Source organism: Mesorhizobium ciceri biovar biserrulae WSM1271 (assembly GCF_000185905.1).
GTDB classification, from domain to species: domain Bacteria; phylum Pseudomonadota; class Alphaproteobacteria; order Rhizobiales; family Rhizobiaceae; genus Mesorhizobium; species Mesorhizobium ciceri.
In genome coordinates this window covers 2,095,948-2,211,290 of the sequence record NC_014923.1, presented here as the reverse complement: position 1 = coordinate 2,211,290, position 115,343 = coordinate 2,095,948, and the positions used below count along the sequence as shown (strand labels likewise).

The window sequence follows — 115,343 nt, the reverse complement described above, 5'->3', positions numbered from 1 at the left end:
AGCGGCACTGTCGGCTCTGGCGATGTGCCATGAGCCTGAGAAGCGGCGGCCAACGAACAGACTTTCAAACCTGTTGCGCATCCTTCTTTTCGCAGCTATGGATTTCGCCATGAATATGCGTTCGATCAAGACCATTTGGTGGTGGGCCTGCTGACAGCGGCCTGTTCGAACACGTGCGCGTGAATAGAGAGGGTGGCCGCAACGGAAAGTCCGGGCGGCCATTTGTTTTTTCCAAGCCATTCCCGGGTCCGTTGCCCCAAGAAGCTGATGGAGACGGCAATGACGATGAAGGTTCTGGAAAACGGCGCGGAAAGTTTCGTGACCGCGGGTGGCATCACCATCACCCGCGCGCGCCACGACCGGCCGTATGCGGGCGCGATCGACGCTTACGTCGACGGCCTGAATTCGCGCCGCGGCGCGGTGTTTTCCTCAAACTATGAATATCCCGGCCGCTACACGCGCTGGGACACCGCCATCATCGACCCGCCTCTGGTTATCTCCGCGCGCGGCCGCGCGATGCGTGTCGAGGCCCTCAACGGCCGTGGCGAGGTGTTGTTGCCGGTCATCGGCAAGGCGCTGGGTAGCCTGGCCGATATCACCATCGCCGAGACATCGAAAAGGCTCATCCGTCTCGACGTCGCCAAGCCCGGCCGTGTCTTCACGGAAGAAGAGCGCAGCCGCGTTCCTTCGGTGTTCACGGTGCTGCGCGCCATCACCGCTCTGTTCAAGACCGAGGAAGACGCCAATCTAGGTCTCTACGGCGCTTTCGGCTACGATCTCGCCTTCCAGTTCGACCCGGTAGACTACAAGCTCGAACGCAAGCCAAGCCAGCGCGACCTGGTGCTGTTCCTGCCTGACGAGATCCTGGTCGTCGACCATTATTCGGCCAAGGCATGGACCGACCGCTACGACTATGCCGGCGAGGGTTTTTCGACCGAAGGGCTGCCGCGCGACGAAATCTCCGAGCCGTTCAAGAGCCCCGACCGCATCCCGCCGCGCGGCGACCATGAACCCGGCGAATACGCCGACCTGGTGCGCAAGGCGATGGATTCGTTCAAGCGCGGCGACCTGTTCGAGGTCGTGCCGGGCCAGATGTTCTACGAGCGCTGCGAGACGCAGCCGTCCGAGATTTCGCGCAAGCTGAAGGCCATCAATCCGTCGCCCTATTCCTTCTTCATCAATCTGGGCGAAGGTGAATATCTGATCGGCGCCTCGCCCGAAATGTTCGTGCGCGTCAACGGCCGCCGCGTCGAGACCTGCCCGATCTCGGGCACCATCAAGCGCGGCGACGACGCAATTTCCGACTCAGAGCAGATCCTGAAACTGCTCAACTCGAAGAAAGACGAATCCGAGCTGACCATGTGCTCGGACGTCGACCGCAACGACAAGTCGCGGGTCTGCGAGCCGGGTTCGGTGCGCGTTATCGGCCGGCGCCAGATCGAGATGTATTCGCGCCTGATCCATACGGTCGACCACATCGAAGGCAGGCTGCGCGAAGGCATGGATGCCTTCGATGCCTTCCTGTCGCATGCCTGGGCGGTCACCGTCACCGGCGCGCCGAAGCTATGGGCCATGCGCTTTATCGAGCAGAACGAGAAGAGCCCGCGCGCCTGGTATGGCGGCGCGATCGGCATGGTCAATTTCAACGGCGACATGAACACCGGCCTGACGCTCCGCACCATCCGTATCAAGGACGGCATTGCCGAAGTGCGCGCCGGCGCCACATTGCTGTTCGACAGCATTCCCGAGGAAGAAGAAGCCGAAACCGAACTGAAGGCATCCGCCATGCTCTCCGCCATCCGCGACGCCAAGACAGGCAATTCCGCCAGCACCGAGCGCACCACCGCGCGCGTCGGCGACGGCGTCAACATCCTGCTGGTCGACCACGAGGACAGTTTCGTCCACACGCTGGCCAATTATTTTCGCCAGACCGGCGCCAACGTCTCGACCGTTCGCTCGCCGGTGCATGAGGAAGTCTTCGACCGGCTGAAACCCGACCTCGTCGTGCTGTCGCCCGGCCCCGGCACGCCGAAGGACTTCGATTGCGCCGCAACCATCAAGAAGGCGCGCGCCCGCGAACTGCCGATCTTCGGCGTCTGCCTTGGCCTGCAGGCATTGGCCGAGGCCTATGGCGGCGAACTGCGGCAGCTGCACATACCGATGCACGGCAAGCCGTCGCGCATCCGCGTCTCCAAGCCCGGCATCATCTTCTCCGGCCTGCCCAAGGAAGTCACCGTCGGCCGCTACCACTCGATCTTTGCCGATCCGGTGCGGCTGCCCGACGATTTCATCGTCACGGCCGAGACCGAGGACGGCGTCATCATGGCCTTCGAGCACCGCAAGGAGCCGATCGCCGCAGTGCAATTCCACCCGGAATCGATCATGACGCTCGGGCACAATGCCGGCATGCGCATCATCGAGAACATCGTCGCCCACCTGCCGCGCAAGGCCAAGGAAAAGGCCGCCTGACGATCATGGCCGAAGCCGAGAACACGATGGCGATCGCGGCCAAGGCGGCCGCGAAGCGCAAGGTCGCGAACCTCGCCTTCTGGTCGATTATCGTCGCCTTTGTCGTGCTCGCGCTGAAAGCTGCCGCCTGGTACGTCACCGGCTCAGTCGCACTCTATTCGGACGCACTGGAATCGATCGTCAACGTCATCGCCTCGGTCGCCGCCTTCTGGGCGATCCAGATCAGCCACAAGCCGGCCGACCAGGATCATCCCTTCGGCCATCACAAGGCCGAGTATTTCTCGGCAGTGCTGGAAGGCGTGTTGATCGTGCTTGCCGCGCTATTGATCCTCAACGAGGTCTGGCGCTCCTGGCAGACTCCGTCACCCTTGGAACAGCCTTGGGAAGGTCTTGCGGTCAACGGCGTTGCCACGATTATCAACGCCTTCTGGGCCTGGACGCTGATCCGCGCCGGCAGGGCGGAGAAATCACCGGCACTGGTCGCCGACGGCAACCACATCATGACCGACGTGGTGACCTCGATCGGGGTCTTCGGCGGCCTGGTCGGGGCGATCCTGACCGGCTGGCAGATCCTCGACCCCGCACTTGCCGTCCTCGTGGCGCTGAACATTCTGTGGCAGGGCTGGCATGTCATCGGCTCGTCGATGAACGGGCTGATGGACCGCGCCGTCGACACCCAGGAGCACATGCGCATCCGCGACGTCATCTCGGCCAACTGCAAGGGCGCGCTTGAAGTGCACGACCTCAAGACGCGCATCGCCGGCCGCGCCACCTTCATCGAGTTTCATCTGGTCGTCGACGCAGACATGTCGGTCGGCGCCAGCCATGTCATCTGCGACCGCATCGAGGACGCGCTGAAGGCCGAAATCCCCTCGGTGCGCGTCACCATCCACGTCGAGCCCGACGACGAGGCCAAGCTGCCGAAGGGCACAACCGCCGTGCCGTTTGCCTGAGGCGATTTCCTGTAGCGACTTGGGAAAATTAACCGAAGCTTCTCGACTTCGTCATCCACGGGCGAAGCAGGAGCGAAGCTCCGTCGCGGAGACCCGAAGATCCATGCCGCGACCTTGTCCGTAGAGTGCAGCGGAACAGAATTCTGCACCGCAGCAGCGCTCAGATGTCACGCATGGATCCTATGGTCTGCGCCGCCAGTCTCTATCGGCCTTCCAAAGCTGCCTCAACAAAATCGTCGTCAAGTGGCCCGGTCAAACTGTCGAGCCAGACCCAATCCTGCGCAAGCGGTTCGAGAACGACCGCTCGGCCCTCGCGAAGGATTGAAATCTCGCCGGTATCGAAACGGTATTTCTTCGGCATGCGTACTGCTTGCGATCCGCCAGACCAAAAGACTTTTGCCTTATCCATTCGCGCCCTCCATTGAAGCTCAAGGCGAGCAGGCCGATTGCGGCATCGGCTGCAGCCGATAGACCTTGTCGTCGGATTTCGTCTTTCCGGCGTCCGCCTTCGAACACAGGTCGACGATTGCAAGCGCGCTGTTTGGGTTGGCCAGCATCATCGTGCCGTTGGCGCCACGCTTGAGGAAAATCTCCTTCTGCGCGATGTCGCAGGAGAAATTGCTCATCTTCGTGCTGGCCGCGCAGCGCCACTGGTCGGCTTCGCCCTGGCAGGAATAGGTCTGCGTCACCTTGGCCGATTTCTGCCGTGTGGTGACGGTAACGGCAATGTCGGCGCCGTCTGGCCAATTGGCGGTGTCACCGCCCGAGGCGAAGGACGCCAGTTCTACCTTGCCGCGGAAAACCCGGATCGACTGGGTGAGTTGATCGGGGTGCGAGCCGAGATGCGCTGCATCGTAGTCGCGCCCATAGCAGAACGCCTGGTCCGGCTTCAGCCGCTCGCGTAGCGGAGCTCCGAGCGCAGCGGCGACTGGGTCGATGCGCGCGAACTCCGCCTGGCAGGTCGCTGCCGGCATCGGGTCGAGGCGGAAATTGTCATCCTCCGAGCCGAGCGCCCGCCTGTCATATTCCGCTGCGCCAAGCTCCTCTTCTGATCCGGCATCGAGATAGATGTCGGGCTGCAGATCCGAGAGGAACAGCCGACCCTTGTCATCGACCTTCAGCGACGCAAGCGTCCGGTCGCATTCCATGCCGCAATGGACCGGGCCCGTCTTGCCGTCCTCGGAAGCATGATTGCACCAGCCGCCGGCCCATTCAGGCGACTTGGCGCCGCGCACGGTGGTGGCGATGAAGGCATTGTAGGACGTGTCGGAATTCCCGGTCGGTTCCTCGTTCGGCCGGCTGACCGGATCATGGCCGTAGTAGAAGAAGATCCGCGCCACCTTCTGCTTCGGGTGCGCCTTGAGATGCGCCCCATCATAGACGCGGCCGAAACAGGCATCAGCGCCGTTCGGACTGAGTTCGGTAAGCTTCAGCGCATCGTCGGCGGAGGCCGATCCGGCAAGCGCGCCGAGCAGCACGGCGCAAAACCCGGCGCCGGCAACCGTCTTCCATTCCCCCAACCCAAACGCCCATTCCTTCAACGCCATGTGACCTCTCCTCCGCATCGAAAGGACGCAACGGCAATTTATGCTAGTATTGCGGCTGGAGTCACGCAATTCGCGGTCAGCCGCCAAGCGGAGGAGGATGCCATGCGCCGGCGCGACATGTTCCGCACGGTTCTTGCCGGAACCGGAACGCTTCTCGGTCTGCGGGCAGCACAGGCAGCCGCCACCGAGCCCACAAGGCAAAAAGTCGCCTACCACTTGAGCGACACCGACAAGGTCAATTTCGTGCTCGGCAACATCAAGAACCATTATGAAGGCACCGGCGGCAAGGTCGACATCGTGCTGGTCGTGCATGGTCCCGCGCTCGCGGCCTTCAAGTCGAAAGGCATATCGGCCGCGATTTCCGGGCGCTTCGCCGGCCTGGTGCAGCAGGGATTGGAACCCCACGCCTGCGCCAACACCATGCACGGCATGGACATCACACTCCCCGACCTGCTCGCCGGATTTCATGCCGCCGACAAGGGCGGCGTCGTCAAACTCGCCGAACTGCAAGGCCAGGGTTACGCCTATCTGCGTCCGTAGAGCGGTTTGTTTGACGCAAATCCCCCGGGGAAAGCGCTCACACTTTTCCTTGAATTGCTCCAAGGCTTGAACACCGGGGTGGCAAGGGCCTACGAAGGGCAGGCAGACATCCCGGAGGAAGAACCGTGCCAGCCACCACACTCAGCATACCCGATCTTGCCGGCAAGGCAGTGCTGGTTACCGGTGCATCGACCGGCATCGGGGCGGCGCTCGCGCTGGCCTATGCAGCGCAGAAATGCAAGGTGGCGCTGCATTATAACTCGAGCCGCGACGCCGCCGAGAAGCTCGGCCTGACGATTGCCGACAAGGGCGGCGAGGTGTTTCTCGTCCAGGGCGATTTCTCCGTTGCCGCCGATGTCGAGCGCGTCGTCGAGGACAGTGCGCAATATTTCGGCCGCCTCGACGGGCTGGTCAACAATGCCGGCGGCATGCTCGGCCGCATCCCCTATGCCGAGCAGACCGAGGCGCATTACGATGCGGTGATGGACCTCAACGCCCGTTCGGTGCTGACTGCTTCGCGCAAGGCGATCCCGTGGCTGAAGAAACAGGGCGGCTTCATCGTCAACACCTCCTCGATCGCCGCCCGCAATGGTGCCGGCGGCGGCGCCGGGCTTTACGGCTCTGCCAAGGCTTTCGTCTCCAATGTGACGCGCGGCATGGCAAAGGAGCTGATCGGCTTCGGCATCCGCGTCAACGCGGTGGCGCCCGGCACCATTCTCACCCCGTTCCACGAGCGCTATTCGACCGACGAGCAGATCAAGGGCATGGTCGCCACCATTCCGCAGGGACGCGCCGGCACGGCGCAGGATTGCGTCGGCGCCTATCTGTTCCTCTCTTCCGACCTTCTCAGCGGCTACATCACCGGCCAGGTGATCGAGGTGAATGGCGGCCAGTTGATGCCTTGAACGGCTATCGCCATACTGGCGATCTGCACGCTCTTGTCGAAAACCTCAAAGGAGACAACGGAATGTACGGACTGATCGGCAAGATGCGGGCGTCGCGCGGCCAGCGCGACGCGGTCATGGACCTCCTGCGCGCCAGCACCGGCGCCCTGCCGGGCTGCCTGAGCTATATCATCGCGCGCGATCCCGCCGATGCCGACGCGATCTGGGTCACCGAAGTGTGGACCGACGCCGAAAGCCACAAGGCCTCGCTGCAGCTTCCCGAAGTCCAGGCAGCGATCGCCAAGGCGCGGCCGTTCATCGCCGGCTTCGAATTCCAGGTCGAGACCCACCCCGTCGGCGGCTTCGGCCTAGCCGACAGCAAGACGGGGTGAGTTCGATGCCAATTTTGAGGAGCAATCTTTGACGCAGACAGTAAACATTCGCGATGCGAAAGCTCATCTGTCGCGCCTTGTGAGACGTGCAGCCCAAGGCGAGTCGTTTGTTATTGCCAAAGCCGGCAAGCCGTTGGCCAGAATCGTGCCGATCGAACAGCCGACGCTGCAGGCGCGACGGGTCGGTTTTATGGCCGGCCAGTTTTCCGTCCCCGACGATTTCGACCGCATGGGTCGCAATGAGATCGAGCAACGGTTCAACGCCGGCTTGTGAGACCTGTTACTCGACACCTGGGCGGGTGAAACAATCATTTTTCTGTGAATCGCGGTTCGCATTTTTCGCCCTGCGGGTCTAAGAGCGAAACATGGATTCCTCGGCCGAGCAGCCCTCCCCGGACCTGCCCACACTCGAGCGCATGGCGCGGATGCGCAAGCTCTGGCAGTGGCTTGCCCTGCTGGTTGTTTCCTTGCTGTTTGCCGGCGCGCTGGAACTCGCCGCCCTGCCGGCGGCGCTGCTGATCGGGCCGATGCTGGCCGCCATCGTCGCCGGCACCAATGGCGCCACGGTGCGCGTGCCGCGTCTTCTGTTCGGCTCCGCCCAGGCGATCGTCGGCTGCCTCGTCGCGGCGTCGATCTCGGCCGACATCTTTCCGGTCTTCACCCAGGAATGGCCGCTGTTTCTCGGCGTCGTGGTGGCCACCGTCACAGCCTCCAGCCTGCTCGGCTGGCTGATCAGCCGCTGGCGCATCCTGCCCGGCACCACCGCCGTCTGGGGCTCGTCGCCGGGTGCGGCCACCGCCATGGTGCTGATGGCGGGTGCCTTCGGCGCCGATCAGCGGCTCGTCGCTTTCATGCAATATCTGCGCGTCATCTTCGTCTCGATGACGGCGGCACTCGTTGCCAAGATGTGGGTCGACACGTCTGAGGTCGAAATCCCCGCCATCGTCTGGTTTCCGCCGATCGATGCCCAAGCCTTCGCCGCCACCATCGGCATCGCGGTCGTAGGCGGCCTGGCGGGAAAGTTGTGCCGACTGCCCTCGCCCTTCTTCCTCGGCACCTTCATCTTCGGCACCGTCGTCCATCTCGGCTTGGGCGTGGAAATGCAATTGCCGCAATGGCTGCTGGCCGTCAGCTACGCCATGGTCGGCTGGTCGATCGGCCTGAACTTCACAAGGGCGATCCTGCGCCATGCGGCGCGCGCCTTGCCGCAGATCATCGCCTCGATCGTGGCCTTGATCGCCTTTTGCGGCGGCCTTGCCTTCATGATCAGCCATCTCCTGGGCATCGATCCGCTGACCGCCTATCTGGCGACCAGCCCCGGCGGCATGGACAGCATCGCCATCATCGCTGCAGCAGCGCAGAACGTCGACATCTCTTTCGTCATGGCGCTGCAATCAGCACGCTTCCTGATCGTGCTGCTGATCGGCCCGAGCGTCGCGCGGCTGGTGGCGAGAAGCGTCAGGCAATAGGCAGCGGCTAGTCCTCGCCGCCCTCGCCCACGCTGTGCGCGTCCCGGCGCCAGTAGGCCGTAACCAGGTGGCGGTCGCGCGGCAGGCCCCACTGTTTGCGCACGATCTTGCGGATCTCCCGGAAATCGCCAAATTCGCAACCGACCCAGACGTACAGGCCGTCGGCAAGCGCCATGTGCTTGCGCTCGCGCAAGGCGGCGGACAACAGGCCCGCGGTGCCGGCCTCGCGGCCGTGCCGGTAAAGCCAGGTGATGTCGATATTATCCCCTTGCGCCAGCGCCATCCGGTCGTCCGGCCCATCGATCTCGATCAGCGCCTCAGCGCGTGTTGACGGCGGCAGATCTTCCAGAATCCTGCCTATGGCGGGAAGTGCTGTGTCGTCGCCGAGCAGAAGCAAGGTCTGCGCCACCGGAGCGTCGCCGCCACCGGGTCCGATCATGCCGATGACATCTCCCGCCCGTGCATTTTGCGCGAAGCTGGCGGCGGGCGTCTCCTGGCCGGGGTGCAGCACGAAATCGACATCGAGCCAGCCGCTTGCGGCATCCAGCGCCCGGATCGTGTAGACCCGCACGGCAAGAGCATCGTCGCCCGAAGGCCAGACAATCAGGCCGTCGGCGCCCATCGTCGGCCAGAGCGGCTGGCGGCCAGCCGGCGGCAGCAGCAGCCGCATGTGCAGGCCGCCATGGCTGAACCGGCCGAGATCCTTGCCGGCGAAGCGCAGACGCTGCATATGCGCCGAAATCCGCGTCGACGACATCACCGTGATCTCGCGGAAGAAGACCGGCGTGCCGGCGTCAACGCCGTCGCCTTGCCAATGAATGCCCCTGGTCGTGCCGAGATGTTCGGCGACATGGCCGGCAACCGTCATCTTCATGTAGGACAGGCAGGTTTCGTCGGACGCCGCGACGCGGATCAGTACGCTTTCATCATCGAGCGTGGCGCTCAACGAACCATAATAGAGGCGAAGCTCCCATTGGTCGGCGACGCCGGTGTCGATCTCGAATTCGCTGTGCTCGGCGCGCAGCCGGTCCATCACCGACCTGATCGCCGCGTCGCTGATCCGGGTTTGCGCGCTCAATTGGTCCATCATTCAAGTCCTATGCAACAGTTCGGGGCAAGCGCCGCAGCGCCCCCGCGGTCAGCGGCATGCCACAGCCGCTCAAGCGCTTCCACACAAACATGACTATCACTGTCATATTATGCGATGAACGCCTAGCGCGCCGCAAGGCGATCGGGAAGGAAATCGACGAACACGCGCACCTTCGGCGACAAATGGCGGTTGGAAGGCCACAGCATCCGGAACTGGCCACGGCCGTCGACATGACCGTCGAGAACGGTACGCAGCCTGTCTTCGTGCAGCGCCTCACGCACCAGGAAATCCGGCATGCAGGCGATGCCGAGGCCGGCGATCGTGGCGCCCTTCAATGCTTCCATGTTGTTGCAGGTCAGCATCGAGCGGATCTGCGGTTCAGCGCTTCCGGTTATGAACGGCCACTCCAGCAGCCTGCCGCTGTTGAGGAAGCGGAAGTTTATGCCGAAATGCCTGATGAGATCCGCCGGCTCGCCGGGTGTGCCATGGCGCTCGAGGTAGGAGGGCGCCGCGCACAGCAGCATGCGGAAGGGCGCAACGGGTCTCGACACGAGGCGCGAATCAGGCAGCTCGCCGCTGCGGATCGCGACATCGATGCCCTCGTCGATGACGTCGACGATCCGGTCGTTGAAATCGATGTCGAGTTCGATCTCGGGATAGCGGGCCATGAACTCCGACAACACCGGCAGCAACAGATGATAGGTGACGATCGGGGTGGATATGCGCAGCCGCCCACGCGGTGTTTCCCGTGTCCGCGACAGCATCGCCTCGGCATCGTCGATGTCGTCGAGGATGCGGCGCACCCGCTCGTTGAACAGCTTGCCCTCTTCCGTCAGGCCAATGCGCCGCGTGCTGCGCTGCAGGAGCCGCACGCCGAGTTCCTGCTCGAGCCGGGCGACACTTTTGCCGACAGCGGAAGCCGAGATGCCAAGCGCCCGTCCGGCAGCGACGAAATTGCCGAATTCGGCGGTGCGGGCAAAGGCCAGGAGCCCGTTGAGACGATCCATCGTGTCATTCCATTCGAGCGTTTCAGTCCGATATACCAGGAGATATAACACTATTCTTCCTGAAATGCCGACGACCTATCTTGTCATCACGACCGGCTCCGCAATCGCGCGGCCCACCGGCGAGTGCTGTTTCAGATAGGAAAATCCATGACTTCCAGGACCACAACCGGCTCTGCCGAGAGATGGCTCGTGCTCTTGTCCGTGTGCCTTGCCGCGATGACGATGCCATTGACCTTCACCGGTCCGGCCGTCGCTCTGTCGCGCATCGCGGCCGATCTCGGCGGCAGTCCCATCGAGCTCAACTGGGTGACCAACGCCTTCATGCTGACCTTCGGCGCCACCCTGATGGCGTCGGGCGCCCTGGCCGACAACCACGGCCGCAAGCGCCTCTTCCTCGTCGGCCTCTCCCTCTATATCCTGGCATCACTGGGCGCGATGCTGGCGCCGGACATCATCTGGTTCGACATCTTCCGGGCCGTGCAGGGGATCGGCAGTGCGGCCGCCTTCGCTGGCGGCGCCTCGGCACTCGCCCAGGAATTCGAAGGGCCATTGCGGCTGCGCGCCTTCAGCTTCCTCGGCACCAGTTTCGGCATCGGCCTCGCCTTCGGCCCGATCGCGTCGGGCCTGCTTATCTCCGCATTCGGCTGGCGGTCGATCTTTCTTCTGGTTGCGGCACTCGCGATTGCCGCCGCCATGCTCGGCCTGCGCACCATCAGGGAATCGCGCGACCCGGATGCGACGGGCCTCGACTGGGCGGGAGCCGGCACCTTCACGATCGCGCTGGCGTCGCTGACCTATGGCGTGCTCCAGGCGCCGCAGAGCGGCTGGGCTGATCCCCTCGTCGTCACGCTTCTGGCCGCTTCTATCATCTGTTTTGTCGCCTTCGTCGTTGTCGAGCGGCAAGCACAACGGCCGATGCTCGATCTCACGCTGTTTGCCTACCCCCGCTTCGTCGGCGTCCAGTTCCTGGCTGCGGCACCCGCTTACGCCTTCGTCGTCCTGCTCGTCCTGTTGCCGATCCGTTTCATCGGCATCGAAGGGATGAACGAGATCAAGGCCGGGCAATTGATGATCTGCCTCTCAGGTCCGCTGCTGATCCTGCCGATGCTCGCCGGCCAGCTGGCGCGCTGGATCGCACCGGCCACCATCTGCGGTGTCGGCCTGCTCGTCGCTGCCGCCGGGCTTGTCTGGCTGAGCCTGACACCACCGGTCGATAGTGCGCTGATGGCGCCGCTGATGCTGATCGGCGTCGGCATCGCTCTGCCCTGGGGATTGATGGACGGGCTTGCGGTCAGCGTCGTGCCGAGGGAGCGCGCCGGCATGGCGGTCGGCATCTTCAACACCACCCGCGTCGCCTGCGAGGGTGTGGCGCTGGCGATCGTCATGGCGACGCTTTCCGGCTTTGCCGCCGCGCAGCTCGCCGCACAAGGAATGGCATCTTCGACGGACGCAGCGGCGGCAGCCCAGTTGCTGGTGACCGGCAATCTCGGCGAAGCAGCACAACATTTGCCCCAAGCCGGAGCCATTGTTCTGGTCCAGGCCTACGAGACGGCGTTCGACAGGCTGCTGATCGTGTTGGCGGCGATCACCGTCGTCACCGCCCTTGTCGTCTTCCTTGGCCTGCGTCGCGTATCGGCTTCGGAGCGCGAAACCGCCCTGCCGGCATGCCAGGAAGGGTAGCCGTCAGCGGACGGGCCTCCCTATCAATCCAGCCTGTGCATCAGGTCCTCATCCAGCCAACGGCCGAAGAAATAGACCAGTTGCTTGTGCCACCACGGCCAGTCGTGGCTGACATCGCCGCCCCAGTAATCGACCCAGGCGGGAATGGATTTGTCGCGCAGGATCTGTTCCAACCTGCGCGTCTCGACCAGCATCCGCTCTTCCCAGGCGCCCTGCCCGCAGCAGAAGATCAGCCTGAGCGTCTTCAGCCGGGCCAGCAGTTTGGGATCGACGATGCCGGGCAGATAGTCGAGCGGCGAGTTGTAGAAGATATCGCCCTCGAGCGCCCTGCCGAAAAAATCGCGCGCCGAATAGACGCCCGACAGCGCGATGACGCCGCTGGCGAGTTCGGGAAAGCGGAAGACGAAGTTCGAGGAGTGATAGCCGCCCATCGAACAGCCCGAGAACAGCGGCTTCAGCTTGCGCCCGCCATTGGCCTGCTCGGCCGTGGACAGGAAGTCCGGCAGCGCCTCCTCGCGCACATAGCGGAAATAGGCCTCGTGGCGGGCAATGCGATGGGCCGCGTCGGCATGCTTGTCGAAGAAGGATTCCGAATCGACGCCGTCGACCGTGAACAGCTGGATGCGGCCGGTGTCGATGAATTCGGCCAGTGCGCCCACCCCGCCGGAATCCTCGAACTGGTAGAACCGGCCCTGCGAGGTCGGAAACACCACCACCGGCCGGCCGGCATGGCCGTAGCGCTTGTATTCCATGTCGCGGCCGAGTTGGCTCGAGAAATTCTTATGATAGGAAATGTCCATCGCCTCACGCCTTTTCCGCGTGGATGTACGCGACCGCTTCGCGCAGCGCTGCTTCGTCTTTCGAGCGCATCTGGTAGGCGTAATTTCCCATGGCGCGGCTGAAAACCTCTTCGATGGCCTGATGGTGGACGATCTTGTCGCGGTGCGCGGCTAGCACGTCCTCATGGCTGTGCAAATAGTGGAGGCGTCGCTTGCGGCTGGCATAGGCGGTGAAATATTTGCCCTCGTAAGGGCCGCCGGCGGCATCCCTGACCACCATGTCGGCCCACGCCGCATAGACATCGATGTCGAACGTATAGTTGATCGCATCGGTCATCCACGCGCCGGGCGGGCGCATGTTGACCTCCAGCGCGACACGGTCGTCCTTGGTCTCGAACAGCTCGATGTGGAAGAAGCGTTCCCGCACGTCGAATGCTTTCAGGATCTTTCGACCGGCCTCCTCGACCGCCGGGTTGATCCTGGGAAAGCAGGTGTAGCTCATGTGGCGGTCCTTGTTGACCACCTCCATGACGCTCTGGTCGTAGCGGTGGCTGGCCGCCAGCACCACCTCGCCGTCGCGGTTGACCAGCCCGTCATAGGTCACCACCAGCCCCTCGATGAACTGCTCCATGACGAAGGTCACGTCCTCGGGCTTGTCCCGGAAGAACTGGTCGAGCTCCTTGGCGTTGGAGATCTTGAAGGTGTTCGATGCGCCGGAACCGCTGTCGGGCTTGACCACCACCGGATAGCCAACGCGCCGGATGAAGGTCATGGCCCCGGCGCGGTCGGAACATTTGCGCTGCGCGATGGTGTCGACGCCGCTCTTGCGGAAGAAGGCACGCATGCGGCTCTTGCGCTTCAGGTTCTTCACGAAATCGAGCTTGGTGCCGTAGATGTTGAAATCGGTGCGGATGTTGGCTTCCAGCTCCAGCCAGTGTTCGTTGAGCGATTCAAAGCGGTCGATGCGGCCCCACTTGTGGATGAAATGCCCCATTGCCCGGAACACCGGATCGTAGTCCTCCATGTCGGCGACACGGTAGTACTCGCTGAGCGCCGCCTTCAGCTTGGCGTCGAGCGCGTCATAGGGCGCGTCGCCGATACCGAGCACCCTGGCCCCGGCCTTCTTCAAACGGTCGCAGAAATCCGCGCCATTGGCGGGAAAATGCGGCGAGAAGAACACGAAATTCATGGACGACCCCTCCCGGCGACTGGACATCGCAACCCGTCGCCCAAGTCTGGCGCATTTGCCGCGCCTGGGGAAGAGCACGCGCGTCGGGGTGCCGCCCGTCTCAACCAGCCGGCAGACAAATCGGACAACTCATCTGCTGCCTAATCCGGACGACTGCTTACGACACGGCCTGCCGAACTCAGCTGAACAAAGGCCTGGCGGCGGCAGTCAGTTCGGCGGTGTTGGCAGCTTTTGTGCCGAAAGTTTTTTAATGATAGGAATTTTTTCTTGACTCCCTGCCCTCAGCTAAGGTACATTTTCATCCATGGTGCTGATTTGCGCCAGTGACCCGCCGAACAGGCGGGTTTTTCGTTTGACGCTTCGTCGGCCAACGCGCCGGCAAAGGCTCCGAAGCCCGTTAACCCGGATTCGTTGTCCTGCACGGCCTGCGGCCCGCTTCATCCCCAGCCTCCATTCGCTGGCGATAAAACCGGACAACTCACGTGCTAATCCGGACAACTCATGTGCTTACGACACGGCCCGCGGCCCACTTGCCTCCCACAAGCCGCTCCTGTAAGAGAACCGCCATGAACACGCGCGCCAGCAACGCTTCCCGTCCGACCGGTTTTTCCGGCGAGACCGTGCGCGCGCTGGCTTCGACCCTGCTTCTTCTCGGCCTTATCGGCGATCGCCGGGTTCGCTGAAGGAGCGCCCGGCGGTCGAACCGCCGCGCAAGCGCATGCTCCTTGGCAATCACATCAAGCGAACGAAATTCTGGTAAAGGCGCCGCTCGCCATCAATCCACCTGAAGGTGGATCCATGAGCCGCCGGGAGAAACGACGATGAACGCACGAGAAGAGATCCGCTCCGATGCCGCGGTAGCCGACACGGATTCGGCCAAAGGCATGCCCGACGCAGCCCGCAAATATCAGCCCTATCCGACCGTCGGTCTCACCGATCGCACCTGGCCCTCGAAGGTTATCGACAAGGCGCCGATCTGGTGCTCGGTCGACCTGCGCGACGGAAACCAGGCGCTGATCGATCCTATGGGCCATGAGCGCAAGGCACGCATGTTCGGCCTGCTGCTCGACATGGGCTTCAAGGAGATCGAGATCGGCTTCCCGTCGGCCTCCCAGACCGATTTCGACTTTGCCCGCTGGTGCATCGAGGAAGGCAACGTACCCGCCGATGTCTCGCTGCAGGTGCTGGTGCAGTGCCGGCCGGAGCTGATCACCCGCACCTTCGAGGCGCTGAAGGGCGCCACCAACCCGATCGTCCATTTCTACAATTCGACCAGCGAGCTGCAGCGTCGCGTCGTCTTCGAGAAGGACGTCGGCGGCATCAAGCGGATCGCCACCGACGCCGCCAAGATGATCACCGACATGGCGGCCAAGGCCGGCGGAGGCTTTCGTTTCGAGTATTCGCCGGAAAGCTTTACCGGCACGGAGCTGGAAGTGGCGCTGGAGATCTGCAACGCCGTCACCGAGATCGTCAGGCCGACCGCTGACAACAAGCTGATCATCAACCTGCCCTCGACGGTCGAGATGTCGACACCCAACATCTATGCCGATCGCATCGAGTGGATGTGCCGCAACCTCGACAACCGGGAGAACCTGCTGGTCTCGCTGCATCCGCACAATGACCGCGGCACCGGCATCGCCACCACCGAGCTCGGCCTGATGGCCGGCGCCGACCGCGTCGAAGGCACGCTGTTCGGCAATGGCGAGCGCACCGGCAATGTCGACATCGTCACGCTGGCGCTGAACATGTACACGCAAGGTGTCGATCCGTTGATCGACTGCTCCGACATCAACCGGATGAAGGACGTCTATGAATATTCGAACCAGTTGAAGATCCCCGAGCGCCACCCCTATGTCGGCGAACTCGTCTACACCGCCTTTTCCGGTTCGCACCAGGATGCCATCAACAAGGGCATGAAGGCGCTGAAGAAGGCCAATACGAGCCTGTGGGAAGTGCCCTATCTGCCGATCGACCCGGCCGATGTCGGACGCAGCTACGAAGCCATCATCCGCATCAATTCGCAGTCCGGCAAGGGCGGCATCGCCTATGTGCTGCAGGCCGATTACGGCCTCAATTTGCCGCGCAACCTGCAGATCGAGTTCAGCCAGGAAATCCAGGCGATCACCGATGCCGAGGGCAAGGAAGTGCCGGCCAGGCGCATCTACGAGCGCTTTCTCGAGACCTATGTCGACCAGCCCGGCGCGCGGCTGAAATTCCTCGATCACCACACCTATCCCAGCGCCGAGATCAAGGGCCGGCGCGTCGTCGAGGCGGTCATCCTCGACAACGGCAAGGAACTGACGATATCGGGCACAGGCACCGGCCCGATCGACGGCTTCGTCGATGCGCTGTCACGTCATCTCGGTGTCGAGATGTCGGTGCTCGACTATTCCGAGCACTCGATGCAGCGCGGCTCGAACGCGTCGGCCATTTCCTATGTCGAGATGGAATATCCCGGCGGCAAGCTGTTCGGCGCCGGAATCAACACCAACATCGTCGCTGCCTCGCTGGAAGCAGTGATGTCCGCCGCCAACCGTATCGTCGGCAAAAAAGCCGGCTGACGCCCGACGGCAACAAAGATCGGAACCGTCCCAATCTGGTGATCGGTTCCGACCTTTCGGGCCGTTAACCACCGCGGAATTATCCGGTGGGTACGTGATCGCATAATGGGGTGTATACTTGTGTGGTGGTGCGGGACCTATATGATCGCGCCTCAACCTGTGCCGACTTCGAGAGGATCGACACTTGCAGCATGCCACGCCTGCCGCCCCCGCAGTGCGCGAGACACTGGAGCGACTGCTTGCCAGCCAAACGTTCGGCCGATCCGAACGCGCGCGCAAGCTGCTACGTTATCTTGTCGAACGTGAACAGGCCGGCGAAGCCGACAGGCTCAAGGGCTTTTCCATTGCCATGGATGTTTTCGGCAAGGACGGCGATTTCGACCCGTCCACCGATGCCGTGGTGCGGGTGCAGGCAGGCAGGCTGCGCGAGCTTCTGCAGCACTATTTCGCCAATGAGGGAATTGCCGAACCGGTCCGCATCGCCATTCCGCGCGGCGGCTATGTTCCTGCCTATGAATCGAATGCGATCCGCCTGCCGGATATTGCCGAGGCTGTTCCCGAACTCAGGCTGGACGGCGCCGCATCCGCCGGTCGGTCAAACGAAGCCGGCACGGGCACGCCGGAGGCGATGTCTCTGACTTCCGTACCGACTTCGCCTGCCCCCTCGGTGGCGCGCCATCTCCGCTTTTTCTGGATGGCGATCGCCCTGGTCATCGCCATGCTGGGCGTACTGATCCTTCGCCAAGGCAGCACTGCCTTGCTGGCAGGCGGCGACATCTCGGCAACGCCGGAGACCGCTGGCGCAACCGCAAGCATCACATCGTCGGCAAGGGCTGACGCCCTGCCGCAAGTCTATATCGGACTCAAGGCTGACGGCTCCGACGCCAGCCGTGTCGCCGCATCGCTGCGCGCCGGCCTGAGTGGCTTCGATACGATCGACTTCATCGGCCGCGACACCGTCAACGATCCAGCCGACGACGCTGCGAGCTTCATATTCGACATCCTGCCCGGACCGGACGCGGGCGATATCACGATAGAACTGCAAAGCATGGCGTCCGGACGGGTGCTTCTATCGCGCAATCTCACCCCTGCCGACAGCGCACCTGCGGCGGTCGAAGACCGTATTGCCGACATGCTGAGCTCGGCACTCCCCGCCTCCGGCACCATCTACAACTATATCGAGCAGACCGGCACGCCAAACGGTCTGACGCAGTGCCTGCTGCTCAACGGCAAATATTACCTCGACCAGAACGCCAGGACCCATGAGGCGGCCTATCGTTGCCTCGAAAAGCTGGCCAATGGTGGAACCAAGTCCTCGCTCGTCTATTCGGAACTTGCTTCCCTGCATCTCGAGGCGGTGTCCGATCATTACGCCTATCCTCCCAACGCGACGATTGAAACAGCCGTCGAGTTTGCCCATCGCGGCGTGCAGATGGGTCCGACCAGCCCTTATGCGCATCGCGCCTACGGCTATGTCAGTTCGCGCCTCGGCAATACGGACGAATCAATCCGCTGGATGCGCAAGGCCTATGAACTCAACCCCTACGATCTCGGCATGGCCGCCGCTTACGGCTACGGGCTGATCTTCGCCGGACGCTACGCCGAGGGAACGCCGATCCTCGATCATGCGGCGGAGACCTTCAGCGGACACCCGACATGGTGGGACTATGGGCTGTTCGTCGGTGAGCTCATGCTCGGCGACACGAACAAGGCAGTCGCGGCCAGCATGGCACTGAGAACGACGGCAACGAAATCACACTATCTGGCGGCACGGCTGATCGGCGCCAAGGCTGCCGGACAGGATCATTTGGTGAGCACGCTGCTGAAACAGTTGACCACCGAGTTCCCCAAATTTGCCGCCGATCCGCGGGCGACTTTCGTCGAGCGGAAATATCCGGCCGACCTGACCGACCGGCTGGTTCAGGCACTGCGTGCTGCCGGGCTCGGCAGCCCGAGCTGACACCATCGACGTCCGCGGACTGGCTGCGCCGTGTCCCGATGGATTTACTGCGCTCCGATCGCCGAATGCCGGTTGATCCCCAAGTTCTGTACACAACCGTACAAATCGCGAAAATTTTACTGGTCATCATGTCGGACTAGGAGCAATTCAGCCACGATTGGTGTCGCGCATTCTGCAATAACAAAAAATCAGCTTTCATGACCGCATCACTTTTTGCCGCCGAAGAGGGTGTTGGCTCGAAGGCCATCGTCCTGCTGCACGGTTTCGGCGGCTGCCACGATGTATGGCGCGAGGTGATTTCCGCCCTGACGCCTTCCACGCATACGCTGGCCTATGATCTGCCTGGGCATGGGATGTCGCTCGACTTTCCCGCCGCCGGTCCGGCCAGGGTGGCGGCCAAGGCCGTGCTGACCGACCTCTCGGAGCGTCGGCTGAAGCGCGTTCATCTCGTGGGCCACTCGATGGGTGGTGCCGTGGCGGCGCTGATGGCGCTGGCCGAGCCCGAAAAGATAGCCTCGCTGACGCTTCTGGCGCCGGGCGGCCTTGGCCCCGAAATCAATGGACCGCTGTTGCGCCGCTATGCCGAAGCCGCGGATCGGTCCGAGATCCGCTCCTGCCTCTCCGTGATGTCGGGACCTTCTGCCCTGCCGCTCGAACATACGGTAGACATCCTTTGGGAAATGCGCAGGCGACCCGGCCAACTCGAAAAGCTGGTCGGGATCGCGGCCGCCATGACCGTGGACGATCGGCAAGGCGTCATCCCGCACGATCGCCTCGATCGGCTGAACATGCCGGTAATGGTGGCATGGGGAACCAGCGATGCGGTGTTGCCCTTTACCCAGGCGGATGACCTGTCGGCGCATTTTCACGTGCACCACGTGCTGGAGGCGGGCCATATGCTGGCCGAGGAAGCACCCGACCTCGTTGCCGAGATCATTCGCCGCAACACCAGCCGCCGCGCCAGGCCGCACCGCCAGAAATTCGCCGCAGCAGCCAGCTGACCTTTTCGCGCACGACGACCCTCCTGAGCACCCCGACGCCGTCGATCTCGCCAGTGCATTTTGCCGGCGGCTGTGTTAACCCAGTGTTAACCAAACCCACGAGGCAGACGCCGATGAAGGAAGCAGGCGAGAAGACCATCGACCAGTCGAAGAAACTGTCCGATGCCATCCGTGATGTCAAAAATGCCTTCGCCGACCGCGACGATGTCGTCGTCGACATGCGCGAGGCGCATCGCATGCGTCTCGATCTGCTTGCCGCCGAGCTGGCGCCGGTTTTTGCCGATGTTCCGGCCGACATGGACAATTTCGACTTTGTCGTCTCGTCGGGCTTGCAGCCGCGCCTGTGGATCGACGCCATCAGCCATGTCGCCATGGGGCGCGACCGCCGCACCTATCGCTTCCTCAAGGACACCCGCATCGGCCGGGTGGTGCTTGCCGAATCCACTGAGATGAAATCGGTTGCCGATTCCGTGACGCGCTATGTCGCCGAGCGCATCGTCGAGCGTCAGAGGATGCTGGAAGGCGGCGTCGAACCTGCCGTCGCCGGCCTGAAACGTGCGTATGTGCCAGAAGCCGAACCGCCGCTGCGCGCGACGGAGCGCGGCAAACGCTGGTCGGCCCTTCTGTCCGGGCTTGGCCTGGTCGCTGCCGGCGCACTGGTCGGCCTTGTGGTGTCGGTCGTCCTGTTCTGGGACCGCATCGTGGCCATGGTTGTCAATTTGCGGCCATAGCGGCCTCGGCGCCAAGCTCCACCGTCTGCAGATCGGATGGCGGTATGGACGGCCCGGTCAGGCCGCGCCGTGTCAGCCGGATCCGCCAGTTTCCCTTTTCACCGTCGATGTCGAACAGATTATACTGCGCCGCCGGGTGCTTGCCACCCGGCGCCTGGCCGGCGGCAGCGACACCGACCGCCGGGATCCTGACGCCTCGACCGCCGATGAAGAACAGCGACGGCAGATGCGAATGGCCGTGCAGCACAAGGTCGGCGCCATGGCGGCGAATGATCTTGTTGAAGCGGGCGATGCCGAACAGCCGCTTGTGCTGCGGGACCGCGCCGCGCACCGGTGGATGGTGGATCATGATGACGCGGAACAGCCCCTGTCCGGCAGTGTCCTGGAGGATTTTGCCGAGCCTATCCCCCTGGCCTTCCATGAAAAACCCATTGGCCATGAAGGGTGCCGTGGCGCGCGCCGTCGAGACGCCGATCAGCGCGACATTGCCGCGTACACGCAGATAGGGGAAGGCGTTGCGGTCGACCGGCGTGTTGACGCCGTCGCCGCTCATCCACGCCGCCCAGGACCGACAGACCTTGTCGAAGGCGCCCGGCACATAGGCGTCGTGATTGCCCGGAACGACCGAAACATCATGCGGCGGCCCCAGCGTCTCCAGCCAGTGCCTGGCCATCTCGATCTCGCCGTCGAGCGCCAGATTGACCAGGTCGCCGGTGACGGCGAGGTGATCAGGCGTGTTCGCCTTGATGTCGGCGACGATCGTGTCAATGACCGCATCATGCATATGGCGGCGGCGGTTGCGCTGCCAGTTGACATAGCCGAGCACGCGCTTGGAGGCGAGATCGCGATAGGATACATCGGGGAGCGGCCCCAGATGGACATCGGAAATATGCGCGAGCCTGAACATACAACCTTCATAGGCGACCCGCGCGCGGCTTTCCACCCACGGTTTCGCTATCAATGACGAGCCCTGAAGATGCCTTCCGCCAGACCGGCTGGCCAGGGTTGAGGGCCAGGCTGTTCCATCTCTATTTCGTGCTGCGGAGGCCGATGACGCTTGGCGTGCGCGGCCTGATCCACGACACAGCGTCCAGATCCGTCTTCCTTATTCGCCATACTTATGTACCGGGCTGGCAGCTTCCCGGCGGCGGCGTCGAAGTCGGCGAGACGATGAACGAGGCGCTGGCCCGTGAACTGGCCGAGGAAGGCAACATCGCTCTGACCGCCCCGCCGGTGCTCAAATCGATGCATTTCAACCGCCGCTCCAGCCACCGCGACCATGTCGGCTTTTATCTGCTCGAGCATTTCAGCCAGACGGCGCCGAAGCTGCCGGACCACGAGATCGCCGAAGCCGGCTTCTTCCCGCTCGACCGCTTGCCGCAGGGCACGACGCCGGCGACGCTGCGCCGGATCGCCGAGGTTTTTGACGGCGAGCAGCCCTCGCCCTACTGGTAGATCAGGCCGCCGCTTTCTCGAAGCGCGCCCGGTCATGCCGTGCGGCATAATCGAGATCCGGTCCGACAGGCACGATCCGCGTGGGATTGATCGTCTGGTGGCTGCCGTAATAATGCGCCTTGATGTGATGCATGTTCACCGTCCCGGCCACGCCAGGGACCTGATAGAGATCGCGCAGATAGTTGGACAGGTTCGGGTAGTCGGCGATGCGGCGCAGATTGCATTTGAAATGGCCGACATAAACCGGATCGAAGCGCACCAGCGTGGTGAACAGCCGCCAGTCGGCCTCGGTGATACGACCACCGACGAGATAGCGCTGTTTTGCCAGCCGCTCCTCCAACGTATCCAGCGCCGAAAACAGCTCGCCGAAAGCCTCTTCATAGGCGCGTTGCGTGGTGGCGAAGCCGGCGCGATAGACGCCGTTGTTGATGGCGGGATAGACCAGCGCATTGATGCGGTCGATCTCGCCGCGCAACGCCTTCGGATAGAAATCGAAGCTGGCGTCGCCCCATTCATCGAAGGCTGAATTCAGCATGCGGATGATTTCGGAAGACTCGTTGGAGACGATGGTCTGCTCCTTTTTGTCCCACAGCACCGGCACAGTCACCCTGCCCGAATAGGCGGGATCGGCCTTGGCATAGATCTGGTGCAGGAAGTCGAGGCCGTAGAGCGTGTCGCCCGTGGCGCCGTCCTCAGCTACGAACGTCCAGCCGTTGGCGCCCATGAAATGATGCACCACGGACACCGATATGATGCCCTCCAGCTTCTTCAGCGCGCGAAAGATCAACGTCCGGTGGGCCCACGGACAGGCAAGCGAGACATAGAGGTGATAGCGGCCGGGCTCGGCCTTGAAACCGCGCGTCCGGCCTTCGGCAGGCGCCCCGTCAACGGTGATCCAGTCGCGCCATTGCGACTGCGCCCGCACGAACCTGCCACCATTGTCCGCCGTATCGTACCAGCGGTCCTGCCATCTTCCTTCGACCAGCAATCCCATGCGAATCTCCTTGCGTCCTGTTGGTTGATGTAGGCGCAAGGCTGCCCTGTCGAAGACGTCAGGTGCTGAACAGACCGTCACTTGGCAGAAATGACGGACAGAAACGGCCGATTGCAGCGGCGGGAAATTGGTGCTAGCGGACAATCCGCATGTTCGACTTTGCTTTGATCCGGTTTGACCGACGACGAAAGGGCGCCCGCGCTTGATGAAGCGCTGACTGGCGAATGCTGCCGTTTGCAGCAACCTTTCCTCCTTGTACCGGACCGCAAAGACCATGAGCCTTGCCGACGTGAAATACCTGCCGGAAACCCCGGCGCACGACCCCGAGATCGAAGCCATCAACGACGAAGCCTTCGGGCCCGGCCGCTTTGTGCTGGCCGCCTACAAGATTCGTGAGGCCGGAGGGCACGAGCGCTCGCTGTCCTTTGTCGCCGTCAATGGCGACATCGTCGTCGCCTCGGTGCGCATGACCCGCATCGCCGCCGGTGCCGGCCGCGCATTGATGCTCGGGCCGCTCGCCGTGCGGCCGGCCTTCAAGAATCTCGGCATCGGCCGCCGGCTGGTGGCGATCGCGCTCGAGGCCGCTGCCCGGGCCGGCGCACCTGCCGTCATGCTGGTCGGTGACGAGCCCTATTACGGGCCGCTCGGTTTCAAGCGGATTCCGCGCGGCCAGATTTCGATGCCGCGCCCCGTCGACCTCGACCGGCTGCTGTCGCACGAGATCGCGCCGGGCGCGGTCGCCAGGCTCTTGGGCGAGGTCTGCCACGCCGATCAGGCCAGGGTGACCGATCCTACCGCGGCGATGGCTTGACCTTTCCCATCGATCTGGCGCCTGATCCGTCCACTGCTCCTGAGATCAAAGGATGACGTCATGAACCCGAACGGCCAGATCGCGATCGTCACCGGCGGCGGCTCCGGCCTTGGCGAGGCAACGGCGCGCGCGCTGGCCACCAAGGGAGCCCGCGTCGCCATCTTCGATGTCGGTATTGACCGCGCGGCCAAGGTCGCGGCCGAGATCGGCGGTATTGCCGTCCAATGCGACGTCAGCAGCGCCGACAGTGGGACTGCTGCCCTCGCCGACGTCGCCGCCAAGCTTGGCGAGCCGCGTATCCTGATCAATTGCGCCGGCATCGCCATCGGCGTGAAGACGATCGGCAAGGATGGTCCCCATCCGCTTGATCAGTACCGCAAGGTGATCGAGGTCAATCTGATCGGCACGTTCAACATGATCCGCCTCGTCGCCGAACGCGCGTCGAAGCTCGAGCCGCTGCCGGGCGGCGAGCGCGGCGTCATTGTCAACACCGCTTCGGTTGCCGCCTATGATGGCCAGATCGGCCAGGCCGCCTATGCGGCGTCCAAGGGCGGCGTCGTCGGCATGACGCTGCCGGTGGCGCGCGACCTTGCCCGTTCCGGCATCCGCGTCTGCACCATCGCTCCCGGCATCTTCAAGACGCCGATGATGGCCGGCATGCCGCAAGAGGTGCAGGATTCACTGGGCGCCGCCGTGCCCTTCCCGTCGCGCCTGGGCGAACCGTCCGAATATGCCGCTCTCGCCCTGCACATCATCGAGAACCAGATGCTGAACGGCGAGACCATTCGCCTCGACGGCGCCATTCGCATGGCGCCGAAATAAACCGGTCATGAGCGCCGGCCTGTCCGCTGCCGCTAAAACCGGGCCGCTGACCGGGCTGAAGGTGATCGAGATGGCCGGGCTCGGCGCCGTGCCGCTGGCCGGCCTGATGCTGTCGGAGATGGGCGCGCAACTGTTGCGCATCGAACGGGCGGGGACGAGCCAGCTCCTGCCGCTGCCGGATGAGTATAACATCGACCGCCATGGCCGCGCCGTGCTGCGCCTCGACCTGAAGCGCCGTGAAGGCACCGATCTGTTGCTGCGCCTTGCAGAAAAGGCGGACATGTTGCTCGAAGGCTTTCGTCCGGGCGTCATGGAGCGGCTCGGCCTCGGCCCGGAAACGGTGCTGGTGCGTAACCCGGCGCTGATCTACGGCCGTATGACCGGCTTCGGCCAGGGCGGTCCGCTCGCCGGCCGCGCCGGCCATGACATAACCTACCTCGCCTATAGCGGCGTGCTGCACGCCATCGGCCATGCCGGCGGCCGTCCCGTCCCGCCGCTCAACCTCGTTGCAGACTATGGCGGTGGCGCCATGATGCTGGTTGCCGGCGTGCTGGCCGCCCTTTTCCAACGTTCGCGCACAGGCAAGGGTGAAGTCATCGACGCAGCGATGGTCGATGGCGCCTCGATGCTGGCGGTGCCCCTGCACGCCTTGATGGCGGCCGGCTTGTGGAGCGACAAGCGCGGCGCGAACCTGCTCGATTCCGGCGCCCCGTTCTACGACACCTATGAGACGTCGGACGGACGCCATATCGCCATCGGCTGTCTCGAGCCGCAATTCTTCGCCGAATTCGCCAGGCTGCTGCCGCTCGACGAGCGCTTTGCATCCGGCCAGTACGACAAGGCCCTGTGGCCGCCGATGCGCGCCGCCATTGCCGATCGGATCCGGCAGAAACCACGCGACGACTGGGACCGGTTGTTCGCGCAAACCGATGCCTGCGTTGCACCCGTTCTGTCGCTGCAAGAGGCAAAGCACCACCCGCACAATCGGGCACGCAACGCCTCTGTGACGGCAGGTGCATTTGAGCGCCCGGCCCCGGCCCCGCGTTTCTCGAGTTCGCAACCGACATTGGCCACTATGCCCGGCGATGAGGATTTGTTGCCGTCGACAACGCTGGCACGTTTCGGCTTTGCGAAAGCCGAGATCGACGACCTTGTCAAATCCGGCTTGCTGACCGATAACTAGAGAACAAAAATCAACTTACTGCGGTGCTGCCTTGGACGAGCCGAAGAAGGACGTGATCCGTGAGACGGACGCCGAAGCGATCCGGCTGGCGAAGACGCTTCTGCGCAGCGCCCGCTTTGGCGCCCTGGCGGTGATCGAACCGCAAACCGGCTCGCCGCTGGCCAGCAGGGTTGGCGTGGCCACCGACATCGACGGCGCACCGCTGATCCTGGTGTCGATGCTTTCGGCGCACACCGGCGCGCTGCTTGCCGACCCGCGCTGTTCCCTGTTGCTCGGCGAACCAGGCAAGGGCGACCCGCTGGCGCACCCGCGCCTGACACTGGTCTGCCAGGCGGCACGGATCGAGCGCGGATCAGCCGAACACGCCCGCACCGAGCGCCGTTACCTCAATCACAATGCCAGGGCGAAACTTTACGCCGGTCTCGGTGACTTTTCGATCTTTCGCCTCGATCCGCAACGCGCCAGCCTCAACGGCGGCTTCGGCAAGGCCTATCAGCTCGATCGATCGGATCTGCTCGCCAGCGGACCGGTCGTCGAGGAACTCGCGGCGCGCGAACAATCGGCCATCGACCACATGAACGCCGACCATCTCGACGCGATCGCCGTTTACGCACAGCATTTCGCCAAAGTATCCGGCAACGGCTGGCGTATTGCCGGATTCGATGCCGATGGCATGGATCTGGTGTCGGGCGACGATGCTTGCCGGGTCTTTTACCCGCAACCTCTGGGCGCAGCAGGTGAATTGCGGCACGTTCTGGTCGATATGGCGAGGGCGGGCCGAGCCATTGTCGACGCCGGGACTGAGACTTAATTATGCTGGATCAAAAGCAACACTTGAGATTTAGGTGAAATGCTCTACCTTTTAGTGACGCTGAATCGCCAGCGCCGATCGATAAGTGAATTTATGGAATCAGACGCCATTGCCCCCATGGCGTCGGGATGAACAGGAAGCATGGGGGATCGATGGTCTCGACAAAGCTAATCGTGAACGCCGAATCGGCGGCAGAGTTTCTCATGCTGATGGGCAATGAGAAGCGACTGTTGATCATGAGCTACCTCGCCGAAGGTGAAATGTCGGTGGGAGCCATAGCCGAGAAGGTGATGCTCAGCCAATCCGCCCTGTCCCAGCATCTCGCCAAGTTGCGGGCGCTCGACCTTGTCGACACCCGCCGCGACCGCCAGATGATTTACTACTCCTGCAAATCCGACGCCGTGCGAGAACTGCTTGTCATGCTGGACGGCATTTTCGGCAGCGGCAAGGATGACCTGTCCCAGATGGCGCACCGCTTGCGCCGTGCTGGAACCTGACCACACAGCCGCCGATCTCGCCGGTGATTCAGAGCGACATGCGCCGATTTGGGGCGCACAAAGCTGGCTGATTGTCCCGAATTGTCGCATCGTGCTTTCCAAACAAGGTGAGCGCCGGGAAGCGGTCCGGATTTTCGGGCCGATGCGACGGTCGCGAGGAATGCATGGATCCCATTCGCATCGACGACCCGCAAGATCCGCGCGTCGCTGCCTATCTCGACATTCGCGAGCGTGACCTCGCCGGCCGGCAAGGCCGCTTCGTCGCCGAAGGCAAGGTGGTGCTCGACCTGCTGCTCACAACTGGACGCTTTGCCGCCGAATCGGCCCTCGTCCTGGAAAACCGGCTGGCGGGTCTCGACAAGATCCTGAGCAAGGCGCCCGCCGACCTCCCGGTCTATGTGGCCACCAGCGCTGTGATGGACGCAATCGCCGGATTTCACATGCATCGCGGCATCCTGGCCATGGGCCGCAAGGGAGCGCCGCAGCCGGCCGAAGCCCTGCTCGATGGCTTGCCGCCTCGTGCGCTGGTCGTGGTGCTCGTCGGCATCGCCAACCATGACAATGTGGGCTCGATCTTCCGCAACGCCGCCGCCTTTGGCGCTGACGCGGTTTTGCTGGATGCGACGTGCTGCGACCCGCTCTATCGCAAGGCGATCCGCGTTTCGGTCGGCGCCGCGCTCAAGATCCCGTTTGCATCGTTCACCGACACCGCCGGCTTCACAACGACGCTCGCCCGACGTGGCTTCGAACAATTCGCGCTCTCGCCACGCGGGAAGACCGACATCCGCGATGCGCAGCGCAGCGAGCGCCTGGCGCTCTATCTCGGCACCGAGGGCGAAGGCTTGCCGGACGACCTGCTCGCAAGCCTGCACAACGTGCGGATCACCATGGCGGAAGGCTTCGACAGCCTGAATGTCGCCGCGGCTTCAGCCATCGCGCTGCATCATTTTTCGGCTAGAGCAATTCTAGGAAAAGTGTGAAGCGGTTTTCCGTCCAGAATTGCGTCAAAGCAAAGAGTTAGGGCATTCCGCTGTTTCCGTGAAACGGTGAAATGCTCTAAGGAAGCCTGATCTCAGCTTGTCGCGTCAGCCTTCTGCAGCGCGCGCACGCGGTCGGCAAGACTGCGGTCACCGTTGCCGGAGCGTGCGTCCGACGGTACCGCCAATGCCATGGCGATCGGCGAACCAGGCCCCTCGAGCTTGGCCGTCAGATGGACGACCTCCGCCGCCAGCTCGTTCATCTGCTCGCGCAAGGCGGAGCTGCTGTCAGTGGCCTTGGAGGCGGCCAGTGCGGTGAGATCCGCCTTCAGCCGTTTGTTCTCGCGCGCCAGCGCCGTCAGCCTCGCCTCGAGCTGCTCACGGTCGCTGTCGAGCTTGGCGATTGCCTTGTCGAAATCATCGCTCCTCGCGACATCGCCGCCCTTGCCGACCAGCCGCAAGGCTGGCGCGCTGTCCTCGGATTTCGATCTTTCGCGCATGCGTGCCAGTTCCTTTTCGCGGCGGTCGAGTTTGTCTTCTCGATCGGCAAGTGTGGCCAGCAGCCGTTCGACCTTCTTGTCGAGCTCGGCGATCTTTTTCTTCTCGGCTTTCAGGGCGTCCCGCGCGGCCTTGCTTTCGGCCGCGATTTCCTGGCCGCGCCTGTCGGCTTCCTTGCGCTGGCCGCGCAGCATCGCAATGTCGCTGGCGAGTTTCTGCATTTCGGACTCTCGCGCCACGAGCTCGATCTGCCGGCTGCTCGAGGAAAAACTGGCGTCGTCATACATGCGCTCCAGCTTTTCCAGCTCAAGGGCGCGCTTTTCCAGCTTGCGTTCGGTTTCCTTCAGACGCTCCGAAAGCTGCTGCAACTCGCCCTCTCGCTGACGCAGCGCTTCGTTCTTCGCGCCCAGCTCGGTCAGCGCCTGGTTCTTGTCCGTCCGCTCGACCGCCAGGCCCTTCATGGCCTCGCGACCGCGATTGATCTCGACCAGTTGTTCGGCCGCCTTCTCACGCAACGCCTTGACGCTGATTTCCAGGCGGCGCGTCGCCATGGCGTATTCGGCGCGGATGCGATCCTTGTCCGCCTGGATTTCGGTCTGCGTCAGAGGGATCGAGGATTCGATGCGTTTGCGTGTAAGCGCGACCGCACGACGCCATATGGCCGGAGCCACCATGAGCGCCAGAAAGCCAGCGCAGAGAAAGCCGAGGACGAAGAACAGGACCGACTGGACCAAGTGACTACCCGTTGTGGCCGGCAAGCATCAAAAGCGCATGGAGCGCTTTGACTGTGCCACGTTGACATGGCGGAAATCCAGCGTTGCGGCAAGGGTTTGCCGCAACGCTACGAGTTTAATGCATGTCGACCCAAAAGCGGTCCCGGATTTGGACAACGACAGTCAAGGACTTCAGCCTAGAACGGATTCCAGGTGGCCCGCTCGGTAAGCTTCAGATAGCCGAGATTGACGCCGAGCCGAGCACCGACGCCGGTGCGGATCGGCACCAGGAGAACATTGTTGTTCTTCAGCACGTTGAAGCCGACGCCCGCCACCACATAGGCTGAACCGGCAACGCCGCCATAGCGGTTGTAGAGGCTGCCCACATCATCGAGATTGTAGACCAGCATCATCACCCGCGACCCCTCGCCGCCGAAATCCCAGCCGAGCGACGGGCCTTGCCAGAACACTTTGTGGTCGCCGGCATTCTTGGTGTAGAGCGTGCCTTCGCCATAGGTCAGGCCACCGATCAGCGCACCAGAGCCCTCTTCGCCCAGCAGATAGCCGTTGGGCAGGCCGTAGGAGGCAAAAATCTTCTCGATCACCGTGGCGAGTCCGCCCGATGTGGCGCCAAAAAATTTGTGACCGGAATCGACGATCTCCTGAGCGGTGTATTCCTGGGCCCGCAGGGCTGAAGTCGAGAAGACGAGAACGCCCAGGAGCGTGACCGCCATTGAGAAGACACGGAGAAAGCTCCGGTCGTAGTATCGGGAAAACATGCTTCCAATCTCCGTCAGGGAGCACCTTCGCCGACGCCTCGCACCCCGTACGGCTCTTTTAGCCGGCCGTTAAGGGTAACTGTTAGGGGCAAATTATGCCGTAATCCTTTTTCAACCATTAAGCTCCCACATGAACATGGCGGTTCGAAGGCTGTTTGGGGTCGCTCAATTGGGGTCGGCAGCCTGCGTGAACACGCCATTTGCCACAACCACAATTTGGATTTGTTGCTGCACGCACGGGCGCTGTGTATTCAGAAAGCCTGAGGAGAGAGTGCGTGATTCGTGTGGCAGGCGACGATCGATCGCCCGGCCATGAGTTGTGAGATTTTGCAGGGATTTTTCGCCGATGGCCGATCTGTTCACCCTTTCCGCACCCGATCTGGCAGCGCTTTTGTGCAGCCGGGTCTGCCACGATATCATCTCGCCGGTCGGCGCGATCAACAACGGGCTCGAATTGCTTGATGAAGGCGGCGCCGATGAGGACGCCATGAAGCTGATCCGTCAGAGCGCCCGCAACGCTTCGGCCCGCCTTCAGTTCGCCCGCATCGCCTTCGGTGCCGCCGGTTCGGCCGGTATGTTGATCGATACCGGCGATGCCGAAGCGGTCGCCATCGCCTTCCTCAAGAACGAAAAGCCGGAACTGACCTGGAACGGGCCCCGCGCGTTGCTGCCCAAGAACAAGGTCAAGCTGCTGCTCAACCTGATCCTCGTCGCCAATGCCGCCATTCCGCGCGGCGGCAAGCTTTCCGTGACGCTGGAAAACCTTGAGACCGAACCGCGTTTCGCGCTTACGTCGGCTGGCCCGATGCTGCGGGTGCCGCCGAAATTCCTCGAACTGCATTCCGGCCACAAGCCGGAGGAGCCGATCGACGCGCATTCCGTGCAGCCCTATTACACGCTGCTCCTGGCGCGCGAAGCCGGCATGACGATAGCGATCCACGCGACGCCGGAAGAAATCGTGCTTTCGGCGGCCTGATGCGCAGCCGATAAAGCGAAGTATTTTTTCATTTAAAGCTGTAATTCCAGCTCATCGACTTGAGATGCGCTGGTCGTTCAGGCGGTGCCAAAGCATTCGTGAATAAAAGTAGGCACCTGCCCATCTTTGTAAAAATTTTACCTAACGCCTTTTCGGCTTCTTTACCAGATTGGCCTATGGTGCGTCCTGGATGCCCCCGACGCTACCGGACTGCCAGAAGGCAAAGAGGACCCGGAAATGAAACGCTGCATGTTCGTCGACGATTCAAGCGTTATCAGGAAGGTTGCAAAACGCATCCTTGGCGGCTCCGAAATGATTGTCATCGAGGCCGCCAGCGGACTTGACGCGCTGGAGATGTGCGCCGCGGACATGCCCGACATCATCGTCGTCGATGGCGCCTTGCCCGACGTACCGGCGGTCGATCTCATCCGTCGCGTCCGCGCCATGGAGAGCCCGATAAGGCCGCAGATCCTGATTTCCCTGGTCGAGCTCGATATTGCTTCGATCATGCGGGCCAAGCGAGCCGGCGCCCAGGGCTATCTCTTGAAGCCGTTCAACCGCCCGCAGCTGCTCGAGCGCTTTCGCACCTTGAAGAGCGCATCTGATTCGGCATCCTTGAGCAACTCCAGAAAAAGTGCGTGACGGTCTTCTGCTCGGAAGCCCAAAAGCAGACCGTTACCAGCCCATCATGCAAAAACCCGGCCGAAGCCGGGTTTTTTATTGAAAAGATTCGAACGATTCGTCGCTCAGGCGCTGACGCGAATGTCTTCCGGTTCGCGCAGCACATAGCCGCGACCCCAGACCGTTTCGATGTAGTTCTGACCGCCCGATGCCGCGTCGAGCTTTTTGCGGAGCTTGCAGATGAAGACGTCGATGATTTTCAGCTCAGGCTCGTCCATGCCGCCATAGAGGTGGTTGAGGAACATTTCCTTGGTCAACGTGGTGCCCTTGCGTAGCGAGAGCAACTCCAGCATCTGGTATTCCTTGCCGGTCAGGTGCACGCGCTGGCCACCCACTTCGACTGTCTTGGCATCGAGGTTGACCACCAGGTCGCCGGTGGTGATGACCGACTGGGCGTGGCCCTTGGAGCGCCGCACGATGGCATGAATGCGGGCAACCAGCTCGTCCTTGTGGAATGGCTTGGTCATGTAGTCGTCTGCGCCGAAGCCGAGGCCGCGCACCTTGTCCTCGATGCCGGCCATGCCGGAGAGGATGAGAATAGGTGTTTTGACCTTGGAAAGGCGAAGCGTTCTCAAGACCTCGTAGCCTGACATGTCAGGCAGGTTGAGGTCGAGAAGAATGATATCGTAGTCGTAGAGCTTGCCTAGATCGACACCCTCTTCACCGAGATCGGTCGTGTAGACGTTGAAACTTTCCGATTTCAGCATCAGTTCGATGCTTTGTGCGGTTGCACTGTCATCTTCTATCAGCAGAACACGCATTTTATTCCCCTTTTCTGCTGCCGGACCATTTCACGACCCGTCCGGACCCGGAGCAGTGGTTGCCTTGTGCAGAGGCTGCCATTGAATGGTTAACAAATCCTAATTTCCCGTCCATGACGGTACCAGATTTTTTAACCTCTTTCTACACCCTCTTGAATCTAATAACGAATCTCAGAACCAAATTCCTAATGCAACACATTAACAACCTGGACTAAGCGACTCCAGGGACTCATCGACGTCGCTTCCGCATCGGTGGCCGGAATTTTTACCCGGCCTTAAGTCCTGACCCGTATGATTAACAATGCCCGTAAACGAATGGTTACCGCCGGCAAAAAACTTTAGGGTTTTGTTTCCCATAGTTGGGGGAAAGCCGGTGGACACGGGTGCGGCCTGGGCGTTTCCAGGTGGTTTGGACGATAAGTGCGGGTGTGCGTTTCCGGGAGTACCGAATCATGAAGTCACGTGAAAACCTCGTTCGGCTGAAACAGTTTCAGGTGAATGAGAAGCGGCGGCAGCTGCTGCAGCTCGACATGATGATCGCCGAGTTCGAACGCATGGCCGTCGAGCTGGAGCTTCAGATTACCGCCGAGGAAAAGAAGGCCGGCATCACCGACATCAACCATTTCGCCTATCCGACCTTCGCCAAGGCGGCTCGCCTGCGCCGCGACAATCTCAGGAATTCCCAAAGCGACCTCGCCCAGCAGCGAAGCGCCGCCGAATCATTACTCGGCGAAGCTGAAGCGGAGCTTTCCAAAGCGGAAATGCTGGAATCGCGCGACACGAAGATCCGCGAAGCCGAAGTCGGTGGCCGCAGCGCCATGATCGGCTAAAACCCTGCCCTTGGCGACGTCAACGCTCGCCATCGGGCTGGCGCATTGTCGCGGCTTGCGGCCCGGCGGGAATACGCCCAGAAAAATTGAAAACCGCCCTACGCGGCCCAATCCCCTTCATTCTCGGCAATTGCCCTTGCACGGGCATCCTTGATATCCGGCGCATGCTGCTCCGCCCATGACCTGATCTGGGTAAGCAGTCCCGCCAGGTTCTGACCGAGCTCGGTCAATTCATATTCGACCCGCGGCGGAATGACCGGAAAGATCTCGCGCCGTACCAATCCGTCGCGCTCGAGCACGCGCAGCGTCTGCGTCAGCATCTTCGGCGTGATGCCGTCAAGCTTCCGGGCAAGCTCGCCATTGCGCAGCCGGCCTTTGCGCAGCGCGCAAACCACCAGATAGACCCATTTGCTGGCCAGCATCTCCAGCACCGTGTGCGAAGGACACGTTCGCCGGAACGCGTCATAGCCGAAACCGCAATCATCTTCACTATCCATGAGGTGCGTATGTATCAGAAAGGTACATACTGGACAAGGGACTATTACTATCCAAATGATAGTGGCATCAACCGAGTAGGAGACATCTCAATGCGTGCCGCTATCCAGAATTCCGTCGGCGGACCCGACGTCCTTGTCATCGCCGATCAGCCCGATCCCACGCCAGAGGCCGGCGAAGTGCTGGTCGGTGTCAAGGCCGCGGGCATCAATCCGGTCGATGGCGCCGTCCGTGCCGGCTACTACCCCTTGCTCGGCGAGCCGCCCTTCATCCTGGGTTGGGATATCTCGGGAACTGTCGAAGCACTCGGCGCCGGCGTCACCGGCTTCAAGATCGGCGACGAGGTGTTCGGGATGCCGCGCTTTCCCAAGCAGGCCGCCGCCTATGCCGAGTTGGTTGCCGTACCTGCCGATCAAATCACACTGAAGCCGAAGGGCGCGGGCCACCTCGAGGCAGGCGCCTTGCCGCTGGCCGGCCTCACCGCCTGGCAAGGGCTTGTTGGCCACGGCGGGCTGAAATCGGGGCAGCGCGTATTGGTGCATGCGGGAGCCGGCGGCGTCGGTCATCTGGCGGTGCAGATCGCCAAGGCGCGCGGCGCCCACGTCGTCGCCACGGCCAGCCCGGGCAAGCTCGATTTCGTCCGGAACCTCGGCGCCGACGAGGTCATCGACTACACCAAGGGCGATTTCACCGAACATGTTCGCGACATCGATCTGGTGCTGGATCCAATGGGCGGCGACCACGCCCAACGCTCACTGAAGGTGCTCAAGCGTGGCGGCGTGCTGGTGTCATTGCTTGATGTCAGCAACGACACCAGGGCGCAGGCCAGTGCGCGCGATATTCGGGTCGAGCGTATGTCGGTCGTGCCCGACAGGGAGGGCCTGCTGGAACTGGCTCGGTTGATTGATGCCCACAAGCTCACCGTCCATGTGGCGAAGAGCTTCCCACTGGACCAGGCGGGGGCCGCTCACGCCTTCCTTGCCACCAAGCCGATCGGCAAGGTTGTGCTGTCGCTCTGAGCGGAACGGTGACCGTGAAAAACAGAAGGGCGCGGGGTTAGCCGCGCCCTTCATCTAAATTCGCAATGATCAGTGCCGGTATTGCTGGATGCGTGTCGTGCGCAGCCCGGCAAGGCCGTATTCGTCGATCGACGCCTGCCAGGACAGGAATTCCTCGGTGGTGAGCTTGTAGCGTTGGCATGCCTCGTCCAGGCTCAAAAGCCCGCCGCGCACGGCCGCAACCACTTCCGCCTTACGCCGGATAACCCAGCGACGTGTATTGGTCGGCGGCAGATCGGCAATCGTAAGAGGGCTGCCGTCAGGCCCGATAACATATTTGACTCTCGGTCTAACCAGATCGGTCATCGTACTCTCTACAAAAAACTCAAAGACCCAATCCCCGCCACGTTACCGCCACAGCTTTAAAAATTGCCTAAGCAGACCCTAATGACTAGGTAAGGATCATGAACGCCGCGTTAGTCTTTTCGCCGGCATTTGAAACATCTGCCCGCAAACCCTGATTTGCCGGGGGAAAATGCATCCATTGGCGAAGATCGGCCACAAACGGTGAATCGCCCTGCACGCTGGCGCGCCGGTAAAGCTTGACCTATATTCTCGACATTGGCATTGAGGCGCCGCGCAGAACGAAAGCATCATGAACAGTCTCGATCTTCCCGGACGTCCCGAAAACACCCGCATCGTCGTCGCCATGTCCGGCGGTGTCGATTCATCGGTCGTCGCCGGCCTGCTGAAACGCGAGGGCTACGACGTCGTCGGCGTCACCTTGCAGCTCTACGACCACGGCGCGGCGACGCACCGGGCCGGCTCATGCTGCGCGGGGCAGGACATCGACGATGCCCGCCGTGTCTCCGAGACGCTCGGCATCCCCCATTATGTGCTCGACTACGAGGAACGCTTCCGCAAGGCGGTCATCGATCCCTTCGCCGAAAGCTACGTCGCCGGCGAGACGCCGATCCCGTGCGTTTCCTGCAACCAGACGGTGAAGTTCGCCGACCTCCTGGCCACCGCCAAGGAGCTCGGCGCCGACGCGCTGGCCACCGGCCACTACATCCGTTCCGGCGCCAATGGCGCCCAGCGCGCGCTCTACCGTCCGGTCGACGCCGACCGTGACCAGAGCTACTTCCTGTTCGCCACCACGCAGGCGCAGATCGATTATCTGCGCTTTCCCCTCGGCGGCCTGTCGAAGCCTCAGGTTCGCGCCATCGCCGAGGAGATGGGGCTGGCGGTTGCCGCCAAGCAGGACAGCCAGGACATCTGCTTCGTGCCGCAGGGCAAGTATTCCGACATCATCGCCAAGCTGAAGCCAACTGCGGCCAATCCGGGCGACATCGTCCACATCGACGGCCGCGTGCTCGGCCGCCATGAGGGCATCCTGCGCTACACGATCGGCCAGCGCCGCGGCATCGGCATCGCTTCCGGCGAGCCGCTTTACGTCGTCCATCTCGATGCCGACCGGGCTCGCGTCGTGGTTGGCCCGCGCGAGGCGCTGGAGACGCACAAGATCTATCTGCGCAATATGAACTGGCTGGGCGACGGACCGCTCACAGACGTCCCTGCCGGCGGCCTGGAACTGTTCGCCAAGGTCCGCTCGACGCGGCCGCCGCGCCCGGCCGTGCTGCATCATCGTGCCGGTGCCACATGGGTGGAGCTGGTCGACGGCGAGTCCGGCATCGCGCCGGGCCAGGCCTGCGTGCTCTACTCCGATGACGGCAACGAGGCCCGCGTGTTCGGCGGCGGCTTCATCGAGCGTTCGGAGCGTGGCGCCGAGGCCGAGGCCATGCTGACCCGGCTTGCCGCCCGGCCGGCCCAGATTCCCGCGGAATAAGATTCCCGCGGAATAAGATTCTTGCCGAATAAGTTTCCTGCCGAATAATCCGCGCTTCAGGAATTCGACTTGGTGTGGGTGACCGTGCCGGCGGTCAGGATGCGCAGCACCCTGATCGCTTCCTCGCCGCTGGTACGCGGTTCGGCACGCGTCTCGATGCACTGGATGAAATGCTCCAGCTCGCGCGTCAGCGGCATGCCCTGGGCAACCGCGACATAGGACGGCTCATTGGTGGTGAAGGCCCATTGGCCGCTGTCCTGCCACACCGCGTGGCGGTAGACGGCCAGCTTGCGTTCCCATGGCTCGACGTCGTCGAACACCGCCATTGCCTTGGTGCCGACCACGGTCAGCCGCCGCTCGCGATAGGGATTGAGACGCGAGGTGAAAAGATGGCTGCGCAGGCCGTTGGGGAAGCGCATGTGCAGATGCGCGAAGTCGCTGAGATTGTCGAGCAGGGCGGCCCCCTCGCCGCGCACCTCGATCGGCTCTGTGCCGGTGATCGCCAGGATCATCGACAGATCGTGCGGCGCCAGGTCCCACAGCGCGTCGTTCTCTGTGTGGAACTTGCCGAGGCCGAGCCGGTGAGAGTGGATGTAGCGGACTTCGCCAAGCTCGCCCTTGTCGATCAGCCCCTTCAGCGTCTCGAAGGCGGGGTGGAACCGCAGGACATGGCCAACCATGAAGACGCGGCCATTGTCCTTGGCCGCCTGCACCGCACGCTCGGCATCCGCCACCGTCAGCGCGATCGGCTTTTCCACCAGCACGTCCTTGCCGTTCTCGACGGCACGTACCGCAAGGTCGGCATGGAACTGCGGCGGCAGCGCCATGACGATGGCGTCGATATCGTCACGGACGAACAGCTGGTCCGGCTCGATCGCCAGGCAGTCCTGCTCGCTGGCAAAGCCTTCCGCGCGGGCCCGGTTGGTATCGGAGACCGCGTGCAGCGCGCCGAGCGCCTTGAGAGTGCGGATGTGGTTGCTGCCCCAGTATCCGCAACCGAGGACTGCTATGCGCGGCTTCATCTGTTTCAAACTCTAAAAACTCGTGGCCGAGACATAGCGACGTGCCCCTTCGAACTCAACCCCGGCGGCGACAACCAAATGTCGCCGCGGCAAAGCTTTTCGATAATGACGATAAGCCGGCAAGCCGGTTGCTTCGAAGCTTGACAGGCTCACCTTCCCAACCTTATATCCGCGCGACCTTGGCGAACGCCCCCGACATGCCTTTCGATTTGAGGCGGATTTCGGGCCTTTCGCCGCCCTGGCGGGGTAGCTCAGTTGGTTAGAGCACGGGAATCATAATCCTGGGGTCGGGGGTTCAAGTCCCTCTCCCGCTACCAAAATCCAGTTAACCATTGAAATGGCTAAAAATTTATACGCGTTGGTAGCGCTTCCGGTTGAAATTGTTCAATAATTTCAATGCGGCGCCATCGTGTTCCTCGCCCCGGTAGAGACGAGAAAGAGTAACGCGTTCCTCGCTTGGACGAGGATTAATCCGATTGCATCGCTCGGACCTCGACCTACGCAAGCCGTTCCGCATGCCATCTCAAATGGTCGTCCATGAATGTCGAAATGAAGAAATACGAATGGTCGTATCCGTCCTGCATGCGCAACGTCAGCGGAATGCCGGCTTTGGCGCAGGCCGCCTCCAAAAGCCAGGGTCTCAGCCCGTCATTCAGGAACCCGTCCGATGTTCCCTGATCGACGAGAAATTCCGGGAAGCGGCGCCCGTCTTCAACAAGCGAAGTAGCGTCGTAGGCCCGCCACGAGGCCTCATCCGTGCCGAGATATTTTTCGAAAGCCGGCCTTGACCAGCCGGCAGCGCTTGGCTGCACGATCGGCGCAAATGCCGAGCAACTCCTGAACCGCTGCGGGTTTTTCAAAGCAATCGTCAGCGCGCCGTGTCCGCCCATCGAATGGCCCGTTATGGCTTGGCGCGACATGTCTGCCGGAAAATTAGCGGCGATCAGCGTGGGTAGTTCCTCGACGAGGTAGGAATACATCCGGTAGTTCTTCGCATAACGCTCCTGCGTTGCATCAAGATAAAAGCCGGCGCCGCCGCCAAACTGCCAATTGTCCTTGTCATCAGGGATGTCGGCGCCGCGCGGACTGGTGTCTGGACAGACGACGATCAGGCCAAGTTCGGCGGCCATGCGCCTGTATTCGCCTTTGTCCATGACATTTTGATGGGTGCAGGTCAGTCCCGACAAATACCACACCACGGGGCGAGGCGTTTCCCGGGCCTGTGGAGGCACGAAAACGGCAAACGTCATGTCGCAGCAGCAACTCGTCGACAGGTGCGAATAGATGCCCTGCACTCCGCCATGGGATTTTGCCTGGGAGATGGTCTTCATGGGTTCCGGCATATTCCCTCTCCACGGATTTCAAACGCCAATGGGCCGGTGTCTACGGCATCGACCATGATCGCGGCAACCCGGGCGGATCAGGTGGGGTCGAACCGACCGGCGGCGCGGACATCCGGAATGTCAGTCGCGCCGCCGGCCTAACGCCCGATGTCGGGGAGGCACGGTATTTTGGGAACACAGAGCCTTCGACGCGGGCGTGTCGTGTGAGCCGGTCAGTAAACCACGACGCTGCGAATGCTCTCCCCGGCATGCATGAGATCGAAACCCTTGTTGATGTCCTCGAGCTTGAGCGTGTGGGTGATCATCGGGTCGATCTGGATCTTGCCGTCCATGTACCAGTCGACGATCTTCGGCACATCGGTGCGGCCGCGCGCGCCGCCGAAGGCGGTGCCCATCCAGGTGCGGCCGGTGACCAGCTGGAACGGCCTGGTCGAGATCTCCTGGCCGGCGCCGGCAACGCCGATGACCACCGACTTGCCCCAGCCGCGATGCGAGGCTTCGAGCGCCTGACGCATCACCTTGGTGCTGCCCGTGCAGTCGAATGTGTAGTCGGCGCCGCCGATCTGGTCGGCGCCACGCTTGGTCATGTTGACGAGGTAGGGCACGACATCGCCGTCGATCTCCTTCGGATTGACGAAATGCGTCATGCCGAAGCGCTCGCCCCACTCCTTCTTGTCGTTGTTCAAATCGACGCCGATGATCATGTCGGCGCCGGCAAGCTTCAGGCCCTGGATGACGTTGAGGCCGATGCCGCCGAGGCCGAAGACGACCGCGGTGGCGCCGATCTCGACCTTGGCGGTGTTGATCACGGCACCAATACCGGTGGTGACGCCGCAGCCGATGTAGCAGATCTTGTCGAAGGGCGCGTCCGGATTGACCTTGGCCAGCGCGATCTCGGGCAGCACGGTGAAGTTGGAGAAGGTCGAGCAGCCCATATAGTGAAAGATCTTGTCCTTGCCGATCGAGAAGCGCGACGAACCATCGGGCATAAGGCCCTGGCCCTGCGTGGCGCGGATCGCCGTGCAGAGGTTCGTCTTCCTCGACAGGCAGGACGGGCACTGGCGGCATTCGGGCGTATAGAGCGGGATGACGTGGTCGCCCTTCTTGAGCGAGGTGACACCCTTGCCGACATCGACGACGACGCCGGCACCCTCATGGCCGAGGATGGCCGGAAACAGACCTTCCGGATCGGCGCCCGACAATGTGAATTCGTCGGTGTGGCAAATGCCTGTCGCCTTGATCTCGACCAGCACTTCGCCCTCGCGCGGACCCTCGAGGTCGACCTCCATGATCTCCAGCGGCTTTCCGGCGGCAACAGCGACAGCGGCGCGGGTTTTCATACTTCTTCTCTCCCAAAATTTTCTTTGGCCGAAGCCGTGGCTGCTGCCCTGCGTAGTCAGACTAAGCAGCGATCTTGCCAGGACCGGCGGGGAACACGCCCGACATCACCGTAAACCCCTTGATGCGCTTGACACGGTCGCACCAGCGCCGAATAGCCGGATAGTCCTGGCGCGGAACACCGCCTTCCTCCGACAGGATGATGTAAGGAAAACAGGCGATGTCGGCGATGGTCGGGTGACTGGCCGAACAGATCCAGTTGCGGCCCTGCTGTTCGCCGAACCACAGATGCTCGTCGAGGATACGGAAAAGGCGATGCGCGCCGGCGCGCGCGGCGTCGATATCGAAGTCATAAAACAGCGCATCGTGCAGGCGGGCGGCCGACGCCGTCGAAGTGATACCGTCTGCAAAGGCCAGCCACTGGCTGATCTCGCCCAGCAGAGCGGGATTGTCCCGCGGATACCAGGTGCCCGACGGATCGTATTTCGAGGCGAGATAGACAAGGATCGCTTGGGCGTCGCGCAAGATCAGCCCTTCATCCTCGATCACCGGCAGCTGGCCAAGCGGATTGAGTTTCAGGAACCATTCCGACTTGTGTTCGCGGCCAGGGTAGAAGTCGACCGGCACGGTCTTGTAGTCGATGCCGAGAAAACTCATCTGCAGCCGCAGCTTGTAGCAATTGCCCGACAGTTCGTAGTCGTAAAGCGTGATCATCGGCGGCTCCTAAAGCAATTCCAGGAAACGTGTGTAACGGTTTTCCGTCCGGAATTGCGTAAAACAAACAGTTAGATGTCCAGCACGAGGCGTGCCGATTTGGCGCGCGAAACGCAGGTCATGATCTTGGTTCCGGCCTTCCTCTCGGCATCGTTGAGGTAGACGTCCTGATGGTCCGGTTCGCCCTCGATCAACGTCGCCACGCAAGTGCCGCAGGCGCCTTGCTCGCAAGACGACGGAACATCGATGCCGCTTTCGCGCATGACCTGCATGATCGTCTTGCCCGCCGGCACCTGAAGCGTGACGCAGGAGCGCGCCAGCGCGACCTCGAAGCTCGAACTGTCGTCGATCTTGTTGGTGTTCTTGAAGTACTCGAAATGGACGGCGCTATCCGGCCAGCCCTGCTCGGCCGCGATCTTGCGCGCGGCTTCCAGCATCGGTCCCGGGCCGCAGATGTAGAGATGCATGCCATTGCGATAACCGGCGAGGAGTTGTCGAAGCTCGGCGCCGGTCGCGTCGGGCGAGAGGCCGAGATGCGGCTTCAGCGCATCGCCGAGATGCTTCAGCCGATCGGCAAAGGCGAGGTGTTCCTCGCCTTGCGCGAAATAATGCAGCTCGTGCGCAAGCTCCTGGTTCTTCAGCGCCTGCGCCATGGCGAGCAGCGGCGTGATGCCGATGCCGCCGGCGACGAACAGCGTCTTGATCGCATCGCGGCGCAGCGGGAAGTTGTTGCGTGGCTCGGAAATCGCCAGCACGTCGCCCTCTCGCACCGTCTCATGCATGCATTTCGAGCCACCCTTGGAGTCCCGTTCCAGCTTGACGCCGATGGTGAAGCTGTCGGTTTCACCAGGACCGTTGGTGATCGAATACTGCCTGATCTCGCCATTGGGCATGTGGACGTCGATATGGGCTCCAGGCTGGAACGTCGGCAGGATGCCCTTGATCGGACGAAGCTCGAAGCCCGCGATCCCGTCAGCGGCCTGCCATTTTCTGGCCACGCTGACACGCAGCGCAGCCTTGCGGCCATGCGTGGTCACCTCAGGCATTTCGGCGAGTTCGGCCGAGACCCGTTCGTAGACCGGCTCGAGCGGCGCCGGCGCCGGCGCGTTCGCCACGTCGCGCTCGACCTCGTCGCGCAGCTTGGAAAGCCGCTCATTGTGGTGACGCAGAATGGCAATGCGCGCGGCGCCCTCGGCCTCCTGATCGAGCACGCCGCGGATCACCGAACGGTTGGAATCGACCGGCTGCACGAAGAAAACGCCCTGCGTCTCGGCGCTGCTGGCTCGCGAGCGAAGCGCCACAGCGAAATCCTGGGCGGCTTCGACGAGAATGTCGGCGCCCTCGCCATCGATCGCTCCGTTGGGTTGAAAGCGATAGGCTCTCAGCCTCTCGACGACCTTGTCGGCCGGCGCGTTGACCGCGATGCCGCGCAAGGCGAGGAGCTTGCCTTCGGCGAGGCCGGCAATCTCAGGCACCTCCCCGCGCGGCTCTTCCGAGGACCAGACCAAGCCATAACGTTCGACCGCCGGAAAAGTGCGGTTGGTGATGGTGCGGGCGGGTGCATCGGCCGGATGAGCCGGGATATAGGTGCAGCCAGCGGTGCGGTTCGAATAACGCCAGCCGTGATACTGGCATTTCAGTTCGCGCCCGTCATTGATGCCGATCGACAGCCTGACGCCGCGATGCAGGCAGCGGTTCTCCCAGATGTTGACGTAACCGTCATCGGCCCGCCACACGGCGAATTCCCGGCCGAGCAACTGGCCGTGGAAAACGTGGCGAAACGGCAAATCATGGGCAGCGGCGATCGGATGCCACCGGCTTCTGGCTTCTTCCAACATCAATCGTCTCCAAAATGTCTGTCAGGCTGCAGCCGGGATGACCCCGTAGGTCACGCCCTTCTGGCTGAGCCAGCGCCGGTAGGCGATGGCCGACTTGTCAGCGCGGATCGGCGTCTCGGCGCGCGGATCGAGCGGCAGGCGCTTCGGCACCTGGTTTTCCAGGATCGGCTTGTCCTGGCCGAAGATCGTCTGCTGGAAACGCTTGATCACCTTGTCTTCATTGTCTTCGTCGAGCACGCAAAGCAGCATGTGGGCGCGCACATGCTCCTGGTCGACCGGCTGCAGGAAGACGGCGATGACATCGCGCCGGGTCTCGTCGACCGGGCTCGATTTATAGAGCACCGAGCAATAGGGATGCGGCACGCGATAGACGTAGTCGACGTCGGCGCCGCCATCGGACGCCGTCGACGCCATCGGCTGGAAGAAGCGGCAGCGCGTGGCCAGGATCTCGTCGCGATCGACGGAGATCTCGACGTCGTATTCCTTGACTTCGGTATGCGGCTCGACGCCGAGTATGTCGGTATGCACATAGGGGAAGTGGCCCATGTCGAGAAAGTTCTCGATGGCGCGCGGCGCCGAGACGTTGACGCCGAACGTTGCCGCATTGAGCTTGCGGCGGTCCGGCTCTTGATATTCGGGGATCGGGAACAGCTCGGCCGGCGGCGACCCGAGCGAAGTCCAGACATAGCCATAGGCGCTTATTGCAGGCAGCCTGTCGGCGGGTGGAATATGGTCAGCCCTTTGCACATCGGGACGCGAGCGCCAGACGACGGGCTCGCCATCCGCGTCCACCGCAAAGCTGAGGCGCTCCTCGAGCAGAACGGTCTCCTGGACGGCGCCGGGAGCAGCTTCCGCGATGGCGCCCACGGGATGCCAGAGATTGAGGATCACGGGATCAGCGCATTTCGTCATCATGTTATCCCTTCAAATACCCTCGGACGTCATCAGATCTGTGCCGGTATCGCACCATAGGTGACCGCCCTGTCACGCAGCCAGCGCCGATAGGAAACCGAGACGGCATCGGCGCGGATCGGCGTCTCGGCGCGCGGATCGAGCGGCAGGCGCTTGGGGACCTGATTTTCCAGGATCGGCTTGTCCTGCGCGAAGATCAATTGCATGAAACTGCGCACCGTCGCCGCGTCCATGCCCTCCTTGAGGTAGCAGAGATAGGGATGCGCGACGCAGTTCTCCTCGTCGACCGGCTGCACGAACAGCGTGATGACATCCAGCCTCCCCTTCTGGATCGGATTGCTCTTGTAGAGCGCCACCGTATAGGGCCGGATCACCTTGTAGATGTACTCGACGACGAACCCTTCCTTCGCGGTCGGCGACGCGATGGGCTGGTAGAATTTGCATTCGGTCGCCAGCACCTCGTCCTGGGGCGTGATTTCCACCTTGTAAGGCACGACCTCGGTATGCGGCTCCTCGCCGAGCCAGCCTGTGTGGATGAAGGGGAAATGCCCCATGTCGAGAAAATTCTCGACGGCGCGAAGGCCCGACACCTTGACCGCGATCGAGCCGCCGCTGACCAGATGTCGATCCGCCTCGTTGGCCTCGGGGATGTAGATGATGTCGCGCCAGGGTTTGTCCAGACAGGTCCAGACGAAGCCATAGCGCTCGGCGCTCTTCAACACGTCGCCGGTATCGTTGCGAACGACTTCGATCTTGTTTGAATGTTTTCGAACGACGAGATCGACCCCAAGCAGGCGGGTCGAAAAGGGCACATCCTGGCTGAGCGATTCCTGGTCAGCGACGATATGCCAGTCGTTCAGAAGCTCGCGGTCGACGCAATGGGTTGCCATCGGCATCCCTCCCAACTCGGCTAGCCCTTCACCACGAACCTAGCCTGACGTTTCGCAATGACGAAATCACAAGATTGGATACCAATCAATGATTTTTTGTCAGCCAAAATCATTTTTTGTGTTGACAGACTATGATGATTGAATTCCGATATGGAAAACCTGAACCTGGGATATGGCACATCCCGAAGCGTCATGTCTTCATCATGGAAAGCCTGCTGATCATGTCGTCGCAAAGGCGGAGAACCGTGCCTTGAGCAGCCGCTCCCAGACGATCGCGGACACGCTGACCCGCGCCATCATCGACCATCGGCTGGTGCCCGGCTGCAAGCTCGGCGAGCGCGAGCTTGCCGAGATATTCGATGTCAGCCGCATCGTGGTGCGTCAGGCCCTGATACGGCTCGCCGATGACGGGCTGGCACAGATCGAGCGCAACCGCGGCGCCTTCGTCGCCAGGCCAAGCATGCAGGAGGCAATGGAGATTTACGACGCGCTGACCCTTGTCGAACAGGGGGTGGCGGCCCAGCTCAGCGATCGCCTTGGCCCCGCCGGATGGGCCGAGCTGCGCCAGCATGTCGAACGCCAGCGCCAGGCAGTCGCCGCCGGCAACGATGCGCTGGCCGACGTGCTCGGCCAGGAATTCCACACGGTGTTCGTGCGCCTTAGCCGCAACAAGGTGATGCAGGAAATCCATGCCCAGCTCGTGCGCCGCACGACGTTGCTGCGCTCGCTCATTTCAGCCGATTTCGACTATTGCAATCTGCTCGACGATCATTCGAGGGTCGTCGACCTCCTGGAAAAGGGCCGCCTGAAACAGGCCATGGACCTGATCGACACGCATCACCGCACCGTGGTGCGCGGCTACATCATGGATCGCGAGGTGTTTCCGGAGATGACGCCTGCCGAAGCGCTCGCACCCTATCTCGACGGCAAGGCCGACGGAGCGACGATATCGGCTGGATTGAGGCAGGCAAAACCATCCGGGAATGGCGACGGCGCGGTGCACGCGCACGTCCATCTCCCTAACAAAGACCGGGCATCGACAAGCCGGGCATCAACCAAAAAAACCAACAGAGGGTTACCGACATGAACGACCTGACAAGACGCGGATTCCTGAAATACAGCGGTGCGCTGGGTGCTGCGCTCGGTGCTGGAGGGCTGAGCACGGTCGCCAAGGCTCAAGAGGTGCTCAAGATCGGCGTCGTCTACGTCTCGCCGATCGCCGAAATCGGCTGGACCAAGCAGCACAGCCTTGGCGTCGAGGCGATCAAAGCCGCGTTCGGCGACAAGGCCGAACTCACCGTCATCGACAACATCTTCATGCCGCAGGATGCGGAGCGCATTTTCCGCGAGCTGGCCAGCGCCGGCAACAAACTGATCTTCGGCACCAGCTTTTCGCACGGAACGCCCATGCAGAAAGTGGCGCCGCGGTTCCCCAAGGTGGCTTTCGAACATTGCTCCGGCATCGTCCACCTTGCCAATCTGGGTACCTTTGAAGCCAAATATTACGAGGGCACTTTCGTCGCCGGCGCGGCCGGCGGCTACATGTCGAAATCGGGCAAGATTGGTTTCATCGGCGGCTTTCCGATTCCGGATATCGTCGGCCCGGCCAACGCGCTGCTGCTCGGTGCGCAAAGCGTCAATCCGAACGCCACGTGCAACGCCATCTTCCTCAATTCCTGGTTCGATCCGGGCAAGGAGAAGGAGGCCGCTAAGACGCTGCTTTCGCAAGGCTGCGATGTCATCTGCTCGATGACCGACACGGCGACGGGCGTCCAGGTCGCGGGTGAAGGCGGCGCCTGGTCGATCGGCTACGCCAGCGACATGGCCAAGTTCGCTTCGGGCAAACAGCTGACGTCCTTTGTCCTCGACTGGACCAGCGACTATGTCGGCGCCGCCAAGGCCGTCGCCGCCGGCACCTGGAAGCCGGAAGTGCGCTGGGATGGACTGGCAGCGGGCGTCGTGAAGATGGCGCCCTACAATGACGGCATACCGGCCGACACCAAGGCCAAGCTGAAGCAGCTCGAGGCCGACATCGGCAGCGGCAAGGTGCACCCCTATGGCGGCGAGTTGAAGGACCAGGCCGGCAACCTCAAGGTCGCTGCAGGCTCCGTCCTGGCCGATGACGATGTTCGCGGCATGAACTGGTTCGTCAAAGGCATGATCGGCAAGCTGAGCTGAACGCCATCAAAGAACCAGGGAGGCGCCGAGACCGACCTTCGGCGTCTCCCTGCCTGGTTCCCGTCCAACCTCGCTTCACGCCACGGCAGGACCCGCCATGCATCCGCGTCTAGAACTGCGCAACATCTGCAAGCGCTATCCCGGCGTCGTCGCCAATGACGACGTCTCGCTGTCTATCCAGCCCGGCGAAATCCACGCCGTGCTGGGCGAAAACGGCGCCGGCAAATCGACCCTGATGAAGATCATCTATGGCGCGGCGCAGGCCGATTCCGGCGAGATCTTCTGCGACGGCAATCCGATCGCGGCGCACAACCCGGCGACGTCGCGCGCGCTCGGCATCGAGATGGTCTACCAGCACTTCGCGCTGTTCGAATCCGTTTCAGTGGTCGAGAACATTGCGCTCTCGGCAAGCAGCGCCTTCGATCTGCCCTCGCTTGCCGCCAAGATCCGCGAGCTTTCGCTTCGCTACGGCATGCCGATCGATCCGCATCGCCAGGTGCATGACCTCTCTGTCGGCGAGCGGCAGCGCGTCGAGATCGTGCGCTGCCTGCTGCAGGCGCCCAAGCTTCTGATCCTCGACGAGCCGACTTCCGTGCTGACACCACAGGCGGTGGTCAAGCTGTTCGAGACGCTTCGACAACTCGCCGCTGAAGGCTGCAGCATCGTCTACATCAGCCACAAGCTTGACGAGGTGCAGGAGCTCTGTGACACCGCAACCGTGCTGCGCAACGGCAAGGTCACCGGCACCGCTCGGCCGAAAGAGACGACCTCGCTCGAGCTCGCCCGCATGATGGTCGGCTCGAAGCTGCCGGAAATGCATGTCAGCCCGCCGACCCCGAGCGAGAAGCCAGTGCTTGAGGTCAACAACCTTTCGGTCAAGGCAAGAGACCATTTCGGCGTGGATCTGAAGGACGTCTCCTTCAACGTTCATGGCGGGGAAATCGTCGGCCTGGCGGGAGTGTCCGGAAACGGCCAGGCGGAGCTTATCGCCCTGCTCAGCGGCGAACGCACGCATCACAACAACGACGCGATCAGGATTTGCGGTACCGCTGCCGCTCGCCTTCGTGCCGACGAGCGCCGTAAGCTCGGTCTCGCCTTCGTTCCCGAGGAACGGCTGGGCCGTGGCGCGGTACCGTCGCATACGCTGTGGGAGAACGCGGTTCTGACCGCCCATCGCTTCGGCACCGTCCGCAACGGCCTGGTCGACCGGCGCAAAGCCAGCGCCTTCGCAGCTGGCATCATCGACAGGTTCAAGGTCAAGGCCAACGGTCCGGCTTCGACGGCACAGAGCCTGTCGGGCGGCAATCTGCAGAAATTCATCGTCGGCCGTGAGATCGCGCTCGAGCCGAAGCTTCTGCTTGTCTCCCAGCCGACCTGGGGCGTCGATGTCGGCGCCAGCGCCTTCATCCGCCAGACCATCGTCGACCTCAGCCGCGCCGGCGCGGCGGTGCTCGTCGTCTCCGAAGAACTCGACGAGCTGTTCGAGATTTGTGACCGGCTTCTGGTGATCTGCCAGGGGCGCGTGTCACCGCCGCTGATACGCAAGACGACCGACCGCGAAGAGGTCGGGCTGCTGATGACCGGTCGAACGATGAGCACGGATCAAATGGCAATTGGGAGTGGCGACGTTGCGCTTCAGGATTGAACAAAGGCCGGAGCCTTCGGCAACAATGCGCGTCGCGGCGCCGGTGCTGGCGTCGGTTTTGACGCTGGTCGTCGGCTCGATCTTTTTTGCCTCGCTCGGACACGATCCGCTGCCGACGCTCTACGCCTTCTTTGTCGAGCCGTTGAATTCCCTCAACGGTTTGTCGGAATGGCTGCTCAAGGCTTCGCCGCTGATCCTCATTGCGTGTGGGCTGGCTATCGGCTTCCGCGCCAATGTCTGGAACATCGGCGCCGAGGGCCAGTTCACCATGGGCGCGATTGCGGCGAGCGGCGTCGGTCTTTTCTGGCCGAACCCGGACAGCGTGCTGCTGTTGCCGTTGATGTTCGTTGCCGGCATGGGCGCCGGCATGGCATGGGCGGCGATCCCTGCCTTCCTCCGCGCCCGCATGAACACCAACGAGATCCTGGTCACGCTGATGATGACCTACATCGCGACGCTGTTCCTGTCCTATCTCGTGCATGGACCGTGGCGCGATCCGGCCGGTTTCAACTACCCGCAGACGGCACTTCTGCCGACAGCCGCCCTGTTCGAATCCTTCGACCCGGCCTATCGGCTCAACCCTTCGATCTTCATCACCGTCGTCGCCGTGTTCGTGATGTGGCTGTTCACTGACCGCAGCTTCCTTGGCTACAAGATGTCGGTGAGCGGAGCGGCACCGCTTGCCGCCCGCTATGCCGGCTTTCGCGAATCTGCCGCCGTCTGGATCGGGCTGATGGCGGGTGGTGCGGCCGCCGGCATCGCCGGCATGGCGGAAGCCGCCGGGCCGCTCGGCCAGCTCTCGCCGCAGATTTCGCCCGGCTACGGTTTCGCGGCCATCATCGTCGCCTTCATCGGCCGGCTGAACGCCTTCGGCATCGTGCTTGGCGGGCTGTTGATGTCGCTGCTTTTCCTCGGCGGCGAAGGCGTGCAGATGACGCTGGGCCTGCCCTCGGCGCTGACGCGCATCTTCCAGGGCATCCTTCTGTTCTTCCTGCTCGCCGCCGACTTCTTCATTTTTTATCGCATCCGCCTGATACGGCCGGCCCGAGACACGCACGCGCTGGAGACAGCCTGATGGATTTGATCATCGCCATCTTCACCGGCACCGTCATCGCCGCCACGCCGCTGATATTCGCTGCCCTCGGTGAACTCGTGGTGGAGAAGTCCGGCGTGCTCAACCTTGGCATCGAAGGCATGATGCTGATGGGCGCGGCATTGGCTTTCTGGGCCGTCACAGCGGGCTATCCAATGCCGGTTGCGATCCTTGCCGGCGCCCTGGCAGGTGCCGCCGCCTCGCTGTTGTTCGGCGTTCTGGCACTGACCTTCCTCACCAATCAGTATGCGGCCGGACTGGCGCTGGCCATCTTCGGTTCCGGCGTGTCGGCCTTCCTTGGCCGCGGCTTCGGCAGCGAGCCTATCGAGGCGCTGCGCGGCATCAACGTCCCTGTTCTGTCCGATCTGCCGCTGATCGGTCCGTTGCTCTTCCGCTTCGATCCGATGGTCTACCTGGCTCTGGTGATGTTCGCTGCCATCAGCTGGTTTCTCTACCGCACGAAGGCCGGGCTGATCCTGCGAACGATCGGCGAGTCACCGCAGACATCGCATGCGATCGGCTATCCCGTGATCAGGATCCGCTACATGGCCGTGTTGTTTGGCGGGGCGATGGCTGGCCTGGCGGGCGCCTATCTGTCCGTCGCCTACACACCGCTCTGGGTCGAGAACATGACTGCCGGCAAAGGCTGGATCGCACTGGCGCTGGTGGTTTTCGCCACATGGCGCCCGCTGCGCATCCTGCTTGGCGCCTGGCTGTTCGGCGGCATGACGATCCTCCAACTGCAGGGACAGGCGCTCGGACTGGAAGTGCCGTCCGAACTGCTCTCGGCCCTGCCCTATCTCGCGACAATCATCGTTCTGGTGCTGATCTCGCGAAACCGGCAAATGCTGGCGCTGCACTTCCCGGCTTCGCTAGCAAAGCCTTTCCGTCCGGCGGGTTGAGCAGCAGGGTCTATTCCCTGTTGTAGGGAATGCCGAGCGCCACTGGCTGATGGGTGCGCGACCGCAAGCCCGCAAGCAGCACAAGTGACGCCACATAGGGCAAGACGAGGAACAGCTGGTGGGGGACAGGAATCCCCACCACTTGCGCATGGATGCCCAACGCCTCCAGAAACGCGAAGATGAAGATCGCTCCAACGATCCGGAACGGCATCCAGTTGCCGGCGATGATCGCGACCACGACCAGCCAGCCGCGGCCGGCAATGAGATCGGGAACGAACTTGTCCGAATAGCCAAGCATCAGGAAGGCGCCGCCGAAGCCGGACATCATGCTGCCGAACATGATCGCGAGGCACTGCCTGAGGCCGACGTGCAGGCCCTTGACGTCAAGCGCCTTCGGATTTTCGCCGACACAGCGCACCTCAAGGCCGTATTTCGTTCGGTAGAGAAAGAACCAGACGAGGATGGGCACCAGGAAGCTGACATAGGTCAGCAGGCGTTGGGAAAACAGCACCGGTCCCAGGATTGGAATATCCGACAGATAGGGGATCGGAACCTGGTCGAAGCCGATGAAGGTCGGCGCCTCGCGACCGCCAATATAGGCCTGGAACCAGAACAGCGTCACGCCCGATGCCAGGAGATTAAGGGCAAGGCCGGCTACGAATTGCTCGGCCTTCAAAACAATCGTGACGAACGACATGATCAGGCTGCTCGCGGCGCAGGCCAGGATGGCTATCGCCAGAGCCAGCCAAGGCGATCCGGTTGTCGAGGCAACCATGTAGGCGACAATGGCGCCAATCAGCATGGTGCCTTCGACAGCGATGTTCCAGATGCCCGCGCGCTGCGTGACAAGTTCGCCCATTGCCGAAAAAAGCAATGGCGTGGCAATGCGGACCATCGCCGCCAGGAGGCTTATCAGAAGCGGGCCCTGCAGCAGCTCAAGCATGGACTTCCCTCCTCACGATCTGAAGGCGCGTTGCGACGGCGGCACTGAGAAAGAACAAAAGCACCAGCCCTTCCATCGCCGACACCAGGCCTGCCGGCGTGCCACTCTTCAGCCGCATGTAGATCGTGCCGCTTTCCAGCGCGCCGAAGAACAGGGCGGCGATCATCACGCCGCTCGGGCGCAGTCCTCCCACCATGGCAACGACGATCCCCGAACTGCCGATGCCAAGCAGCGTCTCGGCACGCAGCCGGTGCGAGACACCGAAAAGCTCGCCGGCGCCAGCCAGTCCCGCCAGGGCCCCCGACATCAGCATGACGGTCAGCAGAAGCCGGCGCACATTGGTGCCGCGAAACGTCAGCGCGGTCGGGTTTGAGCCGAACGCGCGGATTTCGTAGCCCAGCGACGTCTTGTCGAGCAGCACCGCTGCGAATGCCGAGGCGGCGAGAGCGAACAGGAAGCCGACATGCAGCTTTCCCGCCCCAACAGCCAAGAGGATCGGCCACTCCAGACTTGGATCGATGGGCGGCGACTGGTGATAGGATACGGTCACGCCTGTCGCCATCCAGGGGCCGCCATCGAGAAGGTAGGCGAGCAGGTACATGACGACGTAATTCAGCATCACCGTCGAAATGATCTCGCTGGTGCCGAACCTGGTTTTCAGTGCGCCGGCCAACAGGCCGAGCACGCCGCCGCCCGCCATTCCGGCCAGCGCGAGTGTGCAGACGGCCAGCCAGCCTGGCAATGGCGCTATCCAGAAACTCACCCAATAGGCGGCCATCGCGCCGGCGAACACCTGCCCCTCCTGGCCGATGTTCCAGATCTTGGCCCTGAATGCGAACACCGTGCCCAGCCCGACAAGCAACAGCGGGGTCGCCTTCGCCAGCGAACCGAGCAATGCGCCTTGGCTGCCGAATGCGCCGACGATCAGGGCCGTGAAGGCCCTTGCAGGATCGCCGCCGGAAAGCCTCAGCAAAACAGCGGAAGCCAGGAGAGCACCTGATATCGCCGCCGAATAGCAGACGACGTTCCATCCCAGGCTGCTGCCCGAGCGTCGTTGAAATGAAATCATTGAATTCCCTGCGTAAGCTGGCTGGCATCGCCTGCCATCATCATTCCAAGTTCGAGGAGGCTGGTCTCCTCGGGTCGCACGATGCCCATGATCCGGCCCTTGAACATGACCGCTATGCGATCGCAAAGGCGCAGCAGGTCTTCGAGTTCCTCTGAGGCCAGGAGGATCGCAAAGCCCGCGGCCCGCTTTTCCAGGATTTTCTCGTAGACGAATTCGGAGGCCGCAACGTCGAGCCCTCGCGTCGGCTGGTTGGCCAGCAACAGCCGCCGCGCATGCTGGAACTCGCGGGCAAGAATGACACGCTGCGCGTTGCCCCCCGACAGTCGCTCCACCGGGAGGTCCGCCGAGGCGGTCGCGACCTTGTATTCGTCGATCTTGCGCCTCGCCAACTCAGCCAGTTTGCGGCGATCGAGGAACGGACCACGACAATATTCCGGCGATCGCTGCCAGCCGAGGACAAGGTTTTCGGCGGTTCCGAACTCCGGGATCAACCCTTCGAGGAAACGATCGTCCGGAATGAAACCCACGCCGCTGTCGAGAATCTGGCGAGACGTCGGCGCGGTGACCGGGCTTCCTTCCAGCGAGAAACCGCCCGATTGAAGCGCGCGGACTCCCATCAGTACCTCGAACAGTTCCTTCTGGCCGTTGCCGGCAACGCCAGCCAGCCCGAGAACCTCGTTGGCGGCGACGGTAAACGTCACGTCCTTGAGGACATCCTCGCCCCATTCGCCAACCGCCGACACCTTTTCGACCGAGAGGATTTCTCCCGCCGGCGTGACGGAATTGTCCCTGACGTTTTTCGTCACCTTGTGCCCGACCATGAGGGCGGTAATCGCCTCGGCTGTCGTATTGGCGGTGTCCACCGTAGCGACGACCTTGCCTTTGCGCAGGATGGTGACCCTGTCGGATTGCATCACCTCGCGCAGCTTGTGACTGATCAGGACAATCGACAATCCACGCTTGCGCATCCCATCAAGGATGACGAAGAGCTGGTCGGATTGCTGCGGCGTCAGGACCGCCGTCGGTTCGTCCAGGATCAGCAGCTCGGCACCGAAATAGAGTGCTTTGAGGATTTCCACCCATTGCTGTTCACCGACCGACAATTGCCAGATTTCGCGATCGAGGTCGATGTCGATGCCGCAGTCCCTGCAGAGGCCGAGAACCCTGCGGCGGGCATCGGCCTTCCTCAGCAGCAACCCGACATCGGCACTGCCGACGATGATGTTTTCGAGCACGGTGAAGTTCGACACCAGCACGAAATGCTGGTGAACCATGCCGATGCCTAACCGCAAGGCATCGGCGGGAGAGCTCAATTCCACCACCTCGCCCTTGAAGCGTATCTCGCCGCTATCGGCTTTGTAGTAGCCGTAGAGGCAGGACGACAGCGTCGACTTGCCTGCCCCGTTTTCACCGAAAAGGCAGTGGATCTCACCCTTGCGGATATCGAGATTAACCCCGTCATTGGCAATGACGCTGCCAAATCGCTTGGTAAGGTTCTGAACGTTCAGCAGGTCTTCCATTGGGTCGCACCGGGCTGCCTGGTTGATGTGTCTTACTTCACCTCGGCGGTGTTGAGCGGAACGACAAACTTGCCGGAAAGAATCTCCTGCCGCTTGGCAGATATTTCGCCCTTCACCGCCTGCGGGATCTTGCCGTCGAAATCATGATAGGGTGCGATGTCGGTGCCGCCTTCGGCCATCGAAAACCATTTCGGTTCGGCGTTGCCATTGAATTGCGCACCGGCCTTGTGTTTCAGCCATTCGCCGATGATCCAGTTGAGATCGGGCTTCCAGCTGATGATGGCGCTGGACGCAATGGCGTCGGGCGCGACCTTGCTCTGGTCGTTGATGTTGGCGAAGCACATGATCTTGTGCTCCTGGCAGGGCTTGAAATTGTCGGTCAGCATGAAAACGACGTCGGCGCCGGCCGCGATCTGCACATTGGCATGCTCAGCCGCCAGCGCATTGTCGGACCACGAGCCGATGAACGAAAGCCGATGCTGGATGTCCGGCCTGATCGACTTTGCACCCTCGAAGAACGCATTGATCTGGTCGTTGACGTCATTGGCTGGAAAGGTGCCGACGATGCCAACCATGCCTGTCTTGGTGGTATGGCCAGCCAGCATCCCAAGCAGGTAGGAAGGCTCATGCAGCCGCTTGTAGATCCAGTATTGATTTGGCCCGGCTGGGTGATTGCCGGAGCCGGTGACAACAAACATCAGGTCGGGGAACTCGACACTCAGCTTCTGGACCTGGTCCGAATAGGTGCCATGGCCCCAGATGATGTCGTATTCACCACTCTCTGCGTAGAAACGCATGGCGTTCTCAGCATCGTCTCCGTACAGCGGATCGGTATGTTCCCATGCAATCTCCAGCCCCTCGGGCCTTTCCTGTTTCAGTTGCTCAAGCGCGTCGAGCAGTGTCCGGTCCCAGCCGACGTCAGGCAGGTCCTGCAGGATAACAGCCAGTTTCAGCGTCTTTGGGACATCCGCGAATGAGCGTACAAGCCCCGACAGAAGCAGGGCGCCCGCCGTGCCCAGGATTGCCGTGCGTCGCGTAATGGTATTCGTCATCGCTTGATCCTCTCATTCCAGTCCGAGAACTGTCCAATGCCGCCCTGTCGTCATCCGGATGTTCTTGTCTTTTCCGGTTGCCTACTTGGAGGCGGCGATCGCCTGGACAACGTCCCCATGGCGTTGTTGGCAGCCGGTCTTCCGGCTTAGGTCCGAAACTTCCACGGCGAAGGTCGGCTAACAATGGCTGCGATTTCTTTCGCGCATATCCACAATTAATCATGTCCGAAAATGCGCCCATGACTAGAGCATAGTGCCGAAAAGTGTGAAGCGGTTTTCACGGACAAACGGAAACCGTTTGTCCAGACATCATGCTCTATCTCTTTGATCTAGAGGCGGATTCCGATTTCAGGTCGATTCGACCTGAAATAATCCGGCTCTAGTGTGCGCCGATACCGTTGCCGGCCACGACGCCATAACGCAGGCCCCTTTCGCGCAGCCAGCGGCGGTAGGCGGCCGACGCGGCGTCGGCGCGGATCGGCACCTCGGAACGGGAATCCAGCGGCAGCCTCTTCGGAACCTGATTCTCCAGGATCGGCTTGTCCTGACCCAGGATGGTCTGATGAAATCGCCTCCTCGACACAGGCGACGACATGCCAGTCGTTGAGCGCAACGGGATCGAGATGAGAGAAATTGCTCATGGTGCTGTCCAGCCTGGAATGTCTGTTGTCGGTGAACGGATCTGGCCAAGGCGCGACCGGCAACCAGGTTGCAAGACATCGGTCCGTTGCCTGACGCCGGATCAACCCTGATTGCCCGACAATTCATTTGTGCCTGGAAAACCGCCATGTCCGCTCTTGAGGAAAGCATATCGCCAGTTCACCCGCCCGGTTCTGGAGGCAATGCTTGCCTCGTCACCCGGAGGCACGTGGGCAACCATCAGGCGTTGCGCTTCTGCTCTCGGAGTTCGGTCGGTGAACAGTCGAACGCCAGCTTGACCTGCCGCGAGAAATGATAGGGGTTCTTGTAGCCGACCTGGTAGGCGATCTCGCTGATCGACAGTCCTGTCCGCTGCAGCAGATGCGTGCCGTAATCGAGGCGGCAACGCCACAGATATTTGGCCGGCGTCATGCCGAGATGTTTCTTGAACGCCGAGACCAGATATTGCGGGCTGACGCGCACCTGCTGCGCCACCCGCTCGATCGACAGATCGGCGGCAAAGTTCTCTTCGAGGAAACGGCGTGCCTGCAGGATCGTCTGCGGGATCGGCCGCTCCGCCTCGATCACCTCGGCCTCGTAGATGAAGGCGTGGAGCAAGGCGTTGGTCAGCGACTCGCGAACACCACTGCGGCCGCCACGCTCGCCGAGGCCAAGATCAACACCCAACTGCATGAGGGTGTGGACCATCGGCGAGGCGACGATGAACGGCGCGAACTTCTCGCGCTCCTTGTACAGCCACGCCGCGTTCTGCGGCCGGCCATCGCACCAGCTGACATGGGTCAGCGTTTCCGGCGCCACCGACGTCATGTAGCGATCACGCGTGAGCGACAGAGCACATTGTCCTGCCTCCAGTTGCAGGACGCTGTCATCCGCCTCGAGCGTCAGGGATCCGACGTGGACAAGCATGAAGGCCAGATAGTCGCCACCGATCGGCCCGTAGTCGCCGCCATTCTCATAGGTTAGTTCGCCGAAGGTGTTCTCGCGGCTAAGGTCGATCGGTGGCAGGCGCATATCGGCTTCCCCCTGTCAGACTGCCGGTGCCATGCAAATGAAGTCGATCCGCGTTCCGGCTGCGTCTCCAATTGTCGAAGCTATGGCCTCGTGACGCAAGATACCGCCAATCAACCTGCTCATGGCGGCAGACCGATGCTTCCACGCGCACAGGCCCAGGCTAGCCGAGGCGATCCGCCAGGCGATCTCCAGAGAGGCCGCCCTTGAACGCTCGCTGGTCAACGGCTTGTCGAGATCGACGTCGAGCCGCGCTGGCCAGTCGTCGTCACTCGGGTGGGATCACACTGGTGGACATAGCCGAAATGAAGGGCGCCTTGGTCAAAGGCGCCCTTCGCATCGGCGGCGCGCTTCGGTCCTGGAGGTACGGACTCAAGCATTTTGAGAGGAGCCACCCGATGAGCTCACTGGGCCGGCTTGCCCAGCGAGCATTCGTATATTTCGGCGAAGTGCTACAACAATCCGCTAGAAATCGCGCTGGAAGCGGAGGAGGCCGCCGACACTATTCTCTTTCGTAGCGCCGACCCAGTTACGGTTGTCAATCTGGCCAAACTTGCCATCGTGGTTATAGTCAACTTCGGCCGTGACCGTGAAGCCGGGGACGACATCGTAGGCAACGTTTGCCGCGACACCGTAATTCTTGTCATCGTCAGCGGAAACCTGGAGATTGAACGAGGTCTTCTCGTTGAACTTGTAGGTGCCGCCTCCCCAGACTGCCCAGTTGCCGCCCCACTGCTTATAGAAGTTGCGGTCGATGTTCTTGTCGGTGCCGTAGCCGGCCATCAAGAACAGAGACAGAGCGCTCGAAGCGTTCACGTCCAAGCGAACCTTGCCGGCATATTCTTCGAAGGTGCTGTCATAAGCAGCGACGCCCGTGATCGCGCCCCAGCCCTGCGTGTACTTCACGCCGCCGACGACATGCGGGACATAGCTGTCGATCGTGTCGTAACCCGAACTGATGTACGCGAAAGGCGGGACGCCGGTCGGGCCAGCGCTGCCGCTACCTTCTTCGAGGGAAACCACGCCCGACAAACCGTTGCCGAGGTCGAAGTAGTACTGGACGACGTTGCTGTCGAAGCCGCCATAGGGGACGATCGTGTCGTTGATGACGTTGCCGGCGTAACCGATGAAGGTGTCGAAGGCCGGGTCGTCCTTACCGACGCGCAGACCACCGATCTGGATCCAGGCGAAGTTCAGCGTAATGCCCGTGTTGCGGGCCTGCCAGTTGTTGCGGCTGTCGTTGGTCGTGGCCTGGTTGGCATAGTCGCCGAAGCTGTTGCCGAAGTTGAAGCGGGTCTCGGTGTAGGTCTTCAACGTGCCGAGTTCGGTTTCCTGGCCGGTCCAGGTCTTCAGGTTGAAGCGGGCATTCTTCCAGTAGGTCGAGTGGTCGCCTTCGCCCATGCTGTCAGGAACGTGATTGACGCCATCGAACGAACCGGCATCACCCACGCCGACGTCGTAGCGGACATAGCCGCCGATGCGCAGGCAGGTTTCGGTGCCGGGGATGTAGAAGTAACCAGCGCCGTAGACGTCGCAGATCTTGACGTATTCAGCGGGTTCCGGCTCGGCGACAACGACGGCGTCGGCGGCGCGCGCACCGGAAACTGCGATCAGAGCCGCAGCTGAGCCGAAAAGAAGGCTCTTGATGTTCATTTTCCTCTCCATTCAAAAGATCAAAAAAAGCCAGGGTATCTTTCGAGGCTGGCAACCCGCTCCCCGGAAAACGCCGCACCCATGGATCCAAGCTCCTCCTGCCGTCCGCAGCCGAAGGCGCCACTTCCGTCAATCGACGGAAATTGCTTGCAAAATGGCTCGGACGACAAACTTGGCGGTGGATGTATGCGGTGATTTCGCGATGACGTTAGGACAGGCGCAACTCGTCACGAATGGCGCTGCTACGCAAAACCATATCTGTGGCTAATGCCCTGTCCGCGGCAGCCATGTATCTGCCTGTGGCGCGCTCCCCGGACGGTCAACCGGGTCTGGGCTCGTAGATCGGGAATGCCTCGCAAAGCTCCTCGACCGACCGCCGAGCCGCCTTCTCCTGTTCGGCGCCCCATTGCGTTCCGACCGCATCCAGCACGTCGGCTATGAGATTGCCGACACGGGCAAACTCGCCCTCGCCGAAACCGCGCGTGGTGGCGGCCGGTGTGCCCAGCCGTATACCGGAGGTGACGGCAGGCGGCGCCGGATCGAAAGGAATGCCGTTCTTGTTGCAGGTCAGCCCTGCCCTGCCCAACGCCTCCTCCGCGTCCTTGCCGGACAGGCCCTTGCCGCGCAGGTCGACCAGCAGCAGATGCGTATCGGTTCCGCCGGAGACAATGTCGAATCCGCGCTCGCCAAGCGTCGCGGCCAGCTTTCTGGCATTCGCCACCATCTGCCGGGCATAGGTCTTGAACCCGTCCTCCAAGGCTTCACCCAGGGCAACGGCCTTGGCAGCAATGACATGCATCAGCGGGCCTCCCTGCAGGCCAGGGAACACCGCCGAATTCAGCTTCTTGGCGATGTCCTGGTTGTTGGTCAGGATCATACCGCCGCGCGGGCCGCGCAGCGTCTTGTGCGTCGTGGTGGTGACGATATCGGCGACCTCGACCGGGTTGGGATGCACGCCGCCGGCGACCAGGCCGGCGAAATGCGCCATGTCGACCATCATCAGCGCGCCGACGGCATCGGCGATCGCCCGGATGCGCTTGAAGTCGATGATGCGCGGATAGGCCGATCCACCCGCGATAATCAGCTTTGGCCGTGTTTCCCGCGCCTTGGCCTCCAGCTCCTCATAGTCGATAAGGCAGTCGCTCTGGCGCACGCCGTATTGCACGGCGTTGAACCATTTTCCCGACAGTGTCGGCCGGGCACCGTGCGTCAGATGCCCGCCGGCGGCGAGCGACAGACCCATGAAGGTGTCGCCCGGCTTCAGCATGGCGAGCATCACCGCGCCGTTGGCCTGGGCGCCGGAATGCGGCTGCACATTGGCGTGCGCCGCGCCAAACAGCCGGCAGGCCCTGTCGATGGCAGCCGCTTCGGCCAGATCGACATATTGGCAGCCGCCGTAGTAGCGGTGCCCCGGATAGCCCTCGGCATATTTGTTGGTCATCACCGAGCCTTGTGCCTCCAGCACAGCCGGCGAAACGATATTTTCGGATGCGATCAGCTCGATTTCGGACCGCTGCCGGCCCATCTCGCGTGCAATCGCATCGGCGACCACCGCATCCTGGAGCTTGAGGTTCCTCTGGAAAAAGCCGGTCATTCTGCTCGTCTCCTGGCGGCAAAAGGCGGACACGGTTTTCGGCGTCGCCATGCCTGGTGTTGGAACTGAAACGGGGAGCTAGTTCACTGCGTCAGGCGGGGTGCGGCCTTCGAAGAAGGCCGACAGATTGTCGATCACCCGCATGCCCATTGCGATGCGCGTTTCGCTGGTGGCGCTACCCAGATGGGGCAGCAGCACGACATCTTCACGCTCCGTCAAGGCGCGCGGCACAGACGGCTCCGTCTCGAACACGTCGAGCCCGGCACCAGTAATCCGACGCTCACGCAGCGCCTGGACCAGTGCGTCCTCATCCACCACATCGCCACGCGCGGTGTTGATCAGGAAGGCTGATTTCTTCATGCGGGCAAGACGGCGTTCGTTGATGAGGCAGGTGTTTTCGCCACCGCCCGGACAATGCAGCGACACGAAATCCGAGGCCGCCAGCACCTCGTCCACAGTCGCCAGCTGCCGCGCCGGCATGCCGGGATGGGGAACCGGCTGGCTGTCGAAGAAGACGACCTCCATGCCGAAGCCGAAGTGACAGCGCCTGGCCATGGCCTGGCCGATCCTTCCCATGCCGATGATGCCGACGGTCTTGCCGCTGACCTGGGTGCCGCAGAGATGCGTCGGCCGCCAGCCGGTCCATTTGCCGGAGCGCAGCTCGCGCTCGCCCTCTCCGGCACGGCGCGCGCACATCAAAAGCAGCGTCATGGCGAGATCGGCGGTGGCATCGGTCAACACGGCGGGCGTGTTGGTGACGATCAGCCCTGCTGCGCTGGCAGCGGCAATGTCGATGTGGTTGAAGCCGACACCGAAATTGCCAAGTATTCTTGCCCTGACCCCGCCTGCAAAGAGATCCGCGCCAAGCCGGTCGGTTACGGTCGGCAGCACGGCATCGGCAAGCAGCAGGGCCTGGCGAAGCTCTTGTTGCTCATAGGGCCGATCGGCTTCATTCAGCGTGACATCGAAATGGTCGCCAAGGCGCTGTTCGACCTCATGCGGCCAGCGCCGGGTAACGATTACCTTCGGTTTGCTCATGGCTACGATCCTCTCAAGCCGCGCGTTCGTGCCGCGGCTGCAGGGTCCGGCCAATCTCGGCGCGGTACCATTCCTGCGCAGCGGCAACACCGGAGCCGGCCTCGATTCGGGCTCCGGCGTCGCGTAACGACATTTCCGCCGAGGCCAGGGCGGCGAGGCACATGACCTCGTTGAGGTCGCCGAGATGGCCGATGCGGAACACGCGGCCAGCCACCTTGCTGAGGCCCGCGCCGAAGGATGTGCGATATCTGGAATATCCGTTGGCGATGACCTGTCTGGCATCGACGTCCTCGGAGACGACGATCGCCGAAACCGTATCCGACCACCATTTTTCCTCGTTGGCGCAGAGCTTTAGTCCCCACGCATGCACGCCGCGGCGCACACCTTCGGCGAGCCGGTGGTGCCGGGCAAAAATCTGCTCCAGTCCCTCGGCAAAGATAAGGTCGAGGCTGGCTCTCAGGCCAAGCAGCAACTGCGTTGGCGGCGTATAGGGGAAGAAGCCGGTCTTGGACGAAGCCTGCATATCCTCGAAGCTGAAATAGCAACGTTCCATGTGCGACTGCTTGTGCGCTTCCAGACCCTTGGCGCTCACCGCCAGGATGCCGAGACCGGCAGGCAGCATCAGCCCTTTCTGCGAACCGGTGATGGCGAGGTCGACGCCCCATTCGTCCATCCGGAAATCGATTGAGCCGATCGAGCTTACGCCGTCGACGAACAGCAGCGCGTCGTGAGCCGTTTCGTCGAGTGCGGCACGCACGCCGGCAATGTCGGACGTGACGCCGGTCGCGGTCTCGTTATGGGTGGCGAACACCGCCTTGATCTCGTGACCCTTGTCGTCGCCTAGCCGTTGCCGATAGGCGTCGAGCGGAACACCCTCGCCCCATTCGACGTCGACACAGTCGACCTTCAACCCAAGCCGCTCGGCCATGTCGACCCAAAGATGCGAGAACTGGCCGAAGCGCGACATCAGCACCCGGTCGCCGCGGTTGAGCGTGTTGGAGATTGCCGCTTCCCAGGCGCCGGTGCCTGAGCCCGGAAAGATGAAGACGCTGCCGGTTTCGGTCTTGAAGATCTGCTTCAGGTCGCGAAACAAGGGCAGCACCAGTTCCGGAAAATCCGGTGCGCGCATATCCTGCATCGGCACGTTCATGGCCCGCCGCACAGCGTCGGGAATGTTGGTCGGACCAGGGATAAAGAGATGCGCCGTTCCATTTTTCATGATCTGGTTCTCCTGTTGATATGAGCATCGCCACACACGGGTCGGTGTTGCCGCCTTACGCGAACACAACCGTTTTTCGTCCGTTGATCATCACGCGGGCTTCGAGGTGCCGTTTGATGGCACGCGCCAGAACGCGGCTTTCGATGTCACGGCCGGCCGCGATAAAATCCTCGACGCTCATGGAATGCGTTACCCGCTCGGTTTCCTGCTCGATGATCGGCCCCTCGTCGAGTTGAGCGGTCACATAGTGAGCCGTGGCGCCGATCAGCTTCACTCCGTGCTCGAAAGCCTGGTGATACGGCCGCGCGCCCTTGAAGCTTGGCAGGAACGAATGGTGGATGTTGATGACCTTGCCGAACAGGCGCCCCGCGAGGTCGTCGGAATACACTTGCATGTAGCGAGCCAGGACGACGAGGTCGGCGCCGACGTCCTCGATCACCGCCAGTATCCGGCCTTCCTGTTCCTGCTTGTTCTCCTTCGAGATGGGCAAGACGTGGTAGGGAATGCCAGCCCATGCCGCAGTTTCGCGGCTGTCTTCGTGGTTGGAGATGATCGCTGCGACCTCGGCTTCGAGCCAGCCAACACGGATCTGGTAGATGAGGTGAAGCAATGCATGGTCAAACTTCGAGACCATGATGACGATTTTCGGCCGACGGCTCCGCTCAAGCAGGCGGCTGCTCAGGCCGAAGCGATCCACCACAGGCGCAAGTCCCTTGGTGATGGCATCGGCAGACACCCAGGCGGGCGCCGAAAAGGCAATGCGCATGAAGAAACGGTTCGAGGCCCTGTCCCAATGCTGGCTGCTTTCAGCAATGTTCGTGCCAAGGTTGGCGAGTTCGGTCGTCACTGCCGCTACGATCCCGGCCTGGTCTTCGCAGGACAGCGTCAGAATGAACGACAGTCGAAGCGCTGCACAATTCATCGTTCGTTGACCCGCGGCCAGCACGCCTCGCGATAATCGGCGAACCAGGCAAGCGTCTTTTCCCATCCGCCGAATGGGAAGAAATGGAGGTGTAGTGGCGCGGTCGGCGCCGGGTAGCTTGCCGCCATGGTTTGTAAGATCTCGGCTGGGTTCCGGTCGGCCACGATGTTGAAGAGGCCGCTGGCGGAACGCCGCAGCGCCGCGATCGAAGGGCCGACACCGCACATCATGGCGAACCGGATGAGTTTGGTAAGGCTGGTCACACCGGCCAGACCAACATGAACCGGCAGCCCGGGATGCGCCGTATGCAGACTGCTCGCCCAGGCGGCGATCATGTCGCCATCGAAGGCGAATTGCGATACGACCCTGGCTTCCAGCGACCGCTCGGCACAGATGTCGAGCTTGCGCCGCAATGCGTCCGTCAGCACGGCTTCGACGATGCTTGGATGCCCTTCCGGATAGCCGGCAACGAAGGCGGTTCGTATCGCACTGTCTTTGACCACGGGATGGGCGAGCAACTGGGTTGCCTCTCCCAACGGCCCCGGAAAGAGAGCCGGATTGCCGCCAAGAAAGAGCGCTTCGCTTATCCCGTTTCGACTGTGGGCGGTGACAAGATCGACATAGTCCTGCTCCGAATTGAAGTTCCGCGCGCCCAGATGTGGCACCGGCACAAAGCCCAACTCCTTGATCCGGCGCGCTGCTTCGATTTGCAAAGCCTCGGGCTTGCCGGGAAGGTGAGTAAGAAAGACGCGCGAGCCAAGCGGGAAGCAGTCGGCTGGTGGCGCAAAGGTGCGTGCCTGCGCCGGTGCCAGTTCGATCGACACCTCCGCGTCGAACACAAATGTAGCCGAACCTCGCGTCTGGATAAGCTCTTGGCGCATGTCGTTCATGATCTTTCCAGGTCTCTCCCGACCAGCTTCACGATTTCGCGGCACCGTAGGCCGCGGCAATGGGAGCCGGGCAGACCAGCTGCCCGGCTTGTCGTCACGGGAGGATGCAACGACAGGACTCTCAGTTCTGAAACAGCGTTTCGCTACCCGTTGGCGGCGCGTTTGAGCGACAGGAACGGCAGCCCCACGACACGCGCCCTGACATCGGCCGCCACGCCATCCTTGTTCCACTTCAGCGTGAGCTCGGTGCCGGTCTCGGCGGCCTCACGCCGCAGATGGCCGAAGCCGATCATCCTGCCGGTCGAAGGTGACCAGGCGACGCTGCTGGCGTGCCCAACTTCCTTGCCGCCGCGAAAGGCTTTCAGCGGATACCACTGCACGCGCCGCAGATTTCCGGGCGCATTGCTCTCAAGCCCCTTGCCGTCGAGGGCTTGCGACCAGTCGATGTCGAGCCCGACGAGCTGGCGATGGTCACCCGTGTTCGACATGCGCTGCAGCGCCGCCTTGCCGATGAAATCGGCCTTGCGAAAGTCGACCAGCCGGCCCAGGCCGAGGTCGAAGGGCGACGCACGATACTTTCCAGCTGCCTGAATGCTGGCGCCGCCATGGTCTGGGCCGGCACTTGTATAGTCGTAGCCAACGATCAGCAGCCCGGCTTCGAGACGTGCTATGTCGAGCGCCCAGGCGCCGGCAGGAAGGATGCCAAAAGGCTTGCCTGCCGCCTCGACCGCGTCCCACACGGCGGCGCCGTCATCCGCCTTGACCCACAATTCATAGCCATGCTCGCCGGTAAAACCCTGGCGCAGGATCTCGACCCGTCTGCCGGCAATTGTGACGATGGCCAAGCGAGAGAACGGCAATTCCTGCACGGACTGGGTGACAGCCTCCAGCACTTCGCGGGAACGCGGTCCCTGCAAGGTGAGGATGCCGTAGCTATCGGATATGTCGGTGACACGGACGTCGAGGCCTTCGGCATGCTGCTTCCACCAGGAAAGGCCGGGATCGGCGGAAACGCGGAAGGTGGTTTCATCCATGCGGAAAACCAGACCGTCGCCGACGACATGGCCGTTCTCGTCGCACCACGGTGCATAGTAGATCTGGCCGACCTGCAGCTTCTTGATGTCGCGCGGGATGAGCGCATCCATCATCCTCTCGGCATCCGGACCGGCAATGACATATTTCGACAGTGGTGACATGTCGCCCATGGCCACCCTGTTGCGGATAGCCGCCAGTTCCTCGACCATATCGGAGTAGCAATCGACGACCATGTTCCTGTCCCAGCGCATCCAGAGTGCGTTCTGGTTCAGTGGCGCCGTCCGTTCGACGAAGGGCGTGCCGCGAAAGGCGACATGGGCATCTGCCACCACGCTCAGGCCGGACGTGAATTTGATGTCGTTCATTCCAGGTCTCCTCCCAGTCGCAAGGCACTTTGCTGCGACATTCGACGACAACGGGTGGGGAACAGCGCACCTCGCGCCATGGAAACGAAACCATCCAAGCGCAGACTGCAGGGACGGCTTCCTGCGAGCAGCAACCCGCTCAGTCAGATGTCTCTTGCCTCATCCGTATCTTGGGTGAGACTTTCACTTCGCAGCGTTTTTCGGAATGCCCCCGGTTGCCGACGGCATACCCGCAGTTCAACCTGAATATTTGAAGCCGCCGTCGGATTGCTTTCGCTGTCAGCCTTCACCGGCAAATGCTCGCTTGCGGTCGATCAGGTAACGCCGTCGCACCGCACAAGCTCGGCCCGTTCAGCCGTAGCATCGAAGCCTGAATTGGCAGCTCGACGCGTGGGGGAAAGGCGGTAGCGCGCTGGCGCTACCAAATTTCTCACCCAGGAGTGCGGTGAGACGTCCGGCGATTTCGACTTCGATTCCGCGGATCATCGTGCGATCGAATGCTGGCATTTCAACCAAGTCCAGCATCGCCTCCGCAGAATCGTCAGCCGGCCTGCTACGCTGCGAGGGCGCCCGCCGGTCCGTCGTAGATTATAGCAATATGTATATTAGCTATTCCTTGACAATCGATGTGGGCTCTGGTTTCCTGATTTTACGGGTATTTAACCAAGTTCGTTGCGTTTTTTACGGACGGTGTTCGCATGTCAACAGTGGTTGTCGCGGACCCGCGGGGGGTATATCTCGCCGGTCTGGAATGGGTGTTGCAGAAGGCTGGACACGATGTTGTCGCCCAGTGTCGCCGCCCTGTGGACGTTCTCGCTCATGTGGAGCGCCATCAGCCTGATATGGTCATCGTAGGCGTGGATCTCGCGGATCAGCAGACATCAGGTCTTTCCTCACGGCTGAAGGCCGGCAACAGCGCTCTCGGCATCATCTTCATCGTGCAGCCAACCGGCAGGCTCGATGTCAGGGAAATACAGACGCTCGACGTCGATGGCCTGTTTCTGGACGGCATCAGCCACCGCTTTCTCATCGAATGCGTGAATGCGGTGGCGGCGGGCAAGAAGTGGATCGACAACAAGATCGTCCAGCAGCTGCTGATGCCCGGTTCGCAGCCGCAGCCAATGTCCCGGCTGACCGGGCGGGAGACCGAAATCGCCGATCTCGTCTCGCGCGGGCTGCGCAACAAGACCATCGCGCAGCGGCTGCATTTATCCGAAGGCACGGTGAAGATGCACCTGCATCACGTCTACGAGAAGTTGCACCTAGGCGGCCGGGCGGAACTGGCCTGGATGACGCACGGCAAAGCCGCCGAGCGTCCGGGAATGGGCCGAACCGGCCTGCTCTGAACACTCTCCACTCGCACCGACATTGTACGCACGGCAACGGCCGCAGAGCCGTCTGACGGCATCTGGCGCGTGCCTGCGCGACCTCCCGCAGCGCCGGTCAACCTGATCGAAGGATATATATCCTTCGATCAGGTGCGGACATTGACCGCAATACTATCGAAGCGGGAATGGACGCGCCCTCTGCGCCGGCGGCACATTGCAGGATCAAAGGCCGCAATTCTGTGCGCCAGCGGATGCACTTGGGTAGGGGCATCCGGCACCTGGGGGGGTGAATCCCCTTTTCTTGATGCGTTTAAACAGGGGAGAACCTCCATGCTCGACATCACAGCCCAAGACATCATCATCGACGAGACCACTGGCCTTCAGGACAGCGATGTTAACCCGACCGTTCCGCCGCACAACAACGCCACCGTGAGTTATCTCCTTGGCCTCGACGGCCCGGGCGGGCTGACCTCGCCGGAGGTCGCCTTCAAGTCCAACTTCGTGGTGGCCTCGGCGAGCGCAGGGGAAACCATCACCTCGGTCGTTCTCACGCAGAACGCCTCCGGAACCCCGTTTTCCACCACCGTCGGCGTGAACAGCGGCATCCGGACGGTCGATGGCAATTATGTCTGGCTGTTCAAAGACGCAACTCATGCAAACGTCGTGATCGGCGTCATTGGTACCTCTAACCCGCTCGTCGCACCCGCTGCGACCGGGCCGCTCGCCTACTCGTTTGCGCTGATAACCACCGACGCCACCCATGCGGACTTGTACACGGTCCAGTATGTGCCGTTGCTTCATCCGGTCGCGACCGACCCGGACGACCGCATCGATCTGACAGATCATGTGTTCGCCTCGGTCTCGGGGACCACCGTGGCCAATTTCTCTGGCCAGAACGCCGCACCCGGCAATCATGACTTCTACGCGATCAATTCGTCCGGCGGCGCCGCCAGTCAGCTTCTGGTGACAGGGTTCCTGGGGGCGAACAATGCCACCGCCAACGTGAGTACCCAAGGCTTCGGCGTCAACAACCAGAGCATCAATCCGACCGAAACGCTGCAGGTCGATTTCGTCTCCGGTGCCAACCTGCCCGCAGGTTCTGCCTCGCAAATCCAGTACGGCAGCCATATCGATAATATCACGCATGCCGGGTTCACGATCAACCAGATCACGCCTTCCAATCCGAATTTGCGGGTGGACATCAAGATCACCGCCCTCGACGTTCAGGGCAACGAGCAAGGCTTGAACTTCTATGACGGCAGCCCGACCACCGCCGCGCCCATCACCAGCCTCACGCTGATCGGCCAGTCGGGGGTTGCATCCCCCATCACCGCCAATGGTACCTATGACGTCGCGGGGAACGTTGATGTCACCATCAGTGGGCTCGGGACCAACATCGTCACAATCACCGGACTCGATAACATCACCACTGTCAACGTCACCACTAGCAGCCAAATGGATCGGTTGCTGGTTACGGGTGTCGATTCAAACGAAGGGTGCGACATCACCGAGTTCCATTTCTCGACAACGACCACCAACGCCTACACCGAACAGGTCGGCTCGTTCATCAACTTCGACGACGACGGGCCGACGCTTTCGATCACGGCCGCGCCGGTGGTTGGCGCAGCCGAGGTGATCGAGGCGAGCGGGGCTGGCGGGCACAGCCAGGCGACGATCACGCCACCGACCTTCACCGCGAGCGCGGTGGACGGCGTCACCACGAATGTGACCTACGCACTTGCCCTGGCCGGCGGGGCGGCGACCGGGCTGCTGACGACGGAGGGCAACCATGCGATCACGCTGGTGGTCGACTCGGCAAACCAGATCTCGGGCCAGTACGACAGCGACGGCGACAGCGTGCTCGACGCGACGGCGTTCACGGTGACACTGTCTGGCACGACGGTGACGCTGACGTCGTTGGTTGCCCTTGAGCACTCGAACACGCAAGGCGTCGGCGAGGACAACACGCTCGACCTCAACGGTCTGATCAACGTGGTGGCAACGGTGACGGCGACGGACGGCGACAACGACGTCGTATCGCAGCAAAGCTCCAGCTCGGGGCTGTCGCTGACCTTCGACGACACCGATCCGACACTTTCGATCACGGCCGCGACGGTGGTTGGTGCCGCCGAAGTGGTCGAGGCGAGCGGGGCTGGCGGGCACAGCCAGGCGACGATCACGCCACCGACCTTCACCGCGAGCGCGGTCGACGGCGTCACCACGAATGTGACCTACGCACTTGCCCTGGCCGGCGGGGCGGCGACCGGGCTGCTGACGACGGAGGGCAACCATGCGATCACGCTGGTGGCCGACTCGGCAAACCAGATCTCGGGCCAGTACGACAGCGACGGCGACAGCGTGCTCGACGCGACGGCGTTCACGGTGACACTGTCTGGCACGACGGTGACGCTGACGTCGTTGGTTGCCCTTGAGCACTCGAACGCGCCGCAAGGCGTCGGCGAGGACAACACCCTCGACCTCAACGGTCTGATCAACGTGGTGGCAACGGTGACGGCGACGGACGGCGACAACGACGTCGTGTCGCAGCAAAGCACCAGTTCGGGGCTGTCGCTGACCTTCGACGACACCGATCCGACACTTTCGATCACGGCCGCGACGGTGGTTGGCGCAGCCGGGGTGATCGAGGCGAGCGGGGTTGGCGGGCAGGCGACGATCACGCCGCCGGCCTTCACCGCGAGCGCGGTGGACGGCGTCACCACGAATGTGACCTACGCACTTGCCCTGGCCGGCGGGGCGGCGACCGGGCTGCTGACGACGGAGGGCAACCATGCGATCACGCTGGTGGTCGACTCGGCCACCCAGGTCTCGGGCCAGTACGACAGCGACGGCGACAGCGTGCTCGACGCGACGGCGTTCACGGTGACACTGTCTGGCACGACGGTGACGCTGACGTCGTTGGTTGCCCTTGAGCACTCGAACACGCAAGGCGTCGGCGAGGACAACACGCTCGACCTCAACGGTCTGATCAACGTGGTGGCAACGGTGACGGCGACGGACGGCGACAACGACGTCGTATCGCAGCAAAGCTCCAGCTCGGGGCCGTTGTCTCTGACCTTCGACGACACCGATCCGACGATCACGGTGCCGTTCGACGGTGACCAGAACGCCGGCAACGGTACCGGGACCCACGAGACTCTGGCCAACACGCTCAACGCGTCGGCTATCGGAGCCTTCGGGTACGACATGGTGGACAAGCATACGGCCGCAGAATATTTGGCGGGTGCTAGCGATTTCGTCGATGTCAACGGTGCCCTTGCCGGCATCCAGATCACCCTTGACGGCAATCTCACCGGCCTTGTGCCGGCACCCGGCACGACCCCGTTCCTTAGCTCGGTCGCGACGCTGCAGTCGGAAAGCGCTACCTCGGCGACGTTCAACTGGACCGCTAGCTACGACAGCGACCCGAACACGGCTGGCATTCAGCCGGGCTCGGTGGGTGGTACTCTCGTCTTCCACAAGGATGCCGGCACTTATACCATCACCTTGAGCGACACGGTGGAGGGCTTCACCAAGGACATTCTGCACACCAGTGAGCTTCTATTCAAGGAGCCCTTGAGCAACACCGGTCACCCGAACATCGTGGTGGAGAAGCTCTTCGAGGCGGACAGCACACCCGAAACGACCGACCGGGACTTCTTCGTGCAGTTCACCGGCAACTCGAACCCCAACGGTAGCCCGTTAGGTTTCAATGCGACAGGCGATGGCGCGCCGGCTGGATTGCCTAACAATCTTGACACGGCTTTCGACGCTGGCCAGCAGATCAGTAGCAACTTCGAGGATTGGATTTCTGCAACCCAAGCCACGAACGGAGTTGCCGGTGACACGATCCAGAAGGGTGAGTTGCTTACACTGCGGTTCTTCGACCACAGCCCCGGCATCGTCACCGACGACGGAGTCAACAACGTCCCGAACCAGTCTGCCACCGACATGGCCATCAAGTTCGACGGTATCGGGAACAGCGAAGATCTTATGCTGATCCTCAATCTCGTCAACTACGGTTCCGACGGGATTGCCGGCGGCAGCGGCACCGCCGCCGACACGTTCACCACGAAGGCGATGTACGTGTCGAACACGAACATCTTCAAGGCGGGGCAGGTCCCCACCGCATACGCGGCGGACTTCCCGCTCGATAACAACGACGGTCTCGTCATCATCGAGAAGAACGACTACAACGCAACCGGTGAGAACTGGGTGCTCCAAGGCGCCCAGATCATGCAGTCCGGCAACGGGCTCACCGGTACTGCAATCGACCTGAACAAAGCAACCGGTACTGGTACGACTGGTGCCAGCACGGGAACCCACGCCTTCGACGTGACCGACAATGACGTGCTGAAGATCACGGACATCGGCTTCACCTCGACCCAGACCACGACGCCGGATGCACATCTCGACTTCGCCTTCCAGGTGGCGGACGCTGATGGGGATGTGACCGTCCCCCAGCACATACTTGTCGACGTCGTCTGACACTTGACCAGCGGGGGCAGCCACGGCTGCCCCCACTTCTCGCACGAGATGTCATCCCGCACACCAGAGAAATAACGATGAAAACCAGGCAACAGCCCCCTGCCCTGCAGGTGGTGATGAAAGAGGTCAGGCGCGCTATCCGCCCGCTGATCTGGTTCAGCGGCGGCATCAACGTGCTGATGCTGACCGGGGCGTTATACATGCTCCAGGTCTATCACCGCGTACTGTCCAGCCACAGCCTGGAGACGCTGGTGATGCTGTCGCTGATGGCGGCTGCCGCACTCGCGACGATGGCTGGGCTGGAGGTGGTGCGCGGGCGTCTCCTGGCCAAGGTCGGATCGTGGATGAACGCGCGCCTGGGACCGGTTCTGCTGACCGCATCGGTGGAATACGCCGCCTCGGCGCCTGGCCAGGCCAACGCCCGTCCGCTGCGCGATCTGGACCAGGTGCGGAATTTCTGTACCAGTCCGAGCATCTTCCCGATCCTCGACGCGCCTTGGGCGCCGCTGTTTTTCGCCGCCATATTCGTCATGCACCCTTGGCTGGGTTGGCTAGCGCTGGGCGGCGGGATCGTGCTGTTTGCTTTGGCGCTGCTCAACGAATACCTCACACGCAAGCCGTTGACCGAGGCCGCAAGCGCACAGTCGCGGGCCTATGTGCAAGCCGAGGCGGCGATCCGCAACGCCGAGGTCGTCCAGGCGATGGGCATGTTGAAGCCATTGCTGGAAGGCTGGAAGGCCCAACAGGACGAGGCCAACAAGGGACAGGTTCTTGCCGCCAACCGTGGCGGCGTCATCGCGGCTATCGCGCGTTGTCACCGGCTGGCCCTGCAAATGGCCATACTCGGCCTCGGCGCCTATCTGGTTCTTCGCAACGAGGCTTCACCCGGCATCATGATCTCCGCCTCGATCCTGATGGGTCGCGCCTTGTCACCGGTCGAGCAAGCGATCGGCACATGGAAGGCGACGGTGGGAGCGCGTGCCGCTTACAAACGCCTCACCGCGGTCGCCGGACAGCACCGGGAAGCCACACCGGTCCTGCCACTGCCCCGTCCGAAAGGCAGGTTTGAGGCCGACAACCTTGTGCTTGCCCGACAGGGTGGCGAGCACATCCTGAAAGGCATCAGCTTCCGTCTCGAGCCGGGTGAAGCGATGGCCCTGATCGGTCCGAGCGGGGCCGGCAAGACGAGCCTGGCGCGCATACTTGCCGGTGCCTGGCGCCCGTCGGGGGGGCGTGCCTTGCTGGACGGAACGGATGTTGCCCAATGGGCGGCGGAAGACCGTGGCCGTTATGTCGGCTATTTGCCGCAGGACATCGAACTCTTCGCCGGCACCGTATCCGACAACATCGCCCGCTTTGCGACGGTCAATCCGGCGGTCTTCCAGCACGTGATCAAGGCAGCGCAGTTGGCCGGCGTCCACGAACTCATCAAGGGGCTGCCGAAGGCCTACGGCACCGAGATCGGCGAGGCGGGTGCGATACTGTCGGGCGGGCAGCGCCAACGCATCGGGCTGGCGCGGGCACTCTACGGCGACCCCACGCTGCTTATCCTCGACGAACCCAATTCCAACCTCGACAGGGAGGGCGAGGAGGCATTGATTGCCGCTCTCGGCGTGGCCAAGGCGACGAACACAACCGTTATCCTGATCGCGCACCGCGCCAACATCTTGGAGAAGGTAGACAAGATACTGGTCCTCAACAGGGGTCAGCAAGATCTCTTCGGGCCGCGCGACCATGTCTTCAACGAACTCGCCAGCCGCGTCAGCAAGGTGGCCCATCTGCCCAAGGCTGCCCAGTTGCCTGCCCTCGAAGTGGTCAAGGAAACCAAAGAGGTCAAGGAAGCATGAGCCGCCCCCCGGAATTGAACGTCGTGCCGCTGCCCCTTCCGCCGCCCTCCCTGCTGCAACCGATGCCGCTGCGTCTCACAGGCGTGACCTGCACCGGGTTCGCGATCATGTTCCTGTTCTTCGGCGTCGCGGGAGGTTGGGCGGCCCTGGCACCGTTGGACAGCGCCGCTGTGGCGCCGGGCGTTATCAAGGTCGCCGGCGACCGCAAGCTGATCCAGCACCTCGAGGGCGGCATCATCGCGGAGTTGAACGCAGCCAACGGTGATGTCGTCAAGGCCGGCAAGATCCTCGTCCGGCTCGACGATACGCAGGCAAAGGCGCAGCTCGACCTGATCCAGAACCGGATAGCAACGCGTGAGGCGCTGGCCGCGCGTCTCAGGGCCGAGCGTGACGGCAGGGCCGAGATCGAGTTCGATCCGGCGTTGCTCGCCAACCCCGCCACCGCCGCAAAGGACGCGGTGTCCGCACAGCGCGACGTGTTCGCGGCGAAACACCACAATCTGGCGGACGAGCAGGAAATCCTCAGCCAGCGCCGCCACCAGACCGAGGAGGAGATAAAGGGACTGGAAGAGCTTATCGTCACCAAGGACAAACAGATCGAGGCGATCGAGGGTGAAACCAAAGACCTCGAGAGTCTGCTCAAGAAGGGGCTGACCACCCGCGAGCGGAACCTGTTGCTCAGACGACAGCAGCAGGAGATCGAGGGCGAGCGCGCCACCAATATCGCCGCAATCGCCCGCGCCAGAAGCGCCATGGCCGAGATCGACATGCAGATCCTGAACCTCGATACGGTGCGGCTCAACGAGTCCGTCGATGAGTTGAGCAAGGTCGAGGCGGAACTGTTCGACCTGAGACAGGAGGAGCGTGCCGCCAGGGACGTGCTTACCCGTACCGATGTCGTCGCACCGGTTGACGGCATCGTCATGGATCTGAAGGTCCACACCGCGGGCGGTGTCGTGAAACCCGGCGATACATTGATGACGATCGTACCGCTCGGACAACAACTCGTGGTCGAAGCCATGGTCAAACCGGAGGATGTCGAGACGATCGCACCCGGACAGCCCGCGCGTGTCAGCTTCCCGGCCTTCGCCCGCTACAACCTGCCGCCGCTCGAGGGTGTCGTGGAGATCGTGTCGGCTGACCGCATGGTTGAGGAGCGCAGCGGCGCACCGTATTTCGCCGCGACGGTTGTGATCGACAAAAGCGAACTCGGCAAGCTGGAGGGCCGCAAGCTGCTGCCCGGCATGTCGAGCGAGACGATGATCCGGACGGGGGCTCGCACCGTTCTCTCTTATCTCGCCGAGCCGATCACGCAGAACTTCCGCCGGGCCATGCGGGAAAAATAGCCGTACGCCGCCCAGCGAAATTCAAGCCAGCAGCATTCGCCCGGCCGTGATCGCCAGGAAGAATGCAAAGGCAAGTTTCAGGTAGCGCGGGTTGAGCGCGTGGGCGAGCCTTGCGCCCAAGGGTGCGAAGAGGAAGCTCACGGGCGCTATGATGGCAACCGCCGGCAGGCTGACGTAACCCAGGCTGAGCGGAGGCCTGCCTGCGATTGCGAGACCCGACCAGATGAAGCCAGCCACTGCCGGAAGCGCAATAAGCAGGCCAAGCGCCGACGATGTGCCGACGGCCCGGTGCACCGGAAAGGAAAAGCTGGAAAGCGTCGGCACCGAGAGCGTGCCGCCGCCAATTCCCATGAGCGAAGAGACAAAGCCGATCACAGAAGCGATCGCACGGTTGATCCAGCCGCTCTGCGGCAAGTGATCGGAGATCACGAGGTGCTTCGGCAACGCCATGTTGAGGGCCACCAGCAGGCCGACGACGCCGAAAACCAGCCGCAAGCCGGCGCCCGGGATGAACTTCGACGTGATGCCACCGATCAGGGCACTCACGAAAACGGCCGGTCCCCACAGAGTGAGCAGAGGCCGATCGACATTGCCGCGCCTGTTGTGCGACCGCATTGACGAGATCGAGGTGGGGATGATGACCGCAAGCGACGTCGCGACAGCCAGATGGCTGATCACAGCAGGCGAAAAGTGGAACAGGCTAAGCACCCAGAACAGCACCGGGACGATGACGATGCCGCCGCCGACCCCCAGCAGACCGGCGAGCACGCCGGAGGCCATTCCGGTCATGGCCAGACCGGCGACCAGCATTGCAATCGTCAGCCCGTCGAAAACCGACGTGTCGAATCCGAAGTCCACTGTGATTTTTCCTTGATTGGCCGACTGCGGCCTTGCGGATACATTTTTGGCCGCGCCTGTCCGCCCGTCGCGACCTGGGTGCAGATCGCCCGAAAGCGTACAGGGGTTTGGGGTGCGGAATGCTTTAGTGGCGCACCATCCCGGCGTCGACATTGAGCGTCTGGCCGGTGATCCAGCGCGCATCGTCGGAGGCCAGGAACGAGACCACATCGGCGATATGTTCCGGCTGCCCCTTGCCTTTCATCGCCTGAAGCATCTCGACGAAGCCGAACGCCTCATTGTGCGGGCTCGCCTTGACGCCGTCGCTCTCGATCAGGCCGGGCGTCACCGCATTGGCGGTGATGTTGTATTTGCCGAGTTCGGTGGCGAGCGCCCTGGTGAAGCCGATGACGCCACCCTTGGCCGCGACATAGGCCGCCATGTTCGGCGTGCCGGCAAAGAAGGTGTTGGATGCGATGCTGATCACCCGCCCAGCTTTGCCTGCCGCACGCATCTGGTCCGTGCCGGCGCGGCTGACGATGAAGGTGCCTGTCAAATTGACGTCGATGATCTTGCGCCAATGGTCGAGGTCGACATCGTCCCAGGCGACGAACGGCACGATGCTGGCATTGTTGACCAGGATGTCGATGCCCCCGGTCAGGGTCTGGATTTCGGCGAAGAGTGCCTTGACGGAGGCCGGATCGGAAATGTCGGCGGCAATCGCCCTCGCCCTTCCGCCTATTGCCGCGGCCGCCGCCTTGGCGCCTTCGGCATTGATGTCGCTGACGATGACGGTTGCCCCGTCGGCGGCGAGCCGCGCGGCGATCGCCTTGCCGATACCCTGCGCAGCGCCCGTAACCAGGGCCGTCTTCCCCGCAAGCCGTTCAGTCATGAAAATGCTCCCTCAATCCGTGGTGATGTCTGTTCAGGCGTCGGCGTCGATCACGGCCAGCGCCGCGTCGATACCCCTGCCGATCGCCAGTTTCTGGCCGGCCGCGTTCATGGCGCCGCCAAGTGCCGTCAGCGCCGCGATCGCATAGATCGGCTGGGCGGTCGGACCCATATGGCCGATGCGCGTCAGCTTGCCCAATGTCTCGCCGCGGCCAGACGAAAACACCACCCCGTAACGGGCACGGGCAGCCTGGCGAAGCGCCTTCTCGTCGACGCCTTCGGGGGTGCGGACAGCGGTCGTGGTCGGCGACGCGATGCTGTCGCTGGCGGCCCAGATCGACAGGCCCATCGCGGTGACGCCGGCGCGCATGGCCTTGGCGGTGAGCGCGTGGCGCGCCCATACCGCCTCCGGCCCCTCATTGAGATAGAGGTCGAGCGCGACATCGAGCCCGTTGATCTCCGAGACCGACGGCGTGAACGGAAACGCATTTTCCCGCGACCACGCATGCTCCCAGTCGACGATGCTCAGCATCGACGCGCGGGGGGCTGCCTCGTTGCCCTTCATCTTGGCCCAGGCCCGCTCGCTGACGCCCATCATCGTCAATCCGGGAGGCGCCCCCAGGCATTTGTTCGGGCCGGTGACATAGATATCGGCCTTGCAATCCTGCGGATGCGTCTTCATGCCGCCAAAGGACGAGACGGCATCGACGATGAGATAGCCGCCATGCGCTGAAACCAGCGCACCGATGGCGTCGATCGGATTGATGGTGCCGGATGGCGTGTCGTGGTGGCAGACGGAAACGACGGTGATCTCCGGATGCGCCTTCAGCATTGCCTCGACCGCCTGCGGATCGATCGCCTCGTTGTAGGGCACCTCGATCTCGAGCAGATGTGGCGAATAGCGCTTCGCCCAATAGCCGAACCCCTTGCCGTAAACGCCGGAGGCAAGGTTGAGCACGACATCGTCCGGCGTGATCAGCGAGGCAGCGGCGGCCTCCAGGCCAAGCACCGGCTCGCCATGCAGGATGACCGGCTTGTTCGACAGCCGCATCGCCTTTTGCGCCTTGTCGACCACACCCTCATAGAAAAGCTGGAACGCCGGGTCGTAGTCGTAGAGCACCGTGCGGCCGAGACCGCGCAACACTTCGGCATAGGCGTTCACCGGTCCCGCGGTCAGGGTGATGACCGGATCGGCGTGTTCGAGATAGCGCATCGTCTTGTCTCCGGATTGGCGGCGGTCAGCCGTAGAATTGCGTACCGGTCTTGTAGGTCTTGAAGTTGTCCATGTCGTGCGAGTACATCAGCTCGGCGCCATGGTCTTCGGCGAGTTTCTTCACCTTGCGCATCGAATTGACGCCCGCCACCGGATCGATGTGGAAGGCCGCCTGGCACAGCGTCTCGAGGCTCTTCTGCGTATAGGCCGCATCGATCGTGAACATGATCGGCTTGCGCTTGGGGAACTCGACCAGCAGGCTGTAATGGCCGATCGAATGGCCGGGCGTCGAGATCAGCCGGACGCCCCTGGCAAGCTCGACGTCACCATCGATGCCTTCAAAGGTCGAATTCGCCCGTGTCGTTCCCGCAAGCAATTGCCCGGTCGCGCCACGCGCTTCGGCAGCCTCCGCCGAAAAACTCAGATCGGAATAGCCGAGATGCTCGAAAGGTTCGGGATTGCAGGCCTGCGGCACCTCGGTCCGGTGGCAGATCTTCTTGGCGTGCGGAAAATACTTGTTGCCGCCGCAATGATCGAAGTGGAAATGCGAATTGACGACGACGTCGATGTCCTTCGGTTCGAGGCCGAGCAGCGCCAGGGCGCCTGGGATGGTCTGGTGCTTTTCCTGGATCGGCTTTTCGAACGGCAGCACCTTCATCACGTGATCATAGTCATAGCCGGTGTCGATGAGGAACCGGCCCTCGGCATGTTCGATCAGGATCGAATAGACCGGGAAGCGCACTTCGCCGCCAGGGCCGCGGTTCCAGAACACATGATATCCGTCGAGAACGAGCGAGCCGCCGTCGAGCAGGTAGACCTTGGTATCCGACATTCTTGCCTCCTTTATTGGCGCGGGTCCCGTCCGCGCATGAATTGTCCTCAGCGCGCGCCGCGCTCATATGGAATGCCGAGCGCCGCCGGCAGGCTGGCGCGCCGGCCGAACAGCACCAGCATGATCATCACCGCCAGGAACGGCAGCATCTGGATGATGTCGGTCGGTATGTTGATGCCGGCCACTTGCATGGCCGTCGTCAGCGAAAGGCAGACACCGAACAGCAACGCGCCGAACAGCACCCAGATCGGGCGACCGCGCGCCAGCATGGCCAGCACGATGCCGAGAAAGCCCGCGCCATTGGTGATGAACGGAATGAACAGGCCGGCCCCGACATTGGCGAGATACGCGCCCCCGAGCCCGGCCAGCGCTCCGGTCGTCAGCACGGCGATGGTGCGGGTCCGCACGACATCGATGCCGGCGACATCGAGCGCGGCCGGCTTGTCGCCTGCCGCCTGCAAATTGAGGCCCAGCTGCGTGCGCCGGTAGATGTAGCCCATGCCGAAAACCAGTGCGACCGCCAGATAGACGATCAGATGATGCTTGAAGAATGCAGGCCCGATGACCGGGATGTCCGAAAGCAGCGGAATGACAGTCGCATCCGCCGCGGGCAGGCGCGGATAGCTGCGCGAGAACTGGAAATGGTGGAGCAGCGCCGTCAGGCCTTCCAGCCCCAAGGTCAGCGCGATGCCGATGACGATCTGATTGAGCCCGATGCGCACGCAAAGCAGCGCCATGACAAGCGCCACCGCAGCACCCCCGGCGGCGCCGGTGAGAAAGCCCAGCCACAGCGACCCGGAATAGAAAGCGCCGACAAAGCCGAGATAGGCGCCGGCCAGCATCATGCCTTCGATGCCGACATTGAGCACGCCAGCCTTCTCGGAGATCTGCTCGCCGAGCCCGGCAAGCAGCAGCGGGATCGCTGCGGTGACGGCGCCAAACAGCAGCGCGCTGAGAAAGACCTCGCTGAACAGCCCGGTCATGCCCTAGGCCCTCCGCGACTGGTTGTATCGGTGATCGAAATATTCGGCGAGCGCGAGCACGATCAGCACGATGGAAACCAGCACCAGCGTGAAATGATTGGGCACACCGAGCCGGCGCGCCGCGCTCTCGCCGCCGATCGAAAGCACCGAAAGCAGGAATACGAAGCCGATGGCCGCAAAGCCGTTCATACGGGCGAGAAACACGGCGGGTATTACGGCAAGCCCGTAGGCGGGATTCCAGTCTGCGCGGACATTGCCCTGGACGCCGATGATGTCGACGGCGCCGGCAAGCCCGGCCAGCCCGGCCGAAATGGCGAAGACGGCGACGGTCAGGCCGGGAACGCCGAGCCCCGAGTGAACCGCCGCTCGTGGATTGGCGCCGACGATCCTCAGCTTCAGCCCGAACGCCGTGCGCGTCATCACCAGATGCACGATGACGATCGCCGCCAGCCCAAGCAGCAGGCCACTGGTGATGGTCGTTTCGAACAGGCGCGGCAGCCGGTCCTCCACCGGCAGCGTGCGCGTCTGCGGCACGGTCGTGCTTGGGTCGCGAAACGCCAGCTTGACCAGCACATTGGCGAGCGAGGTGCCGAGGAACGTCATCATCAGGGTGGTGATGATCTCGTTGACGCCCTGATAGGCACGCAGCAGCGCCGGCACCAGCGACCAGATCATCGCCACCACCATGGCGATGAGGAACGAGCAGACCAGCGCCAGCCAGGCTGGCATGATCTGCACGAACACGGGAGCGCTGGCAGCCGCCGTCACCGCGCCAAGCAGGAACTGGCCGTCGCCGCCGAGATTCCACATGCCGGCGCGAAAGGCGACGATCAGGCCGGCGGCGAGAAACAGCAGCGGCGCCATGCGCGTCAGTGTCTGCTGGATGCCGAGCGGCGAGAACAGTCCCTTCTCCAGCACGAAGCCATAATAGGCCAGCGGGTCGACGCCGACGGCAAGCAGGATACAGCCGGCTATGACCAGCGCGATAAGGATCGGGCCGAGCGTCATCAGCAGCCGATGCAGGATGTCGCGGCGCGTCGCTGCCCCGCTCGTGGCATCGAGTGCGGTGGCGCTGACCGTGGGTGCGGTGTCGATGCTCATGCGGCAAGTCCGATCATCAGGCGACCGACCTTTGTGCGGGCGTCGTCTACGTTCTCGACGGTGCCGACCAAAGCGCCGTCGGCGATGACGGCGATGCGGTCGCACATGCCAAGCAATTCCTCGAGGTCGGTGGAGATCAGCAGCACGGCAAGGCCACGCGCCGCCGTATCGCGAATGCGCTGGCGCGACGCCAATGTGTTGGCGAGATCGAGCCCATAGGTCGGCTTGTTGAAGATCACCACCTTGGCGCCTTCAGCCAGTTCCCGTGCCAGAAGCACCTTCTGGATGTTGCCGCCGGACAGCCGCGCGACGGGCGTCTTCAGGCTCGGCGTGCGCACGTCGTATTCGCGCACGAGCTGGGCGGCGCGCTTGTCGATCTCCGCGCGCTGCTCGACGCCGTTGCGCCAGAACGGGGCCGCGCCGACCTGCTTGAGGAAGAAATTGATCGAGACCGGGAAGGTGCCGACAGTGCCCTCGCCCAGTCGGTCGTCGGTCAGGTAGCGAAGGCCGCGCCGGCGGCGCTCGCCGACGCTCAGCGTCTCGATGGCGGCGCCGTCCAGCCGCACCGAGCCGCTTGTGGCTGTACGCTGGCCGGCCAGCGCTTCCGCCAGCTGCTTCTGGCCGTTGCCGTCGATGCCGGCTATGCCGAGGATCTCGCCCGGGCGGATGTCGAAGGAGATCGACGACAGGCCCGGCGCATTGTCCGTCGCCGCTACCGCCAGGTCCGTCACCTGAAGCAGCGGGTCAGCGCCGGCGCGGGCAGTGCGGACAGGACGCTCGACGGCTTCCGGGTCATCCTTCTGCTTGCCGAACATCAATTCCACGATCTCCGAGACGATCTCCTGTTCGCCCAGCGTGCGAAACCGCTCGGGTGGAATCTCGCCGACCTTGCGGCCAAGCTTCAGCACCGAGATGCGGTCGCCGAAGGCAGCCGCCTCCTTGAGCTTGTGGGTGATGAAGACGATCGCAAGGCCCTGCTCGACAAGGCGGCGCATCAGCGCGCCCAGTTCGTCGATACCTTTCGGCGTCAGCATGGAGGTGGACTCGTCAAGGATGAGCAGCCGGCTGTTGCGCAGCATCGCGCGCAGTATCTCGACCTGCTGCTGCTCGCCGAGCGACAACTCCGATACCTTGGCTTGAAGCTTGACGGTGATGCCGAGCGTGCCGGTGATCTCGGCGACGCGCGCCGCCAGTTCCTCGGTCCTGGGGCGCTGCCACCACGGCTCGCCAAGCAGGAGGTTCTCCGCCACCGTCAGCGTCGGCACCAGCATCATGTGCTGGAATACGGTGCCTATGCCGAGTGCCAGCGCATGGCGTGGCGAGGTGATCGGCGTCGGTTTGCCGTCGACCAGTATGCGTCCTTCGTCAGGCTGCTGCAGGCCGGACAACATGCCGATCAATGTCGATTTTCCAGCGCCGTTCTCGCCCAGCAGCACATGCACTTCGCCCGGGCGGATCGACAGGTCGACGCTGTCATTGGCAACGATGCCGGGGAACCGTTTGGTCACGCCTTCAAGCGCGACGATGTCGCGCCCGGCAACGGACGATGAAGAAAAACCGCTCATGAAGCCCAGCACCAAAAAACAGGAATCGTCCGGAGGGGTGAACGGATCACCCCTCCGGCAGCCGACCATGACCGCCTTACTGGGCGACGCTGGTCATCAGTGCCCTTACGGCGGCCGCGTCATAGACCGGCTCGACCTTGATCTTGCCGGAAATGACGTCCTCGCGCAGCGCCTGGATTTCCGTCCAGACATTGTCCGGGATCGCAGCGGTCTTCAGCAACTTGACCGAGTCGTCCTTGAGGCCGATCGTATAGTGTTTGGTGCCGAACGTGTCCGCCTTCAGGTCGGCAATCATCGCCGCATAGACCGGCTCGATATTCCACACCACCGACGACAGCAGGAAGCCCTTGTCGATCGGTGACTTGTCGCCGATGACGTCGATGAAATAGACCTTGCCGCCATCGGCTGCCTTGGTTGTCTCGACCGCCTGCAGCATGCCGAAGCTCGAACCGTTGCCTTGGCCGAAGATGATGTCGGCGCCCGACGCGATCACGCTTTCGGTGACGCGCTTGCCGCCGGCCGCATCGCTGTAGGCGGCCGGGCCGATCACCGCGTAGGTGATCTTGACGTCCGGGTTCTCCGCCTTCACGCCTTGCGCGAACGCCGCCGACTGCGAATTCCACGATGGCGGTTCGCCCGACACCACGATGCCGACCGACTTGGAACGCGACACCTTGGCGGCGAGACGGCCGGCGAGATAGGCGCCCTCGTGGCCGCTCAGCGTATAGTCGGCGACAAGGCCCTTCTCCAGGCCGGCTGGCGTGTCGACGATTGCCACCGGAACTTTCAATTCCTTGGCGATTTCAGGCGCCGAGGTGTTGTAGCCGCTGGCATGCGCGATCAGCAGGCTGGCGCCGTCGGAGGCAAGTTCCCGCAAGGTCGGACGAACATCGCCATAGCCGAGGCCCTGGGCCACGACCACTTCGACGCCGGCGGCCTTGCCAGCCGCCTTGGCGGCATCGATGCCTTGCTGGTTCCAGCCGTAGTCCGTGCCTTCTTCGGGCGTGAGGATGGCGATCGACTTGACCTCGCCGGCAAGCGCGCCGCTCAACAAGACACTGGTCAATATAACTGCACTTACACTGCTCTTAAGAAGCTTTAACATTTTACCCTCTCTGTTGTTTCACCAATCAATATTCTTATTGTTATTGCGCGAAAGCGAGATAGACTGCCTAGGAAAAATTACATTGTGGAGCTCAGGCAAAGTGAAGATCCGTTATGCCCTTCCGGTGATGCTGGCGTTATCGTCCTTCGCCAACGCGGTTGAGTTGCACCATGTCGCCGTCCGCACCGGCACTGACGGGCTCGACATGGTTCCGTTGACGATTTCGAATGCGGGCAGCGAAGGCCTCTCCTGCAACGCCGACTTCGCCCACTGGTATTCGGCCGGGATCGCAACGATCGAGCCGGGCAAGAAGACCCGCGTCGAGCTCTGGTTCGATGCGAAGACCGGCACGTTCACGATCCTCAACGGCAAGCGCGAGAACCTGCCCGTCGAGCGGCTGTGGTGCGGTCTGGCGAGCCGAGCATATGCCACCCGCGTGCAGATCACGCTCGACCGCACCGATGCGGCGAAAGGCGAGCGTGATGTGTCCTGCGCCATGGCGCAGGACAGCCTGGTCTGCCGGTAGGCGCTCATCGAGCTTTCCGTTCGAACACCGCGCGCCTCTTATTCTTTTGCCAGGAACGCGTCGGTGAAGACGTCGTCCGCCGACAGAGCCGCCTTGAGCACGCCCTGGTCCGTCAGCGTCTTCAGGGTCTCCTCCCACTGCGTCTTCGTCATCCAGCCGAGACCGTGTTCCTTGGTGTCGGGGCTGGTGAACGTCGAGGCGATGTCGGCGTTGATCTGCGCCAGCAGTACGTCCTTCTTGTCCGCATAGCCGGGCGCTGCCTTGGCCGTGATCTCGGCGGCCTCTTCCGGATGAGCCACGACATAGTCGAAGGCCTCCCTATATGCCTTGACGAAGCGGCGCACGACGTCCGGCTTGTCCTTGATCATCGCCTGCGAGGTGAACAGGCCCGAGCCATAGGCTTTCCACCCATAGTCCGCCCCCATCATGATGCTGAGCGAGCCGGGGCCCCCGGCCTTCGCTTCCAGTTCGGGAACCTCCGCATCGATATAGCCGACGACCGTCTGAACCCGGCCAAGCAGCAAATAGCTTTCATAGGGAGGCGAGACGCTGTTCAGCGTCATGTCCTTTTCGGTCAGGCCGTTGGCGGCCAGGAAGCCTTTGAAGAAGATGTAGGTGGAACCGGCCGGATGAATGCCGATGGTCAGTCCCTTGAGGTCGGACGGCTTGGTGAGCTTCAGCGTCTTGGCCAGCGAAATGATCCCCAGCGGGGAGTGCTGATTGACGGCTGCCAGCGCCACGACCGGGACATTCTGCGACCGTGCGACGGCAAGCGTGGGAAGATCGCCGAACCCGAAATCCGCGTTCTCATTGCCCACCAGCCGCATCGCGTCCGGCGAGCCGGATCCCTTGCGGATCTCGGCCACATCGATGTCGTTCTTGGCGAAGAAGCCCTTTTCCTTGCCGACGAAGAACATGGCGTGATTGCCGCGCACGACCCAGTCGAGCTGGACGTTGACCTTGTCCGCCGCCAGAGCCGCGCTGGAGAAGCCGAGTGCCGTGACAAACGCCGCGAAGGTAGCGGCCTTGATAAGTGAGCGTCTCAGCATTTTTTGTTCCCTTTTATGAATTGGTTGATCGAGCGGGCCTAGGATTGGCTGAATTTCGGCGCCCACGGCACCACGATGCGTTCTAGGATTTCGGCGGCGTAGTAGAAGGCGATGCCAAGCACGGAAACGAGCAGCAGCGCTGCGAAGACCAGCGCCGTGTCGAGCTGGGTCGACGCGAACTGGATGACGTAGCCGAGACCGTCCGACGCCCCGGCGAACTCACCGACGATGGCGCCGATCACGCTCAACGTGGCGGCGATCTTGGTTCCGGCCATCAGGTTCGGCAGCGAGTGCGGAACGCGGATCCTGAACAGGATCTGCGTCGGGCTGGCCCCGACGGAATTCATCAGCGACAGCAGCGAGCGGTCGACCGATTGCATGCCCGCCAGCATCGACAGCGTCACCGGGAAGAAGGCGATGACCAGGATCAGGCCGATTTTGGGCGCCAGCCCATAGCCGAACCAGAGGATGAAGATCGGCGCGAGCGCTACTTTCGGCACGTTCTGGAACAGCACCACCAGTGGATACAGCGCGCGTCCCAACCAATCAAAGCGCACGATGACCAGCGCAATGGCAATGCCGACCACGACCGAAACCAGGAAGCCGAACAGGATCTCGCCCGCCGTCACCAGCGTCGCCTGCATCAGCGTGCCCCATTGCGCCACCAGCGACTTCGCGATCTCGGACGGGGCGGGAATGATGAAGGCGGATATGGCAAAGATCCGCACCGCGGCTTCCCACAGCACGATCGTCACCAGCAGGAGGATGACAGCCGGCAGCCAGCTGCCGGTCGCCGCACTCCAGCTGGAGGCGAGGCGCGGCTCGGAAAGGTCGATTATGGGTTGGTCGCTCAAGATGCGCCTCCCGGTTGATGGCTGGAGCGCAGCATCGTTCGCAACTGGACCACCAGCCTGACGAACTCCGGATCTTCGGTGACCGACAGGTCGCGCGGGTAAGGCAGCGCAATGTCGAGGCTCTCGGTGATCCGTCCCGGCTTGATCCCCAGCACGTGAACATGGCGCGACAGATGGATGGCCTCGTCGATGGAATGGGTGACGAGCACGATCGTCTTACCAGTCCGCTGCCAGATCTCCAGCAGCGACTGGCCCATCGAATCGCGGGTGATGGCATCGAGCGCGCCGAACGGTTCGTCCATCAGCAGGACCGCCGGATCGAGCGCCAGGGCCCGTGCAATGGCGACCCGCTGCCGCATGCCGCCCGACAGCTCGTTTGGCCGCTTGTGGGCGCTGTCGCCCAGCCCCACCAGTTCCAGCATCTCCTGCCCGCGCGCCCGCAGATCCGAGCGCGAGAGCGACTTGTCGGCGATGCCGAGCAGCATCGAGGCATTGTCGACGGCGTTTTTCCAGGGGAGCAGGTTGGCGTCCTGGAAGACGAGGCCGATCATCCGCTTGCGCGCCGCCTCGACCGGCGCGAGCCCGGCGATCGAAACGCTGCCCTGGGTAGGCTGCACCAGCCCGGCCAGCACCTTGAGCAAGGTGCTCTTGCCACATCCGGAAGGACCGATAAGGGAAACGAATGATCCCTTTGGCACCGAAAGATCGATGTTCCTGAGGATCAGCTGACGGGCCATGACCACCGAAACGCCCTTGGCGGAGATTAGATCGTCATGGCGGATATGGGCCGGCCTGTCGCCGGCGGCTCGGATGGTTTCAATGCGCATGGCTTGTCGCCCCGCGCGCTGTTTTCTGCCGCACCCGCACCATCTTGATGGCGAAGGCGCCCTTCACACAAACAGCCGACCGGTGGAACTCCTCAAACCGGCTGGCCCTGTGCGCACCATGTGACATTGGCTACTCCCGGCCTTCCAGGATGCGCCGCACCGCGACGAGCTTGCGCGCCCGTTCACCTTGCAGCGCCTTTGTCTGCTCGGGCGTGTAGGCAAACATGCCCTCGCCCGACTTGATGCCGAATTTCGACGCAGCCGCCTTCTCCAGCACCATCGGCGCGACATCGTCGCGGTTGGAGAGATCGGCGTTCAGGAAGGACGAGACGGATTTGTAGATATCCAGCCCCGCCATGTCGAGCAGCGCCATCGGGCCGATGACGGCGATCTTGTAGCCGATGCCCCACGACACGCAGGTGTCCAGGTCTTCCGGCTCGATGACGCCGCGCTCGACAAGATCGACCGCCTCGCGCAGCAGCGCATAGAGCACGCGGTTCTCGACGAAGCCTGGAACGTCCTTCTTCACCACCACCGGCAGCAGGCCGATCGAGCGGATGAGATCGCGGATAACAGCCACGGTTTCAGGCGCGGTCTTCTCGCCGCCGATCACCTCGATCATCGGGATGATGTGCGGCGGGTTCGACCAGTGCATGCCGACCATCCGCTCGGGATGCGAGATATGCGCCTGCAGCTTGGTGATCGGAATGCCCGACGTGTCGGACGCGACGATGACGGACGGGCCGATCAGCGGATCGATGTCACGATAGGTCTGCGCCTTGATGTCGATATTCTCGGGCACGTTCTCGATCACCAGTTCGGCGCCATCGACGGCCTCGGCGATCGTCTCGACGAAACGCACTTTGCCGGCGCCAGTCCCGGGCGCCTCGATGTCGAGACGGTCGAGCACGCCGCCGGCAAGATCGAGCATGCCGCGGGCGCGCTCGATTGCCCCTGGCGAAACGTCATACGCCGTCACATCGAGCCCGCCGCGCGAAAGCCGCGCGGCGATGCCTGGACCCATCGTTCCCAGTCCGATGAGAGCGGCGCGCTTGATCATCATGCGGCCTTTGCGGGAGCAGCAGTGGTTGCCGCCTTGAAGGCCGGCCGAGCGGCGATCGCGGCCACCCAGCGCTCCAGATTGGGCATTGACGGCCGGTCGATCTTGAAGTCGACGCAGCGCTTCAGGATCGGCGCGCAGGCAATGTCGGCAAGGGTCAGCTTGCCGAGCGCCAGGAAGTCCTTGCCGGCCAGGTGGCCGTCGACGATCTTGAGCTGCGCGACAAGGTCCTTCACTTGCTCCTTGTATTCGGCGGTCTGTTCCTCGGGCGTGAGTTTGGCGCCCTTGAAGGCCGCCAGGTAGCCCGGATTGACCGCAGCCAGCAGGAAGTCCATCCAGCGCTCGACCTCGGTCTTTTCCGCCGGCGTAGCGCCATTCAACTGTTCGCCGCCGAATGCAGCGAGATAGCGCAGGATGGTGTTGGACTCCCAGATCACGGTGTCGCCGTCGACCAGCGTCGGCACCTTGGAGGTCGGGTTGAGCGCCTTGTATTCCGCCGTCTGCGTGTTCTCGAACTGGCGGCCATAATCCTCGCGCTTGTAGGACGCTCCCAGCTCTTCGAGCATGAAGAGCACCTTCTGGACGTTGCCTGATGTCTGGCGGCCTAACAGCTTGTACATGTCGTCTCCTCGCTAGTGTCCAGGGCCTACTTGCTCGCCGGCAGCGGCTTGTAGACGATGGCGTCCATTTCGATCTTGGTGTTGATGACCGCTTTTGCCTCGACGGTCGTGCGCGCCAGAACGGCGTCGCCGATCCCTTCGAGGAAGGCCTTGTTGTAGCGGCCGAAATCGCGCGTATCCTCGAGATAGGTGGTGATCCGCACGACATCCGACAGCGTCGCGCCTTCATGGGCGATGACGCGCGCGATGGTCTTCAGCGTCGCCAGCGTCTCTTCTTCGATCGTGCCGCTGATCATGTTGTTGTTCTCGTCTTTCGGCACCTGGCCCGAAACGAAGATGAAATCGCCGGCACGCACCGCCGGATGAAACGGCAGGTTCGGGTTCTTGTTGCCGATGGCGTAGTGGCTGGCGGATTTTCGCGTGCTGTCGCTCAACATATCCCCCTAGAGAACGCTGGTTTCGATGATGTCGACGCCGCGGATGCGGTCGATCAGGTAGACGATGCCGCGGTCGTCGATGGTCACGTCGTTGGACGAGGAACGCTCCGCGCCCTCCGGCGCGTCGGGCATGAAATGACCGACTTCCTTTGGCGCGAACGGATCGGCGATGTCGACGAGGCGCAGCCCCTGCGCGAACCACGCAAACGGAATGACGGTTCCATTGAACCGCTCGGAAGGCTGATGGCAGCCGGTCATCTGCGGCTGCGGTGAACCGTCCGTGTCGAGGCCTGGCACCTGGAAGGTCGAGATCGGCAACGGGTTGGTCTCGTCAGTGATATCGTAAATCCAGGTGAAGGCCGGCGGCGATGGCCGAAGCTTGGCGACATCCTCGTCCGCCACCACCATGATGTTGCGGCCTTTGAGCGGCTGTGGAATCGGCAGGCAGGTGTGCGTGGGATGCGGAAAGCTCGGGCTCGAATTGACGTGCGAGACCAGCTTCGGCTTGGTGATGTCCGAAATGTCGAGGATGAACAAGCCATGATGCCAGTAGCTGACATAGAGCCTGTCGCCCATTCGCAGCGGATGGTGACAGCGCGGCGTGACATAGTCGTGCCAAGGATACTCTTCGCCGCCCCCGGTCCACTGGCCCGGTATCCACCAGCGTCCGACCTCGACCGGCTTCGCGGGATCGATCAGGTCGAGGATCATCACGATGTTGCCGACATAACCGTCGGCGGTCGGCGATATGTAGGCGTAACGGCCGTCGAAGTCGTAGCGGTGGACGCCCTTGCCGCCGGTTATCCATTTCGAGATGAGCTTCGGCTGTGCCGGCTTGGTGGTGTCATAGAGCGCCAGTCCGCCGCCGAAATCAGCCGGGCCGGCGTCGCCAAAGCGCTCGTGGTTGATGATCATCAGTCCGTCCTTGGCGCGCACCTTGTGCGAGTGCCAACCGGGCGGGACATCGATCGTCGTAATTTTGCGCGGATTGCGCGGGTCGGAAATGTCGACCAGCGTCGTGCCGCTCGGCGGCCGCATGTGGCCGATATAAAGGATGTTGCCGTCGACCCAGACCTGACCGCCGCCTGGGCAGTCGACATGGCCGATCTGCTTTGTGTTGAACGCCGAAACCAAATGCATACGCCCTTGCTGCTGAAATTCCATTTCGATGTCCACGCCGCCAATGGCGGCGCGGACATTGCCTGCCGGAGGACCGGAACTAGACGAGACGGAGCAGATCGCCGGCCTGGTTGCGGCCCCAGCGCTTGTAGAGGAGCAGCGCCTTTTGCGTCGGCGCATCGGTGGCGCCGAAGAAGATCACCGGCTCGCTCGACGAGCCGTTGACATGCTCGACCCAGGAACCGCCGGGTATGGCGATGGTGTCGAACTGGTTCCAGTCATAGCGCTTGCCGTCGATGATCGAATGGCCGTTGCCGCGGAACGGCGCCAAGAGCAGGCTGGCGGTCTCACGCTGCGGCAAGGTCTTCTCGCCGGGGCGCAGCATCTGCACGTAGAAATTGATGGTGTGGAAGACGGGTCCGCCGGTCGTCGGATCGACATAGTCGATGACGATGCCTTCATGGGGGTCGCCATCCCAATCCTTGTGGGCATCGAGAACCGCTTCCATCTTCTCCCAGCGATAGACATACATCGGCGACGACAGGCCGCCGCCACGCTTGTGGTCGACGAAACGCGGCATCAGGCCACCTTCGCCATAGATGCGCTGTGAGTAGTCGCTGGGATAGCGGGCGGTCTGCACCTTCTTCTCGACTTCCTTGCCGTCGACCATCTCGGTGTATTTGTGGTCGAAATGGACGGCATGCAGCGTTTCGACCAGCGGCAGGTCGAGCACCGACAGGTTGACCGCCTGCTCGCCGCCAACGGTGCCATGATTGTGCCAGGCGTCGTTGGGCGTCAGCACCATGTCGCCCGGGCCGAAGACCACGTCTTCGCCCTCGACGCCGGTGAAATTGCCCTTGCCCGTCAGGCCGAAGCGGATGGCGCTCGGCGAGTGCTTGTGCGGCGGCATGATCTCGTCGGGATCGTTCAGGCGGTAGGCGGTGTACATGGTGCTGACCGATGCACGCTTGGGCGCAAGACCGGGATTGACGAGGATCAGCGAACGGCGCTCGCTGTCGTCCATGGTCACAAGTTCGGCCGCGCGCTGCAGCAGGGGCTCGATGTCCGAATAGGACCACACGAAGGGAACGGCCCTCGACGTCGCCATCAGTTGCTTGATCTCGTCATGGTCGACGCCTTCCGACGTCGCCCAGAACGGAAACATGTTCTTTGCGTAGAGGGCGTCGTAGAGGCCCTTGAGTGCCGCCTTCTTGTTGGTGAGCACATCGTTAGCTGGTTGCGCCAGGGACATATCGGACACCTCTCGTCACGAAGAAAATACTTCTAACCAACTCAACCGTATTCGCATTGGTTTTGCTCGACAATACCCAAATTGCGAATTTATAAGTTTTTGGTTGAGGTGCATTCTTGAGAGGCAAATGCCCAGAAATAGGCAGGAATAGCCTAGAACTGCACGAAATTCAGCTCACAATCAGGGCGTGAAACCGCTTCGTCACGGCCATGCTGACGCGCATGACAGTCCAACCAACGCAGTTTTTCAGTCGCAACCAAAAGACTTTGGTTGCATTCCGGCCGCCTTATCAGGCAGCCACGCTCTGTTGAGCGCGGCTGCGGATCAGATCCGCGGCCTTTTCGGCGATCATGATGACCGCCGCATTGATGTTGCCGCAAACGAGGTCGGGCATGACCGAGGCGTCCACGACACGAAGCCCGGCAATGCCGCGCACCCGCAATTCCGGATCGACCACCGATGCCGCATCGACGCCCATGCGGCACGTGCCGGCCGGATGATGCACGGTGATCGAGGTCTTGCGGATATGCTCGTCGATCTCGTCGTCGCTCTCGCATTTCGGGCCGGGGAAGAACTCCGCGCCGACGAACGGGGTCATGGACGGCTGGCTGGCAAGGTTGCGTGCAACACGAAAGCCGGCGCGAAGCGACTGCCAGTCGCGCTGCGAGGACAGGAAATTCTGATGGATCAGGGGCGCGGCGACCGGATCGCTCGACGCCAGCTTGACGCTGCCGCGGCTCTCCGGCTGCACCGCAACGATACGGGTCGCAAAGCCGTCGGCGAACGGCGCCTTGAACGGCGACATGTAAGGCCATGCCCCAAGCGGCGCGGCGGTGAAAAGCAGCTGTACGTCCGGCAACGGCCGGCTTGTGTCGCTTTTCAGGAATGCCACGACGCCGCCAGGCACATCTCCCGAAAAGCCCTTTCCGGTGAGATAAGTCCTGACGAAATCCAGCCCGATACGATCGGCCCGCATCATCTTGAGAAACGGTCCAGGCTGTTTGCGCCGATACATCAGGATGACCGAAACGTGGTCCTGCAGATTCTTGCCGACTTGCGCACGATCGACCTTCGTCTCGATGCCATGCGCCGCCAGCTCGCCGCTGTCGCCTATGCCTGACAGCATCATCAGCTGCGGTGTGTTGATGACGCCGCCGGCAAGCAGAACTTCGCGCCGCGCCAGAACTTCATGGCTCGCCCCGCCTCTGGTGTAGGCAATGCCGGCTGCGCGGCCATCCCTGAGCAGGATCTTCGTCGCCATCGCGCCGGTCAGCACCTTGACATTGCCGCGCCGCATGGCGGGCCGCAGATAGGCGGTTGCGGTCGAGCAGCGGCGGCCGTTGGCAATTGTCATCTGCAGCCGGCCGAAGCCTTCCTGTATGGCGCCGTTATAGTCATCGGTCTGCGGGTATCCGGCATCACGGCTGGCTGTGGCGAAGGCATCGATCAGTTCGTCCTTGTAGCGGCAGAACTGGGTGTTCAGCGGCCCGCCGCCGCCACGGTACCGGCTTTCGCCCGCTTCCCAGCGCTCCTGCTTCTTGAAGTAGGGCAGCACCTTGTCGAACGACCAGTCCGTCAGGCCGCTTGCCGCCCAGCGATCGTAGTCGCCGCGATTGCCGCGCACATAAGCCATGGCGTTGGTGGAGGAAGAGCCGCCGATGACCTTGCCGCGCGCGCATTCGACCTTGCGGCCGCCGACATTGGCCTCGGGCTCGCAGAAATACATCCAGTCGTGGCGGCGCTCCGTCAGTATCTTGCCCCAGCCGAGCGGGATGTGGATCATCGGATCGCGGTCCCAATCCCCCGCCTCCAACAAAAGCACCGACACGGCAGGGTCTTCGCTCAGCCGGTTCGCCAGCACGCAGCCGGCCGATCCCGCACCGACAATGACGTAGTCAAAGGTTTCGCCAGCCGGCATGCGTGATCCTCGGGAGAAAGACGTCTGCCGCGATGGCAACCGTCGACATGCGCAGTCAACCATCGAGCAACTGGTGTTGTCAACCATTGCGTACAGTTGTAGATTGGTTGAATTGGTTGAGTGCCGTCGAACAGGTTTTCGTGTCACAATATGATGTCGGGACGTTGAGTCGGCGGTCTGCCGATCGGACAGGAGATTTGGTTTTGAGCGCATTCGAGCCGCAGGTCGGACCATCTGATCTCGACGACATCATCGCCGCGGTCCGCCAGTTGCAGCAGGGCGGCGGCAAGCTTCCGTCCGAGCGCGATCTTGCGGAACATCTGAGCGTCAAGCGCCATCAGCTTCGCAAGGCGCTTGAAGTGCTGCGCCTTTCGGGCGACCTCAAACCGGCGCGAGCCAGGCGGGCGCCGACCGCCCTTCCGAGATATGGCGAGGAACTGGTCAGGGTAACCAATCCGATCGAGGTCCTGGAATTGCGCCTGATCATGGAGCCGGGCCTTGCCCGACTGGCGTCGCTGCGCGCCTCCTCTTTCGAGACGGCGCGGATCCTCGACGCGGCAACCACGCCGGAGAACGCCCCGTCGGGTGAGGTCGACTTCGCTTTTCATCTCGCGATCGTTGCCGCGGCCCGCAACCATCTCGCCGCGGAATTCTACAAGATGCTGCGCCAGGTCGGTGTCGATGCGCGGGTGAAGGTTGCGCGCACCGCGGCACCCACCTGCCCCAAGCGGATCGCCCACCGCGACGGCGAGCATCGCCTGATCGCCGAAGCGATCTCGCAGCGCGACCCCGAAGCGGCAGAGGCCGCAATGCGCGCGCACCTTCTGTCGGTGCAGAGACAGATCATGGAACGGTCGAATGCCGGCGCCTTTGCCGCGTGATCGCATCACCTCTGACATCGAGCCTGTGCGGGGAATTTCAAACTGAAACGTCATTTCGACGTGCTGGTCATCGGCGCGGGATCCGCTGGCTCGGTTGTTGCCAGCCGTCTCAGTGAAGACCGGTCGTGCCAGGTCGGCCTCATCGAAGCCGGGACGATGCCGGCCGATCCCGACATCGCCGACCCGCTGAAATGGACGATGCTCCAGGGCCGCGCCTACGACTGGAGCTACCGGACCGTGCCCCAGCCCTTCACCGCCAACCGCGTCCATGAATGGCCGCGCGGCAGGATAGTCGGCGGCTCGAGCTGCCTGCATGCAATGGCCTATGTGCGCGGCCATGCCGATGATTTCGAATCCTGGGCACAGGCCGGCGGCGAGCGCTGGTCCTATCGGGGATTGTTGCCGGGCTTCATCCGCAGCGAAGCCTTCACCGCTTTCGACGGGCCAACACGCGGCAAGAGCGGCCCGCTGGACGTCTATCTGCCGGACGCCGAGGTCAGTCCGGTCGTGCGTGCCTACATCGCCGCCGGGCGATCCATGGGGGCTCCCGCCCTGAGCGACCACAACAGCGGCGAGCTGGTCGGCACCAGCCCCAATTCACTCAACATACGCGACGGCAAGCGCCTGAGCGTCGCCGACGCCTATCTGCCGCCGCGGGTCATGGCGCGGCCGAACCTGACCTTGCTCACCGGCCACGAGGTCGAGCATCTGGTTCTGGACGGCCACAGGGTCACGGGCGTGAGCGTGGTCTGCGAGGGCCAGACCAGAACGCTCTGTGCCGACCGGATTGTCCTTTGCGCGGGCGCCGTGTCCACGCCGCTCATCCTCATGCGGTCGGGCATTGGTTGCCCGGATACGCTGAAGCAGGCTGACATACGCTGCCTTGCCGATCGCAGCGAGGTGGGCCGCAACCTGCAGGATCATCTGCTGGCTCTTGGAAATGTCTACAGCACCAAAAAGCCGGTGCCGCCTTCCCGCCTGCAGCACTCCGAATCGCTGATGTATCTGCACAGCGACGACCCGACCCGCTCGACGGGAAGTCCCGATATCGTGCTCGCCTGCGTCGTCGCTCCGTCGGCGGCCGAGGGCCTGAATGCCCCGCTTTATGGCTCGGCCTTTACCATCCTTTGCGGCGTCACCCATCCGACAAGCCGCGGGCGCATCACACCGAGCGGCCCGGGCCGCAACGATGCGCCGGTCATCGATCCGCATTATCTGGAAACCGAACACGATCGCGCGACATTCAGGATGGCGTTGAAGCGGGCGCGCATGGTCGGCCATCATGAGGCCCTGGACGAATGGCGCGATACGGAGATCCTGCCAGGTGCACCGGTTCGGTCCGATGCCGAACTCGATGCTTTCATCGCCAGGGCTGCTTCCACCCATCACCATCCGGCCGGCACCTGCCGGATGGGTCGTGACACCGAGGCCGTCGTCGATCCTGACTTGCGGCTGAACGGCTTCGACAATGCCTTTGTCGTCGACGCCTCGGTGATGCCGGCGATCCCGAGCGGACCGATCAACGCGGCGATCGTCGCCATCGCCGAAACCTGGGCGGCGTCTTCACGGGTTACCCCGCCGGCAGCGTGAGGGCGTCCGCGTCCGACAATTCCCCTGGCTCCGGTTCCCGGCGACTATCAGCTATGGAGATGCGTCAGCTCAAACGCCGCTCCGTCCTGGACGCCGGCCATGCGCTGCTCGGCGGACCGGAACATGTCCGCGAACTCCACCTGGTTCTCGAACACCACGCCGCCGACCTTGACCGTCAAGGCATCCTCGGTGCCTTTTGGCGCGAAATAGACTTGTGCGATGCGCGCCCTGATACGCTCGCCGATTTCCCTGGCTTCTGCTTCGGTCGCGCCGGCGAGGAAAACCCCGAACATCGACGTCCCCATGCGTCCAACCAGATCCTCCGCGCGCACTGACGATTGTATGGTTGAGGCTATGAGCCGCAAGGCTTGATCGCCCCATTCAAGACCAAAGCGCAGGTTGATGGACCGCAGATGCTCCGAATGGATGACCAGGAAGGCGCCGGATTTCGGCCCCGGCACCGACGGCCTTGCGGTTCTTTTTTCGACCATCGACGTGAAGACCGCTCCGTTCAGGCAGCCGGTCGTGGTGTCGAAGGTTGCCGACTTGTCGAGTTCCCGGCGATAGCGACGAAGCTCGATCTGTTTCAATCCAACGAACAGAAAAAGCGGAACACCAAGAACAACAGGCAACAGGATTGCCGTGACCATGCTGCGCCCAAATGGCGTCAGCGCCTCCGAGAACAGAAGCAGATAATTGAGACCGACGGAAACGCCCAGGATTGCAGTGGTTCCCAGAAAGGTCAGCAAAGCGACGCCTTTCCATGCCTGGTCGGTGGTGCTCGCCATAGTCTTTGTCACTGGCCGATCTCCTGTGGATGGGCTTGTATAAGGCCGGTGTGTTGCAATTTCAGTTTCAAGGAACATTGCAATTTAATCGATTGCGCGATGACCCCATCAAGGCTGCGCCCGTGGCGGTTAACAAACAAAACATCAGGGATTGAATGACAGCCTATTGTGCCGGGCCGAATATGCCCATCCCGGCGTTTCTGGCTGTCGCCTCCGCCTTGCCGTAGATGCCGCTCGGCAGCGCCGTGGCCCAGCCGTTGGAGACAAGCCAGGCGCCAACATCCTGCTTGCCCAGCCTGCACGGTGCGGCGACGGCAAAACGCTCGACGTCCGGCGGTACGAAACAGTGCAGCGCACGTCCCCTCAGCCAGGAATTGAAAACGGCGCGGGCGCGCACGCCGCAAGGCCAGGTGACGTCATGAAACGAGCAGGAGCTGTCGAGATCGATGCCTCGCACTCCGCTGATGACCACCTTGCGGCCCATGGCTTCGAACATCGCCGATGATGTGGCAACCGGGCGGTAGAGCAAGACCTCCCGCCAATCCCTGGGCATCGGCGTTTTCGGGGGCACGGCGAGACCGAGCTCGCTGAGCGGCGGACGGGGCTCGGCCCGTTCGATCTCAGCGGGATCAAGCCGTGGTGGAGCGATCAGGTCTTGAGCAACCTTGCGCGCCGGCTCCAGGCGTTGTGCGCCGGCAACCGGTGCAACCGGCCGGACAGGCTGCGTATCGTCAACATCCCGCGACGGGGCACGGACCGGCCGATCGACCGAAAGCAACGCCCCGCCCTGAATGATCAGCAGTATCCCCGCCAGGAGCAGGAGGCTTCCAAGTGCGATCGCCAAGCGGCTGCGGCCCGGCCTGGCCATCAGCTTGAACAGGATCCCAGGGATTTGCGCCGGTCAGAAACCCGACGTCGATTTGGCAACCAGTTTGAGCGCACCTTTTTCAATCCGATAGAACGGCATCGAGCGTTGGCTGGATCCGTCGGCCCGAAACCGGAACAGGCCGGTCGACCCGCGAAAGCCGTTTGGATTCTCAAGAACCTTTTTGCTGAAACCATCGGGCCCGACCGCGCTGGCAATCCCTGCCGTCAGCGCAACCATATCATAGGCGTAGGCCACATTGACGTCAGCCGGATAGTTGTATGTCGTCCTGAAGCGGTCGGCGATCGGCCCGGTTTCGCTTGGATCGAGCGTGGCGATAAACGCCCCCTCGAAGAGCGGATCCATGGGGTGCTCCAGCCAACGGTTCGTCCCGACGACGGGGATCGTCTTTCCCGGAATGCCCTTCGATTTGAGGGCGGCAAGGACAGGCGACGGACTGCCATTGCCGCTGGCGACGATGACGGCGTCGGGGGCGTCCACGAGTGAGCCCATTTCGTCGACCGTCTTCGCGCCGTCGCCGGCAGAATATCGGAGAGTGACCGCGAGCGCCGCGCCGTAGATGCTGAGGCCGTTTGCGACCCGCTTCTCCATGGCGCCGGCGTTTGGGCCATCCGCGACAAGCAGTACGAACTTCTTGCTGCCTTTCGCGGCCAGTCCCGCGGCGCCCGCGGCGGCGCTGTCCGCTTCGCCAAGGAGCACGGCATAGACCCCGGGGCCGCCGGCGAAATTGTCGGCGAGCGCCAGGACCGGTGGCCGCTTCGACCCCGACAGCGTGGCAATATGCTGGGCCGCCGGCAGCTCGGTCGGGCCGATGACGACTTTAGACCCCGTCGTAATGGCCGTAACCGCCAGTTTGCCGGCCAGTGCGCTGTCGCCTTTGGTATCTTCTACCGTCAGCGCCAGCAATCCGTTGCCGATATCCGTCATCGCCAGCTTGGTCGCATCGAGCATCTTCCTGCCGTTTTCCCCGGCCGTTCCAGGGGCGGACAGCGGCAGCAGCATCGTGACTTTGGTCGACCCGGTGCCCAGCGACTGGGTCGCCTGGACGGGACCGGCGCCGGCGGCGCCGTTCTGCCCGGCAGGCGCGGTAACCGCCGCCGGATCGAGCACTTCGGACACGCCGCCCTTCGACTGGCAGCCCGACACGATCGCGGCGAGCGCCAAGGCGATTGCCCATGTCCGCGGACGGTGGACCTGTCGGCCAGCTTCCATGAATGCTCCACCCCTATGTGCCGCCGGATATTGTTCCCGGTCTGGTCTTCAACGCATGTTACGGCGGACTTGCAGTGCCGTCTGTAGTTCTTTTAGCCGCCGAAAAGCCTGCCTCTGAGCGCCCTGATCTGCCTTGCTTGCCCGGCACTTCGATAGTCGGCGCATTTCATGTATCGCGGCCCGGGCACGAACACGCGGCGCACGCAAACGCCCTTTCCCTGGGCAGGGGCTCCACCCTCCCCGCCTGGCGAAAACGCGGAAAAGCCGAATGTCGCCACCGGCAAGGGGCCGGTCACTTCGATCCCTTCCCTTGCCAGGATTGCCCGCGCACGCTGGCAGTAGCGGACTGAAAGGGCCGAGAACCGGCTTTCATTGTGCCCGGCGCGATACTTCATGACGGTGGTGCAGAGATCACCCGCGGCGAGCCTGTTGGCCTGTGCAAGATATTTGACCCCCAGCGCGATGTTGGCCGCCGGCGCGCTCAGATCGTCCAGTGAACCTCGAAAGCCGAGCATCCTGGCCGTCGCCGGCATCACCTGCATCAGGCCGACTTCGCCGTCACCGCCTTGCACGTCGGGATCGAAGCCGCTTTCGATCTCCATCACCGCATGCGCCAGCATCGGCTCCAGGCCATAGATCGATGCCTGGCAACTGGCAAACGCCTTGAAAGTCTGCCGGGTCCACTCCGTGGCCGGATCACAGCGCACTGGTTGCTTCAGGCCGGACGAAAGCTGTGGTTTCACGGATGGTCGTTCCAGCCAGTTGGCACTGGCCGGCGTGACCGTTTGGACAAAGCCAAACAACACGATCGCGCCCGCGACCGCCTTCAGGAAGGATCCGTCGGCTGTCATGATGGCCAACAGGCGTGGGTTCGCCTATCCGGTCAGTGCATGTACTCGACCATGCGATCGTGAAAACACTCGCATTTGTTGAGGGTGTCTTCGTCCTTGTAGTTCGTCTTCAGGTAGCCATAGGCCTTGCCGCAAGCGACCTTGGCTTCCGATGCCCAGACGAAGACGGGCCGGGACGAGTTGATCCACTCTGAGCTGTTGGCGGCGGCAACCGACTCGTCCATCAGCTTCACCACCTGTTGCTTCAGATCGACGATGTTGTCGTTCAAGACCAGATTGGACGTGCCGACGACACGGCAATAATCGCCTGTCGGACCTTCGATGATATCGGCGGCATACCCCGTCGACCCGACTGCCAGCAACAGCGTCGCAGCGGAAACAAGCAGTCTTGCAGAACGTTTCATATTGAGCTCCCCTAAATATTAGCGACGTATAACATAATCGCGTGGTTGTGCGCTATGCCGTTACACCACGTTTGCCGTTGTCTGATGCTGGGTTATGCCGTCGTCGTAGAGCAGCGTGATCGTGTTGGCAGCGGGCAGGTTCGTGAGTTCCGCCACTTGGACAAAATTGGCCGGATCTCCCGATCCGCTCGTGTCGACACTCAGCACGCCGGTCCCTGCGTCGTAGTTGACGAAGTTGCCGACATTCGCAGGAGTCGAGTCGAACAGCGCTGTCAGGTCGATCTTGTCGCCGTCGCCGCCATTGAAGTCCGTGATCAGATCCTTGATGTCGAGGTTCTCAAGTCTGAACGTGTCGGCGCCCGTGCCACCGGTGAGCGTGTCACTCCCCGCGCCACCGACCAGCAGGTCGTTGCCGGCGCCGCCGATAAGCGTGTCAGCGCCGCCTTCGCCTCTCAGCGTGTCGTTTCCCAGTCCGCCGGCAAGGTAATTGGCGCCGGAGTTTCCGTAGAGATAGTCATCGCCGGAACCGCCGATCAAGCCCTCGATGCCAGTCAGGGTATCTCCCAAGGCGTCGCCACCGGTGATGTTGCCATCACTCGGATTGCTGGGGGTGCCGTGAACACCGGCGGCGCCACCGGCATCTGTCAGGTTTATCGAGACCGCCGCGCTGCCGGTATAGTCGGCGATGTCGGTGCCGGCTCCGCCTGAGATCGTATCGATATGCGTGCTGCCGGCGATCACGTCGTTGACCGTTCCCGCAAAGCCGGGGAGGGTGAAGGATCCACCCGAACTTGCAGCTACCTGATGGATGTCCAGTGACTGGGTCGCACTGACGTCGCCGTCTCCGTCGACCGCACTGACTTGGAAATGCAAGGTGGTGTCGGATGGCAGTATCGTTTGTGAGATGTCGACGGCAGACAGCCTGATTTTCGAACCGGCGTCACCGGTTATGGAAATTAGGTTGAAGTCGATCGAAGGGTCGATGACGAGATGTCCGTTCGTAACTGTCGCCGTTCCGCTACGGGTGTCGCCGGTAACGGAATTGGTTGCTACCCACGAAACAGAACCAGAGCTGTTGCCGGTTGCGGCGAAATCGAGGCTGCCTATGAACTTCGGATTCAGCGTCGGAGCATCGTTTCCGGCGGTTGAGGAGGTGTGAAACTCCATGGTGAAGTTTTCATCTTTCTCAATAAACTGATCGGCGACACCGAAGCCCTGTGTCGAAGAGTTGACGCCGGTGCCAGTGCCGGTGAACTCGATCAGGCCATCCGGCGTTTCAAGGAAAGGTGTCGGACCACCCGGCGACAGCCCCGTAAGTGTTTGAGTTACCGTTGTTGCTGCATCGGGCGTGATAAGGGCAAACGCGTAGGTGCCATCTGGATGCAAGGTGAGTGAATAGATATCGGTCCCAGTGGAGGTTTCGGCCAGCAGCACTGTCGTTCCGTCGCTCTGGACTGTCGTGCTGTAGCTAATCCCCGTGATCGCCGGTCCTGCTATGTTGAAATGATTGACCCCGTCGGCTCCCGCTACGAAGTCAAACAAGCCGTTGACGGATCCGACCTCGTTGGGGATCGTACCTGGCGTGAAAGCTCCAAGCGTCGGAATGTCGTCGACGATGTCGACCAGGATGGAGCCGGTGGTGGTGTTGCCGTGGGCGTCGGTCACCGTATAGGTGAAGCTGTCCTTGTCCTGCTCGGTGGTGATGCCATTGTTGGTCGTCGCACCATCATAGGTCTGGGTCAGCGTGTAGGTGTAGGTGCCGTTGGCGTTGAGCACCAGATTGCCGTAGCTGCCGCTGGCCGGCGAGGTCAGCGTATAGGTGTACGGGCCGGTGCCGCCGGCCGGCGTGATCGCGCCGTTGAAGATCTCGCTGTTGCCGGCTGCGTCGCTGCCCGTTGCAAGGCCCTTCTCGCTGACCAGCGCATCGGTGTCGGATGCCGTCACCGTCACATTGTTGACGGTGATGTCCAGCGTCACCGTCGAGGTGTCGCCGTCGCCGTCGGTGATGGTGTAGACGAAGTGATCGACTGCGTTGGTGGTCACCGCGTTGGGGTTGGCCGTGTAGGTGTAGGCGCCGTTGGCGCCCAGGACCAGCGTGCCGTACTGGCCCGCGATCCCGGCTCCGCCGAGATTGCCGCTTACCGGGTTCGACACGTTCGAACCGGTTGCCACGCCCGTCACCGCGCCGCCAGGTGCCGCGCCGTCGGCGCCCAGAACGTCCGCCGTCCCGTCCGTCAGCACGTTGCCCGAGGCCTGCGCGCCTTCCGACACGCTGTTGGTGTCGGCATGCGCCGTCGGAATGTCGTCGACGATGTCGACCAGGATGGAGCCGGTGGTGGTGTTGCCGTGGGCGTCGGTCACCGTATAGGTGAAGCTGTCCTTGTCCTGCTCGGTGGTGATGCCATTGTTGGTCGTCGCACCATCATAGGTCTGGGTCAGCGTGTAGGTGTAGGTGCCGTTGGCGTTGAGCACCAGATTGCCGTAGCTGCCGCTGGCCGGCGAGGTCAGCGTATAGGTGTACGGGCCGGTGCCGCCAGCCGGCGTGATCGCGCCGTTGAAGATCTCGCTGTTGCCGGCTGCGTCGCTGCCCGTCGCAAGGCCCTTCTCGCTGACCAGCGCATCGGTGTCGGATGCCGTCACCGTCACATTGTTGACGGTGATGTCCAGCGTCACCGTCGAGGTGTCGCCGTCGCCGTCGGTGATGGTGTAGACGAAGTGATCGACTGCGTTGGTGGTCACCGCGTTGGGGTTGGCCGTGTAGGTGTAGGCGCCGTTGGCGCCCAGGACCAGCGTGCCGTACTGGCCCGCGATCCCGGCTCCGCCGAGATTGCCGCTTACCGGGTTCGACACGTTCGAACCGGTTGCCACGCCCGTCACCGCGCCGCCAGGTGCCGCGCCGTCGGCGCCCAGAACGTCCGCCGTCCCGTCCGTCAGCACGTTGCCCGAGGCCTGCGCGCCTTCCGACACGCTGTTGGTGTCGGCATGCGCCGTCGGAATGTCGTCGACGATGTCGACCAGGATGGAGCCGGTGGTGGTGTTGCCGTGGGCGTCGGTCACCGTATAGGTGAAGCTGTCCTTGTCCTGCTCGGTGGTGATGCCATTGTTGGTCGTCGCACCATCATAGGTCTGGGTCAGCGTGTAGGTGTAGGTGCCGTTGGCGTTGAGCACCAGATTGCCGTAGCTGCCGCTGGCCGGCGAGGTCAGCGTATAGGTGTACGGGCCGGTGCCGCCGGCCGGCGTGATCGCGCCGTTGAAGATCTCGCTGTTGCCGGCTGCGTCGCTGCCCGTTGCAAGGCCCTTCTCGCTGACCAGCGCATCGGTGTCGGATGCCGTCACCGTCACATTGTTGACGGTGATGTCCAGCGTCACCGTCGAGGTGTCGCCGTCGCCGTCGGTGATGGTGTAGACGAAGTGATCGACTGCGTTGGTGGTCACCGCGTTGGGGTTGGCCGTGTAGGTGTAGGCGCCGTTGGCGCCCAGGACCAGCGTGCCGTACTGGCCCGCGATCCCGGCTCCGCCGAGATTGCCGCTTACCGGGTTCGACACGTTCGAACCGGTTGCCACGCCCGTCACCGCGCCGCCAGGTGCCGCACCGTCGGCGCCCAGAACGTCCGCCGTCCCGTCCGTCAGCACGTTGCCCGAGGCCTGCGCGCCTTCCGACACGCTGTTGGTGTCGGCATGGGCCGTCGGAATGTCGTCGACGATGTCGATGACGATGGCTGCCGGGGCCGACGACGAGGTGCCGTCAGAGACGGTGAGCGAGAAGCTGTCGGTCTCGGTGACTGCGGGAACGTCCGTCGTCGTGCTGGTCAGCGTGTACTGATAGGCCGCAACGCCGGTTGCCGGGTTGTAGCCGGTGATCAGCAGCGTGCCGTGGTCGCCCTGGAAGGCCGAACCGTTGAGGCTGCCAATGGCAACCGTGACGCCGCCGATGGTGACGCTCTGCACGTCGTCGAGCCCGTCGGCGTCCGACACCGTGAAGGTGCCTGTTGCAACCGTGCTGCCGTCGCCGGCCGCCGAACCCGCCGCCAAACCTGCTTCATAGACCTGGTCATGCGCGCCGGCCGGGTTGCCCTGGTCGACGACGATCTGCGGCACGTCGTTGGTGCCGTTGATGGTGATGGTCAGCGTTGCCGTATCGGTGTCGCCGTCGGCATCCTTCATCGTGTAGTTGAAGGTCTCGGTCAGCGTCTGGCCGGCGTCCAGCGCCTGCACCGCCGGATCGGCGTTGTTGAGCGTATAGGTGTAGGTGCCGTCGGGATTGGCCACGAAGGTGCCGTGCGCGCCCGTCGTCGAGCCATCCCAGCTGACGAAGCTCGTCGGCGTGTCGGCGCCCGGCTGGTTATTGGCATGCAGGTCGTTGGTCAGCACATTGCCGTTGACCGGCGAAAGCGCGTCCTCGCTGATGCTGTTGGTGTCGTCGACCGCATTGGGCACGTCGTCGACGATGTCGATGACGATGGCTGCCGGGGCCGACGACGAGGTGCCGTCAGAGACGGTGAGCGAGAAGCTGTCGGTCTCGGTGACTGCGGGAACGTCCGTGGTCGGGCTGGTCAGCGTGTACTGATAGGCCGCAACGCCGGTTGCCGGGTTGTAGCCGGTGATCAGCAGCGTGCCGTGGTCGCCCTGGAAGACCGAACCGTCAAGGCTGCCAATGGCAACCGTGACGCCGCCGATGGTGACGCTCTGCACGTCGTCGAGCCCGTCGGCGTCCGACACCGTGAAGGTGCCTGTCGCAACCGTGCTGCCGTCGCCGGCCGCCGAACCCGCCGCCAGACCTGCTTCATAGACCTGGTCATGCGCGCCGGCCGGGTTGCCCTGGTCGACGACGACCTGTGGGACGTCGTTGGTGCCGTTGATGGTGATCTCGACCGTTGTCGTCGAGGTGTCGCCGTCGCCATCGGTCAGCGTGTAGGTGAACGTGTCCGTCAGATGCTGGCCGGTGGTCAGCGCCTGGACCGCCGCAGTGCCGTTGTTCAGCGTGTAGCTGTAGTGGCCGTCCGCATCGATCGTGATCGAACCGTAACTGCCCGCCACGGCCGACCCGACATGGCCCGAGGCCGATGCAACCGTGCCCGCCTCGACGCCCGTTACCGTCGCCCCGTCCGCGCCCTTAACGTCGGCGACGCCGTCCGTCACATTCGCGTCCGCGCCGCCGCTGGCCGTGATCACGTTGCCGTCCGCGACCGTCGCGCCGTCTTCCGTCACGCTGTCCGTATCGGCAACCGCTGTCGGCACGTCGTCGACAATGGCGACGGCAAAGGTGGTGCTGGCCGAATCGCCGTCGACGTCCGTGACAGTGATGCTGAAATTGTCCGGAACCGTGTCGTTGGGATCGAACCCGTTCGTGTGCTCGGGATGAGTGACCGATTCGGTCACCGTGTAGTTATATTCGATGGCGCCGGTGCTCGGATTGTAGGAGACGATCTCCAAATAACCGAACTGGCCCGGGATCTGCTGGCCGACGCCGGTGACGGCGACACCGTTGATAACGATCGACCCGATTCCATCCGGTGCGTCGATGCTGATCGTTCCGATGCCTGAAGTTTCGGAATTGCTTGGCGCGTCGCTGCCGGGCGATTGTGTCTGGTTGCCATCGAGGCCGGTCTCACTGGCCGCTTCGGTCGGGGCAAGCAGTGACGTGGCCACCACTGAAACCGGCCTGTCGACGATGGACGGGAACAGTTCGCGGCGATCCAGAAGCCCAAACTGCAAGGCGGTCGGCGGCAGCAATGCCGACAGGTCGAACCCGTCGCCGATGCCGCCGGGGGGAACCGAGAAATCACCGCCTGCGCTTGAATTCGAACCGCCGGGGCCGGCCGAGATGGAACCGTCGGCGCCGAAGGCGACATCGACATGGCTGGCTTCCAGCGCCGCCAGCAAGGCAACGCGCGGCACCTCGACGTCGCCGATGATGAAGGTCGGCACGTTCAGGGCGCCATCCTTGATCACGATCACCGAGCCGTCGGCCTGTTCGAGCACAAGGTTTTGGCCGTCGACCTTGATGTTGTCGATGGAAGCGTTGGCCGGAAGCCTTACCACGTGGCTGGCGTCGGCTACATATTCGTGCGGCGCAGCTGCCGGCAGCGTCTTCGCTTCCGCGGGGGCTTCCGGCTTGACGGGCGCTCCGCCGCCGACATCGACCGGCACCGGTTCGGACGCTGCCGGTGCGGCCTGCTGCGTCGAATTTGCCTGTGCGACCCGGATCTCCGCCGGCGATGTCTGATCGCCGTGTTCACTGGACGCGGAATGCTCGTTCAAGGAACCCGAAAAGCTGTCCAACTCGATATTGTTCGTCATGGCTGAAACCCCTCCGATATTTACCGGATAGAGACAGCGGCCATTTCTACTTTGCAACTGCCCCCTAATCTATTTCATATATTATGATATGCATTGCTCGGCATTTTTTACACGTGGTAAACCGCGACAATATAACCTGATATATGCTGGCTTCCGGAGGCTTCCCTGACGGAGGACTGGCCGGGATTTTTTGGTAAATCAAAGTATAAAATTCAATAGAATTTTAAATAAAATAGATGAAGACAGTTGCTGGATATTTATCCACCTTCCTTTCCAATAATTTGAGACAAGATTGGTAGCGTCCACAGTCAAAGGTGGCCGTTATGAAAAAGCAAAAATCGGTTCCGGGAAAAACCGGGCTCCAGATGCTCCTGCTGGCAATCGGGCTTGTCGGCCTGGCGGGGCCGTCATTCGCCAGCGATATCGCCGCACCCGGCAGGCCCCAGGAGAAGGTCCAGACGCCGCCCTGTCTCGGCGGTGTTTCACTGACGAGGCCCCAGCCCTGGCAGCCTGCGGACGCTTACCGGATCGGTATGGTCACCGGCAGCTATGGCCCGGATGTCGGCCGCGGGGACGGCTCGTCAACGGCGCGAGATGACGCCGGGATAGATCCGGTGCAGACCGCGTCGATTATCCCAGGGGTCTTCGGATCGGTTGCCTTGTCGATGCGCAATTTTCCCGTCGCGGCGCGCTGGGCGCCTGTCTACCGGGCAATCACCGCCTGCTCGGCAGGCAGCCCCTGCGAGCACAAGAGCACGGCTTTTGCCGGCATGATCGCTGCCGCTCAAGGCAAGGGATTCAGCGAGAAGCTGTCCTTCGTCAACAGCAGCGTCAATCGCCTGATCGCCTACAGGAAAGACAGCCTCGTCTACGGCAAGCTCGACTATTGGGCGAAGCCTTCGGAGATTCTCGAGCGGCGAGCCGGCGATTGCGAGGATTTTGCCATCCTCAAGATGACGGCCCTGCTGAGGGCCGGCATTCCGACGCAAAGCATGGCGCTTGTCGTCCTCCAGGATCGCAAGAGAGGCTTCTTTCACGCAGTGTTGTCGGTGAGCACAGGCAGCGGCACCTTCATTCTCGACAGCCTCAGCAACACCGTTGTGCGTGACAGCGATCTCCCGGATTACGTCCCGCTCTATTCGTTCAGCACGGACCGGGCCTGGATCCACGGTTCAAGACCGGGCGGCGCCCAGATGGCCGACATCAAGGGCGGTTTCGCAACCGTCGCACCCGGCGAAGGTTTTCAGCCATAGGGTTTCGGCCAGTCCAAGCCATAGGTTCTCGCCAAAGACTGGCGGGCATTCAGCCGCCGAAGACGAACGCCATCAGCAGTTCCGGCTCGAGCACCGGGGCCCGCACCGCATTCAACTGCCCCCGGTATCGACGGTCGCCCGCGCCGATGACAAAACCGGTGGCCACCGGCGATTCGCCATTGGCGTCGAGCCGCGTGAAGATATCGGCCACATTGAGGTCCAGCGCCAGCTTGAGGTCGTGCCGTGCGTCATCGCTTGGGGCGATCGGCAATTGGCGCTTGACCAGTTGCTGGAACGGCGCGTTGAACGACAGGATCTTCTTCGAAGAAGCCAGGGCAAAGGCCGGGGACGGGCACGCGACCAGTATTGCGTTGATGGTGTTGATCGATGCAAGCCTTCGCAAGGTCAGGTTTTCGTCCCCCAACCCACGCATGCAGGCCACCCGGATCGCGGATGTCAGATTGCCTGTCTGGGCCTGGCTCTCGGCGATCTCGTCGATGAGCATGCCGATCGTGCACTTCCTGCTTTCGGCCATCTGCTTCAGCGACATCCAGAATGCCCGCTCCAGACGAATGCCGCGCCGTATGCCGCCGCGCGCCACGACCCGAAACTCCAGCCCGAAATCCTCGGCGGCGACTGGCGCAAGCAGCCGCTCGCGATCGGAATGCTGAGGGCTGGCGCTACCGCTCACTCATCGCCTCCTCGCGCGCCTTGTTGATCGGCTTCAGGAGGTAGTGCAGGATCGTCTTGCGCCCGGTCTTGATGTCGACCGAACAGATCATTCCGGGGATGATCGAATAGGCCTTGCCGTCTCTTTGAAGAGTCGATTTGTCCGTCGCCACGCGCACCTGATAATAGGGCTCTCCCGTTTTCTGATCGACCAGGCTGTCGGCTGTGATGTTGGAGACCTTGCCCTCGATGCCGCCGAAGATCGAGAAATCATAGGCGGTGACCTTGATAAGGGCTTCCTGGTCGGGACGGATGAAGGCGACATCCCGCGGCGAGACCCGTGCCTCCACCAGCAACGTTTCGGAGGTTGGCACGATGCCGGCCACGACGGCGCCAGGCTGGACGAAGGCGCCGACCGTGTTCAGCTCCAGCGTGTTGACGATGCCGTCCACGGGAGACCGGATATCGGTGCGCGCGACCTTGTCGGTGGCTCCCCTTATGGTCTCATCCACCACCGAAAGGTCCGCCAGCGCCTGGGTAAGGTCGTCCAACGCCTCCTGCTGCAATTGCAGGCCGAGTTCCTCGACCTGAAGCTGAGCTTCCGTGATCGACGATTTGATCTTCTTTATCGTTTCGCCGGCAAGGTTCAGCTGGCCGTTGAGTTCGGTCTGTTCGCGCTCTACCCGGAGCTGCTCGGTCCTTGCCATCAGGCCTTTCTTGACCATCGCGTCGACGAGTTTTGCCTCCTGGTCGCTGACGACCAGGTTCTTAGAAAGACGATCGGAATTGGCCTCCGCCTCGGCAAGTTCCTTCTCGCGCTGATCGAGGCGTGACTTGAGCACGGACAGCTTGTTGTCGAAGTTCCCGCGCCGGGCGATGAGCAGCTTCTGTTCATTGTCGCAGATTTGCGGAGCGACCGACTGGATGTCCTGCGGGCATGGAAATGGCCCTGAGAGATTGCCGGCCTGTTCGTATTTCAGCCTCGCTATGCGCACTTCCAGCGCGCGCGCCTTGGCCTGCTGCTCGCCGAGACTGGACGTGTTGAGCGTGTTGTCCAGGCGGATGATGAGATCGTTCTTCTTGACGACCTGGCCGATCGTCACGGCGATTTCTTGAACCACACCGGCCTCGCTCGCCTGGATGATCTGGGTCTTGGAAGCAGGTATGACCTTGCCGTCGCCGCGTGCGATCTCATCGACTTCGGCAAAGGACGCCCAGGCGACAAAAACGACGAAGAGCGCTCCGATGATGAATATGGACGCCGACGCAAACAGCGGCGGTCGATCTTCCCTGGCAAGCATTTCCCACGCCCCAACGCATTGGATGCAGCAATAATTGTTTTGTCAGGCGCTTGTTTTCTGCAACGCCTGTATGACTTGGTCCTTCGGTCCGTCGGCAACGATTTTGCCCTGTTCGATAACGATCAGGCGGTCGGCCAGTTCAAGCATGCTGAACCGATGTGTGGAGACGATCAGCGTCGTGTCGCGGTCAAAGGCGACTTTGAGCTGCTTGATCAACTGGCGTTCGGAAGCAAGATCCATCGAGCCCGACGGCTCGTCCAGAAAGACGATTTTCGGTTTGGTCAGCAGCAGGCGCGCGATCGCCACCGTCTGCCTCTGGCCGCCGGAAAGATTGGTGCCGCGCTCGCCGACATTCATGTCGTAGCCGCGCGGGTGGCGTGAGACGAAATCGTCGACGCCGGCCGCCTTTGCCGCTTCGATGATCTGTTCGTCTGTAGCCTCGGGGCATGCCATCAGGAGGTTTTCCTTGATGGTGCCCGAGAACAGGTCGCCGGCCTGCGCAACGATGCCGACCGCGGCGCGAACCTCGGACGGGTGATACTGGCGAATGTCGATCCCATCCAGCAGCAACTCACCGGAAGTCGGCAGGAAGAGCCGGCCGACCAGCCGACCCATCGTCGTCTTTCCCGATCCTATGCGGCCGATGATGCCGATCCGCTCACCCGGCTTGACCGAGAAATTCAGGCCGGTCAAAACTTCGTTTTCCGAGCCTGGATAGACAAACCCGACATTCCTGAACACCATCGCCCCCTTGCGGATGGGGCGGTTGACGAAGCCCACCGTGTCGGGTCGATCTTCCGGTTGAGCCATGATCGAATTCACCATCCTCAGCGAGAGCATGGCCTGGCGGAACCGGGACAACGTTATGGCGATCTGGCCGAGCGGCGCCACGGCCCTGCTCGCCAGCATCACCGTTCCTATGATTGCTCCTGTCGAAACATGCCCTTCCGAGAAGGCATAGGCGCCGGCCACGACCAGGGCGACGGTCACCAGCTGCTGTATGGACTGGGTGATGTTGCCCGCCGCCGCCGAAAGCTGCTTGATCTTCTCGGACGTGTTGGCGGCGTTCTTGGAGTGCTCTCCCCATTTCCGCAGCAGATACGCCTCGGCGCGCAGCGACTTGATGGTCTCCAGCGTCGAGATGGATTCGACCAGCAGGGCCTGGCGCTGCGATGCTTCGTTCATCGAGGCGGCAACGCGCTTGCCGATGCGGCGCTGGGTGACCAGGCCGACGATGACGGACATCACGAAGGCCAGCGCCGGTATGATCACCAGCCAGCCGCCTATTGCATAGATCACAAGGAGAAAGACGAAGACGAATGCCGTGTCGATGAACACGCTTATGGTGTTGGAGGTGAAGAACTCCCTGACGAATTCATATTGCGTGACCCTGTTTGCGTATTCGCCGGTCGATCCGGGGCGCGCCGAAAGCGACGAGTTCAGTACTTTTTCGAACAGCAGATAGGATATCCGCAGATCCGCCTTGCGCCCGGCATAGTCGATGAGGGAAGCCCTTGCCGTCTTCAAAAGCAGGTCGAACAGGATGACCGCACCGATGCCGAGAGCCAGGACCCACAGTGTCGATATCGCCTTGTTCGGCAGGATCCTGTCGTAGACGTTCATGGTGAAGATCGGCGAGGCTATGGCCAGCAGATTGATGAACACCGCCGCCAGGACGACTTTCGAGTAGGTGCGCCAGAAAGCGCCCATCGTCCCTGTAAGCCAATGTCTTCGCTCGATCCTGGCCGCCGAGCCGACCGACATGGTCTCGGCGGCATTGGCATAGGTGATCGAAAAGGAAGCGCCGCCGCTGATGTAGCTGGCGGCCAGTTCCGACCGGCCGATCGTGGTGCGGCCGTCTTCCTGGGGCGCGGTGATATACGCATCGCCTTCGCCTAGAGCGAGCAGGGCGACGGGCAATTGGCTGACGCGAAAAACGATGGCCGGCAGGTCGATACGCCCCCTGAGAAAATCGCGATGATTGAACTCGGTGACTTCCAGGCCGATGCGTTCGGCAAGGTGCCTGATGTCGTCGGCCGCAATTCGCGTATCCGAGAGCGGCACGCCGGCAAACAGCACGGTCTCCGCGCTCGGCCTGCCGAGATATCCGGCAACGGCCGAGAAGCAGGCCTTGAACGCCTCCTTCGGGGAGAGGATGTTGGGTTGCTGGTTCACGATCTGCCCGTCAGGACGCTCGCTGGACCTTGTGCTGTCCTATTTCTTCCTCACCGGAGCGAGAATATCGAATGGCAGGTCGTTCTTCTGCTCCGATGGCGTCCGCGCATAGGTTTCTGTGTCCGCGGTTTCCGGTGCTGCGAACTCGGTGCGTGCATAGGCCGTCGCTTGCTTTGCCGGCTCGAGATTCATCGTTTTCAGCAACTGTCCGGTCGCGGCCAGGAGCCGGTACTGGGCAAACAGCGATGCGTAGGACGCGGTATCCGCCAGTGTTGCCGTGTTGAACCGTGTATTCTGCGCGTCGAGCACGTCGAGCAGCGAGCGCTGTCCGACCTTGAACTGCTCGCGATAGGAAGCAACCAGCTTCTCATTGGCAGCGGCTTGTTGCCTCAGGGTCTTTGCCAGATCGGCTTGCCGGAAACGGCGATCCCATGAGGTGCGAACGGCTTCCTCGATTTCGCGCTGGACCTGATGCAGCGCGAGACGCTGTTCACTGGTGCGGCGGATCTGCTCCTGCTCGTTGGCCTTGTCGATGCCACCGCGGTAGAGGTTCCAGCGCAGGACCACGCGCGCCTGCAGGTCGGTCGTGTCGCCATCGTCGCCGTCAATGTCGGTTCCTGCCCGGGCCCGACCTTCAGCGATGATGGAGGGGCCAAATTTTGCCCGCGCAGCGTCCACGAGGGAGGCCGCCGCGTCGATGTCGCTGTTGGCCATGTGTACGCGCGGATTGCTTTCCCGCGCCAACCCTATCGCGTCGTCGAGCGAGCGCGGGAGTGCGGCCGAAACATCGCCAGGCCTCGAAGGGCTGGTCAGTGGCTTTCCGACGGTTTTGAAGAAGCGGATCTTGGCCGCTTCCAGTTCCTCGGTCGCCTCCTGCATGCGCGCCTTGGCGGCGAACAGCCGTTCCTCGGCCTGTTGCCGGTCGGCCTCGTTCAGCGCGCCGCCCGAGATGCCTTGCCGGATGTCGCCGAGAATTGCCTGGTGGAAGCCGAGATTTTTCTTCGCTTCGGCAACGATCGAGGCCTGCAGCATGTATTCCAGATAGTCCTGGACAACGGACAACCCGATGAATTCGGACCGTTCCAGAACGCGGAACGAAGCGCCGTCGACGCGCGATGCCTGACGGTTCAATTCGGCCCGCCTTCCGCCGCTGTCATAAAGCGTCTGCGAAACGGTAAGATCCGTTTCAGCCGGATAGAGCGCATCGCCTTCGATGGAAAGAGAGCGCCGGGACGGATTGTCGAGCCGGCGAACGCCAGCCGATGCCTCGACATCGACACTGGGAAGATAAAGGCCCTTGGCCTGCCGCAACTCGAACTCGATGGCTTCGCGATTTTCGATCGCCTGTCCAATCTCGGGATTGGACTCCACCGCGACAGCCATCGCCTCCTTGAGCGTGAGCGCGTGAGCACTGCCGCAGGTCAGCATGGTGGCCGCCATCAAAAGACCAAGGCGCCTGCCTATGGTCGACATGTTTGTCGTATTCATTAATCCCACCCTAACGTTTCCCCAGCGTCCTTTTCAGAGCGCTAACCAAGCCAAGGCCTGCCCGTCGGTGGATTATTCACAGATTCACGAAATATGTGAGCGATTATTGATTTAGAGATCGCTAAATAGCCTTTTTGGGCAACAAGGCTGCGAGATGTAGCAAAAATAGCACATAACGTCGGCTCGCTGCGGTTGTATCCGGACGCCGCATTCAGTGGGAAAGCACAAAAAACGGCAGGCCAGTGGGCCGGTATGGCCAGAATCATGGCCGGTTCGGATAGCGGCTGTCGATGATCCAACCTGAAGTTGAGCCCTTTTTCGGGCGCGTCCCTTTGGATGCCGCGCCCAAAAATACTCCATCGCGGCGGCCGGCGTACGCTTCATGTGGCTCACTGCGGCCAAAAGCTGGTCAGCGCGCACCCTAATTTGCGCTCAACGCCACCATGCGGTCGAGCGCCGCGGTCAGGCCGCGAAGCGACACAGGGAAGCTCAGCGGGGTCTCGGCGTCCGTCGTGACATTGAGCTTCAGCACCGAGCCTCCCCTCAGCTTTCCAAGCGTCGGCCGATCGATCGTAAAGACGGAGACGCAACCCGTCGGCAGGCAGGTCCTGAAGCGCTGCGGGGACAGCGGCGGTTGATCGTCGATCTGCAGCGTCACGCCCGGATCAAGGAGGATGCCGAAGGGCAGAAGCAGGGTAGCCGTCGTCGAACCGTCCGGGCGTGCCGCGATCTCCATGGCAAGAAGCCTCTGCCCGTTCTGCTGGACCTGGTCTTGCGCAAGCGAGCACACTCTCGCCTTTTCCCGTACCGAACAGGTCACGCTCCAGTCCTGATAGACCTCACGCAGCGATGAGGGTCCATCCGGGACAGCCGCCACCTGTTGCTGGGCAGACGCCGTCGACATCAATGAGAATAGAATTGCTCCACATGCGGAGACGGCCTTCGGGCCAAGCTTCATGTGCAGACCCATTCGCGGATCTTGCATTTCTCTCCCGTCGCCTCGCAGGCCTGCAAAGCGAGATCCTCCGCTTCCCGACGGGTCTCGGCCGAGTTCACGCCCCAGGGCGTGAAACGGTTCTCCACTTTGTCTGCCACGGCAAGCGCACCGCAGTGCTTGTAGGGAAAGCCGGTCTCGTCGTCATCATTCCAATGGCGATGGTTGCGGAAGACGGTGACGACGTTGCAGGCCTTTCCGCCTGCGTTCTCGCAATATTTCTGTGCGATGTCTTTCGCTTCCTGCCGCTTGTCGGCGCCCCAGAAGAAGCCGTATTTGCTATCGGCCTGCGAATAGGCAATGGCCGCCCATATGCCTTTTTCCTCCTGTTGCGGTTCCGATGGGGCCACAAGGTCGGCTGAGACGACTTGTCCGCTCCATAACAAGGTCAAGCCCAAAACTGCCAAAGCCTGCAATCTCATGGTCGGCATCCTTTCCTTGACCTCACTCGCTTCGCGTCCTACTTCGCCGCCGAAGCAAGGGAGATCACCACACAGCTTTTGCCCGTCGGCAGGAGAAGCGCTTCACCGGCATTGCCGCCGAGCTCGTAGACCTCGACCTGCCCGAGATGGTCGGTGATCTTGCTGCCCTGCGGCAGGATGGATGGGATGTCGGCGCACGGGCTGGCGAATGGCGCCACCCGCACCATCGCCCCTTCGCAACCCGTGGCGGTGGGCGATGCGAAGACGATGCCGGCGGCCGGTCCGCTATAGCGTTCCGACGCATAGTCCATGCCGACAAAGGCCTGGATGGCGTGCTTGTCGGCGGCCTGGTCGTTCCACAGGGATTTGACGCTGTATTTCGTGCCGGTCGTCAGGATCTGTCCGAGCACTGGATAGACGGTCGAGCAGGCCTGCACACCGGCCTGCTTGACATGCTCGAGGAAGGGCGTGTCCGGAAGCACGGGGGCCGCCGCTGTTGCTGCAGGTGCGGCCGTCGCGCCGCCGACCAGATTGGCGACCGCGGCGTAATTCCCGGCGGCGAAGCCAAGCCCCGCCACGACCAATCCCAGCAGTGAATATCCGGCCGCGCGTGGCCAGCGCCTTGGGGGCTCGGCCCGCCTCTGCCGATCCGCCTCGACGCTCGGAGTGCGTTTGGCGGACGTGAACTGGTCCTGCTGGCTCATGGTGGCGCCTCGGTTATTTGAGTGGTGAAAGGGCGTCTGACAGCCCCTTGAGCGTTGCGGTAACGGTGATCGTCTGCCCATCGACCGTCGAGTAGGAGATCGCCGGCGTCGCGTTCTGCGATATCTGCCGGCGCATGACGGGGCCGACCGGCAACATGCCGACACAGACCATTTCGTTGCAGCCGTTCAGCTGCACGTCGATCGGCTGCTTCTGTCCATCGAATTTCACGGACACAAGGCCATCGCTCCTGGCGTTCGGGGCGGTGCGCAGGATCATGTACGGCTTGCCGTCCTGGGTGGCGGCAAGCGACCAGCTGAAGGCCATCTTGCCGGACGCGTCCTCGATGATCTGCGAGACGTTGCAGACCTTCTTGCGGGCTTTGAGGTTCTCGTCGCAGATCAGCGTCCAGTTGTCGAATGGGCGTATGGTGCGCTGGTAGTCTCCGAGCTTCACCTCGGGCGGGAGCACCACATCCGAAGGCTTGATCCTGTAGGTCGACGCAACCTGCCCGGCGGCAGGCACGAGGCCGCCGCAAAGCGCCAGGCAGGTCAGGGCAACAAGTCCTTTCATCCCTGCCTCAGTTCAAGGTGAAGCTGATGCCGGCGCCGACGCCGACATGCCCACCCGCTGCCGTGCCCGACAGGTTGCCGCGGATGCGGCCGTCCTCGCTGGTGTAGCCCGCACCGAAGGCGAATGCGCCGGCGTCGCGCCAGAGGCCGCCACCCGCCGCGACGCTCAGCTTTCCGGGCCGGTCGTCGTAGCGCAGCGAGGCGGCGGCGAGACCTATCGCGGCCGCCTGCCGGGCCTCGTCGCGGATGCCGTTGATGTCCGAATTGAGCTGGCCGAGCTTCTGGTCGGTATAGTCGTTGGCCTGCTGCAGGGTCGTGGCGGCTACCTTGTCGGTGTAGTCGTTGGACGTATCGATAGCGTAAGCCACGCGGTTGTCCGTATAGCTCTTGCCGGCGGTCAGGCCCTGGTTCATCTGGTCGACATTGACCGCATCGGTC

101 protein-coding genes, 1 tRNA gene and 1 pseudogene (1 of these 103 running past the window's edge) are annotated in these 115,343 nt (G+C 62.5%); 38 read left to right on the top strand and 65 right to left on the bottom strand.

The window, feature by feature from the left end; genetic code table 11:
- The first annotated feature begins 279 nt into the window (after positions 1–279).
- Positions 280–2,469, top strand: coding sequence for an anthranilate synthase (locus tag MESCI_RS10555; protein WP_013529939.1), 2,190 nt, complete (start codon positions 280–282; stop codon positions 2,467–2,469).
- Between the two features lie 5 nt (positions 2,470–2,474).
- Positions 2,475–3,422: a cation diffusion facilitator family transporter gene (locus tag MESCI_RS10550; protein WP_013529938.1), complete on the top strand. Its 948-nt coding sequence runs from the start codon at positions 2,475–2,477 to the stop codon at positions 3,420–3,422.
- A 202-nt stretch (positions 3,423–3,624) separates the two neighbouring features.
- Here the strand turns inward: MESCI_RS10550 and MESCI_RS10545 are convergent, their stop codons facing one another.
- Both MESCI_RS10545 and MESCI_RS10540 read right to left on the bottom strand, forming a co-directional pair.
- Positions 3,625–3,831: an antitoxin gene (locus tag MESCI_RS10545; RefSeq protein ID WP_013529937.1), complete on the bottom strand. Its 207-nt coding sequence runs from the start codon at positions 3,829–3,831 to the stop codon at positions 3,625–3,627.
- 19 nt (positions 3,832–3,850) lie between these two features.
- Complete coding sequence (locus MESCI_RS10540) at positions 3,851–4,969, bottom strand: hypothetical protein (protein ID WP_013529936.1); 1,119 nt, start codon at positions 4,967–4,969, stop codon at positions 3,851–3,853.
- 102 nt (positions 4,970–5,071) lie between these two features.
- On the opposite strand from MESCI_RS10540, the gene MESCI_RS10535 reads away from it, so the two are divergent.
- From MESCI_RS10535 to MESCI_RS10515, 5 genes are all read left to right on the top strand, one after another.
- On the top strand, positions 5,072–5,509 hold the full coding sequence (locus MESCI_RS10535) for a DsrE family protein (RefSeq protein ID WP_013529935.1): 438 nt from the start codon (positions 5,072–5,074) through the stop codon (positions 5,507–5,509).
- A gap of 125 nt (positions 5,510–5,634) precedes the next feature.
- The gene (locus tag MESCI_RS10530; protein ID WP_013529934.1) at positions 5,635–6,414 is read left to right on the top strand and encodes an SDR family NAD(P)-dependent oxidoreductase; all 780 of its coding nucleotides are present in this window, start codon (positions 5,635–5,637) and stop codon (positions 6,412–6,414) included.
- Between the two features lie 62 nt (positions 6,415–6,476).
- On the top strand, positions 6,477–6,785 hold the full coding sequence (locus MESCI_RS10525; protein ID WP_013529933.1) for a putative quinol monooxygenase: 309 nt from the start codon (positions 6,477–6,479) through the stop codon (positions 6,783–6,785).
- Between the two features lie 28 nt (positions 6,786–6,813).
- The gene (locus tag MESCI_RS10520) at positions 6,814–7,059 is read left to right on the top strand and encodes a type II toxin-antitoxin system Phd/YefM family antitoxin (RefSeq protein ID WP_013529932.1); all 246 of its coding nucleotides are present in this window, start codon (positions 6,814–6,816) and stop codon (positions 7,057–7,059) included.
- 91 nt (positions 7,060–7,150) lie between these two features.
- Entirely contained in the window at positions 7,151–8,254 is a 1,104-nt protein-coding gene (locus MESCI_RS10515) for an AbrB family transcriptional regulator (protein ID WP_013529931.1), read from the top strand.
- A 7-nt stretch (positions 8,255–8,261) separates the two neighbouring features.
- Here MESCI_RS10515 and MESCI_RS10510 read toward each other — a convergent pair whose 3' ends face one another.
- Positions 8,262–9,341 (bottom strand): siderophore-interacting protein, encoded by a 1,080-nt coding sequence (locus tag MESCI_RS10510; RefSeq protein WP_063170323.1) that lies wholly within the window; start codon positions 9,339–9,341, stop codon positions 8,262–8,264.
- A 125-nt stretch (positions 9,342–9,466) separates the two neighbouring features.
- Positions 9,467–10,351: a LysR family transcriptional regulator gene (locus MESCI_RS10505; RefSeq protein ID WP_013529929.1), complete on the bottom strand. Its 885-nt coding sequence runs from the start codon at positions 10,349–10,351 to the stop codon at positions 9,467–9,469.
- A 147-nt stretch (positions 10,352–10,498) separates the two neighbouring features.
- On the opposite strand from MESCI_RS10505, the gene MESCI_RS10500 reads away from it, so the two are divergent.
- Positions 10,499–12,031, top strand: coding sequence for an MFS transporter (locus tag MESCI_RS10500; protein ID WP_013529928.1), 1,533 nt, complete (start codon positions 10,499–10,501; stop codon positions 12,029–12,031).
- Between the two features lie 23 nt (positions 12,032–12,054).
- Here MESCI_RS10500 and MESCI_RS10495 read toward each other — a convergent pair whose 3' ends face one another.
- Both MESCI_RS10495 and MESCI_RS10490 read right to left on the bottom strand, forming a co-directional pair.
- The gene (locus tag MESCI_RS10495) at positions 12,055–12,831 is read right to left on the bottom strand and encodes an esterase family protein (protein ID WP_013529927.1); all 777 of its coding nucleotides are present in this window, start codon (positions 12,829–12,831) and stop codon (positions 12,055–12,057) included.
- 4 nt (positions 12,832–12,835) lie between these two features.
- The gene (locus MESCI_RS10490) at positions 12,836–13,999 is read right to left on the bottom strand and encodes an ATP-grasp domain-containing protein (protein WP_013529926.1); all 1,164 of its coding nucleotides are present in this window, start codon (positions 13,997–13,999) and stop codon (positions 12,836–12,838) included.
- An 821-nt stretch (positions 14,000–14,820) separates the two neighbouring features.
- Here MESCI_RS10490 and leuA point away from each other — a divergent pair.
- The 4 genes from leuA (at position 14,821) to MESCI_RS10470 (ending at position 20,252) form a co-directional block, all read left to right on the top strand.
- Complete coding sequence (gene leuA, locus MESCI_RS10485; protein ID WP_013529924.1) at positions 14,821–16,560, top strand: 2-isopropylmalate synthase; 1,740 nt, start codon at positions 14,821–14,823, stop codon at positions 16,558–16,560.
- Positions 16,561–16,744: 184 nt separating this feature from the next.
- Entirely contained in the window at positions 16,745–18,520 is a 1,776-nt protein-coding gene (locus MESCI_RS10480) for a tetratricopeptide repeat protein (RefSeq protein WP_013529923.1), read from the top strand.
- A gap of 197 nt (positions 18,521–18,717) precedes the next feature.
- Positions 18,718–19,521 carry an alpha/beta fold hydrolase gene (locus MESCI_RS10475; protein WP_013529922.1) on the top strand — a complete coding sequence of 268 codons (804 nt, stop codon included), beginning with the start codon at positions 18,718–18,720 and terminating at the stop codon, positions 19,519–19,521.
- Between the two features lie 113 nt (positions 19,522–19,634).
- Complete coding sequence (locus tag MESCI_RS10470) at positions 19,635–20,252, top strand: hypothetical protein (RefSeq protein WP_013529921.1); 618 nt, start codon at positions 19,635–19,637, stop codon at positions 20,250–20,252.
- Here the strand turns inward: MESCI_RS10470 and MESCI_RS10465 are convergent.
- Positions 20,236–21,159, bottom strand: a complete 924-nt coding sequence (locus MESCI_RS10465; protein WP_013529920.1) for a metallophosphoesterase family protein — start codon at positions 21,157–21,159, stop codon at positions 20,236–20,238. The genes MESCI_RS10470 and MESCI_RS10465 overlap by 17 nt on opposite strands.
- 53 nt (positions 21,160–21,212) lie before the next feature.
- Between MESCI_RS10465 and MESCI_RS10460 the strand changes: the two genes are divergently transcribed.
- Positions 21,213–21,707, top strand: a complete 495-nt coding sequence (locus MESCI_RS10460) for an NUDIX domain-containing protein (RefSeq protein ID WP_013529919.1) — start codon at positions 21,213–21,215, stop codon at positions 21,705–21,707.
- Position 21,708: 1 nt separating this feature from the next.
- On the opposite strand, the gene MESCI_RS10455 is transcribed toward MESCI_RS10460, so the two are convergent.
- The gene (locus tag MESCI_RS10455; protein ID WP_013529918.1) at positions 21,709–22,701 is read right to left on the bottom strand and encodes a glutathione S-transferase family protein; all 993 of its coding nucleotides are present in this window, start codon (positions 22,699–22,701) and stop codon (positions 21,709–21,711) included.
- Between the two features lie 274 nt (positions 22,702–22,975).
- Between MESCI_RS10455 and MESCI_RS10450 the strand changes: the two genes are divergently transcribed.
- The 6 genes from MESCI_RS10450 (at position 22,976) to MESCI_RS10425 (ending at position 27,805) form a co-directional block, all read left to right on the top strand.
- Entirely contained in the window at positions 22,976–23,512 is a 537-nt protein-coding gene (locus tag MESCI_RS10450; protein ID WP_013529917.1) for a GNAT family N-acetyltransferase, read from the top strand.
- Positions 23,513–23,572: 60 nt separating this feature from the next.
- A complete protein-coding gene (locus tag MESCI_RS10445) occupies positions 23,573–24,334 on the top strand; it encodes a 3-hydroxyacyl-CoA dehydrogenase (protein ID WP_013529916.1) in 762 nt (253 codons plus the stop codon).
- Positions 24,335–24,341: 7 nt separating this feature from the next.
- On the top strand, positions 24,342–25,517 hold the full coding sequence (locus MESCI_RS10440; RefSeq protein ID WP_013529915.1) for a CaiB/BaiF CoA transferase family protein: 1,176 nt from the start codon (positions 24,342–24,344) through the stop codon (positions 25,515–25,517).
- A 31-nt stretch (positions 25,518–25,548) separates the two neighbouring features.
- Positions 25,549–26,328, top strand: a complete 780-nt coding sequence (locus MESCI_RS10435) for a HugZ family pyridoxamine 5'-phosphate oxidase (protein WP_013529914.1) — start codon at positions 25,549–25,551, stop codon at positions 26,326–26,328.
- 152 nt (positions 26,329–26,480) lie between these two features.
- Positions 26,481–26,825 carry an ArsR/SmtB family transcription factor gene (locus MESCI_RS10430; RefSeq protein WP_013529913.1) on the top strand — a complete coding sequence of 115 codons (345 nt, stop codon included), beginning with the start codon at positions 26,481–26,483 and terminating at the stop codon, positions 26,823–26,825.
- A gap of 164 nt (positions 26,826–26,989) precedes the next feature.
- Positions 26,990–27,805, top strand: coding sequence for a TrmH family RNA methyltransferase (locus tag MESCI_RS10425; RefSeq protein WP_013529912.1), 816 nt, complete (start codon positions 26,990–26,992; stop codon positions 27,803–27,805).
- Between the two features lie 92 nt (positions 27,806–27,897).
- Here MESCI_RS10425 and MESCI_RS10420 read toward each other — a convergent pair whose 3' ends face one another.
- Both MESCI_RS10420 and MESCI_RS10415 read right to left on the bottom strand, forming a co-directional pair.
- The gene (locus MESCI_RS10420) at positions 27,898–29,034 is read right to left on the bottom strand and encodes a coiled-coil domain-containing protein (protein ID WP_013529911.1); all 1,137 of its coding nucleotides are present in this window, start codon (positions 29,032–29,034) and stop codon (positions 27,898–27,900) included.
- A gap of 176 nt (positions 29,035–29,210) precedes the next feature.
- Positions 29,211–29,747, bottom strand: coding sequence for a DUF1134 domain-containing protein (locus tag MESCI_RS10415; protein WP_224621527.1), 537 nt, complete (start codon positions 29,745–29,747; stop codon positions 29,211–29,213).
- A 391-nt stretch (positions 29,748–30,138) separates the two neighbouring features.
- Between MESCI_RS10415 and chpT the strand changes: the two genes are divergently transcribed.
- Positions 30,139–30,768 carry a histidine phosphotransferase ChpT gene (gene chpT, locus MESCI_RS10410; RefSeq protein ID WP_013529909.1) on the top strand — a complete coding sequence of 210 codons (630 nt, stop codon included), beginning with the start codon at positions 30,139–30,141 and terminating at the stop codon, positions 30,766–30,768.
- A 237-nt stretch (positions 30,769–31,005) separates the two neighbouring features.
- Positions 31,006–31,410 carry a response regulator gene (locus MESCI_RS10405; protein WP_013529908.1) on the top strand — a complete coding sequence of 135 codons (405 nt, stop codon included), beginning with the start codon at positions 31,006–31,008 and terminating at the stop codon, positions 31,408–31,410.
- Positions 31,411–31,514: 104 nt separating this feature from the next.
- Here MESCI_RS10405 and ctrA read toward each other — a convergent pair whose 3' ends face one another.
- Entirely contained in the window at positions 31,515–32,210 is a 696-nt protein-coding gene (ctrA, locus tag MESCI_RS10400; RefSeq protein ID WP_006203583.1) for a response regulator transcription factor CtrA, read from the bottom strand.
- 452 nt (positions 32,211–32,662) lie between these two features.
- On the opposite strand from ctrA, the gene MESCI_RS10395 reads away from it, so the two are divergent.
- Positions 32,663–33,040 (top strand): flagellar export protein FliJ, encoded by a 378-nt coding sequence (locus MESCI_RS10395; RefSeq protein ID WP_013529907.1) that lies wholly within the window; start codon positions 32,663–32,665, stop codon positions 33,038–33,040.
- A 98-nt stretch (positions 33,041–33,138) separates the two neighbouring features.
- Here the strand turns inward: MESCI_RS10395 and MESCI_RS10390 are convergent, their stop codons facing one another.
- Positions 33,139–33,537 (bottom strand): winged helix-turn-helix transcriptional regulator, encoded by a 399-nt coding sequence (locus MESCI_RS10390; RefSeq protein ID WP_013529906.1) that lies wholly within the window; start codon positions 33,535–33,537, stop codon positions 33,139–33,141.
- 90 nt (positions 33,538–33,627) lie between these two features.
- On the opposite strand from MESCI_RS10390, the gene MESCI_RS10385 reads away from it, so the two are divergent.
- Positions 33,628–34,554, top strand: a complete 927-nt coding sequence (locus MESCI_RS10385; protein ID WP_013529905.1) for an NADP-dependent oxidoreductase — start codon at positions 33,628–33,630, stop codon at positions 34,552–34,554.
- Between the two features lie 69 nt (positions 34,555–34,623).
- Here the strand turns inward: MESCI_RS10385 and sciP are convergent, their stop codons facing one another.
- Positions 34,624–34,899: a CtrA inhibitor SciP gene (sciP, locus tag MESCI_RS10380; RefSeq protein ID WP_013529904.1), complete on the bottom strand. Its 276-nt coding sequence runs from the start codon at positions 34,897–34,899 to the stop codon at positions 34,624–34,626.
- Positions 34,900–35,188: 289 nt separating this feature from the next.
- On the opposite strand from sciP, the gene mnmA reads away from it, so the two are divergent.
- Positions 35,189–36,379: a tRNA 2-thiouridine(34) synthase MnmA gene (gene mnmA, locus MESCI_RS10375; RefSeq protein ID WP_013529903.1), complete on the top strand. Its 1,191-nt coding sequence runs from the start codon at positions 35,189–35,191 to the stop codon at positions 36,377–36,379.
- Positions 36,380–36,435: 56 nt separating this feature from the next.
- Here the strand turns inward: mnmA and MESCI_RS10370 are convergent, their stop codons facing one another.
- On the bottom strand, positions 36,436–37,401 hold the full coding sequence (locus MESCI_RS10370; protein ID WP_013529902.1) for a Gfo/Idh/MocA family protein: 966 nt from the start codon (positions 37,399–37,401) through the stop codon (positions 36,436–36,438).
- Positions 37,402–37,641: 240 nt separating this feature from the next.
- Between MESCI_RS10370 and MESCI_RS10365 the strand changes: the two genes are divergently transcribed.
- A tRNA-Met gene (locus MESCI_RS10365) sits at positions 37,642–37,718 on the top strand.
- Positions 37,719–37,898: 180 nt separating this feature from the next.
- On the opposite strand, the gene fghA is transcribed toward MESCI_RS10365, so the two are convergent.
- The 6 genes from fghA to MESCI_RS10335 all read right to left on the bottom strand — a co-directional run bounded on the left by fghA (position 37,899) and on the right by MESCI_RS10335 (position 44,436).
- A complete protein-coding gene (gene fghA, locus MESCI_RS10360) occupies positions 37,899–38,744 on the bottom strand; it encodes an S-formylglutathione hydrolase (protein WP_013529901.1) in 846 nt (281 codons plus the stop codon).
- 212 nt (positions 38,745–38,956) lie between these two features.
- Positions 38,957–40,084, bottom strand: coding sequence for an S-(hydroxymethyl)glutathione dehydrogenase/class III alcohol dehydrogenase (locus MESCI_RS10355; protein WP_013529900.1), 1,128 nt, complete (start codon positions 40,082–40,084; stop codon positions 38,957–38,959).
- A gap of 61 nt (positions 40,085–40,145) precedes the next feature.
- Complete coding sequence (locus tag MESCI_RS10350) at positions 40,146–40,796, bottom strand: glutathione S-transferase family protein (protein ID WP_013529899.1); 651 nt, start codon at positions 40,794–40,796, stop codon at positions 40,146–40,148.
- A gap of 71 nt (positions 40,797–40,867) precedes the next feature.
- Positions 40,868–42,634 (bottom strand): Rieske 2Fe-2S domain-containing protein, encoded by a 1,767-nt coding sequence (locus MESCI_RS10345; protein ID WP_013529898.1) that lies wholly within the window; start codon positions 42,632–42,634, stop codon positions 40,868–40,870.
- Positions 42,635–42,655: 21 nt separating this feature from the next.
- Positions 42,656–43,549 (bottom strand): aromatic ring-hydroxylating oxygenase subunit alpha, encoded by an 894-nt coding sequence (locus MESCI_RS10340; protein WP_013529897.1) that lies wholly within the window; start codon positions 43,547–43,549, stop codon positions 42,656–42,658.
- 29 nt (positions 43,550–43,578) lie between these two features.
- Positions 43,579–44,436 (bottom strand): aromatic ring-hydroxylating oxygenase subunit alpha, encoded by an 858-nt coding sequence (locus MESCI_RS10335; RefSeq protein ID WP_013529896.1) that lies wholly within the window; start codon positions 44,434–44,436, stop codon positions 43,579–43,581.
- Between the two features lie 250 nt (positions 44,437–44,686).
- Between MESCI_RS10335 and MESCI_RS10330 the strand changes: the two genes are divergently transcribed.
- From MESCI_RS10330 to MESCI_RS10310, 5 genes are all read left to right on the top strand, one after another.
- Positions 44,687–45,523, top strand: a complete 837-nt coding sequence (locus tag MESCI_RS10330; RefSeq protein WP_013529895.1) for a GntR family transcriptional regulator — start codon at positions 44,687–44,689, stop codon at positions 45,521–45,523.
- A complete protein-coding gene (locus MESCI_RS10325) occupies positions 45,520–46,614 on the top strand; it encodes a BMP family ABC transporter substrate-binding protein (protein WP_013529894.1) in 1,095 nt (364 codons plus the stop codon). Before MESCI_RS10330 ends, MESCI_RS10325 begins: the two co-directional genes overlap by 4 nt.
- A 97-nt stretch (positions 46,615–46,711) precedes the next feature.
- Positions 46,712–48,259 carry an ABC transporter ATP-binding protein gene (locus MESCI_RS10320; RefSeq protein ID WP_013529893.1) on the top strand — a complete coding sequence of 516 codons (1,548 nt, stop codon included), beginning with the start codon at positions 46,712–46,714 and terminating at the stop codon, positions 48,257–48,259.
- A complete protein-coding gene (locus tag MESCI_RS10315) occupies positions 48,243–49,334 on the top strand; it encodes an ABC transporter permease (RefSeq protein ID WP_013529892.1) in 1,092 nt (363 codons plus the stop codon). The genes MESCI_RS10320 and MESCI_RS10315 overlap by 17 nt, the downstream gene beginning before the upstream one ends.
- Positions 49,334–50,254, top strand: coding sequence for an ABC transporter permease (locus tag MESCI_RS10310; RefSeq protein WP_013529891.1), 921 nt, complete (start codon positions 49,334–49,336; stop codon positions 50,252–50,254). Before MESCI_RS10315 ends, MESCI_RS10310 begins: the two co-directional genes overlap by 1 nt.
- 10 nt (positions 50,255–50,264) lie before the next feature.
- Here the strand turns inward: MESCI_RS10310 and MESCI_RS10305 are convergent, their stop codons facing one another.
- From MESCI_RS10305 to MESCI_RS10245, 13 genes and pseudogenes are all read right to left on the bottom strand, one after another.
- Positions 50,265–51,197, bottom strand: a complete 933-nt coding sequence (locus MESCI_RS10305) for an ABC transporter permease (protein ID WP_013529890.1) — start codon at positions 51,195–51,197, stop codon at positions 50,265–50,267.
- Positions 51,190–52,266: an ABC transporter permease gene (locus MESCI_RS10300; RefSeq protein ID WP_013529889.1), complete on the bottom strand. Its 1,077-nt coding sequence runs from the start codon at positions 52,264–52,266 to the stop codon at positions 51,190–51,192. The genes MESCI_RS10305 and MESCI_RS10300 overlap by 8 nt, the downstream gene beginning before the upstream one ends.
- The gene (locus MESCI_RS10295; RefSeq protein ID WP_013529888.1) at positions 52,263–53,786 is read right to left on the bottom strand and encodes an ABC transporter ATP-binding protein; all 1,524 of its coding nucleotides are present in this window, start codon (positions 53,784–53,786) and stop codon (positions 52,263–52,265) included. Before MESCI_RS10295 ends, MESCI_RS10300 begins: the two co-directional genes overlap by 4 nt.
- A 32-nt stretch (positions 53,787–53,818) precedes the next feature.
- The gene (locus MESCI_RS10290; RefSeq protein ID WP_013529887.1) at positions 53,819–54,838 is read right to left on the bottom strand and encodes a BMP family protein; all 1,020 of its coding nucleotides are present in this window, start codon (positions 54,836–54,838) and stop codon (positions 53,819–53,821) included.
- Positions 54,839–55,217: 379 nt separating this feature from the next.
- Positions 55,218–55,412 (bottom strand): annotated as a pseudogene (locus MESCI_RS10285) (aromatic ring-hydroxylating dioxygenase subunit alpha); the annotation flags it as partial.
- Positions 55,413–55,717: 305 nt separating this feature from the next.
- A complete protein-coding gene (locus tag MESCI_RS10280) occupies positions 55,718–56,509 on the bottom strand; it encodes a helix-turn-helix domain-containing protein (RefSeq protein ID WP_013529886.1) in 792 nt (263 codons plus the stop codon).
- Between the two features lie 462 nt (positions 56,510–56,971).
- On the bottom strand, positions 56,972–58,159 hold the full coding sequence (locus MESCI_RS10275) for a porin (protein WP_013529885.1): 1,188 nt from the start codon (positions 58,157–58,159) through the stop codon (positions 56,972–56,974).
- Positions 58,160–58,478: 319 nt separating this feature from the next.
- A complete protein-coding gene (glyA, locus tag MESCI_RS10270) occupies positions 58,479–59,753 on the bottom strand; it encodes a serine hydroxymethyltransferase (protein WP_013529884.1) in 1,275 nt (424 codons plus the stop codon).
- Positions 59,754–59,831: 78 nt separating this feature from the next.
- A complete protein-coding gene (locus MESCI_RS10265; RefSeq protein WP_013529883.1) occupies positions 59,832–60,791 on the bottom strand; it encodes a 2-hydroxyacid dehydrogenase in 960 nt (319 codons plus the stop codon).
- A gap of 13 nt (positions 60,792–60,804) precedes the next feature.
- Positions 60,805–62,010, bottom strand: coding sequence for an aminotransferase class V-fold PLP-dependent enzyme (locus tag MESCI_RS10260; protein ID WP_013529882.1), 1,206 nt, complete (start codon positions 62,008–62,010; stop codon positions 60,805–60,807).
- Positions 62,011–62,065: 55 nt separating this feature from the next.
- Positions 62,066–62,932 carry a formyltetrahydrofolate deformylase gene (gene purU / locus MESCI_RS10255; protein ID WP_013529881.1) on the bottom strand — a complete coding sequence of 289 codons (867 nt, stop codon included), beginning with the start codon at positions 62,930–62,932 and terminating at the stop codon, positions 62,066–62,068.
- On the bottom strand, positions 62,929–63,822 hold the full coding sequence (locus MESCI_RS10250; protein WP_013529880.1) for a methylenetetrahydrofolate reductase: 894 nt from the start codon (positions 63,820–63,822) through the stop codon (positions 62,929–62,931). Before MESCI_RS10250 ends, purU begins: the two co-directional genes overlap by 4 nt.
- Before the next feature lie 143 nt (positions 63,823–63,965).
- The gene (locus tag MESCI_RS10245) at positions 63,966–65,222 is read right to left on the bottom strand and encodes an aminomethyl transferase family protein (RefSeq protein WP_013529879.1); all 1,257 of its coding nucleotides are present in this window, start codon (positions 65,220–65,222) and stop codon (positions 63,966–63,968) included.
- 698 nt (positions 65,223–65,920) lie between these two features.
- Between MESCI_RS10245 and MESCI_RS10240 the strand changes: the two genes are divergently transcribed.
- The 4 genes from MESCI_RS10240 (at position 65,921) to MESCI_RS10225 (ending at position 74,228) form a co-directional block, all read left to right on the top strand.
- Complete coding sequence (locus tag MESCI_RS10240; RefSeq protein WP_013529878.1) at positions 65,921–66,568, top strand: response regulator transcription factor; 648 nt, start codon at positions 65,921–65,923, stop codon at positions 66,566–66,568.
- Positions 66,569–66,880: 312 nt separating this feature from the next.
- The gene (locus tag MESCI_RS10235) at positions 66,881–71,035 is read left to right on the top strand and encodes a beta strand repeat-containing protein (protein WP_013529877.1); all 4,155 of its coding nucleotides are present in this window, start codon (positions 66,881–66,883) and stop codon (positions 71,033–71,035) included.
- A gap of 77 nt (positions 71,036–71,112) precedes the next feature.
- On the top strand, positions 71,113–72,882 hold the full coding sequence (locus MESCI_RS10230; protein WP_013529876.1) for a type I secretion system permease/ATPase: 1,770 nt from the start codon (positions 71,113–71,115) through the stop codon (positions 72,880–72,882).
- A complete protein-coding gene (locus MESCI_RS10225) occupies positions 72,879–74,228 on the top strand; it encodes an HlyD family type I secretion periplasmic adaptor subunit (protein ID WP_013529875.1) in 1,350 nt (449 codons plus the stop codon). Before MESCI_RS10230 ends, MESCI_RS10225 begins: the two co-directional genes overlap by 4 nt.
- A gap of 21 nt (positions 74,229–74,249) precedes the next feature.
- Here the strand turns inward: MESCI_RS10225 and MESCI_RS10220 are convergent, their stop codons facing one another.
- The 8 genes from MESCI_RS10220 to MESCI_RS10185 form a co-directional block, all read right to left on the bottom strand.
- Positions 74,250–75,086: a sulfite exporter TauE/SafE family protein gene (locus tag MESCI_RS10220; RefSeq protein WP_013529874.1), complete on the bottom strand. Its 837-nt coding sequence runs from the start codon at positions 75,084–75,086 to the stop codon at positions 74,250–74,252.
- Between the two features lie 124 nt (positions 75,087–75,210).
- The gene (gene pldH / locus MESCI_RS10215; RefSeq protein ID WP_013529873.1) at positions 75,211–75,957 is read right to left on the bottom strand and encodes a pyridoxal 4-dehydrogenase, SDR-type; all 747 of its coding nucleotides are present in this window, start codon (positions 75,955–75,957) and stop codon (positions 75,211–75,213) included.
- Positions 75,958–75,990: 33 nt separating this feature from the next.
- A complete protein-coding gene (gene ppaT, locus MESCI_RS10210) occupies positions 75,991–77,169 on the bottom strand; it encodes a pyridoxamine--pyruvate transaminase (RefSeq protein ID WP_013529872.1) in 1,179 nt (392 codons plus the stop codon).
- A 25-nt stretch (positions 77,170–77,194) separates the two neighbouring features.
- Positions 77,195–78,001: a 4-pyridoxolactonase gene (gene pldA, locus MESCI_RS10205; RefSeq protein ID WP_013529871.1), complete on the bottom strand. Its 807-nt coding sequence runs from the start codon at positions 77,999–78,001 to the stop codon at positions 77,195–77,197.
- A gap of 47 nt (positions 78,002–78,048) precedes the next feature.
- Positions 78,049–78,984 carry a putative B6 ABC transporter permease subunit 1 gene (locus MESCI_RS10200; RefSeq protein WP_013529870.1) on the bottom strand — a complete coding sequence of 312 codons (936 nt, stop codon included), beginning with the start codon at positions 78,982–78,984 and terminating at the stop codon, positions 78,049–78,051.
- Between the two features lie 3 nt (positions 78,985–78,987).
- A complete protein-coding gene (locus MESCI_RS10195; RefSeq protein WP_013529869.1) occupies positions 78,988–80,085 on the bottom strand; it encodes a putative B6 ABC transporter permease subunit 2 in 1,098 nt (365 codons plus the stop codon).
- Entirely contained in the window at positions 80,082–81,650 is a 1,569-nt protein-coding gene (locus MESCI_RS10190; RefSeq protein ID WP_013529868.1) for a putative B6 ABC transporter ATP-binding protein, read from the bottom strand. Before MESCI_RS10190 ends, MESCI_RS10195 begins: the two co-directional genes overlap by 4 nt.
- 76 nt (positions 81,651–81,726) lie before the next feature.
- Positions 81,727–82,716, bottom strand: coding sequence for a putative B6 ABC transporter substrate-binding protein (locus MESCI_RS10185; RefSeq protein ID WP_244506860.1), 990 nt, complete (start codon positions 82,714–82,716; stop codon positions 81,727–81,729).
- 139 nt (positions 82,717–82,855) lie between these two features.
- Here MESCI_RS10185 and MESCI_RS10180 point away from each other — a divergent pair, with 139 nt between their 5' ends.
- Positions 82,856–83,281: a hypothetical protein gene (locus MESCI_RS10180; protein ID WP_013529866.1), complete on the top strand. Its 426-nt coding sequence runs from the start codon at positions 82,856–82,858 to the stop codon at positions 83,279–83,281.
- 38 nt (positions 83,282–83,319) lie between these two features.
- Here the strand turns inward: MESCI_RS10180 and MESCI_RS10175 are convergent, their stop codons facing one another.
- The 9 genes from MESCI_RS10175 to MESCI_RS10135 form a co-directional block, all read right to left on the bottom strand.
- Positions 83,320–84,330, bottom strand: coding sequence for an ABC transporter substrate-binding protein (locus tag MESCI_RS10175; protein WP_013529865.1), 1,011 nt, complete (start codon positions 84,328–84,330; stop codon positions 83,320–83,322).
- A 38-nt stretch (positions 84,331–84,368) separates the two neighbouring features.
- On the bottom strand, positions 84,369–85,184 hold the full coding sequence (locus MESCI_RS10170) for an ABC transporter permease (RefSeq protein ID WP_013529864.1): 816 nt from the start codon (positions 85,182–85,184) through the stop codon (positions 84,369–84,371).
- Complete coding sequence (locus MESCI_RS10165) at positions 85,181–86,011, bottom strand: ABC transporter ATP-binding protein (RefSeq protein ID WP_013529863.1); 831 nt, start codon at positions 86,009–86,011, stop codon at positions 85,181–85,183. Before MESCI_RS10165 ends, MESCI_RS10170 begins: the two co-directional genes overlap by 4 nt.
- Positions 86,012–86,141: 130 nt before the next feature.
- Positions 86,142–87,071: a 5-formyl-3-hydroxy-2-methylpyridine 4-carboxylate 5-dehydrogenase gene (gene fhmpcd1, locus MESCI_RS10160; RefSeq protein ID WP_013529862.1), complete on the bottom strand. Its 930-nt coding sequence runs from the start codon at positions 87,069–87,071 to the stop codon at positions 86,142–86,144.
- The gene (locus tag MESCI_RS10155) at positions 87,071–87,691 is read right to left on the bottom strand and encodes a glutathione S-transferase family protein (protein WP_013529861.1); all 621 of its coding nucleotides are present in this window, start codon (positions 87,689–87,691) and stop codon (positions 87,071–87,073) included. The genes fhmpcd1 and MESCI_RS10155 overlap by 1 nt, the downstream gene beginning before the upstream one ends.
- A gap of 26 nt (positions 87,692–87,717) precedes the next feature.
- Positions 87,718–88,128 (bottom strand): RidA family protein, encoded by a 411-nt coding sequence (locus MESCI_RS10150; protein WP_013529860.1) that lies wholly within the window; start codon positions 88,126–88,128, stop codon positions 87,718–87,720.
- 6 nt (positions 88,129–88,134) lie between these two features.
- Positions 88,135–89,292 (bottom strand): LVIVD repeat-containing protein, encoded by a 1,158-nt coding sequence (locus MESCI_RS10145; protein WP_013529859.1) that lies wholly within the window; start codon positions 89,290–89,292, stop codon positions 88,135–88,137.
- 55 nt (positions 89,293–89,347) lie between these two features.
- Complete coding sequence (locus tag MESCI_RS10140) at positions 89,348–90,499, bottom strand: cupin domain-containing protein (RefSeq protein WP_013529858.1); 1,152 nt, start codon at positions 90,497–90,499, stop codon at positions 89,348–89,350.
- Positions 90,500–90,788: 289 nt separating this feature from the next.
- Complete coding sequence (locus MESCI_RS10135) at positions 90,789–92,417, bottom strand: GMC family oxidoreductase (protein ID WP_013529857.1); 1,629 nt, start codon at positions 92,415–92,417, stop codon at positions 90,789–90,791.
- Between the two features lie 203 nt (positions 92,418–92,620).
- Here MESCI_RS10135 and MESCI_RS10130 point away from each other — a divergent pair, with 203 nt between their 5' ends.
- Both MESCI_RS10130 and MESCI_RS10125 read left to right on the top strand, forming a co-directional pair.
- Positions 92,621–93,298 carry a FadR/GntR family transcriptional regulator gene (locus tag MESCI_RS10130; RefSeq protein ID WP_013529856.1) on the top strand — a complete coding sequence of 226 codons (678 nt, stop codon included), beginning with the start codon at positions 92,621–92,623 and terminating at the stop codon, positions 93,296–93,298.
- A gap of 42 nt (positions 93,299–93,340) precedes the next feature.
- A complete protein-coding gene (locus MESCI_RS10125; RefSeq protein ID WP_164920019.1) occupies positions 93,341–94,888 on the top strand; it encodes a GMC family oxidoreductase in 1,548 nt (515 codons plus the stop codon).
- 47 nt (positions 94,889–94,935) lie between these two features.
- Here MESCI_RS10125 and MESCI_RS10120 read toward each other — a convergent pair whose 3' ends face one another.
- From MESCI_RS10120 to MESCI_RS10095, 6 genes are all read right to left on the bottom strand, one after another.
- Entirely contained in the window at positions 94,936–95,688 is a 753-nt protein-coding gene (locus tag MESCI_RS10120) for a GGDEF domain-containing protein (protein WP_013529854.1), read from the bottom strand.
- A gap of 151 nt (positions 95,689–95,839) precedes the next feature.
- Positions 95,840–96,544, bottom strand: coding sequence for a thermonuclease family protein (locus MESCI_RS10115; protein ID WP_013529853.1), 705 nt, complete (start codon positions 96,542–96,544; stop codon positions 95,840–95,842).
- A 33-nt stretch (positions 96,545–96,577) separates the two neighbouring features.
- Positions 96,578–97,774 (bottom strand): ABC transporter substrate-binding protein, encoded by a 1,197-nt coding sequence (locus MESCI_RS10110; protein WP_013529852.1) that lies wholly within the window; start codon positions 97,772–97,774, stop codon positions 96,578–96,580.
- A gap of 92 nt (positions 97,775–97,866) precedes the next feature.
- Entirely contained in the window at positions 97,867–98,625 is a 759-nt protein-coding gene (locus tag MESCI_RS10105; protein ID WP_013529851.1) for a lytic transglycosylase domain-containing protein, read from the bottom strand.
- Between the two features lie 32 nt (positions 98,626–98,657).
- Complete coding sequence (locus tag MESCI_RS10100; protein ID WP_013529850.1) at positions 98,658–99,029, bottom strand: hypothetical protein; 372 nt, start codon at positions 99,027–99,029, stop codon at positions 98,658–98,660.
- A 60-nt stretch (positions 99,030–99,089) separates the two neighbouring features.
- Positions 99,090–105,329 carry a VCBS domain-containing protein gene (locus MESCI_RS10095; protein ID WP_013529849.1) on the bottom strand — a complete coding sequence of 2,080 codons (6,240 nt, stop codon included), beginning with the start codon at positions 105,327–105,329 and terminating at the stop codon, positions 99,090–99,092.
- A gap of 323 nt (positions 105,330–105,652) precedes the next feature.
- Here MESCI_RS10095 and MESCI_RS10090 point away from each other — a divergent pair, with 323 nt between their 5' ends.
- Positions 105,653–106,582: a transglutaminase-like cysteine peptidase gene (locus MESCI_RS10090; protein ID WP_013529848.1), complete on the top strand. Its 930-nt coding sequence runs from the start codon at positions 105,653–105,655 to the stop codon at positions 106,580–106,582.
- A 49-nt stretch (positions 106,583–106,631) separates the two neighbouring features.
- Here MESCI_RS10090 and MESCI_RS10085 read toward each other — a convergent pair whose 3' ends face one another.
- From MESCI_RS10085 to MESCI_RS10045, 9 genes are all read right to left on the bottom strand, one after another.
- Positions 106,632–107,273, bottom strand: a complete 642-nt coding sequence (locus tag MESCI_RS10085; RefSeq protein WP_013529847.1) for a ribbon-helix-helix domain-containing protein — start codon at positions 107,271–107,273, stop codon at positions 106,632–106,634.
- Positions 107,263–108,552 (bottom strand): HlyD family type I secretion periplasmic adaptor subunit, encoded by a 1,290-nt coding sequence (locus MESCI_RS10080; protein WP_013529846.1) that lies wholly within the window; start codon positions 108,550–108,552, stop codon positions 107,263–107,265. Before MESCI_RS10080 ends, MESCI_RS10085 begins: the two co-directional genes overlap by 11 nt.
- A gap of 42 nt (positions 108,553–108,594) precedes the next feature.
- A complete protein-coding gene (locus MESCI_RS10075) occupies positions 108,595–110,727 on the bottom strand; it encodes a type I secretion system permease/ATPase (protein ID WP_013529845.1) in 2,133 nt (710 codons plus the stop codon).
- Positions 110,728–110,766: 39 nt separating this feature from the next.
- A complete protein-coding gene (locus MESCI_RS10070; protein WP_013529844.1) occupies positions 110,767–112,215 on the bottom strand; it encodes a TolC family protein in 1,449 nt (482 codons plus the stop codon).
- A 421-nt stretch (positions 112,216–112,636) separates the two neighbouring features.
- Complete coding sequence (locus MESCI_RS10065; RefSeq protein ID WP_013529843.1) at positions 112,637–113,185, bottom strand: invasion associated locus B family protein; 549 nt, start codon at positions 113,183–113,185, stop codon at positions 112,637–112,639.
- Positions 113,170–113,631, bottom strand: coding sequence for a DUF4189 domain-containing protein (locus tag MESCI_RS10060; RefSeq protein ID WP_013529842.1), 462 nt, complete (start codon positions 113,629–113,631; stop codon positions 113,170–113,172). Before MESCI_RS10060 ends, MESCI_RS10065 begins: the two co-directional genes overlap by 16 nt.
- Before the next feature lie 38 nt (positions 113,632–113,669).
- The gene (locus MESCI_RS10055) at positions 113,670–114,335 is read right to left on the bottom strand and encodes a hypothetical protein (protein WP_013529841.1); all 666 of its coding nucleotides are present in this window, start codon (positions 114,333–114,335) and stop codon (positions 113,670–113,672) included.
- 13 nt (positions 114,336–114,348) lie between these two features.
- Positions 114,349–114,906: an invasion associated locus B family protein gene (locus tag MESCI_RS10050; RefSeq protein ID WP_013529840.1), complete on the bottom strand. Its 558-nt coding sequence runs from the start codon at positions 114,904–114,906 to the stop codon at positions 114,349–114,351.
- Between the two features lie 7 nt (positions 114,907–114,913).
- Positions 114,914–115,343, bottom strand: the end of a protein-coding gene (locus MESCI_RS10045) for a YadA-like family protein (protein WP_013529839.1). 4,283 nt of this gene lie beyond the right edge of the window; 430 of the gene's 4,713 nt are visible here — the last part of the coding sequence; the start codon falls outside the window, past its right edge; the stop codon is at positions 114,914–114,916.

What these genes read in the sequence shown, in the direction of transcription:
- MESCI_RS10240 (WP_013529878.1), top strand. Translation starts at nt 65,921, where the DNA reads ATGTCAACAGTGGTTGTCGCGGACCCGCGGGGGGTATATCTCGCCGGT.
- MESCI_RS10050 (WP_013529840.1), bottom strand. Translation starts at nt 114,906, where the DNA reads ATGAAAGGACTTGTTGCCCTGACCTGCCTGGCGCTTTGCGGCGGCCTC.
- MESCI_RS10280 (WP_013529886.1), bottom strand. Translation starts at nt 56,509, where the DNA reads ATGCGCCTGCCACCGATCGACCTTAGCCGCGAGAACACCTTCGGCGAA.
- MESCI_RS10335 (WP_013529896.1), bottom strand. Translation starts at nt 44,436, where the DNA reads ATGGCAACCCATTGCGTCGACCGCGAGCTTCTGAACGACTGGCATATC.
- MESCI_RS10355 (WP_013529900.1), bottom strand. Translation starts at nt 40,084, where the DNA reads ATGAAAACCCGCGCCGCTGTCGCTGTTGCCGCCGGAAAGCCGCTGGAG.
- leuA (WP_013529924.1), top strand. Translation starts at nt 14,821, where the DNA reads ATGAACGCACGAGAAGAGATCCGCTCCGATGCCGCGGTAGCCGACACG.
- MESCI_RS10065 (WP_013529843.1), bottom strand. Translation starts at nt 113,185, where the DNA reads ATGGGTCTGCACATGAAGCTTGGCCCGAAGGCCGTCTCCGCATGTGGA.
- MESCI_RS10230 (WP_013529876.1), top strand. Translation starts at nt 71,113, where the DNA reads ATGAAAACCAGGCAACAGCCCCCTGCCCTGCAGGTGGTGATGAAAGAG.
- MESCI_RS10265 (WP_013529883.1), bottom strand. Translation starts at nt 60,791, where the DNA reads ATGAGCAAACCGAAGGTAATCGTTACCCGGCGCTGGCCGCATGAGGTC.
- MESCI_RS10250 (WP_013529880.1), bottom strand. Translation starts at nt 63,822, where the DNA reads ATGAACGACATGCGCCAAGAGCTTATCCAGACGCGAGGTTCGGCTACA.
- MESCI_RS10545 (WP_013529937.1), bottom strand. Translation starts at nt 3,831, where the DNA reads ATGGATAAGGCAAAAGTCTTTTGGTCTGGCGGATCGCAAGCAGTACGC.
- fhmpcd1 (WP_013529862.1), bottom strand. Translation starts at nt 87,071, where the DNA reads ATGATCAAGCGCGCCGCTCTCATCGGACTGGGAACGATGGGTCCAGGC.
- MESCI_RS10145 (WP_013529859.1), bottom strand. Translation starts at nt 89,292, where the DNA reads ATGGAATTTCAGCAGCAAGGGCGTATGCATTTGGTTTCGGCGTTCAAC.
- MESCI_RS10340 (WP_013529897.1), bottom strand. Translation starts at nt 43,549, where the DNA reads ATGATGACGAAATGCGCTGATCCCGTGATCCTCAATCTCTGGCATCCC.
- MESCI_RS10275 (WP_013529885.1), bottom strand. Translation starts at nt 58,159, where the DNA reads ATGAACATCAAGAGCCTTCTTTTCGGCTCAGCTGCGGCTCTGATCGCA.
- MESCI_RS10290 (WP_013529887.1), bottom strand. Translation starts at nt 54,838, where the DNA reads ATGACGAATACCATTACGCGACGCACGGCAATCCTGGGCACGGCGGGC.
- pldA (WP_013529871.1), bottom strand. Translation starts at nt 78,001, where the DNA reads ATGTCGGATACCAAGGTCTACCTGCTCGACGGCGGCTCGCTCGTTCTC.
- MESCI_RS10345 (WP_013529898.1), bottom strand. Translation starts at nt 42,634, where the DNA reads ATGTTGGAAGAAGCCAGAAGCCGGTGGCATCCGATCGCCGCTGCCCAT.
- MESCI_RS10445 (WP_013529916.1), top strand. Translation starts at nt 23,573, where the DNA reads ATGAACCCGAACGGCCAGATCGCGATCGTCACCGGCGGCGGCTCCGGC.
- MESCI_RS10105 (WP_013529851.1), bottom strand. Translation starts at nt 98,625, where the DNA reads ATGACAGCCGACGGATCCTTCCTGAAGGCGGTCGCGGGCGCGATCGTG.
- MESCI_RS10295 (WP_013529888.1), bottom strand. Translation starts at nt 53,786, where the DNA reads ATGGAAGACCTGCTGAACGTTCAGAACCTTACCAAGCGATTTGGCAGC.
- MESCI_RS10190 (WP_013529868.1), bottom strand. Translation starts at nt 81,650, where the DNA reads ATGAGCGGTTTTTCTTCATCGTCCGTTGCCGGGCGCGACATCGTCGCG.
- fghA (WP_013529901.1), bottom strand. Translation starts at nt 38,744, where the DNA reads ATGCCGGAACCCATGAAGACCATCTCCCAGGCAAAATCCCATGGCGGA.
- ctrA (WP_006203583.1), bottom strand. Translation starts at nt 32,210, where the DNA reads ATGCGTGTTCTGCTGATAGAAGATGACAGTGCAACCGCACAAAGCATC.
- purU (WP_013529881.1), bottom strand. Translation starts at nt 62,932, where the DNA reads ATGAATTGTGCAGCGCTTCGACTGTCGTTCATTCTGACGCTGTCCTGC.
- glyA (WP_013529884.1), bottom strand. Translation starts at nt 59,753, where the DNA reads ATGACCGGCTTTTTCCAGAGGAACCTCAAGCTCCAGGATGCGGTGGTC.
- MESCI_RS10150 (WP_013529860.1), bottom strand. Translation starts at nt 88,128, where the DNA reads ATGTTGAGCGACAGCACGCGAAAATCCGCCAGCCACTACGCCATCGGC.
- MESCI_RS10070 (WP_013529844.1), bottom strand. Translation starts at nt 112,215, where the DNA reads ATGAATACGACAAACATGTCGACCATAGGCAGGCGCCTTGGTCTTTTG.
- MESCI_RS10155 (WP_013529861.1), bottom strand. Translation starts at nt 87,691, where the DNA reads ATGTACAAGCTGTTAGGCCGCCAGACATCAGGCAACGTCCAGAAGGTG.
- pldH (WP_013529873.1), bottom strand. Translation starts at nt 75,957, where the DNA reads ATGACTGAACGGCTTGCGGGGAAGACGGCCCTGGTTACGGGCGCTGCG.
- MESCI_RS10135 (WP_013529857.1), bottom strand. Translation starts at nt 92,417, where the DNA reads ATGCCGGCTGGCGAAACCTTTGACTACGTCATTGTCGGTGCGGGATCG.
- MESCI_RS10325 (WP_013529894.1), top strand. Translation starts at nt 45,520, where the DNA reads ATGAACGACCTGACAAGACGCGGATTCCTGAAATACAGCGGTGCGCTG.
- MESCI_RS10470 (WP_013529921.1), top strand. Translation starts at nt 19,635, where the DNA reads ATGAAGGAAGCAGGCGAGAAGACCATCGACCAGTCGAAGAAACTGTCC.
- MESCI_RS10475 (WP_013529922.1), top strand. Translation starts at nt 18,718, where the DNA reads ATGACCGCATCACTTTTTGCCGCCGAAGAGGGTGTTGGCTCGAAGGCC.
- MESCI_RS10535 (WP_013529935.1), top strand. Translation starts at nt 5,072, where the DNA reads ATGCGCCGGCGCGACATGTTCCGCACGGTTCTTGCCGGAACCGGAACG.
- mnmA (WP_013529903.1), top strand. Translation starts at nt 35,189, where the DNA reads ATGAACAGTCTCGATCTTCCCGGACGTCCCGAAAACACCCGCATCGTC.
- MESCI_RS10300 (WP_013529889.1), bottom strand. Translation starts at nt 52,266, where the DNA reads ATGATTTCATTTCAACGACGCTCGGGCAGCAGCCTGGGATGGAACGTC.
- chpT (WP_013529909.1), top strand. Translation starts at nt 30,139, where the DNA reads ATGGCCGATCTGTTCACCCTTTCCGCACCCGATCTGGCAGCGCTTTTG.
- MESCI_RS10320 (WP_013529893.1), top strand. Translation starts at nt 46,712, where the DNA reads ATGCATCCGCGTCTAGAACTGCGCAACATCTGCAAGCGCTATCCCGGC.
- MESCI_RS10385 (WP_013529905.1), top strand. Translation starts at nt 33,628, where the DNA reads ATGCGTGCCGCTATCCAGAATTCCGTCGGCGGACCCGACGTCCTTGTC.
- MESCI_RS10115 (WP_013529853.1), bottom strand. Translation starts at nt 96,544, where the DNA reads ATGGCCAGGCCGGGCCGCAGCCGCTTGGCGATCGCACTTGGAAGCCTC.
- MESCI_RS10080 (WP_013529846.1), bottom strand. Translation starts at nt 108,552, where the DNA reads ATGCTTGCCAGGGAAGATCGACCGCCGCTGTTTGCGTCGGCGTCCATA.
- MESCI_RS10055 (WP_013529841.1), bottom strand. Translation starts at nt 114,335, where the DNA reads ATGAGCCAGCAGGACCAGTTCACGTCCGCCAAACGCACTCCGAGCGTC.
- MESCI_RS10540 (WP_013529936.1), bottom strand. Translation starts at nt 4,969, where the DNA reads ATGGCGTTGAAGGAATGGGCGTTTGGGTTGGGGGAATGGAAGACGGTT.
- MESCI_RS10060 (WP_013529842.1), bottom strand. Translation starts at nt 113,631, where the DNA reads ATGAGATTGCAGGCTTTGGCAGTTTTGGGCTTGACCTTGTTATGGAGC.
- MESCI_RS10305 (WP_013529890.1), bottom strand. Translation starts at nt 51,197, where the DNA reads ATGCTTGAGCTGCTGCAGGGCCCGCTTCTGATAAGCCTCCTGGCGGCG.
- MESCI_RS10460 (WP_013529919.1), top strand. Translation starts at nt 21,213, where the DNA reads ATGACGAGCCCTGAAGATGCCTTCCGCCAGACCGGCTGGCCAGGGTTG.
- MESCI_RS10100 (WP_013529850.1), bottom strand. Translation starts at nt 99,029, where the DNA reads ATGAAACGTTCTGCAAGACTGCTTGTTTCCGCTGCGACGCTGTTGCTG.
- MESCI_RS10465 (WP_013529920.1), bottom strand. Translation starts at nt 21,159, where the DNA reads ATGTTCAGGCTCGCGCATATTTCCGATGTCCATCTGGGGCCGCTCCCC.
- MESCI_RS10195 (WP_013529869.1), bottom strand. Translation starts at nt 80,085, where the DNA reads ATGAGCATCGACACCGCACCCACGGTCAGCGCCACCGCACTCGATGCC.
- MESCI_RS10555 (WP_013529939.1), top strand. Translation starts at nt 280, where the DNA reads ATGACGATGAAGGTTCTGGAAAACGGCGCGGAAAGTTTCGTGACCGCG.
- MESCI_RS10515 (WP_013529931.1), top strand. Translation starts at nt 7,151, where the DNA reads ATGGATTCCTCGGCCGAGCAGCCCTCCCCGGACCTGCCCACACTCGAG.
- MESCI_RS10090 (WP_013529848.1), top strand. Translation starts at nt 105,653, where the DNA reads ATGAAAAAGCAAAAATCGGTTCCGGGAAAAACCGGGCTCCAGATGCTC.
- MESCI_RS10505 (WP_013529929.1), bottom strand. Translation starts at nt 10,351, where the DNA reads ATGGATCGTCTCAACGGGCTCCTGGCCTTTGCCCGCACCGCCGAATTC.
- MESCI_RS10440 (WP_013529915.1), top strand. Translation starts at nt 24,342, where the DNA reads ATGAGCGCCGGCCTGTCCGCTGCCGCTAAAACCGGGCCGCTGACCGGG.
- MESCI_RS10175 (WP_013529865.1), bottom strand. Translation starts at nt 84,330, where the DNA reads ATGCTGAGACGCTCACTTATCAAGGCCGCTACCTTCGCGGCGTTTGTC.
- MESCI_RS10225 (WP_013529875.1), top strand. Translation starts at nt 72,879, where the DNA reads ATGAGCCGCCCCCCGGAATTGAACGTCGTGCCGCTGCCCCTTCCGCCG.
- MESCI_RS10510 (WP_063170323.1), bottom strand. Translation starts at nt 9,341, where the DNA reads ATGGACCAATTGAGCGCGCAAACCCGGATCAGCGACGCGGCGATCAGG.
- MESCI_RS10405 (WP_013529908.1), top strand. Translation starts at nt 31,006, where the DNA reads ATGAAACGCTGCATGTTCGTCGACGATTCAAGCGTTATCAGGAAGGTT.
- MESCI_RS10260 (WP_013529882.1), bottom strand. Translation starts at nt 62,010, where the DNA reads ATGAAAAATGGAACGGCGCATCTCTTTATCCCTGGTCCGACCAACATT.
- MESCI_RS10245 (WP_013529879.1), bottom strand. Translation starts at nt 65,222, where the DNA reads ATGAACGACATCAAATTCACGTCCGGCCTGAGCGTGGTGGCAGATGCC.
- MESCI_RS10095 (WP_013529849.1), bottom strand. Translation starts at nt 105,329, where the DNA reads ATGACGAACAATATCGAGTTGGACAGCTTTTCGGGTTCCTTGAACGAG.
- MESCI_RS10450 (WP_013529917.1), top strand. Translation starts at nt 22,976, where the DNA reads ATGAGCCTTGCCGACGTGAAATACCTGCCGGAAACCCCGGCGCACGAC.
- MESCI_RS10140 (WP_013529858.1), bottom strand. Translation starts at nt 90,499, where the DNA reads ATGTCCCTGGCGCAACCAGCTAACGATGTGCTCACCAACAAGAAGGCG.
- MESCI_RS10550 (WP_013529938.1), top strand. Translation starts at nt 2,475, where the DNA reads ATGGCCGAAGCCGAGAACACGATGGCGATCGCGGCCAAGGCGGCCGCG.
- MESCI_RS10370 (WP_013529902.1), bottom strand. Translation starts at nt 37,401, where the DNA reads ATGAAGCCGCGCATAGCAGTCCTCGGTTGCGGATACTGGGGCAGCAAC.
- MESCI_RS10425 (WP_013529912.1), top strand. Translation starts at nt 26,990, where the DNA reads ATGGATCCCATTCGCATCGACGACCCGCAAGATCCGCGCGTCGCTGCC.
- MESCI_RS10495 (WP_013529927.1), bottom strand. Translation starts at nt 12,831, where the DNA reads ATGGACATTTCCTATCATAAGAATTTCTCGAGCCAACTCGGCCGCGAC.
- sciP (WP_013529904.1), bottom strand. Translation starts at nt 34,899, where the DNA reads ATGACCGATCTGGTTAGACCGAGAGTCAAATATGTTATCGGGCCTGAC.
- MESCI_RS10455 (WP_013529918.1), bottom strand. Translation starts at nt 22,701, where the DNA reads ATGGGATTGCTGGTCGAAGGAAGATGGCAGGACCGCTGGTACGATACG.
- MESCI_RS10110 (WP_013529852.1), bottom strand. Translation starts at nt 97,774, where the DNA reads ATGGAAGCTGGCCGACAGGTCCACCGTCCGCGGACATGGGCAATCGCC.
- MESCI_RS10490 (WP_013529926.1), bottom strand. Translation starts at nt 13,999, where the DNA reads ATGAATTTCGTGTTCTTCTCGCCGCATTTTCCCGCCAATGGCGCGGAT.
- MESCI_RS10500 (WP_013529928.1), top strand. Translation starts at nt 10,499, where the DNA reads ATGACTTCCAGGACCACAACCGGCTCTGCCGAGAGATGGCTCGTGCTC.
- MESCI_RS10390 (WP_013529906.1), bottom strand. Translation starts at nt 33,537, where the DNA reads ATGGATAGTGAAGATGATTGCGGTTTCGGCTATGACGCGTTCCGGCGA.
- MESCI_RS10525 (WP_013529933.1), top strand. Translation starts at nt 6,477, where the DNA reads ATGTACGGACTGATCGGCAAGATGCGGGCGTCGCGCGGCCAGCGCGAC.
- MESCI_RS10350 (WP_013529899.1), bottom strand. Translation starts at nt 40,796, where the DNA reads ATGATCACGCTTTACGACTACGAACTGTCGGGCAATTGCTACAAGCTG.
- ppaT (WP_013529872.1), bottom strand. Translation starts at nt 77,169, where the DNA reads ATGCGCTATCTCGAACACGCCGATCCGGTCATCACCCTGACCGCGGGA.
- MESCI_RS10165 (WP_013529863.1), bottom strand. Translation starts at nt 86,011, where the DNA reads ATGCGCATTGAAACCATCCGAGCCGCCGGCGACAGGCCGGCCCATATC.
- MESCI_RS10415 (WP_224621527.1), bottom strand. Translation starts at nt 29,747, where the DNA reads ATGGCGGTCACGCTCCTGGGCGTTCTCGTCTTCTCGACTTCAGCCCTG.
- MESCI_RS10430 (WP_013529913.1), top strand. Translation starts at nt 26,481, where the DNA reads ATGGTCTCGACAAAGCTAATCGTGAACGCCGAATCGGCGGCAGAGTTT.
- MESCI_RS10200 (WP_013529870.1), bottom strand. Translation starts at nt 78,984, where the DNA reads ATGACCGGGCTGTTCAGCGAGGTCTTTCTCAGCGCGCTGCTGTTTGGC.
- MESCI_RS10310 (WP_013529891.1), top strand. Translation starts at nt 49,334, where the DNA reads ATGGATTTGATCATCGCCATCTTCACCGGCACCGTCATCGCCGCCACG.
- MESCI_RS10395 (WP_013529907.1), top strand. Translation starts at nt 32,663, where the DNA reads ATGAAGTCACGTGAAAACCTCGTTCGGCTGAAACAGTTTCAGGTGAAT.
- MESCI_RS10235 (WP_013529877.1), top strand. Translation starts at nt 66,881, where the DNA reads ATGCTCGACATCACAGCCCAAGACATCATCATCGACGAGACCACTGGC.